At 72.8% G+C, this 115,343-nt stretch carries 92 protein-coding genes and 1 tRNA gene (2 of these 93 cut by a window edge); 34 read left to right on the forward strand and 59 right to left on the reverse strand.

Features of this window, described 5'->3' with window-relative positions; genetic code table 11:
- From ACIP64_RS09890 to ACIP64_RS09940, 11 genes are all read right to left on the reverse strand, one after another.
- Positions 1 to 1,006 carry the 5' portion of a glycoside hydrolase family 13 protein gene (locus ACIP64_RS09890; protein WP_401583518.1) on the reverse strand. Its footprint begins 620 nt before the window's first position, so the window shows 1,006 of its 1,626 coding nt (coding positions 1–1,006); the start codon lies at positions 1,004 to 1,006; its stop codon lies beyond the left edge, outside the window.
- Positions 1,003 to 2,223, reverse strand: a complete 1,221-nt coding sequence (locus ACIP64_RS09895; RefSeq protein ID WP_401583520.1) for a Gfo/Idh/MocA family protein — start codon at positions 2,221 to 2,223, stop codon at positions 1,003 to 1,005. The genes ACIP64_RS09890 and ACIP64_RS09895 overlap by 4 nt, the downstream gene beginning before the upstream one ends.
- Complete coding sequence (locus tag ACIP64_RS09900; protein ID WP_401583819.1) at positions 2,223 to 3,236, reverse strand: glycosidase; 1,014 nt, start codon at positions 3,234 to 3,236, stop codon at positions 2,223 to 2,225. Before ACIP64_RS09900 ends, ACIP64_RS09895 begins: the two co-directional genes overlap by 1 nt.
- Positions 3,237 to 3,323: 87 nt before the next feature.
- On the reverse strand, positions 3,324 to 4,220 hold the full coding sequence (locus ACIP64_RS09905) for a carbohydrate ABC transporter permease (RefSeq protein ID WP_360905375.1): 897 nt from the start codon (positions 4,218 to 4,220) through the stop codon (positions 3,324 to 3,326).
- A gap of 1 nt (position 4,221) precedes the next feature.
- Complete coding sequence (locus tag ACIP64_RS09910; RefSeq protein ID WP_401583522.1) at positions 4,222 to 5,184, reverse strand: carbohydrate ABC transporter permease; 963 nt, start codon at positions 5,182 to 5,184, stop codon at positions 4,222 to 4,224.
- A gap of 9 nt (positions 5,185 to 5,193) precedes the next feature.
- Positions 5,194 to 6,465, reverse strand: a complete 1,272-nt coding sequence (locus ACIP64_RS09915; protein WP_401583524.1) for an extracellular solute-binding protein — start codon at positions 6,463 to 6,465, stop codon at positions 5,194 to 5,196.
- 129 nt (positions 6,466 to 6,594) lie between these two features.
- Entirely contained in the window at positions 6,595 to 7,626 is a 1,032-nt protein-coding gene (locus ACIP64_RS09920; protein WP_401583526.1) for a LacI family DNA-binding transcriptional regulator, read from the reverse strand.
- A 416-nt stretch (positions 7,627 to 8,042) separates the two neighbouring features.
- The gene (locus ACIP64_RS09925) at positions 8,043 to 10,997 is read right to left on the reverse strand and encodes a M14 family zinc carboxypeptidase (protein ID WP_401583527.1); all 2,955 of its coding nucleotides are present in this window, start codon (positions 10,995 to 10,997) and stop codon (positions 8,043 to 8,045) included.
- A gap of 203 nt (positions 10,998 to 11,200) precedes the next feature.
- A complete protein-coding gene (locus ACIP64_RS09930; RefSeq protein WP_360905365.1) occupies positions 11,201 to 11,401 on the reverse strand; it encodes a cold shock domain-containing protein in 201 nt (66 codons plus the stop codon).
- 157 nt (positions 11,402 to 11,558) lie between these two features.
- On the reverse strand, positions 11,559 to 12,215 hold the full coding sequence (locus ACIP64_RS09935; protein ID WP_401583529.1) for a response regulator: 657 nt from the start codon (positions 12,213 to 12,215) through the stop codon (positions 11,559 to 11,561).
- Positions 12,212 to 13,387, reverse strand: coding sequence for a sensor histidine kinase (locus ACIP64_RS09940; protein ID WP_401583530.1), 1,176 nt, complete (start codon positions 13,385 to 13,387; stop codon positions 12,212 to 12,214). The genes ACIP64_RS09935 and ACIP64_RS09940 overlap by 4 nt, the downstream gene beginning before the upstream one ends.
- A gap of 182 nt (positions 13,388 to 13,569) precedes the next feature.
- Here ACIP64_RS09940 and ACIP64_RS09945 point away from each other — a divergent pair, with 182 nt between their 5' ends.
- Positions 13,570 to 14,241 (forward strand): hypothetical protein, encoded by a 672-nt coding sequence (locus ACIP64_RS09945; protein ID WP_401583532.1) that lies wholly within the window; start codon positions 13,570 to 13,572, stop codon positions 14,239 to 14,241.
- A gap of 262 nt (positions 14,242 to 14,503) precedes the next feature.
- Positions 14,504 to 17,956, forward strand: a complete 3,453-nt coding sequence (locus ACIP64_RS09950) for a phosphodiester glycosidase family protein (RefSeq protein ID WP_401583533.1) — start codon at positions 14,504 to 14,506, stop codon at positions 17,954 to 17,956.
- Positions 17,957 to 17,996: 40 nt separating this feature from the next.
- Here ACIP64_RS09950 and ACIP64_RS09955 read toward each other — a convergent pair whose 3' ends face one another.
- The 9 genes from ACIP64_RS09955 to ACIP64_RS09995 form a co-directional block, all read right to left on the reverse strand.
- Positions 17,997 to 18,572 carry a hypothetical protein gene (locus ACIP64_RS09955; protein WP_401583534.1) on the reverse strand — a complete coding sequence of 192 codons (576 nt, stop codon included), beginning with the start codon at positions 18,570 to 18,572 and terminating at the stop codon, positions 17,997 to 17,999.
- Complete coding sequence (locus ACIP64_RS09960) at positions 18,569 to 19,270, reverse strand: VOC family protein (protein WP_401583535.1); 702 nt, start codon at positions 19,268 to 19,270, stop codon at positions 18,569 to 18,571. Before ACIP64_RS09960 ends, ACIP64_RS09955 begins: the two co-directional genes overlap by 4 nt.
- A 299-nt stretch (positions 19,271 to 19,569) precedes the next feature.
- Positions 19,570 to 21,753, reverse strand: coding sequence for an alpha-galactosidase (locus ACIP64_RS09965; protein WP_401583537.1), 2,184 nt, complete (start codon positions 21,751 to 21,753; stop codon positions 19,570 to 19,572).
- A gap of 94 nt (positions 21,754 to 21,847) precedes the next feature.
- Positions 21,848 to 23,197: an ABC transporter substrate-binding protein gene (locus tag ACIP64_RS09970; RefSeq protein WP_401583539.1), complete on the reverse strand. Its 1,350-nt coding sequence runs from the start codon at positions 23,195 to 23,197 to the stop codon at positions 21,848 to 21,850.
- Positions 23,194 to 24,204, reverse strand: coding sequence for an acetylxylan esterase (locus tag ACIP64_RS09975; RefSeq protein ID WP_401583541.1), 1,011 nt, complete (start codon positions 24,202 to 24,204; stop codon positions 23,194 to 23,196). Before ACIP64_RS09975 ends, ACIP64_RS09970 begins: the two co-directional genes overlap by 4 nt.
- The gene (locus tag ACIP64_RS09980; RefSeq protein ID WP_401583542.1) at positions 24,198 to 26,621 is read right to left on the reverse strand and encodes a glycosyl hydrolase family 95 catalytic domain-containing protein; all 2,424 of its coding nucleotides are present in this window, start codon (positions 26,619 to 26,621) and stop codon (positions 24,198 to 24,200) included. The genes ACIP64_RS09975 and ACIP64_RS09980 overlap by 7 nt, the downstream gene beginning before the upstream one ends.
- 29 nt (positions 26,622 to 26,650) lie before the next feature.
- Positions 26,651 to 27,577, reverse strand: a complete 927-nt coding sequence (locus ACIP64_RS09985; RefSeq protein WP_401583544.1) for a carbohydrate ABC transporter permease — start codon at positions 27,575 to 27,577, stop codon at positions 26,651 to 26,653.
- Between the two features lie 11 nt (positions 27,578 to 27,588).
- Positions 27,589 to 28,623 (reverse strand): carbohydrate ABC transporter permease, encoded by a 1,035-nt coding sequence (locus ACIP64_RS09990; RefSeq protein ID WP_401583545.1) that lies wholly within the window; start codon positions 28,621 to 28,623, stop codon positions 27,589 to 27,591.
- 115 nt (positions 28,624 to 28,738) lie between these two features.
- Positions 28,739 to 30,796 carry a fibronectin type III domain-containing protein gene (locus ACIP64_RS09995; RefSeq protein WP_401583547.1) on the reverse strand — a complete coding sequence of 686 codons (2,058 nt, stop codon included), beginning with the start codon at positions 30,794 to 30,796 and terminating at the stop codon, positions 28,739 to 28,741.
- A gap of 499 nt (positions 30,797 to 31,295) precedes the next feature.
- On the opposite strand from ACIP64_RS09995, the gene ACIP64_RS10000 reads away from it, so the two are divergent.
- Positions 31,296 to 32,450 (forward strand): ROK family protein, encoded by a 1,155-nt coding sequence (locus ACIP64_RS10000; protein ID WP_401583548.1) that lies wholly within the window; start codon positions 31,296 to 31,298, stop codon positions 32,448 to 32,450.
- A gap of 37 nt (positions 32,451 to 32,487) precedes the next feature.
- The gene (locus ACIP64_RS10005) at positions 32,488 to 33,576 is read left to right on the forward strand and encodes a mandelate racemase/muconate lactonizing enzyme family protein (RefSeq protein WP_401583549.1); all 1,089 of its coding nucleotides are present in this window, start codon (positions 32,488 to 32,490) and stop codon (positions 33,574 to 33,576) included.
- Here the strand turns inward: ACIP64_RS10005 and ACIP64_RS10010 are convergent.
- Genes ACIP64_RS10010 through ACIP64_RS10020 form a run of 3 tightly spaced genes read right to left on the reverse strand, consistent with a single transcriptional unit; the run spans position 33,573 to position 34,924 of the window.
- A complete protein-coding gene (locus ACIP64_RS10010) occupies positions 33,573 to 33,890 on the reverse strand; it encodes a hypothetical protein (RefSeq protein WP_401583550.1) in 318 nt (105 codons plus the stop codon). The two genes, ACIP64_RS10005 and ACIP64_RS10010, sit on opposite strands and share 4 nt — an antisense overlap.
- Positions 33,887 to 34,171: a TetR-like C-terminal domain-containing protein gene (locus ACIP64_RS10015; RefSeq protein WP_401583551.1), complete on the reverse strand. Its 285-nt coding sequence runs from the start codon at positions 34,169 to 34,171 to the stop codon at positions 33,887 to 33,889. Before ACIP64_RS10015 ends, ACIP64_RS10010 begins: the two co-directional genes overlap by 4 nt.
- 9 nt (positions 34,172 to 34,180) lie before the next feature.
- Complete coding sequence (locus ACIP64_RS10020) at positions 34,181 to 34,924, reverse strand: SDR family oxidoreductase (protein ID WP_401583552.1); 744 nt, start codon at positions 34,922 to 34,924, stop codon at positions 34,181 to 34,183.
- 152 nt (positions 34,925 to 35,076) lie between these two features.
- Between ACIP64_RS10020 and ACIP64_RS10025 the strand changes: the two genes are divergently transcribed.
- On the forward strand, positions 35,077 to 35,982 hold the full coding sequence (locus tag ACIP64_RS10025; RefSeq protein WP_401583554.1) for a helix-turn-helix domain-containing protein: 906 nt from the start codon (positions 35,077 to 35,079) through the stop codon (positions 35,980 to 35,982).
- Between the two features lie 245 nt (positions 35,983 to 36,227).
- Here the strand turns inward: ACIP64_RS10025 and ACIP64_RS10030 are convergent, their stop codons facing one another.
- From ACIP64_RS10030 to ACIP64_RS10040, 3 genes are all read right to left on the reverse strand, one after another.
- Positions 36,228 to 37,136 carry a GNAT family N-acetyltransferase gene (locus tag ACIP64_RS10030; RefSeq protein WP_401583556.1) on the reverse strand — a complete coding sequence of 303 codons (909 nt, stop codon included), beginning with the start codon at positions 37,134 to 37,136 and terminating at the stop codon, positions 36,228 to 36,230.
- 63 nt (positions 37,137 to 37,199) lie between these two features.
- On the reverse strand, positions 37,200 to 38,312 hold the full coding sequence (locus tag ACIP64_RS10035) for a PP2C family protein-serine/threonine phosphatase (protein ID WP_401583558.1): 1,113 nt from the start codon (positions 38,310 to 38,312) through the stop codon (positions 37,200 to 37,202).
- Positions 38,313 to 38,497: 185 nt separating this feature from the next.
- Positions 38,498 to 39,226, reverse strand: coding sequence for a DUF2625 family protein (locus tag ACIP64_RS10040; RefSeq protein WP_401583559.1), 729 nt, complete (start codon positions 39,224 to 39,226; stop codon positions 38,498 to 38,500).
- Positions 39,227 to 39,383: 157 nt separating this feature from the next.
- On the opposite strand from ACIP64_RS10040, the gene ACIP64_RS10045 reads away from it, so the two are divergent.
- Entirely contained in the window at positions 39,384 to 40,064 is a 681-nt protein-coding gene (locus ACIP64_RS10045) for an NADPH-dependent F420 reductase (RefSeq protein ID WP_401583561.1), read from the forward strand.
- Between the two features lie 180 nt (positions 40,065 to 40,244).
- Positions 40,245 to 42,338 (forward strand): PhoX family protein, encoded by a 2,094-nt coding sequence (locus ACIP64_RS10050; RefSeq protein ID WP_401583563.1) that lies wholly within the window; start codon positions 40,245 to 40,247, stop codon positions 42,336 to 42,338.
- 105 nt (positions 42,339 to 42,443) lie between these two features.
- On the opposite strand, the gene ACIP64_RS10055 is transcribed toward ACIP64_RS10050, so the two are convergent.
- Positions 42,444 to 43,196 (reverse strand): SGNH/GDSL hydrolase family protein, encoded by a 753-nt coding sequence (locus ACIP64_RS10055; protein ID WP_401583822.1) that lies wholly within the window; start codon positions 43,194 to 43,196, stop codon positions 42,444 to 42,446.
- A gap of 660 nt (positions 43,197 to 43,856) precedes the next feature.
- Between ACIP64_RS10055 and ACIP64_RS10060 the strand changes: the two genes are divergently transcribed.
- Positions 43,857 to 44,708, forward strand: a complete 852-nt coding sequence (locus ACIP64_RS10060) for a GNAT family N-acetyltransferase (RefSeq protein WP_401583565.1) — start codon at positions 43,857 to 43,859, stop codon at positions 44,706 to 44,708.
- A gap of 55 nt (positions 44,709 to 44,763) precedes the next feature.
- On the opposite strand, the gene ACIP64_RS10065 is transcribed toward ACIP64_RS10060, so the two are convergent.
- A complete protein-coding gene (locus ACIP64_RS10065; RefSeq protein WP_401583567.1) occupies positions 44,764 to 47,121 on the reverse strand; it encodes an alpha-L-fucosidase in 2,358 nt (785 codons plus the stop codon).
- A gap of 209 nt (positions 47,122 to 47,330) precedes the next feature.
- Here ACIP64_RS10065 and ACIP64_RS10070 point away from each other — a divergent pair, with 209 nt between their 5' ends.
- A complete protein-coding gene (locus ACIP64_RS10070) occupies positions 47,331 to 48,551 on the forward strand; it encodes a threonine synthase (RefSeq protein ID WP_401583569.1) in 1,221 nt (406 codons plus the stop codon).
- A gap of 40 nt (positions 48,552 to 48,591) precedes the next feature.
- On the opposite strand, the gene ACIP64_RS10075 is transcribed toward ACIP64_RS10070, so the two are convergent.
- The 6 genes from ACIP64_RS10075 to ACIP64_RS10100 all read right to left on the reverse strand — a co-directional run bounded on the left by ACIP64_RS10075 (position 48,592) and on the right by ACIP64_RS10100 (position 55,043).
- Positions 48,592 to 50,049 (reverse strand): pyridoxal phosphate-dependent decarboxylase family protein, encoded by a 1,458-nt coding sequence (locus ACIP64_RS10075; protein ID WP_401583571.1) that lies wholly within the window; start codon positions 50,047 to 50,049, stop codon positions 48,592 to 48,594.
- Positions 50,050 to 50,379: 330 nt separating this feature from the next.
- Positions 50,380 to 50,970, reverse strand: a complete 591-nt coding sequence (locus tag ACIP64_RS10080) for a TetR/AcrR family transcriptional regulator (RefSeq protein ID WP_401583572.1) — start codon at positions 50,968 to 50,970, stop codon at positions 50,380 to 50,382.
- Between the two features lie 310 nt (positions 50,971 to 51,280).
- Positions 51,281 to 52,108, reverse strand: coding sequence for an SAM-dependent methyltransferase (locus ACIP64_RS10085; RefSeq protein WP_401583574.1), 828 nt, complete (start codon positions 52,106 to 52,108; stop codon positions 51,281 to 51,283).
- Between the two features lie 76 nt (positions 52,109 to 52,184).
- Complete coding sequence (locus tag ACIP64_RS10090; protein ID WP_401583576.1) at positions 52,185 to 53,093, reverse strand: helix-turn-helix domain-containing protein; 909 nt, start codon at positions 53,091 to 53,093, stop codon at positions 52,185 to 52,187.
- 109 nt (positions 53,094 to 53,202) lie between these two features.
- On the reverse strand, positions 53,203 to 53,877 hold the full coding sequence (locus tag ACIP64_RS10095) for a response regulator (protein ID WP_401583577.1): 675 nt from the start codon (positions 53,875 to 53,877) through the stop codon (positions 53,203 to 53,205).
- Complete coding sequence (locus ACIP64_RS10100) at positions 53,865 to 55,043, reverse strand: sensor histidine kinase (protein ID WP_401583579.1); 1,179 nt, start codon at positions 55,041 to 55,043, stop codon at positions 53,865 to 53,867. The genes ACIP64_RS10095 and ACIP64_RS10100 overlap by 13 nt, the downstream gene beginning before the upstream one ends.
- Before the next feature lie 169 nt (positions 55,044 to 55,212).
- Here ACIP64_RS10100 and ACIP64_RS10105 point away from each other — a divergent pair, with 169 nt between their 5' ends.
- Positions 55,213 to 55,479, forward strand: a complete 267-nt coding sequence (locus ACIP64_RS10105) for a hypothetical protein (protein WP_401583580.1) — start codon at positions 55,213 to 55,215, stop codon at positions 55,477 to 55,479.
- The gene (locus tag ACIP64_RS10110; RefSeq protein WP_401583581.1) at positions 55,476 to 56,249 is read left to right on the forward strand and encodes a polysaccharide deacetylase family protein; all 774 of its coding nucleotides are present in this window, start codon (positions 55,476 to 55,478) and stop codon (positions 56,247 to 56,249) included. The genes ACIP64_RS10105 and ACIP64_RS10110 overlap by 4 nt, the downstream gene beginning before the upstream one ends.
- Positions 56,250 to 56,321: 72 nt before the next feature.
- Here ACIP64_RS10110 and ACIP64_RS10115 read toward each other — a convergent pair whose 3' ends face one another.
- Positions 56,322 to 57,146 (reverse strand): helix-turn-helix transcriptional regulator, encoded by an 825-nt coding sequence (locus tag ACIP64_RS10115; RefSeq protein WP_401583583.1) that lies wholly within the window; start codon positions 57,144 to 57,146, stop codon positions 56,322 to 56,324.
- Positions 57,147 to 57,332: 186 nt separating this feature from the next.
- Here ACIP64_RS10115 and ACIP64_RS10120 point away from each other — a divergent pair, with 186 nt between their 5' ends.
- From ACIP64_RS10120 to ACIP64_RS10135, 4 genes are all read left to right on the forward strand, one after another.
- Complete coding sequence (locus ACIP64_RS10120; protein ID WP_401583585.1) at positions 57,333 to 58,181, forward strand: DUF1684 domain-containing protein; 849 nt, start codon at positions 57,333 to 57,335, stop codon at positions 58,179 to 58,181.
- Positions 58,182 to 58,256: 75 nt separating this feature from the next.
- Positions 58,257 to 58,817: a GNAT family N-acetyltransferase gene (locus tag ACIP64_RS10125; protein WP_401583586.1), complete on the forward strand. Its 561-nt coding sequence runs from the start codon at positions 58,257 to 58,259 to the stop codon at positions 58,815 to 58,817.
- Entirely contained in the window at positions 58,817 to 59,308 is a 492-nt protein-coding gene (locus tag ACIP64_RS10130; protein ID WP_401583825.1) for a nucleotidyltransferase domain-containing protein, read from the forward strand. The genes ACIP64_RS10125 and ACIP64_RS10130 overlap by 1 nt, the downstream gene beginning before the upstream one ends.
- Before the next feature lie 327 nt (positions 59,309 to 59,635).
- Complete coding sequence (locus ACIP64_RS10135) at positions 59,636 to 60,112, forward strand: hypothetical protein (RefSeq protein ID WP_401583588.1); 477 nt, start codon at positions 59,636 to 59,638, stop codon at positions 60,110 to 60,112.
- 14 nt (positions 60,113 to 60,126) lie between these two features.
- Here the strand turns inward: ACIP64_RS10135 and ACIP64_RS10140 are convergent, their stop codons facing one another.
- The 3 genes from ACIP64_RS10140 to ACIP64_RS10150 all read right to left on the reverse strand — a co-directional run bounded on the left by ACIP64_RS10140 (position 60,127) and on the right by ACIP64_RS10150 (position 66,326).
- A complete protein-coding gene (locus ACIP64_RS10140) occupies positions 60,127 to 61,482 on the reverse strand; it encodes a mycothione reductase (protein ID WP_401583590.1) in 1,356 nt (451 codons plus the stop codon).
- 162 nt (positions 61,483 to 61,644) lie between these two features.
- Positions 61,645 to 64,617: a carboxypeptidase regulatory-like domain-containing protein gene (locus ACIP64_RS10145; protein ID WP_401583592.1), complete on the reverse strand. Its 2,973-nt coding sequence runs from the start codon at positions 64,615 to 64,617 to the stop codon at positions 61,645 to 61,647.
- Between the two features lie 506 nt (positions 64,618 to 65,123).
- Positions 65,124 to 66,326, reverse strand: coding sequence for a cytochrome P450 (locus ACIP64_RS10150; protein WP_401583594.1), 1,203 nt, complete (start codon positions 66,324 to 66,326; stop codon positions 65,124 to 65,126).
- A gap of 152 nt (positions 66,327 to 66,478) precedes the next feature.
- On the opposite strand from ACIP64_RS10150, the gene ACIP64_RS10155 reads away from it, so the two are divergent.
- The 3 genes from ACIP64_RS10155 (at position 66,479) to ACIP64_RS10165 (ending at position 69,780) form a co-directional block, all read left to right on the forward strand.
- On the forward strand, positions 66,479 to 67,390 hold the full coding sequence (locus tag ACIP64_RS10155; protein ID WP_401583596.1) for an alpha/beta fold hydrolase: 912 nt from the start codon (positions 66,479 to 66,481) through the stop codon (positions 67,388 to 67,390).
- A gap of 108 nt (positions 67,391 to 67,498) precedes the next feature.
- The gene (mgrA, locus tag ACIP64_RS10160; protein WP_401583598.1) at positions 67,499 to 68,545 is read left to right on the forward strand and encodes an L-glyceraldehyde 3-phosphate reductase; all 1,047 of its coding nucleotides are present in this window, start codon (positions 67,499 to 67,501) and stop codon (positions 68,543 to 68,545) included.
- A gap of 497 nt (positions 68,546 to 69,042) precedes the next feature.
- Positions 69,043 to 69,780 carry a hypothetical protein gene (locus tag ACIP64_RS10165; RefSeq protein ID WP_401583600.1) on the forward strand — a complete coding sequence of 246 codons (738 nt, stop codon included), beginning with the start codon at positions 69,043 to 69,045 and terminating at the stop codon, positions 69,778 to 69,780.
- A 1-nt stretch (position 69,781) separates the two neighbouring features.
- On the opposite strand, the gene ACIP64_RS10170 is transcribed toward ACIP64_RS10165, so the two are convergent.
- Positions 69,782 to 70,366, reverse strand: coding sequence for a hypothetical protein (locus tag ACIP64_RS10170; RefSeq protein ID WP_401583602.1), 585 nt, complete (start codon positions 70,364 to 70,366; stop codon positions 69,782 to 69,784).
- A gap of 71 nt (positions 70,367 to 70,437) precedes the next feature.
- Here ACIP64_RS10170 and ACIP64_RS10175 point away from each other — a divergent pair, with 71 nt between their 5' ends.
- The 6 genes from ACIP64_RS10175 (at position 70,438) to selB (ending at position 80,465) form a co-directional block, all read left to right on the forward strand.
- Positions 70,438 to 71,622: a cysteine desulfurase family protein gene (locus tag ACIP64_RS10175; RefSeq protein WP_401583604.1), complete on the forward strand. Its 1,185-nt coding sequence runs from the start codon at positions 70,438 to 70,440 to the stop codon at positions 71,620 to 71,622.
- Between the two features lie 84 nt (positions 71,623 to 71,706).
- Positions 71,707 to 74,997 carry a formate dehydrogenase gene (fdh, locus tag ACIP64_RS10180; protein WP_401583605.1) on the forward strand — a complete coding sequence of 1,097 codons (3,291 nt, stop codon included), beginning with the start codon at positions 71,707 to 71,709 and terminating at the stop codon, positions 74,995 to 74,997.
- Positions 74,994 to 76,019: a 4Fe-4S dicluster domain-containing protein gene (locus tag ACIP64_RS10185; RefSeq protein WP_401583606.1), complete on the forward strand. Its 1,026-nt coding sequence runs from the start codon at positions 74,994 to 74,996 to the stop codon at positions 76,017 to 76,019. The genes fdh and ACIP64_RS10185 overlap by 4 nt, the downstream gene beginning before the upstream one ends.
- Positions 76,016 to 77,029, forward strand: coding sequence for an NrfD/PsrC family molybdoenzyme membrane anchor subunit (gene nrfD, locus ACIP64_RS10190; protein WP_401583608.1), 1,014 nt, complete (start codon positions 76,016 to 76,018; stop codon positions 77,027 to 77,029). Before ACIP64_RS10185 ends, nrfD begins: the two co-directional genes overlap by 4 nt.
- Positions 77,030 to 77,322: 293 nt before the next feature.
- On the forward strand, positions 77,323 to 78,660 hold the full coding sequence (gene selA, locus ACIP64_RS10195) for an L-seryl-tRNA(Sec) selenium transferase (RefSeq protein WP_401583610.1): 1,338 nt from the start codon (positions 77,323 to 77,325) through the stop codon (positions 78,658 to 78,660).
- A gap of 2 nt (positions 78,661 to 78,662) precedes the next feature.
- Positions 78,663 to 80,465 (forward strand): selenocysteine-specific translation elongation factor, encoded by a 1,803-nt coding sequence (gene selB / locus ACIP64_RS10200; protein ID WP_401583611.1) that lies wholly within the window; start codon positions 78,663 to 78,665, stop codon positions 80,463 to 80,465.
- A 23-nt stretch (positions 80,466 to 80,488) separates the two neighbouring features.
- Here selB and ACIP64_RS10205 read toward each other — a convergent pair.
- Positions 80,489 to 80,581 (reverse strand) — tRNA-Sec (locus ACIP64_RS10205).
- A 98-nt stretch (positions 80,582 to 80,679) separates the two neighbouring features.
- Between ACIP64_RS10205 and selD the strand changes: the two genes are divergently transcribed.
- On the forward strand, positions 80,680 to 81,711 hold the full coding sequence (gene selD / locus ACIP64_RS10210) for a selenide, water dikinase SelD (RefSeq protein WP_401583613.1): 1,032 nt from the start codon (positions 80,680 to 80,682) through the stop codon (positions 81,709 to 81,711).
- A gap of 15 nt (positions 81,712 to 81,726) precedes the next feature.
- Here the strand turns inward: selD and ACIP64_RS10215 are convergent, their stop codons facing one another.
- From ACIP64_RS10215 to ACIP64_RS10225, 3 genes are all read right to left on the reverse strand, one after another.
- A complete protein-coding gene (locus ACIP64_RS10215) occupies positions 81,727 to 82,095 on the reverse strand; it encodes a hypothetical protein (protein WP_401583615.1) in 369 nt (122 codons plus the stop codon).
- A gap of 146 nt (positions 82,096 to 82,241) precedes the next feature.
- On the reverse strand, positions 82,242 to 83,438 hold the full coding sequence (locus ACIP64_RS10220; protein ID WP_401583616.1) for an amidohydrolase family protein: 1,197 nt from the start codon (positions 83,436 to 83,438) through the stop codon (positions 82,242 to 82,244).
- A 611-nt stretch (positions 83,439 to 84,049) separates the two neighbouring features.
- Complete coding sequence (locus ACIP64_RS10225) at positions 84,050 to 84,610, reverse strand: hypothetical protein (RefSeq protein ID WP_401583828.1); 561 nt, start codon at positions 84,608 to 84,610, stop codon at positions 84,050 to 84,052.
- A 702-nt stretch (positions 84,611 to 85,312) separates the two neighbouring features.
- Between ACIP64_RS10225 and ACIP64_RS10230 the strand changes: the two genes are divergently transcribed.
- Positions 85,313 to 86,971, forward strand: a complete 1,659-nt coding sequence (locus ACIP64_RS10230) for a phosphodiester glycosidase family protein (RefSeq protein ID WP_401583617.1) — start codon at positions 85,313 to 85,315, stop codon at positions 86,969 to 86,971.
- A gap of 53 nt (positions 86,972 to 87,024) precedes the next feature.
- On the opposite strand, the gene ACIP64_RS10235 is transcribed toward ACIP64_RS10230, so the two are convergent.
- Positions 87,025 to 87,519 (reverse strand): PaaI family thioesterase, encoded by a 495-nt coding sequence (locus ACIP64_RS10235; protein ID WP_401583619.1) that lies wholly within the window; start codon positions 87,517 to 87,519, stop codon positions 87,025 to 87,027.
- A 90-nt stretch (positions 87,520 to 87,609) separates the two neighbouring features.
- Here ACIP64_RS10235 and ACIP64_RS10240 point away from each other — a divergent pair, with 90 nt between their 5' ends.
- Positions 87,610 to 88,077 (forward strand): helix-turn-helix domain-containing protein, encoded by a 468-nt coding sequence (locus ACIP64_RS10240; RefSeq protein ID WP_360905251.1) that lies wholly within the window; start codon positions 87,610 to 87,612, stop codon positions 88,075 to 88,077.
- Positions 88,078 to 88,136: 59 nt separating this feature from the next.
- Here the strand turns inward: ACIP64_RS10240 and ACIP64_RS10245 are convergent, their stop codons facing one another.
- Entirely contained in the window at positions 88,137 to 88,448 is a 312-nt protein-coding gene (locus ACIP64_RS10245) for a hypothetical protein (protein WP_360905249.1), read from the reverse strand.
- Between the two features lie 707 nt (positions 88,449 to 89,155).
- On the opposite strand from ACIP64_RS10245, the gene ACIP64_RS10250 reads away from it, so the two are divergent.
- Entirely contained in the window at positions 89,156 to 90,388 is a 1,233-nt protein-coding gene (locus tag ACIP64_RS10250) for an MFS transporter (RefSeq protein WP_401583621.1), read from the forward strand.
- Between the two features lie 39 nt (positions 90,389 to 90,427).
- On the opposite strand, the gene ACIP64_RS10255 is transcribed toward ACIP64_RS10250, so the two are convergent.
- Together ACIP64_RS10255 and ACIP64_RS10260 are read right to left on the reverse strand one after the other, a co-directional pair.
- On the reverse strand, positions 90,428 to 91,321 hold the full coding sequence (locus tag ACIP64_RS10255) for a LysR family transcriptional regulator (RefSeq protein WP_401583623.1): 894 nt from the start codon (positions 91,319 to 91,321) through the stop codon (positions 90,428 to 90,430).
- 116 nt (positions 91,322 to 91,437) lie between these two features.
- On the reverse strand, positions 91,438 to 92,550 hold the full coding sequence (locus tag ACIP64_RS10260) for a PP2C family protein-serine/threonine phosphatase (RefSeq protein WP_401583625.1): 1,113 nt from the start codon (positions 92,548 to 92,550) through the stop codon (positions 91,438 to 91,440).
- Positions 92,551 to 92,857: 307 nt separating this feature from the next.
- Between ACIP64_RS10260 and ACIP64_RS10265 the strand changes: the two genes are divergently transcribed.
- Entirely contained in the window at positions 92,858 to 93,754 is an 897-nt protein-coding gene (locus tag ACIP64_RS10265) for an alpha/beta fold hydrolase (RefSeq protein ID WP_401583627.1), read from the forward strand.
- On the opposite strand, the gene ACIP64_RS10270 is transcribed toward ACIP64_RS10265, so the two are convergent.
- Genes ACIP64_RS10270 through ACIP64_RS10280 form a run of 3 tightly spaced genes read right to left on the reverse strand, consistent with a single transcriptional unit; the run spans position 93,681 to position 96,396 of the window.
- The gene (locus tag ACIP64_RS10270; protein ID WP_401583831.1) at positions 93,681 to 94,550 is read right to left on the reverse strand and encodes a metal ABC transporter permease; all 870 of its coding nucleotides are present in this window, start codon (positions 94,548 to 94,550) and stop codon (positions 93,681 to 93,683) included. The genes ACIP64_RS10265 and ACIP64_RS10270 overlap by 74 nt on opposite strands.
- Positions 94,551 to 94,564: 14 nt before the next feature.
- Positions 94,565 to 95,458 carry a metal ABC transporter ATP-binding protein gene (locus ACIP64_RS10275; protein WP_401583628.1) on the reverse strand — a complete coding sequence of 298 codons (894 nt, stop codon included), beginning with the start codon at positions 95,456 to 95,458 and terminating at the stop codon, positions 94,565 to 94,567.
- On the reverse strand, positions 95,455 to 96,396 hold the full coding sequence (locus ACIP64_RS10280) for a metal ABC transporter solute-binding protein, Zn/Mn family (RefSeq protein WP_401583834.1): 942 nt from the start codon (positions 96,394 to 96,396) through the stop codon (positions 95,455 to 95,457). The genes ACIP64_RS10275 and ACIP64_RS10280 overlap by 4 nt, the downstream gene beginning before the upstream one ends.
- Before the next feature lie 191 nt (positions 96,397 to 96,587).
- Between ACIP64_RS10280 and ACIP64_RS10285 the strand changes: the two genes are divergently transcribed.
- Positions 96,588 to 97,427 carry a patatin-like phospholipase family protein gene (locus tag ACIP64_RS10285; protein WP_401583630.1) on the forward strand — a complete coding sequence of 280 codons (840 nt, stop codon included), beginning with the start codon at positions 96,588 to 96,590 and terminating at the stop codon, positions 97,425 to 97,427.
- A gap of 63 nt (positions 97,428 to 97,490) precedes the next feature.
- On the opposite strand, the gene ACIP64_RS10290 is transcribed toward ACIP64_RS10285, so the two are convergent.
- The 3 genes from ACIP64_RS10290 to ACIP64_RS10300 all read right to left on the reverse strand — a co-directional run bounded on the left by ACIP64_RS10290 (position 97,491) and on the right by ACIP64_RS10300 (position 102,842).
- A complete protein-coding gene (locus tag ACIP64_RS10290) occupies positions 97,491 to 100,388 on the reverse strand; it encodes a M4 family metallopeptidase (RefSeq protein WP_401583632.1) in 2,898 nt (965 codons plus the stop codon).
- A 235-nt stretch (positions 100,389 to 100,623) separates the two neighbouring features.
- Entirely contained in the window at positions 100,624 to 101,958 is a 1,335-nt protein-coding gene (locus tag ACIP64_RS10295; protein WP_401583633.1) for a PP2C family protein-serine/threonine phosphatase, read from the reverse strand.
- Positions 101,959 to 102,245: 287 nt separating this feature from the next.
- Positions 102,246 to 102,842 carry a CGNR zinc finger domain-containing protein gene (locus tag ACIP64_RS10300; RefSeq protein WP_401583635.1) on the reverse strand — a complete coding sequence of 199 codons (597 nt, stop codon included), beginning with the start codon at positions 102,840 to 102,842 and terminating at the stop codon, positions 102,246 to 102,248.
- A 137-nt stretch (positions 102,843 to 102,979) separates the two neighbouring features.
- Between ACIP64_RS10300 and ACIP64_RS10305 the strand changes: the two genes are divergently transcribed.
- Positions 102,980 to 103,840: a DUF427 domain-containing protein gene (locus ACIP64_RS10305; protein WP_401583636.1), complete on the forward strand. Its 861-nt coding sequence runs from the start codon at positions 102,980 to 102,982 to the stop codon at positions 103,838 to 103,840.
- Between the two features lie 53 nt (positions 103,841 to 103,893).
- On the forward strand, positions 103,894 to 104,610 hold the full coding sequence (locus ACIP64_RS10310) for an SDR family oxidoreductase (RefSeq protein ID WP_401583638.1): 717 nt from the start codon (positions 103,894 to 103,896) through the stop codon (positions 104,608 to 104,610).
- 220 nt (positions 104,611 to 104,830) lie between these two features.
- On the opposite strand, the gene ACIP64_RS10315 is transcribed toward ACIP64_RS10310, so the two are convergent.
- The 4 genes from ACIP64_RS10315 to ACIP64_RS10330 are packed head-to-tail and all read right to left on the reverse strand — an operon-like array spanning position 104,831 to position 110,645.
- The gene (locus tag ACIP64_RS10315; protein WP_401583640.1) at positions 104,831 to 107,509 is read right to left on the reverse strand and encodes a hypothetical protein; all 2,679 of its coding nucleotides are present in this window, start codon (positions 107,507 to 107,509) and stop codon (positions 104,831 to 104,833) included.
- A complete protein-coding gene (locus tag ACIP64_RS10320; RefSeq protein ID WP_401583642.1) occupies positions 107,506 to 108,423 on the reverse strand; it encodes a carbohydrate ABC transporter permease in 918 nt (305 codons plus the stop codon). Before ACIP64_RS10320 ends, ACIP64_RS10315 begins: the two co-directional genes overlap by 4 nt.
- Positions 108,420 to 109,319: a carbohydrate ABC transporter permease gene (locus ACIP64_RS10325; protein ID WP_401583644.1), complete on the reverse strand. Its 900-nt coding sequence runs from the start codon at positions 109,317 to 109,319 to the stop codon at positions 108,420 to 108,422. The genes ACIP64_RS10320 and ACIP64_RS10325 overlap by 4 nt, the downstream gene beginning before the upstream one ends.
- Before the next feature lie 42 nt (positions 109,320 to 109,361).
- Positions 109,362 to 110,645: an ABC transporter substrate-binding protein gene (locus ACIP64_RS10330; protein ID WP_401583645.1), complete on the reverse strand. Its 1,284-nt coding sequence runs from the start codon at positions 110,643 to 110,645 to the stop codon at positions 109,362 to 109,364.
- A 299-nt stretch (positions 110,646 to 110,944) separates the two neighbouring features.
- On the opposite strand from ACIP64_RS10330, the gene ACIP64_RS10335 reads away from it, so the two are divergent.
- Entirely contained in the window at positions 110,945 to 112,000 is a 1,056-nt protein-coding gene (locus ACIP64_RS10335; protein ID WP_401583647.1) for a LacI family DNA-binding transcriptional regulator, read from the forward strand.
- A gap of 110 nt (positions 112,001 to 112,110) precedes the next feature.
- Complete coding sequence (locus tag ACIP64_RS10340; RefSeq protein ID WP_401583649.1) at positions 112,111 to 113,613, forward strand: CocE/NonD family hydrolase; 1,503 nt, start codon at positions 112,111 to 112,113, stop codon at positions 113,611 to 113,613.
- A 257-nt stretch (positions 113,614 to 113,870) separates the two neighbouring features.
- On the opposite strand, the gene ACIP64_RS10345 is transcribed toward ACIP64_RS10340, so the two are convergent.
- Both ACIP64_RS10345 and ACIP64_RS10350 read right to left on the reverse strand, forming a co-directional pair.
- Positions 113,871 to 114,320, reverse strand: a complete 450-nt coding sequence (locus tag ACIP64_RS10345; RefSeq protein WP_401583651.1) for a hypothetical protein — start codon at positions 114,318 to 114,320, stop codon at positions 113,871 to 113,873.
- Positions 114,321 to 115,107: 787 nt separating this feature from the next.
- On the reverse strand, positions 115,108 to 115,343 hold the 3' portion of the coding sequence (locus tag ACIP64_RS10350; protein WP_401583653.1) for a cytidine deaminase family protein. It continues 193 nt past the right edge of the window; only the last 236 of its 429 coding nucleotides appear in the window; the start codon falls outside the window, past its right edge; its stop codon occupies positions 115,108 to 115,110.

The raw sequence follows: 115,343 nt of genomic DNA on the forward strand, positions 1-115,343 counted from the left end.
TGACGGGGGCGCCGACGGCGCGCATGGACGCCACGGAGCGTTCGACGACCGCGCGCATCTGCTCCCCGTCCCACGGGCATTCGAGGAACGCGAAGTTGAAGGCCTGCTGCATCTCGCCGGGGCTGACGTAGCGGGCCAGCCGGGCGGGGTCGAAGACGGCGGCCTCGGCGACCATCACCCGCTGCCCGGGCGGGACGGCACCGGGCGGCGCCGGGTGGGTGTCGAGCAGCCGTCGCCAGGTGCGGAACAGCGGGTGCAGTTCCTCCTGGTCGTAGTACGGCATCAGGTGGTTGCGCAGGATGTCCTGGTGCTGGCCGGGACCGGCGTCGGGGAGGCCGGGCGCCTTGTAGAGGGTGTGGGCGACGTCCACGCGGAAGCCGTCCACGCCGCGGTCGAGCCAGTGCCGCAGGATCCGTTCGAAGTCGGCGACGACCTCGGGGTGCCGCCAGTCGAGGTCGGGTTGCTCGGGTGCGTGCAGGTGCAGGTACCACTCCCCCGGGGTGCCGTCCGGTGCGGTGACGCGGGTCCACGCGGGGCCGCCGAAGGCCGACTGCCAGTCGTTGGGCGGGAGTTCGCCGTGCGTGCCGCGGCCGGGGCGGAAGAGGTAGCGGCTTCTGGCCGGGGAGCCCGGGCCGGAGGCCAGTGCCTCGCGGAACCAGGGGTGCGCGTCGGAGGTGTGGTTGGGGACGAGGTCGATGAGGACGCGCAGGCCGAGCTCGTGGGCGCGGGCGGTGAAGGCGTCGAAGTCGGCCTCGGTGCCCAGGTCGGGGGCGACGGCGGTGTGGTCGGCGATGTCGTAGCCGCCGTCGGCCAGCGGGGAGGGGTAGAACGGGGTGATCCACACCGCGTCCACGCCGAGCCTGCGCAGGTGGTCCAGGCGCGCGGTCGCGCCGGGGAGGTCGCCGACGCCGTCGCCGTCGCCGTCGGCGAAGGAGCGCGGGTAGATCTCGTAGCAGACCGCGTCCCGCCACCAGGGCGTGCGGGACTCCGGTTCCGGGGTGCTCATACGGCCCTCTCGAACGTCGGCGGGGCGGGGACGGGTTCGGTGCGGCCGGTCGCCGCGGACCGGGTGGCGGCCTCCGCGACGGCGACCGCGGCCCGCCCGGACGCCGCGTCCGCGACGGGGGTGGCGCCGTCGGCCGCGCAGCGCAGCAGGTCGGCGAAGGCCGCGCGCACGCTCTCGGCGTACACGTGCTGCTTGCGCGCCTCGCCGCCCAGGTCGGCCACGCAGGTCACCCGGTGGGGTACGGAGCGCACCACGCCGCGGCCCCGGGCGGGCGCGGCGGAACCGGCGTCGCGCTCGACGGTGACGGTGACCCGTTCGCCGCCGTGCGGCCGCAGGCCGGGGACGGCCAGCAGATCGGCGGCGCGTTCGGGAAGCTCCTCCCAGCGGCGCGCGCCGTCCTCGTCCGTCAAGGCCGTGATCGTGGCGTACGTCGGGATCCAGCCGGTGACGCGGGCCTCGGCGAAGCCGTAGTCCAGGCGCATCAACTGGCGTTCGGCGCGGTGGGCGTGGGTGAAGGAGTGCGTGTGGGTGGCGACGGCGCCGCCGGGATGGGTGGCGGTGGCGACCACGATGTCCACGGCGCCGACCGGCTCACGGCCTTCCCTGCGGACCTCCGTGCCGTGGACGGCGACGGGGTCGCTGCCCATCAGCGCGCGGGCGGCGTCGAAGAAGTGCACGCCGTGCTCGATGTGGATGCCGCCGCTGTGGGCGGGGTCCCAGAACCAGTGGCCGGGGTCCAGGGCCTCGTCGGCGGCGTCGTTCTCGAAGGCGAAGCGCACCAGCGGGTCCAGCAGCCCTTCCCCGCGCAGCCGCTGGAGCATCCGGAGCACGGGGTTGTAGCGCAGCACGTGGTCGACGACGAGCACACCGGAGGAACGGTCGGCCTCCGCCTCCACGCGCAGGGCGTCGTCGAGGCTGGTGGCCAGCGGCTTCTCGCTGAAGACGTGCCGTCCGGCGCGCAATGCGCCGACCGCGAGGTCCGCGTGGGTGGCAGGCGGGGTGGCCAGCGCCACCACGTCCACCCCGGGGAAGTCCGCCAGCGCGGCGGCGTCGGGGCAGACGGCCGCGCCGTGCCGCCGCGCGAGGGCGGCGGCACGGTCGCGGTCGGGGTCGGCGCAGGCCACGACGCGCACACCGGGCAGTCCGGCGATCGCGTCCAGCAGGTAGGCGCCGAAGGCGCCGCAGCCGGCGAGGCCGACACCGAGGGGGGTCGTCATCAGACGTGGTCCAGGCGGGCGACGCCGATGTGGGCGTCGGCCATGCCGTAGAAGACGTAGCGGACGCCGTCGATCTCCTCGATCGCGGTCGGGAAGACGACGTTGGGGACGGTGCCGGAACGCTCCTCCTCGGTCTCCGGCTCCATCAGGGGCTCGTCGGTGCGGGCCAGGATGCGCGCCGGGTCCTGCGGGTCCAGGATCATCGCGCCCGCCGCGTAGCTGACCTTCTGCTGCTGGGCGAACGGGTCGTCAATGCTGCCGGACACGCCGTGGTGGATGAGCAGCCAGCCCTCCTCGACGCGGATCGGGGCCGGGCCGGCGCCGATCTTGAGCTCTTCCCAGGGGTGCTCGGAGAGCGCGACCAGGCGGTGGTCCCGGGGACGGGCCAGGGCGCCGAGGTCCTTCTCGACCTCGGCCACGGGCACGTAGGAGATCCAGATGCCGGGGCGCTCGTCGGTGACGCCGGCCGGCAGGTGCACGCCCTCGCCGGGACGGAACCAGCCGAGGTCCCACATCGGGCGGTGCAGCATGGCGAAGGCAGGCTCGCCGTCCGGGCCCGGCACGGGCTCGGGGAAGTGCACGACGTCCTTGTTCGGGAACAGGTTGAGGTCAGTGTCCAGGTCGGCCTGGTAGGCGAACTGGATCGGGCCCAGCCGCTCCCAGGTGACCAGGTCCTTGGAGACGGCGAGGGCCGGCTTGGGGCCGAGCGGGCCGTACGCGACGTACGACATGACGTGCAGGCCCAGCGCCTCGATCCAGGTGGTGCGGGGGTCCTCCACGCCGGCGTTGTTCTTGCCGCGCTCCCATCCGGCGTCGGGGGCGAGGACGACGCCGCGGCGCTCGACGCCGGTGGGCACGCCGTCCTCGACGACGACCTCGGCGAGGCCGACACGGGAGATGTTGCCCTCCGCGACGAGGCGGGGCAGCAGGTGCAGGACTCCGTCGGGGGTGCGGCCGGAGGCGGGGTTGAGCACGCCCTCGGCCTCGTTCGCCTCGCCGGCCAGCGGGGACATCACGACGCCGACGCGGGTGAGGCGGTAAGGGACGGAGGTCGAGGCGGTGGAGCCGGTGGTACCGGTGGTGCGGTCGTTCACAGGGGTTCAGCCCTTCGTGGCGGAATCGATGTCGGTGGAGGTGAAACGGCTCTGGAAGACGAGGTAGAGGGCCACCGCGGGCGCGGCCAGCACGCACGCGCCGGCGAGGATCGCGCCGAACGGGTTGGCGGCGGCGGAGGAGACGGTGCTGATGTAGTTGGCCAGGGACACCGCGAGCGGCTGCATGTTCTGCTCCTTGGTGACCAGGAACGGCCACAGGAACTCGTTCCACGGCCCGGTGAAGCTCAGCAGCACCACCGAGGCGATGGCCGGCTTGCACAGCGGGATCGCGATGCGGAGCAGGATCTGCAGTTCGTTCGCGCCGTCGATGCGGGCGGCCTCGAACATCGCCTGCGGCAGTTGCAGGAAGAACTGCCGGAAGATGAAGACCGCGCTGGTGTTGATGGCGAACGGCAGGATCATGCCGAGGTAGGAGTCCGCGAGGCCGTAGTCCCGCACGATCAGCACGTACAGCGGGATCATGAGCAGCTGGAACGGGACGACCTGCACCAGCAGCACCATGGCGAAGGTGGTGCCCTTGCCGCGGAAGTGCAGCCGGGCCAGGGCATAGCCCGCCAGCAGGCCGAAGACGGTGGTGCAGATGATGACGCCGCCGGTGAAGATCCCCGAGTTGACCAGGGAACGGCCCAGCGAGATCGCCGAGTTGATCTCGGTGTAGTTGTGCAGGGAGAGGTTGCCCGGGCGGGGGAACGCCCCGGCCGGGCTGCTGTCGGGCTCGCGCTGGAGCGAGCCGATGAGCATGTAGTAGAAGGGGAAGAGGAACGCGAAGGCTCCGGCGAGCAGCGCCAGCCGCGACAGGATCCGGCGGACGCCGGAGTGCGTGTGCGGGCTGTGGTGCGCCGCCGGACGGCGCGTCAGCGTGGGGGCGTGGGCGTCGGCCATGTCAGTCCCTCTCCAGCACGCGGCGGTAGACGAGGGAGATCGCGGTGATCAGCACCACCAGGATCACCCCGATCGCGGCCGCCTCGTCGGGGTGGCCCTGCTGGAGGCCGCGCTGGTACATCAGCAGCACCGGTGAGGTGGTGGCGCCGTCCGGGCCGCCGCCGCTCGTCAGCAGATACGGCTCGGTGAACAGGTTCGCGCCCGTCACCGTCGCCATGACCAGCACCAGAAGGGTCGCGGTGCGCACGGCCGGCACGGTGATGGACCAGAACATCCGCACCTTGCCCGCGCCGTCGAGGGACGCCGACTCGTAGAGCTCTCCGGGCACGTTCTGCAGCGCCGACAGGTAGAGCACGATGAAGAAGCCCAGTTGCTTCCAGGCGACGAAGACCGCGATGGTCGGCATCGCCAGGTGCGAGTTGACCAGCCACGACGGGTGCGGCGCGAGCGGCCCGAGGGCCTGGTTCACCAGGCCGTTCGAGTTGAACAGGAACAGCCACACGCCGACGACCGCCACACTCGCGGTGATGTACGGCACGTAGTAGGCCGTGCGGAAGAACGCCCGCCCGCGCAGCTTGGAGTTGAGGGCCGTGGCGAGCACGAGGGACGCGCCCACCGTCAGCGGGACGTTGATGACCAGGAAGATCGCGATGTTGAGGAAGGAGTTCCACACCGCGGGATCGGTCAGGACGGCGGTGTAGTTGGCCAGCCCCACGAACGGGCGGTCGACCTGGGCGCCGGGCGCGGCGAAGAAGTAGTCGTGGAAGGACATCCACACCGCGAAGCCGAGCGGGTACAGGAAGATCGCGGCCAGGTAGAGCACGTACGGCGAGACGAAGGCGATGCCGATCGGGTGCCGGCCGGCGAGGCGCAGCCTGCCGGGCCGCGGCTCCCGTGCGGTCCGGGGGCGCGCCCCGGGCCGCGTGGGCCCGGGGCGGACGAGGTCATGCTGCGTGGAGGACATGGCGCCGGCTCACTGCTTCGCGAGGCCGTCGACCTTGCCCGCCGCCTCCTGGAGGGCGCTGCTCACGTCGCCCTTCCCGAAGATGACGGACTTGGTGTACGCGTCGCGGAAGGTCTGCCAGATCTCCACGGAGTTCGGGACGTTGGGGGCCTCGACGGTGTGGTCGGCCTGCTCGGCGAAGGTCTTGTAGGCCGGGTGGGAGGCGAAGTACTGGGGGTACGCGGCCGCGAGGTCCTGGCGCATCGGCATCTGGCCGGTGGCCTCCAGCAGCTTGCCGTCCTGCTCCTTGCTGGTGGCGAACTTCAGGACGTCCCAGGCGGTGCCCTTGTTCTGGCAGGCGGTGAACATGCCGATGGACTTCTCGTCGCTGAAGGTGCCCTTGGCGGCCGAGCCGGTGGCCGTGGGGACCGGCACGGCACCCCACGTGACCTTGTCGCCGTAGACGGAGACCGCCCACGGGCCGACGATCGCCATGGCGGCCTTGCCGTCGGCGAAGGAGTCGCCGTTGTACTGCTCGTTGGGCGCGAGGTGGTCCGCGTACATGGTCTTCCAGAACTCGGCCGCCTTCACGCCGTCCGGCGAGGCGAACTGGGCCTTGCCGTCCTCGACGAGCTGCTTGCCGGTCTGGGCCGCGAACAGCGGGTAGAAGTCGAACCAGGACTGGTAGAACTCGGAGGTGGGCGCGGGCCAGATGGCCGCGTGCACGCCGGACTTGACCAGGGTTCGCGAGGTGTTCAGGAAGTCCTGGTAGGTGGCGAGCTTGGGGTGCTCGGGGTCCAGGCCGGCCTTCTTGAACAGCTGCTTGTTGTAGAAGACCATGACGGGGTTGCTCTTCCACGGCATCTGGTAGTGCTTGCCGTCGGGCGAGGCGTACTGGGAGAGCCGGTCGCCGGTCCGCGCCTTCAGGTACTGCTCCGCGCCCGGGAAGTCGTCGAGGGCCACCAGGCCGCCCTGCTTCTGGAAACCGGGCACGGCGGCCGGAGCGGTGTTCAGGATCAGGCACGGGGCGTTGCCCGCTGTGATGGCCGCGCCGATGACCTCCTCGGAGCTCTTGCCCGCCGGTATCTCCTGCGCCTTGACCTTCTCGTCCGGGTGGGCGGCGTTCCAGTCGGCGACCATGCTCTTGCCCCAGGCGACTTCCTGGGCGTTGTTGGAGTACCAGACGGTGATCGGCCCGTGGGCGTCGTCACCGCCGGCGGAGCCGGACCCGCCGCTGCCGCACGCTGCGAGCGGCACGGTCAGGGCCACGGCGGAGAGAACTCCGAGGAGGGTCTTCTTCATTGCGGTGTGCTCCATCTTCTCAAATGCGGATGAAACGGCTGTTCCGGGGCGTCGTCCGGCCACGGGGACGGCCTTTCACGAGAGTGAAACGTTCGGGAGACGCGGGCCACGCGGGGCCGCGCGGGTCGGTCAGGGCTGCGGTCTCGTGACGGGCGCCGGGCCCGTGGAGTCGCGCAGCATCAGCGCGGCGGGGTCGAGTTCCACGTGCGGGGTGGCGCCGGTCTCGATCGTGCCGATCAGGGCGAGCGCCGCGGCACGGCCCCAACGGGCGGCGTCGGCACGGCCGGTGGTGAGCGAGGGCCGGGTCCACGAGGCCAGCGGGACGTCGTCGAAGCCGACGACCGACAGGTCCTCGGGCAGCCGCAGCCCCGCTTCCTGCGCGACCGCCATACCCGCGGTCGCCGACAGGTCGTTGGCGTACACGATGGCGGTGGGGCGGTCGGGGCGCGCGATCAGCTCCTGCGTCGCCAGCGCCCCGCCCTCGGCGGTGAATCCGCCGGGCAGCACCGGGCACGGCGGCAGGCCGGCCTCGGCGACCGCGTCCTGGCAGGCCTTCAGGCGCCGCTGCGCGTGCAGGTACTCCTCGGGGCCGGCGACATAGGCGATGCGCCGGTGGCCGAGCTCCACCAGGTGGCGTATGGCGCCGGTCACCACGGGGCGGTCGTCCAGGTTCACCGTCGCCAGGCCCTCGACACCGCCGTCGGCGCCCACGGCCACGCCCGGCAGGCCCAGTTCGCGCAGCAGGCCCGGCCTGGTGTCGTCCACGCGGAGGTCGGTGAGGAACACCCCGTCCACGCGCTGGTCGTCGACCAGGCGGCGGTAGGTGTCCGTCTCGTGCTCGGGTCGGCACACGTGCAGCATCAGGCCGTCGCCGGACTCGGCTATCACCGACTCGATGCCCGCCATGAACGCCGGGAAAAAGGGGTCGGTGCCGATCAGGTCCGGCTCACGCGTCAGCACCAGCCCCACGGCCCGCGCCCGGCCCGTGGACAGGGCCCGGGCGCTGCGGCTGGGCGTCCAGCCGAGCTTCTCGACGGCCGCCCGGACCCGCTGCTGGGTCGCGGCGGCGACTCCGGGGCGGTCGTTGAGGACGAAGGAGACGGTGGCCCGGGACACGCCGGCCAGTGCGGCGACATCGGCGATGGTGGGGCGTCGGGCCATGACGGACTCTCCGGGTACGGCTGCGAAGGGAAGCCACCACGGCATCGCGGGCACCGTCGGGCGACGTGCGCGGAGGCACGCCGTCCGGCGGCGACCTCGGCGCCGGAAGCAGCACGTTCTGCCGCCCGCATACCGGTGCAATCTTCGCGAAGCGATTGCTTCATCTGTCGTTTGAACCGGTTTAAACGAGCGATGTGAGGAACCCTGGACCTCGATGCCGAGGGGTGTCAAGAGTTTGTATGGGACCGCACAGCGATACGTGCAGGATTGAGTTGAATGTCCTAAATATTCCCCTGGATCACGGGCAGCCCGGGAAAAGGAACGGGCGGCCCGCTCCCCCGAAAAAGGGGTGCGGGCCGCCCTCAGGACGATCCGTGCGCGCCCTCCGCGGTCGTCCGCGGAGGGCGCGCCGAGGGTCACCGGCCCAGGGAGTCCAGTGCCTTGCCGAGCAGATCGGCGCGGTCGCCCGCGGAGCCGAGGTGCTCCAGGCCGAAGCCCAGCAGGACCGTGTCCTCCGTGGTGACCGCGCCGTACGTCTGGAACAGCGCCCCGGTACGGCGCCAGTCACGGACGACGGCCGGGCTGCCCGGGGGCGGCCCGGCGACGGTCCACGGGCCGAAGGAGCTCTCGAAGCCCTCCGTCTCGGTGGCCGCACCGCGGATGACGACCGAGGCCTCGTCCGCCTGGAGTCCCTGGCCGCCGGAGCCCGGGTCGCTGACGTAGCTGAGCGAGACCTCGACCTTCTTGCCCGCGAAGGGGCTCAGGTCGAAGTTCACCTGCTGCCAGCCCTGGGAGGCGCCGGTGAAGCTGTTCCACGTGCCCGTGGTACCGCTCGCGGAGCAGCCGTCGGCCCCCGGGGTCAGGTAGTGCTTCAGCCACGGGTGCTCGGCGATGTAGAACCCGGCCTCGCACTCCGCCGGCACGTCGGTACGGGTACCGCCGTTGGTGTCGGGGAGCGTGGTCCAGTCGTCCGCGCCGACGGTGTGGATCTCCAGGAGCGCGTTGTCGTATCCCGGCTCGGTGTCCCAGAGCAGACGGGTGCGGAGCGCGGGCGCGTCGGCCGCGGTCACCCCCGTCAGGTCGATGGTGCGGGTCAGCCGGTCGTACGAGTCGTCCGCGTGGACGGCCGCCGCCATGAAGGCGCCGGCGTACGGTGCGTTCGGCGGCGCGGTCCCGTCGAACCTGCCCGCGCCCGCGCTCGCGAACTGCGGGTAGTCCGCGACCGACAGGTTGTCGGACGTGACGCGGTACGTGCCCGCCCGGTCCAGCGGGTTGCCGGGCGCGGCCCCGAGCGGACCGGCGAAGCCGCCCAGGACGCCGGAGCCGGTGAAGGCGGTGGCGCCGGGGGTCGAGGTGCGCGAGTAGGCACCCAGGTAGTACTGGCTGAAGTCGTCCGAGGGGTTGCCGCCGCCGAGGTCGACGGTGCCGCCGGCCCGCTCGCCCGCCTCGATCAGCTTGCCGCGCTCGTTGAGGTACGCGCGCAGCTGCAGCTGGGTGGCGTTGCCGGGGATGGCGCCGCCGGTGTAGTGCACGACCGTGCGGAAGTGCCCGAGGACACCGAGCGCGTCCGGCGCGCCCTGCGTGGCCACGTCCCAGACCGCCGCCTTGTGGCCGTTGGCCTTCAGCGCGTCGACGTAGGCCTGCGCCTGCGTCGCCGGGGCGCCCTCCTCGGCGACGACGAGGGTGTCCGCCTTGGGCCGGTCGGCCACGGTGTAGGTGAACGGCGTGCTGGAGACCCGCTGGCCGCTCTTGGTCTCGGCGGTGTACCACACCTCGACCTTGTCGCCCGGCTCGCCGTCCCTGACCTTCGCGCGGTACTCGTCGAAGTAGAGGTTGTCCTCGCCGCCGTAGGTCTCGCCGCCGTTCCAGGAGTGCAGCGCCTCGCCCTGCGTACGGCCGCCGTTGACACGGTAGTTGAGCGTCTTGTCACGCAGCGACTGGCGGATGACGACCGAGACTTCCTGGTCGGAGCCGCGGGAGTACGAGGTGCCGAAGGTCGCCGGGGTGAAGTCCGCCGCATCCAGGCCCACCGAGGAGGACGGGGTGTCGGGGTGGGCGGCGGTCTCCGCGACCGAGAGCGCGAAGGGGATGTTCTTCTCGAACTCGCCCTGGATCAGCCCCTCGTCGTCCGGGAAGTTGAAGACGGACTGGCAGTCGGCCGCCTTCCACTGGTCGTCCGGAACGCTGTTGGAAGCGGTCTGGCAGGTCGACATCTCGGGCGTGAACATCGCCATGCCGTTGACGTTGGCCGCGTGGCCGTCGGCCTCGCCGTTGGTCGTGTACAGCTCCGAGGAGACCTGCGGGTGGTAGCCCGGGATCGCGGAGTTGGCCGGGGTGCCGGCCAGCGACTTGTACAGGACGTCGTCGGGGGTGTCCGTCGCCACCTGCCAGCCGACGCCGTACAGCAGCAGTTCGGCGGCGGAGTGGTAGTTGATGCCGTAGGTGAAGTCGATGTGCTTCTCGAAGGAGTCCAGCGCCTTCGTCTCCGGCTCGGAGCCGGGGCTCGCGCCGCGGTAGGTCTCGCTGGCGGGGCTGGGGGACGAACCCTCGTCGTCGTAGCCCCACTTGTAGCCGAAGTTGCGGTTGAGGTCGACGCCGTCGCCGGCGGATATGACGCCGTCGCCGTTCACGTCCCGCAGGTTCTTGCGCCACAGGCGGTTGCCCGGGTCCTGGAACGTGTAGTCGTAGCCGTCCGGGTTGGCCGAGATGACGAACCACAGCTCGGTGGTGTCGACGATCTTCTTGATGCGCGGGTCGGTGGCGTAGTTGTCCAGGTAGTAGTGCATCAGCCGGCGGGTCATCTCCGGCGTGATCCACTCCCGCGCGTGCTGGTTGGACATGTACAGCACGGAAGGCTTGGAGCCGTCCTTGGACTTCTTCGCGTCCTTGGTGAGCCGCAGCGCGAGGATGTCCTGACCGTTCACCGTCTTGCCGATGGAGACGACCTTGGTCAGGTTCGGGTTCGCCTGGCCCGCGGCAAGGATCTCCTCCTTGATGCCGCCCGGGCCGCTGTACGGCCGGAAGACGCCCTCGGCGGCGCTCTGGAGGCGCGCCTCGGACTTGGCGGCGATGGTGTGCTCCGTGAGCCGCACGCCCTTGCGCTCCAGCTGCCCGGCCTGCTTGTCGGTGAGGTAGACCTCGACCGAGGCGGTGCCGTTGACGGGCGCCTGCTCGCTCAGTTCGTGACCGTCCTGCCCTGCTTCCAGCAGCAACGGGATCTGGCTCTTGGTGACTTCCGCACGGAACACCTTGACCTCGTCCGCGTCACCCCTGGCCGGGATCGTGCTCCGGGCCTGGGCGACGGGCGCGATGGCCGCACTGCAGAGGATGAGAGCGCCGGCAACGACGGTCGTTAAGACTCTGGGTCTCACGACTCTCCTTCACATGGTCTGCGACAAGGACGCCCATACCATAAGAAGTTCACGCCACCGTCAAGGGTGTCTCAAGGCCTACTTAGGTCACGGGCACCTCGTGGGCCCCGGCGGCGGTGCCGGCCGAAGGCACGACGAGCGGGGCCGCCCCCCTGGGGAGCGGCCCCGCTCGTACGGGACACGGGCTGCGGGCGGCAGGCGGGTCAGCCGCGGACGATGTTCTCCGCCTGCGGGCCCTTCTGGCCCTGCGTCACCTCGAAAGTGACCGCCTCGCCTTCCTGGAGCTCGCGGTAGCCGTTACCGACGATGTTGGAGTAGTGGGCGAACACGTCCGGCCCCCCGTCCTGTGCGATGAAGCCGAAGCCCTTTTCGGCGTTGAACCACTTCACGACTCCAGATGCCACCGTGTCCATCCCTCATGTGCCGATGTGGCGGCGCACCAGGTGCGCCGGCGGGCCCCCGCGGCTGCGGGCCCCGGAGCCTGCCTACCCGATGGCGGGGACGTCTATCCCCCGGGACGGCGGCGGGATGGGGCGGGCCGCGTCCGCGGGCCCTCCGCGGTCAGTGCCCGGGGCGCAGCAGGCCCGACTCGTAGGCGAGAACCACCAGTTGGGCCCGGTCCCGCAGTCCCCGCTTGCCGAGCAGATTGCCCACGTGGGTCTTGATGGTGCTCTCGGCGAGGCAGAGCACCGTCCCGATCTCGGTGTTGGACATGCCCCGGCCCACCAGGCGCAGCACGTCCAGCTCGCGCTGCGTCAGGTCGTCGAGGACGGGCTGGGCCGCCGCGCCCGGCGGTGGCCCGCTGAGGAACTCCTCCAGCAGCCGCCGGGTGAGGATCGGGGCCAGCAGCGCGTCGCCCGCCGCCACCGTGCGCACCCCGGCCGTGAGTTGGTGCCGCGGCGCGCTCTTGAGCAGGAAGCCCGAGGCCCCGGCCCGCATCGCGTGGTACACGTACTGGTCGAGATCGAAGGTGGTGAGCACCAGGACCCAGCTGCGCGGTGCGGTCCGGGCGAGCCTGCGGGTGGCCTCGATCCCGTCCAGCAGGGGCATGCGGATGTCCATCAGCACGACATCGGGATCCGTGCGCCGCACCTCGCCGAGCGCCTCCACCCCGTCCGCGGCCTCCGCGACCACCTCGATGTCCGGTTCGCCGGAGAGGATGGCCGCGAGCCCGTGCCGGATCAGCATCTCGTCGTCGGCGACGACCACGCGGATCACGCCGGGACCCCCACCGCGAGCGGCAGCCGCACCCGTACGGTGAAACCGGCGGACACGTCGAGCGTCAGGCTGCCGCCGCAGACCACGACACGCTCCCACATGCCGACGAGTCCCTTGCCGGTGCCGCCGCGGCCGGAGTCGCCGACCCCGGCGTCCGTGTGCACCTCGATCTCCAGCACGTGCTCGTCGTAGCGCAGCCTCAACTCGGCCACCTCGGAGGCGGAGTGCTTAAGCGCGTTGGTCAGCGACTCCTGGACGACGCGATAGGCGCACAGCGAGACACCCTGGTCGAGCGGGCGCGGCAGGCCCTCCGTCGCCGTGCGCACCGTGAGCCCGGCCGCGCCCATGGTGGACACCAGCCGGTCCAGGTCGTCGAAGTGCGGCTGGGGCACCAGCGGTTCGGGCTCGGCGGCCACGGCGGAGGCCACCGGGTCGTCGTCGCGCAGCAACCTCAGCAGCCGGGCCAGTTCCACCAGGGCACCGCGCGAGGCATCGGCTATCGCCGCGAACGCCCGTCCCGCCGTGGCCCGGTCCGTCTCCAGCATCCCGCGGCCCGCTTCCGCCTGGACGGCGATCACGCTCACCGCGTGGGCGACCAGGTCGTGCAGTTCCCTGGCGATGCGCTGCCGTTCGGCGGCGACCGCACGGCGGGCCTGCTCGTCCCGTGTGCGCTGCAGCTCCTCCGCCTGGGCGGTGAGGTGCTGCACGGCCGTGCGGCGGCGCCGGTAGGCGGCACCCACCACGGCGGGGAGCACCACGAACAGCACGATCGTCGGCACGACGTTGCCGGGATCGGAGTCCGAGGGGTCGTTGAGGATCGCCACCACGAGTGAGGCGGAGTTCGCCGCGGCCGCGGCCACCAGCTGAACCGTCGGCAGATAGGCCGCGGCGCTGTACACGGCGACGATCAGGGCGAGCAGCACCGCCACTTCGTCGGACGGTTCGGCGCCGAGCGCGGTCAGGGCCATGGCCGTGGCGATGCCGAGGGCCACCGTCAGCGGGTGCCGCCGGCGCACCGCGAGCGCGCAGGTCGTGACCACGACCGCCAGCAGATGCTGCGGTCCGGCCTCGGGGTTCAGGGGCGAGTCCGTCAGCTCGACCACACCGAGGAGGCAGAGCAGGACCGCCGGAGCGATGTCGATGAGGAGTTCGAGCCGACTGCGACTGGCCAACACGGTGGGGAGTACAGGGCGGGCGAAGTCGGCGCCGGTTCCCCCTGTGGTACCGGTTCGCGCCGCCGGGATTCCCCCCGCGGGCGGAGCGGGCGGGCACCGCGGGGCCGGGTGCGGGTCGGCCGCGGCTGACACCGTCCTCGGTGTGCCGGGCGTTCCGGCCGCAGTCAATGGAGGGGATCATGCTTCACCACACCTGGCGCGCCCCCGCGCTGTCCTTCGCCGCCCTCGCCGCCGCGCCGGTCCTCGGGCTGGTGTCCGAACTCGTCGTCCCGCGCGACACGACGTCCACGCCGGCGGACGAGTTGCGCTTCGTCTCCGCCCACGCCGGGGCCTTCCTCGTCGCCGACCTGCTCGCGATCGTCGGCGCGGCCCTCTTCGTCGTCGGCCTCGTCCGGCTGGTGCCGGCGGTCACCGGCCGGGGCCGCGTGGCCGTACGGATCGGCGGGACCATGGCGATCACCGGCTCCCTGGCCCTGGTCGCCCACCCGTTCCTCCTGCTGGCCATCCGCGACCTGGCCACGGCGGAGAACCTGACGGCGATGGCCTCCGCCAACGACACCATCTCCAACGGCGTGGCCGCGATGGTCGTCCTGGTGGCCCGGCTGTTCGCCTTCGACCTCGGCCTGGTCGTGCTGACGATCGGCCTGTGGCGGGCCGGCGCCCTCCCGGTCTGGCTGGCCCCCGCGGGCTTCCTGGCCCTCTTCGCGGACTTCTCCCCCAGCTCGTACAACGCCGTCCTGATGTATGCCGTCCTGACCGCCGCCTTCGTGGTCATGGCCCTTCGGGCCCGCCGCACCGCGGACGCCACCGGGCAGCCCGCCGCGCAGCCGGCGACCGCCGGCACGGTCTGACGGCGTCCGGCCGCGGCGTTCGCCCCCGAGGGGGAGGCGAACGCCGCGCCCGGCGTTCCCAACGGGGTCGGTCGGGGCGGCCCGATCATGTACGGCCCCGGACAGTCGGGGCCGTACACCACTTACCGCGCTCAAAGCAGGACGCGTCACAGGATGTTCACAGCGAACATCCCCGATGATCACCCACCGCGGGGTGCTTCGACACCGGCGGCACATCGACTGGGCGATGACCCCCGGCCATTCCACGGAAAGAAGTCAGCCAGTGCCCCTTCCCTTTGACTCCGTCGTCCCGCGGCCGCGTGCCGCGGCCCGGCGCGGTGCCGTCGTCCTGGCCCTGGCCACGGCGCTCAGCATCGGTGCCGGCATGATGACGACCGCCCAGGCGCTCACGCCCGAGCACCTGATGTCGGCCACCGCCGACGCGCCGAAGCCCGCCGGTTCCGTCCAGGGCCTCATCCCGAGCACCCCGGGCCAGTCCATCGTCACGCGCGAGGACCGCACGCCCATCGCGCCCGGGCTGAACCTCACGCGCTTCGACCGCTTCGAGGCGGACGGCTGGGTGCGCGGGCAGGTGCTCGTCGCGGATCTGGCGGACGACCGGGTCAAGGTGGACTACATCTCCTCCGGCACGGTCACCGGGAAGTCCCGGGTCACCGAGCAGGCCAAGCGCACCGGGGCGGTCGCCGCGATCAACGGCGACTACTTCGACATGAACGACACCGAGGCCCCGGTCGGCGGCGCCGTGTCGCGCGACGGCGGGCTCATCAACTCCCCCACCGAGGGCCGCAGCCAGACCGTCGCGATCGGCGCGGACGGCCTCGGCCGGCTCGCCCAGGTGTTCCTGGAGGGCGAGGTCACGGTCGGCGGTACGCAGCACCTGAAGCTGTCCAGCGTCAACTCCCCGGTCCTGGCGGCCGGCGGCATCGGCCTGTTCACCGACCAGTGGGGCCCGTCCCCGCGCACCAAGCCCGTGAGCGGCGCGAGCCGTGTCGCCGAGGTGTGGCTGCGCGACGGCAAGGTCACCGAGGTGCACACCTCCGTCAGCAGCGGCCCGGTCCCGGCCGGCACCAGCGTGCTGCTCGGCCGTGAGGCGGGCGCCGACGCGCTGTCCGGCCTCGTGCCCGGGGACTCCGTGAACGTCGCCTACCGCCCGCGCGCCGACTTCGGCGACGTGGCGGTCGCCGTCGGCGGCGGCCAGGTCCTGGTCGCGGACGGCGTGGTGAAGCACTACACCGACGGCGACACCGTCACCGCCACCTCCCGCACCAGCGTGGGCTTCTCCGCCGACGGCCGCACCATGTACCTGGTCGCGATCGACGGCAAGCAGACCAACAGCCGCGGCATGGACCTCAACGAGCTCGGCGCCTTCATGAAGGGCCTCGGCGCCGTCAACGCCCTCAACATGGACGGCGGCGGCTCGACCACCATGGCCGCCCGCCTGCCCGGCGAGAGCGTGACGGGTCTGGTCAACAGCCCCTCGGACGGCTCGGAGCGCCAGGTCGCCAACGGCCTCGGCCTGTTCGCCGCCCCCGGTTCCGGCGAGGCCCGCGGCTTCCGCGTCCTCCCGGCCCTGACGGCCGACGGTTCCGACAAGGTCTTCCCCGACCTGCACCGCACCGTCAAGGCCCTGGCGCACGACGAGACGTACACGCCCGCGCCCACCCCCCGCGTGCACTGGCGGGACGACTCCCTGGCCGCGGTCAAGGGCGGCGACGGCAGCACCGCCGTGGTCACCGGCAAGCACTCCGGCACCAGCGAGGTCGAGGCGAGTGCCAGCCACGGCGTGAGCGGCACGATGAAGCTGACCGTCCTCGCTCCGGCCGTGCGCATCACCCCCAGCAGCAGCCTGGTGGCGCTCGACAGCCTGGACGACTCGGCGCGCCTGACGGTCACCGGCTACGACGCCCTCGGCGACTCCGCCCCGATCGAGGCCTCCGACATCAAGGTCACCGGCGGCGACGGCGTCGTCTCGCTGACCCCCGCGGACGACGCGACGTTCACCGTACGCGGCCTCGCCGACGGCGCCTCCGCCACCCTGCACCTGACGGTCGGCACGATGACCACCGACGTGGCCGTCACCGTCGGCCTGGCCGAGAAGTCCTTCGCGGACCTGTCGGACGCGGCCGCCTGGACCTCGGCGAACGACCGCGCGCCCGGCGGCTCGGTCACCCCGGCCGCCGGCCACGACGGCGCGCCCGGCCTGGCCCTCACGTACGACTTCACCAAGTCCACCGCCACGCGCGGCCAGTACGCCGTGCCGCCGCAGCAGATCCAGCTGCCCGGCCAGCCGCAGGCCGTCACCATGTGGATCAACGGCGACGGCAACGGCGAGTGGCCGCGGCTCCAGTACTGCACGGGCGCGGGCGTGACCGCCAACCTCGACGGCCCCCTGATCACCTGGACCGGCTGGCGCAAGGTCGAGTTCCCGGTGCCCGTCGGCACGCCGTACCCGCTCACCTTCCAGCGGGTCCGGCTGCTGGAGACCAGCGCCGCCCGCTCGTACACTGGCAAGGTGACCGTCAGCGACCTGCGCGTCAAGGTCGCCCCGGACGTGGAGCTGCCCGTGCAGCCGAAGGTCGCCGACCCCGTGGTGGTGACCAACGGCACCGTCGACGGGCGTCCGCTGCGCGTCGCCGTCATGTCCGACGCCCAGTTCGTCGCCCGCGACCCCAACAGCCCGCTGGTGGAGGCGGCCCGCCGGACGCTGGCCGAGATCGCCGACGCCAAGCCGGACATGCTGGTCATCGACGGCGACTTCGTCGACGAGGGCTCGCCCGCCGACTTCAAGCTGGCCCGCACGCTCCTGGACGAGTTCGACGCCCGCACCGGCGGCACCATCCCGTGGCACTACGTGCCCGGCAACCACGAGGTGATGGGCCCCGGGACGCCCGTCAACTTCAAGGCGGAGTTCGGCGACACCACGTCGGTCTTCGACTCCGAGGGCACCCGCTTCATCACCCTGGACTCCTCCAGCGGCACCCTGCGCGGCGGCGGCTTCGCCCAGCTCCAGCTGCTGCACGACCAGCTCGCGACCGCGGCAGCCGACAGCTCCGTCAGCGGCGTCGTGGTCTTCGAGCACCACCCCACCGAGGACCCGCTGCCGGACAAGGCCAGCCAGCTCGGCGACCGCAAGGAGGCCGCGCTCGTCGAGCAGTGGCTCGCCGACTTCCGGGCCCAGGGCCACAAGTCCGCCGCGTTCGTGGGCGGTCACGTCGGCGCGTTCTCGGCGTCCGAGATCGACGGCGTCTCCTACCTGGTCAACGGCAACTCCGGCAAGAACCCGGCCAGCACGCCCGACAACGGCGGCTTCACCGGCTGGACGATGCTGGGCATCGACCCGGCCAAGGGGCGGGTCACCGACACGTTCGCCGTCCCCACCCGTGACTCCGACGCCTGGCTCCGCGCGGAAGTGCACGTCCGCACCGACGCGGTGGACCTCAGCGCGCCGGACACGCTCACGGTCGGCGACCGGGCCAAGGCGTCCGCGACGGTCACGCAGGACGGCACACGTGCCGTCCCGGTGGCCTGGCCGGTCAGCGCCTCCTGGACCGGCTCGCGCGTCGAGATCGCCGGCCGCACCGAGGGCGGTCCCGCGGTCGTCTCCTACGACCCGGCCACCGGCGACCTGACCGCGCTCCGCGCCGGTACCGCGGTCCTCCGCGTCACCGTCAACGGGGTGGCCACGCAGCACACCATCACGGTGGGCCGCCGCTGATCCCCCGGCCCGGCGACCGTGCCCCCGCACGGTCGCCGGGTCACGGCGCGGCAGTTGTGGCGGACGCCCCTTGTGCCCTGCGCCATTCCACTTCCCGGGCGGTCATCGGCACGTGGATCTTGTACACGTCACCGACCCGCAGACGGTCCGGCGTGCTGTACTCGCCGTGGATACCGATGACGGAGACGCCCACCTGCACGCGGGGCTGCCAGTAGGTGCGGAAGTACGGGGCGTTCGCCGATATCTCGGGGACCTCCACCAAGGGCACGCCGCGCCTGTCCAGCAACCGTCGCAGCTTCTCGAAGCGCAGCCGTGGCGCGAAACGCCCGTACCGGGCGCGCAGCACCTCGTTCACGATGCCGCGATCCCGGTCCGCGAGCCGGTGCACCTGCAGGGTGACATGGTGCCCCTCCCACAGGTCACCGGTGGACGCGCGGTGCCAGTAGAACTCGGCGAGGCCGTAGTCACGGAACAGGCTGACGTCGTCGAAGCCGCCCTCGGCGAAGCGGGGTCCCAGCACCGCGGTGACGCGCTCGGGGGAATCCGCGGACCCCACGCCGAGCACCGTGCCCGTGGTGACGACGTCCACGTAGAACGCCAGGGAGTACGGGGTCACGAGCCCGCCCCGTCGCGGCCCTGCCAGGTCGTCACGCAGGCCTCATTGCCCTCCTTGTCGGCGAGCACCCAGAACGCGGGGGCACGGCTCGCGGACACGAGCCGGCCGCCGGCCGCAAGTGCCGCCTCGATCCGGCGGGGTGCCTCGTCGTGCGGGACGCTGATGTCGAGGTGGATGCGATTGCGCTGCGGGCGTGCCCGGTCCATCCGCTGGAACCAGACCGCCGGGCCCTGCCGTTCCGGGTCGACCAGCGGGTCCTCGGGTCCGTCGGCGCCCGCCTCGTCGGTCCAGCCCAGCACCGCATTCCAGAACGGCCGGACACCGGCGATGTCCAGTGCGTCGATCGCGATCTCCAGGAGCTGCACCGACCGGCCCTCGCCCGTGCCGGCTCCGGGGTCCGCCGGCGACCCGGCGGCGCGCATCGCGGCGGAGACGCGGCACGCGAGGTCGACGTCGAGCGACGTGACGGCCGCGTGCGCGAGCGACTGCAGGGTGAGCAGCACCCGCCCCGGGCGGACGTCGACCCAGAGGTGCCCGTCGGCGTCGTCGCCGCAGACCGCGACGGCCTCCGCCGCCAGCGCGGCCCCCTGCGCCATCGACCCGGCGGGGACCGATGTCTGCAACGCGCCCAGTATGTAGCGCCATCCGTGGCCGCCGACCGCGTCCGAGGCTTCCTGCCGGCTCAGTTTCCGCTCCATACGGGCATCCTCGCAGCCGGGCGCGACCCGGGTCGCCGGATCGCGCGCGACCGGCGTTCGGCCTCCGCGCCAGGCGCAGGCCGGCCTCCTTCTCCGGCGAGGCCACCGCTCCCTCCGGGTCGGCCCCTGCCACAACGGCCGCCGGTGACCTGCGCGCCGGCATCGGGCGCCCCCACCGGAGGGGACGCCTCGGCACGACAGGTCTCCACGTGCCTGAGAACGCGGTGCACTCCCACCCGGGCTGTGCGCCGCACGCTGTCGCGTCAGGTCGGGCGTGCGGCGCACAGGGGTCACTCGGTTCAGGCGGTGCGCCGGACCTCGAGCAGGAGGGCCTGCTCCGGGTTGAGTTGGGGCATCGGGAGACCCGCGGAGGCGAGGACCGCGCCCGGGAGGGGGAGCCAGCCGTCGATGGCCGCCGTGAGCCATGCGGGGCCGCTGGTCTGGTGGAAGGAGGGCAGGCCGAGGTCGGTGCGGACCCGCACCTCGTAGCGGTGGGCGGGGTCGAGGCCGGGCAGCCGGACGCGGCCGGACTGGCCCTCGGGGGAGGTCGCGACGCGCGCCCAGCAGTAGAGGGCGGCGATGCCGTCCTGGGCGACGACGCCGTGCAGGAGCGTCGCGTCGTCGGGGAGGTCGGCACGCACGGTGCGGCCGCTGTGGAGCAGGGGGCGCAGTTCGCGGTAGAGGGCCGTCCACGCGGTCAGCCGGGCGATCTCCTCCGGGGTGCAGCGGGTGATGTCCTGCTCGATGCCGGCGTGGCCGAACAGGGCGGTGGCCATCCGGAAGGCGTCGGAGGTGACGCGGGCGGTGGTGTGGCTCGGGTTGGCGCCCACATGGGCGCCGACGAGCTCGGGGGGCAGCAGCTGGCCCGTCCAGCGCTGGATGGACTGCCGCTCCACGGGGTCGTTGCAGTCGGAGGCCCACACCCGGTCGGTCCTGGCGAGGATACCCAGGTCGACGCGGCCGCCGCCGCTGGCGCAGCTCTCGATCTCCAGCGCGGGGTGGCGCTCCTTGAGCGCGTCCAGCAGCCGGTAGAGCGCCACGACCTGGGCGTGCGAGGCGGGCCGGTCCGCGGGGCCGTGGACGGCCTCGTACAGCTCCCGGTTGTGGTCCCACTTGAGGTAGTCGATGCCGTACGTGGTGATCAGGGTGTCCAGTGAGTCCAGCAGGTACGCGGCGAGGGCGGGCTGGGACAGGTCGAGGGCGTACTGGTGACGGGCCGTCGGGCCGAGGCCGGCGGCGGGGCCGAGGACCCACTCGGGGTGCTCGCGGGCCAGGTCGGAGTCGAGGTTGACCATCTCCGGTTCGAACCAGAGGCCGAACTCCATGCCGTGGGAGCGCACGTGGTCGACGAGCGGGGCGAGTCCGCCGGGCCACACCTTCGGGTCGACCGTCCAGTCGCCGAGTCCCGCGTGGTCGGAGCGGCGGCCGCGGAACCAGCCGTCGTCCAGCACGAACCGCTCCACGCCGACCTCGGCGGCGCGGTCGACGAGGCGCAGCAGGTGGTCGAGGTCGTGGTCGAAGTACACGGCCTCCCAGCTGTTGAGGATGACCGGGCGCGGGCGCCGGGGGTGGCTGGGGCGGGCCCGCAGCAGGGTGTGGAAGCGGTCGGCGAGGCCGTCGAGGCCGGAGCCGGACCAGGCGAAGTGGCACACGGGGGTGCGGTAGCTCTCGCCGGGGGCGAGCCGGATCTCGCCGGCGCGCAGGAGTTCGCCGCCGCCGAGAGCGGCGGCGTGGCTGCCGGCGCCCTCGGGCAGCCGCTCCACGAGGTAGCGCTGGTCGCCGCTCCAGGCGACGTGCAGGCCCCACACCTCGCCCTCGCGGAAGCCGAAGCCGGGCACGCCGACGGCGACGAGGTACGGGGAGTCGAGGCCGGGCTTGCCGCGGCGGACCTCGCGGGCGTGGGCGCCGAAGCCGAGCGGGCGCCGCTGCGGGGAGCGTTCGCGGCTCCACTTGCCGGTGAAGTCGAGGATCTCGCCGGCGCGCCGGGGCAGCGGAAGCAGCACGGTGGCCTGGGCGAGGTCGTAGGGTGCGGGGCCGGCGGTGCCGTGCCGGGTGATGTCGGCGTGGACGGCGAGCACGCCGGAGGCGTCCATCCGGTAGGTGACCGTGATGTCGAGCCCGGCGGCGGCGTCGGTGAGGGAGACCTCCAGTTCGCCGCCGCCCTCGGGATCCTCGCGCAGGGCCGTGCCGGCGAGGGTAGGGCGCGGGGCCGCGGATCCGCCGTCGGCGTGGCCGTGGTGGGCGGGGGTGCCGGCCCATCCGTCGGCCTCGGTGGGCCAGACGGTGTAGCGGCGCGGGATGTCGACGGCGTTGTTGAGGACCGCGGGCTCGGCCGTCAGGGAGAGCGCGGCCAGGTCCGCCGCGGACAGGTCGCCGAGGTCCTCGCCCCAGTGCAGGACCCGGGGCACCGGCTCGGTGAGCTCCAGGACGAACGCGGTGCCGGCCGCGCGCAGGGCCGCGATCCGCGCGGTGGTGTCTGCCATGGGGGGTCCTTCCTTTCGATGTGCTCCGCCGCCCGGACGGGCCCCGGTGGGGGGCCGCGTCCGGGCGGCGGTTTCACGGGTCACTGCAAGTGGATCAGTTCTTCGCGAGCAGCGTCTTGCTCTGCTCCTGCATGCCGGTGAAGACGGAGTCGTCCTTCTGCCCGGCGAAGTACGCCTCGAAGAGCGGGTTCATCGCGTCCTGGACCGCGGCGCCGTTGCCGTAGACCGGCGAGGGGTAGAGCACCTTGTTCTTCAGCATGTCGGTGAAGACGGTCAGGTCGACGCCCTCGGCGGCCAGCGCCTTGGCGGAGGCGTCCATGGACGCCGGGATGGAGGGGAAGAACGTGCCGGTGAGCGAGGCCTTGCTCTGGCAGGCCTCGGATCCCATGTAGGAGACCCACTTCCAGGCCAGGTCGGGGTTCTTGGTGCCGGCCCAGATGTTGTTGCCGTTGGAGTTGCTCATCACGGCGCGGGTCGTGCCGTCGGGGCCGTACGGGGGCGCCGCGATGCCCGCCTTGATGCCGGGGATCTTCGCGAAGGTGGAGGCCTCCCAGGAGCCGCCCATCTCCAGGGCGACCTTGTGGGAGGAGAGCAGGTCGACGTCGCTGACGCTGGAGGTGAACTCGCCGATCTTGGGCGCGTAGCCCTTGTCGGTGAGGGAGCGCACCCACTTCATCGTCTTGATGAAGCGCGGGTCGCCGTAGTTGAAGACGGTGGGCCAGCTCTGCTTGTCGCCCAGGCGCCAGCCGGTGCTGGAGACGAAAGGGCTCCAGGTGGTCTGGCCGATGAAGTCCTTGGCGGCGACCTGGCCGAAGCCGAACGTCTTGACGTGGGCCTTGTCGAAGCCCTTCTCGTCGCCGCGGTGGCCCTTCTCGTCGATGGTGAGGTGGGCGATGAGCTTGCCGAAGTCGCCGCCGTCGTCGGGGTTCCACTTCAGGGAGGCGAGCTTGTCCGCGGAGTAGCCGGCCTTGGTCAGGGCGTCCTGGTCGTAGTAGAGGGCGGCCGCGGCCCAGTCGAGCGGCAGGGCGTACTGCTTGCCGTCGGTGAACTTCCACGCGTCCACGCCCACGGAGAACCGGGACATGTCGAACTTGTCCTTGGCGATGAAGTCGTCCATCGCCAGCAGCTGGTGCTGCGAGGCGTAGGCCTGGAAGAACTGCACGCTGTTCTGGAAGGCGTCGGGGGCGTTGCCGGCGACGAAGCCGGCGGTCAGCTTGGTGAAGTAGTCGTCGACGGCGTACTGCGAGATCTTGACGGTCGTCCCGGGGTTGGCCTTCTCGAAGTCCGTGGCGCAGACCTTGTACGCGGCGGCCTGCTTGTCGTCCCAGGTCCACCAGTTGACGGTCTTCGAGCCGCCCGCGGAGGAGGAGCCGGACGAGCAGGCGGAGAGCACCGCCGCGAGGCTCAGCGTGGCGCCCAGCGCGACGACCTTGCGTATTCTCATGATTCCTTCTTTCGGGATGGTTCCTGGTGGGCGTGGGACGACGTCTTGAGGAGCGCGCGGAAGGCGCTCAGGGTGATGGCCAGGTCCTCGGAGCCGCCGGCGTCGTGGCCGTTGAACTCCCACAGCCGCATCTGCTTGGGGCCGCCGTAGGCGTGGTAGGCGGCGACGGCGGTGGCCGGCGGGCAGACCTCGTCGCGCAGCCCGGCGGAGAACCAGGCGGGGGCGGTCGCGCGGCGGGCGAAGGCGAGCCCGTCGAAGTAGCCGAGGGTCCGGAAGGTCTGCTCGACCCGGTCGCGGCGGGCGGCGAGGTAGCCGATGAGCTCCGCGTAGGGCTGCTCGCCGGTGAGGCGGGTGGCCTGCCTGATGTCGCAGAGGAACGGTGACTGGAACTGGGCGGCCGTCAGGTCCGGCACGAGGCCGGCGACGGCGAGCGCGATGCCGCCGCCCTGGCTGGGACCGGTGACGGCGACACGGCCCGGGTCCGCGTACGGCGAGCCGCGCAGGGCTTCGACGGCGCGCACGGCGTCGGTGAACACCCGGCGGTAGACGTAGGTGTCCTTGTCCTCGATGCCGCGGGTGAGGAAGCCGGGGTGGGACGGGCCGCTGCCGACCGGGTCGGCGGTTCCGCCGCCGCCCGCCCAGGCGCCGCCCTGGCCGCGGGCGTCCACCAGCAGGTGGGCGTAGCCGGCGCAGGCCCACATCAGGTCGTCGACGGGGGCGCCGCGCCCGCTGCCGTAGCCGTGGAACTGCACGACCGCCGGCAGGGGGCCGCCGCGGTGGCGGGGCATCCGCAGCCAGCCGCGGACGGGGTGGCCGTCGAAGCCGGGGAAGACGGCGTCGAAGACGTCCACGGCCTCCAGGCCGGTGTCGACCGGGGTCAGTTCGAGCCGGGCGTCGTGGCGCCGGGCGCTGTCGAGGGTGTCCTTCCAGAAGGCGTCGAAGTCGGCGGGCTCCTGGTAGGTGCTGCGGTACGACCACAGCTCGGGGACGTCCTGTTCGGTCAGCACGGCCGCGCCTCCCCCTGCGGCCGCAGGTCGGCGCCGAGGGTGACGGCGGCCCCGGCCGGGACGCGGAGTTCGGCGGTGCGGTCGCGGTGGCGGATCCGTACCGGCACGGTGTCGTCCCCGGCGTGCCGGCGGAGCGTCACGGCGGTCAGCTCGCCGTCGCGCCAGCTGAAGTCGGCGCCGAGGCCGCCGCGGCAGCGCAGGTCCGTCGCCTGCCCGTCGGCCCATCCGGCGGGGAGGGCGGGCAGCAGGTGGACCGTGCCGGTGTGGCTCTGCAGCACCATCTCGGTGAGCGCGGCGGTGAAGCCGTAGTTGCCGTCGATCTGGAACGGCGGGTGGGTGGAGAAGAGGTTGGGCAGCAGGCCGCCCCACTGCGAGCCGTCGACGGGTGCGTCGGTGCCCGGGTCGCCGGCGAGCGGCCGAGTCGCCTCGTCGAAGAGGGAGCGGGCCGTGGCCGCGTCGTGCAGCCGGGCGCGCAGCGCCATCTTCCACGCCCAGGACCAGCCCATGGCACCGGGTCCGCGCCGGTCGAGCAGGGCGGTGGCGGCCGCGGCGAGTTCGGGGGTGGCGTCGGGGGTGATCTGACCGAGCGGGTGGACGGTGACCATCTGCGACAGGTGGCGGTGGTGCGGGTCCTGCTCGGGCAGGTCCTCGGCCCACTCCTGGAGCCAGCCGCCGGCGGCGATCCGCGGCGGGTGCAGCTTGGGCAGCGTCTCGGCGATGCGGCCGGTCAGCGGGGTGCCGAGGCCGAGCAGTCCGGCGGCGCTCAGGGTGCGTTCGAGCACGGCCCGGGTCAGGGCCATGTCCATCGCGGTGGAGCGGGTGACGGAGGCCGGGGAGCCGTCGGGGGTGAGGAAGTGGTTCTCAGGCGACGTGGAGGGGAGGGTGTCGAGGCCGCCGGCGCCGTCGTCGACCAGCCAGTCGAGCAGGAACTCCGCGCAGCCGCTGAGCAGGGGCCAGGCCCGCTCGCGGAGGAAGGCGGCGTCCTGGGTGAACTCGTAGTGGTCCCAGACGTGCTGCACCAGCCAGGCGCCGCCCATCTGCCAGATCGCCCAGGACGCGGCGCCGTGGCCCATGCCGACGGGCAGGGCCCAGCCCCACATGTCGGTGTTGTGGTGGGCGACCCAGCCGCGGGCGCCGTAGAGCCGCGCGGCCACGTCCGTGCCGTTGGCCGCGACGCGGTCCAGCAGGTCGAAGAGCGGTTCGTGGCAGCTGCTGAGCCCAGCGGCCTCGGCGCCCCAGTAGTTCATCTGGGTGTTGATGTTGACGGTGTAGTTCGAGGACCAGGCCGGGCGCAGGTCGGCGTTCCAGATGCCCTGGAGGTTGGCGGGCGGTCCGGCGTGCGGGCGGGAGGCGGACGCGAGCAGATATCGGCCGAGCTGGAAGAGCACGGTGGCGGTGAGGAGTTCGTCGCCGCCGCCGAGGATGTCGCGGGCCACGTCGTAGGTGCCGGAGCGGCGCGGGCCGATGCGCAGCGACGTGCCGCCGAGGAGTCCGCGCAGGTCGGCCTCGTGGGCCTTGAGCAGTTCCGCGGTGCCGCGTTCGGCGGCCCGCGCGGCGCTGCCCGCGGCGGTGTCGAGATGGCCGGCGCGGTCTTCGGCTGCCGGCAGGCCCCGCCAGTGCCGCAGGGCGGCGGTGGAGCTCGCCACGACCGCCAGCAGCCGGGTCGCGCCGGTCACCCGCAGGGCGCCCGCGTCCGCGATGACCTCGCCGTCGGTCTCCACCCGCAGGGCGACCGCCCCGAAGGGGTCGTAGCCGTCGACGGCACCCCCGCTGTAGCGCAGGGGCTCCTCGACGCCGGGTTCGTGCGCGGGCGCGCCGTCGACGGGGATCTCCACGCCGAGGACGACACCGCTTCCGTCCGCGGTGCGGTGCGTCTCCTTGAGCGGGCTGGTCAGTTCGAGCCGCAGGTCCAGGCTCCCGCCGTGCGCGACGAGGTCGGTGCACAGGGTCCCGGTGCCGGCGTCGGCCCAGGTCCGGCGGTCGACGACGGTGCCGTCGGGGAGCTCGAAGGCGTCCTCGGCGAGCCCGTTGTCGAGGTTGAGGGTCCGCCCCCGGTACGTGGCCCGCTCTCCCCCGGACACGGTCAGCCACAGGTCGGCCCAGGGCAGGTACTCCTGGCTGTACGGCCCCTCGAAGGCCATCAGCAGTTCCTCGGCGCGGTGCGGGTCCCCGGCGCGCAGGGCGGCGCGGACCTCGGCCAGCCGCTCCGGGCCGGCACCGGCCGCTACCACGTCGGCCAGGGCCTTCGCCGGTCCCGCGGGGGTGCCGGACCACACGGTGGAGTCGTTGATCTGGATGCGGGAGCGGTGGGCGCCGCCGAAGACCATCGCGCCGAGCCGGCCGTTGCCGACCGGGGCGGCCTCGTTCCAGGTACTCGCGGGCGCGGGCCAGCGGAGCAGGAGATCAGAGGTGTTCATGAGGGTGCCGTCCAGGTGCGCGTACGCGGTTACTTGAGGCCGGAGAAGCCGATGGAGTTGACGATCCGCTTGCCGAAGGCGACGAAGAGCAGCAGCATCGGCAGCGCCGCGATGAGGGCGGCGGCCATCAGCCCGGCCCAGTCGGGGGCGGCCTGCGGCGAGGACTGCTTGAACACGCCCAGGGCGAGGGTCAGCGGCTGCACGCTGGCGTCGTTGGTGACCAGCAGCGGCCACATGTAGTCGTTCCAGGCGTTGACGAACATCAGCAGCGACACGGTGGCGATCGGCGCCGCCGACATCGGCAGCACGATCCGCACCAGGATCCGCAGCGGTCCGGCGCCGTCGATGATGGCCGCCTCCTCGATCTCGCTGCTGAGGCCGAGCATGAACTGCCGCAGGAAGAACAGCGTGAACGCCTGGAACAGCCCGCCGGGCAGGATGAGCCCCGCGAAGGTGTTGGTGAGGCCGAGGTCCTTGATGAAGACGAAGTTCGGCAGCAGGGTGAAGACGCTCGGCACCATCAGCGCGCTGATGAGGATCGAGAACACCAGGTTCCGGCCGCGCCAGTGCAGGCGGGAGAACGCGTAGGCCGCGCAGGCGGAGAACAGCACGATGAGCGCGGTCTGCACGGAGGCGTAGATCAGGGAGTTGCGCAGGTACAGCGCGATGTCCAGGGAGGCGCCGGAGCCGCCCTGGGCCTGGGCCTCGGCGAGGGAGGCCAGCCCGAGCGCCCGCTTGAACGCGCCGAGGGTGAAGCCGACGGGCAGCGGCGAGGAGGGGTCGGTGGCCAGCTGGTAGTTGTTGGACAGCGCGGTGCGCAGGATCCAGTAGAAGGGGAAGACCGTGGCCAGGGAGACGATCCCGAGGTAGGTCCAGGCCAGGATCCGGCCGGGGCCGGCCTTGCGGGTGCGGGGGCGCCGTACGGACTTCGTGCGGGGCGCGAGGGCGAGCGTCATCAGGGCCTCCGTCAGTTCAGGTCGGATTCGTCGGCCCGGGCGAGCCGCAACTGGGTGAAGGTGACCGTGATGAGCAGGACGAACAGCGCCAGCGACATCGTCGCGGCGTAGCCGAAGTCGAACTGCCGGAAGGCCTTGTCGTAGATGTACATCTGGAGCACGTTCGAGGCGTTGGCCGGTCCGCCCTTGGTGGTGACCGCGACGATGTCGAAGACCTGGAAGGCGTTGATCACCGTCAGGACGACCACCATCACCAGGATCGGCCGCAGCAGCGGCACGGTCAGGCGCCGGAACATCTGGAACTCGCTCGCGCCGTCGACCCGGCCGGCCTCGTAGATGGTGGGCGGGATGGTCTGGAGACCGGCGAAGATCAGCAGGGAGTAGTACCCCATCCACTTCCACACGCTGATCGCGGCGAGGGAGGGGATCGCCCACGGGCCGCTGCCGAGGAAGAGGATCGAGTGGCCGATGACGTGGTCGAGCACGATGTTGATGACGCCGAGGTGCGGGTCGAGCATCCACTGCCAGACCAGCGCGGCGATCACGTTGGAGATCAGGAACGGCATGAGGATCATGCCGCGCAGCGCCGAGGAACTGGTGACGCGGTGCAGGATCACCGCCGTCACCAGGGATATCAGCGTGCCGGCGACGACGGACAGCACCACGAAATAGACGGTGACGAGCAGCGAGTGCCAGAAGACGTCGTCGCCGAACATCTCGCGGAAGTTGGCCAGTCCGACCCAGTTCGGCGGGGTGAGGACGTGGAAGTCGGTGAAGCCGAGGTAGATCCCGCGGAGGGTCGGATACGCGTAGAAGATCGCGAAGCCGACCACCGAGGGCAGGATGAGCAGCAGGGCGACCGGCAGGTCCTTGCGCCGGGCCGCCACCGACCTGGTGGCGGCCGGGCGCTTGGTCCTGCCGCTGTTCTTCCCTGGGGTGATCGCGGATTTCCCGCTGGATGAGGCGGCCGTGGTGGCCTCCGCGCCGGCTGCGCCGGACGGCGGTGTCACCGGCGTCGTGTGGTTGCCCTGCGATGTGACCACCACGGCACTCTCCTTTTCGTACGTCGGTCGAACGGGTGGTTCTGTGGTGCTTCCGCTCAGTGCTTCATTGCTTCAGCGGCTCAGCGGCTCAGCGGTTCGGTGCGGGTTCCGCCGCGGGTCAGAGGGTGATCCGGTCGATGTCGGACACGTAGTCGGACGGGTTGCCGAAGCCGATCGTGTTGGCGCCGGCCTTCAGCTCGACGGGCACGGTGACGGTCCGCGGCCGGCCCCACTCGTTGTCGTTGCCGCCGGGCAGCGGGAGCTGGAACGCGGTCCCGTTGACGGTGACGACGACCGTGCGGCCGGAGGAGCCGTCGGTGTAGTCGAGCTTCATCAGGTAGGTGCCGTCCTTCGGCGCCGCGACGTTGTTGACCGCCACCGAGCCGTTGCCGCCGCCGAGGTTGCCGACCTTCTTGCCGCCGGAGCAGGCCTGGCAGTCGTTGACGCTCGCGTTGCCGGTGAGTGTGTTGCCGGACGCCTCGGCCTCGTACGCGACGGGGCCGCCGGCGGCCGGGGTGGTGACCGGGACGGCCTTGCCCGCCGCGGACTGGCGGCCGCGGGAGTCGTGGGCGACGACGGTGAACGAGTAGCCCGTGGCGGCCTGGAGACCGGTCACGGTGGTGGCGGTGCCGCTGGTCGAGGCGACCTTGGTGCCGCCGGCGTAAACGTCGTAACCGGTCGTGGCGGTACCGGTGTTCACCGGCTGCCAGGCCAGCGAGACGCTGGAGGCGGTGGAGGCGGTGGCGTGCACGGCCAGCGGCACACCCGGCTTGCCGGTGACGGCGTCCGGGGTGACGCGCAGCAGGCGGGAGCCGTGCGGGGGCAGGTTGTCGGTGAAGCCGCCGGCGCTCTTGCCGAGGTTCTTGTGGCTCCACAGGTCGCGGACCGCGGGCTTGCCGCTGATGCCCAGCTCGCTCCAGTCGGCGGTGACGTCGGCGTAGCCCTTGCCGAGGTTGAACAGCGCCACGGTGTAGCTGCCGTCGGCGTTGCGGGCGTACCAGACCTGCTCGGGGGTCTTCTGGCTGACGGGCCGGGCCGGGTTGCCGGCCTGGTCGACCGCGATGACCTCGTCGTTGGTGAGCAGCGACAGGCCGTAGGGGTCGAGGTGGGTGAGGTCGTCGCCGATGTACAGCGGGGCGCTCTCGATGGCCCACAGCGTCATGTGGCTCTGCCGCTCGACCTCGTTGAGGCCGTCCAGAGGGCCAGCGCCGACGTCGAGGGAGTCGAGGTTGTTCCAGTGGCCCGGTCCGGCGTCGTCGATCCACGGGACGACGTCGTTCCACCGCTGCTTGACGGAGTTGTTCCAGGTCACCAGGGTGTCGCAGTAGCACTCGACGTCGGTGTCGATGCGCCAGCCGTTGGAGTTCTGCTTCCAGACGTCGGCCTTGTCGTGGCTGAGCGACCAGGACAGGATGAACTGGATGGGACGGCCGGTCTTCTCCAGGGCGCTGTGCCAGGCCTGGATGTCGGGGACGTTGTTGTGCGCCTCGTCGCCCTGGTTGGAGCCCGGGCCGACACCGTCGATCTTGAGGAAGTCCACGCCCCAGTCGGCGTACTCCTGCGCGATGGAGTCGATGTACTTGGTGGTGCACGGGCTGGCGAAGTTCAGCTGGTAGGAGACGTTGTCCCAGCCGCTGGTCTTGCGCAGGTCGGGGTAGACGATGTCCTTGGTGGTGCAGCCCGGCGCGTCCAGGATGGGGCTCTTGCCGTCGTTGTACGCGTCGATGTAGAGGCCGACCGCCATGTAGACGCCGAACTTCAGGCCCTTGGCGTGCAGTTTGTCGCCGAGGTACTTCATGCCGTGCGGGAACTTGACGGGGTCCGCGGCCGGCCGGGCGTACTCGTCGACGACGTTCTTCTGCGTGTTCGGGTTGACGTTCCAGCCCGCGTCCACGTTGACGTACTCGTAGCCGTGCGACTTCAGCTTCGAGGCCAGGATGTCCGCCTGCTGGAGGACGTGCGACTCGGTGAGCCAGGAGCCGCCGTAGCCGGGGAAGTTGGTGGACTCCAGGCTCCAGCTGCTCCAGCCCATGTAGGGCTTGGCGGCGAGCACCGGGGCGGTCTTCGTTCCGGCGGTCTGCGCGACGGCCGTGGCCGGGGCGGCGACGGCCGGCACGACGAGGGGCGCCGCGAGGGCGCCCACCGCGAGGGCGGGGAGGAAGAAGGCCCTGCGCATGCCGCTGCGCGTCCGGGGCCTGAGCCGTCTCAGACGTGCGCGTACAGCTGAACGAGCCATGGGGGTACTCCATTTCGGCGCGACGGGGTACGGCAGGACGCGGCGGCGCGCGACCGGGGCCGGCGCTGGGGCGTCCGCTGGGGTATCGACGGTGGTGCGGTCGGGGCACGGCAGGGAGGCAGCCGTGCCCCGGAGCCTTCCTCGGTGGCGGTCGTCCCGGAACGCCACCGAGGCCGGAAGTGCTGCGACCGGGGCCCGATCGCACTCCTCCCCCATGAGGACCGTCTCGTCCGCACCGACGAGGAGTGCGGCGAATGTAGCCAGGGTTTCCTTCCAGCGTCAACATATTCGTGCGGAGAAATCCGATGTCTTGACCCGCCAGGACCGGCGATCAGCCGAACTTGCCGGGCAACTCCCCAGCAGGTCACGGAAAAGATGGGATCACTGGGGTGCGTCGCACCTCTTTCTTACTTTCCGTTGGAAAGGTATGGTCCCGGCCATGAGCCTCGCCGACCAGCCCCCCGCCGCTGTCCTGGTCTTCCAGACACTCCTCGCGTACGGCCCCCTCACCCGGGCCGAGATCGGACGGCGTACGGGGCTGTCGGGCGGGGCCGTCACCAAGGCCGCCACTCCCCTGCTGGCCGACGGCTGGATCACCGAACTCGGCCGGCCGTCCGGTGAACGGGCCCACGGCCGCCCGCCGACGCTGATCGCCGTCCACGCGGAACGCGCCCGCTTCGTCGGCGTCAAGGTGACCGGCGACGAACTCATCGGCGTGGTGACCGACCTGACCGCCCAGCCGCTGGCCTCGCGGCGCGCCGGCCTCGACTCCCGCGACGTCGGAACCGTGGTCCTGGCCATCGCCCGGCTCATCACCCAGCTCCGCACCGCCGCCGGGGCGGAGGAGGACGGTGCCATCCACAGCGTCGGGGTCACCATCTCCGGGGACGTGGACGGGCAGACCGGCATCGTGCACTTCTCGCCGTTCCTCAACTGGCGCCGCGTCCCGCTGGCGCAGCTCGTGGAGACCGCCACCGGCATCCCCACGGTGATCGAGAACGACGTACGGGCCCTGACCGTCGCCGAGCAGTGGTTCGGCGCCGGTGTCGGGCTGTCGTCCTTCGCCCTGGTCACGGTGGGCGCCGGCATCGGCTGCGGGCTGTCCATCGGCGGCCGGGTGGTGTCGGGGGCGCACGGGGTGTCCGGCGAGGTCGGACACCTGCCCGTGGGCGGCACCGACCGCACGTGCACCTGCGGCAACACCGGCTGCGTGGAGACCGTCGCCTCGACGCACGCCATCACCGAGCAGGCCCGCCGCGCCACGGGCAACCCCACGCTGACCATGGAGGAGGCGGTCCGCCTCGCGCACGCGGACGACACCGCGGTCCGCGCCGTGTTCTCGCGCGCCGGGCAGGTGATGGGCCTGGCCATGGCGTCGGTCGCCAACCTCATCGGCCCGGAGCGCATCATCATCTCCGGTGAGGGGGTGGCCTCGTACGACCTGTTCGCCGACCAGCTCCGGCAGACCTTCGCCGCCCACGCGTTCGGCGCCGCCGCCGACTGCGCCATCGAGGTCCGCCCGCTGCCCTTCGAGGAATGGGCCCGCGGGGGCGCGGCGGTCGCCGCGCAGCGGGTGTTCGCCCCCTCGAAGTGACCCCCTCCGCGACCCCGAAAGGCACGTGGCCGTCACCATGACCAGGATCAGACACGTCGAGTGCAGGATGGTCTTCCTCGAACCGGAGGTCCTGCGCACCGACGCCCTGCAGACCTTCGTCCGCCAGGAGACGATCCTGGTCTCCCTCACCACCGACGACGGCCTGACCGGCACCGGCTACGCCTACACCATCGGCACCGGCGGCAGTTCGGTGCTCGCCCTGCTCCGCGACCACCTGGCCGAACAGCTGATCGGGGCCGACGCCCGAACCGTCGAGGCGCTGTGGCAGCGGCTGCTGTCGGTCACCCGGGCCACCTCGGTCGGCGCCATCACCTCGCTCGCCCTGGCCGCCGTGGACACCGCCCTGTGGGACCTGCGCTGCCTGCGCGCCGGCGAACCCCTGTGGCGGCTCGCGGGCGGCGCGCACGAGCGGCTGCCGCTGTACGACACCGAGGGCGGCTGGCTCCACCTGACCCCGGACGAACTGGCGAGCGCCACCCTCCGGGCCAAGGAGCGCGGCCTGCGCGGGGCCAAGGTCAAGGTCGGCAAGCCCACCGCCGGCGAGGACGCGGAACGACTCGCCGCGGTCCGCGCGGCCGTCGGGCCCGACTGGGTGCTGATGGTGGACGCCAACCAGTCGATGACGGGCGCCGAGGCCGTCCGCCGGGCGCGCGCGTACGAACCGTACGACATCGCCTGGTTCGAGGAGCCCCTCCCCGCCGACGACCTCGCCGGCCATGTCCGCCTCGCGGCCTCGACGTCGATCCCCGTCGCCGTCGGCGAGTCCCTCTACAGCGTCGGCCGTTTCGCGGAGTACCTGGCGGCGGGCGCCGCGGGCATCGTCCAGGTCGACGTCGCCCGCGTCGGCGGCATCACCCCGTGGCTCAAGACCGCGCACACCGCGGAGGCCTTCAACGTCCAGGTCGCCCCGCACTTCCTGATGGAACTGCACGCCGGCCTGGCGTGCGCGGTGCCCGCGGGGAGGTGGGTCGAGCACATCCCGCAGCTCGACGCGATCACGCGCACGCCGCTGACCGTCGAGGACGGCTGCGTCGTGCCGTCCGAGACCCCCGGCATCGGCATCGACTGGGACCAGGACGCGATCGACGACCTGCGGGTGGCCTAGGGTGCGTATCGAGTCATGATCCAGTGGCGCAACAGCCGACGCCGGCGCGGCTGTTCGAGCACGACCGACGTCGCGGCCGGCGCGGTTGCGACGACCGCCGCCCACGTGGGCCAGGCGAACCACGGCGCCACCGCTGCGGCGGCCGCTTCGAGGAGCACGAGCAGGAGCATCGCTGCGCCGGGGATCGCCACCGGCGGGTCGAAGGGGCGGTCGCCGGGTGTTCCGACGACGGCGGGAAGTCCGATCAGTTCGGTCAGGAACCGCGGCCCGGAGGCGGCGTTGGTGCGGTTCGGGGAGTCGGCGGCCTGAATCATGGTCCCTCCCCGGGACGGTGCGGCGCCGTGTCGGGCCCGCCGATGGCGGCCTCGGCCCGCATGCCGTTGATGAGCGCGTTGAACAGGATCCGCACCGCTTCGTAGGTCGCGGCCTGGTTTTCCTCGTCCTCGGGGCGCGGGGCACGGATGCCGGCGGCGTACCGGCCGGGGTGGTCGAGGCCCCACTTCCGGTAGACCCCGGCGATCGCGCGAACCGCGTCCGGGCCGGACCGGCCGACGCCCCGCCGGCGGGCGTTCGGCGAATCGACGTGCAGGTACAACCGGGCCGATCAGCGGCCGGGCAGGTTGTTCAGCGGCGCGGAGCGGCGCTCCAGGAGCTCGGCGTAGGTGCCGTCCCGTTCGGCCCAGCGCAGCGGCAGCGCGGCCTCGGCAACGATCTCACGGGGCGTGGGCTCCACGGCCAGCAGCTCCATCACCTCGTCGAGGTATTCGTCGACGGGCACGGCCGCCGGGTTGAGCTTCGCCATCGCCGGGGTCGCGACGGCCGGCGGCACGAGCTCGGCCACCTCCACGCCGGTCCCGGCCAGGTGCGCCCGCAGTGACTCGGTGTAGGAGTGGACCGCGGCCTTCGTGGCACCGTAGGTGGCCATGAGCGGGAAGGGCAGGAACGCGATTCCCGAGCTCACGGTGATGATCGTTCCGGCGCCGCGGCCGATCAGGTGCGGCGTGAAGGCGTCGATCATCCGGATCGTACCGAGCAGGTTCGTGGCGACCATGTTCTCGGCGTCGGTGATGTGCGCGGGGTCGCGCAGGTCTTCGGTGAGGAGGACTCCGGACATCGTGACGACGACGTCGAGGTCGGGGTGCGCGGCGAGCACTTCGTCGCGGGCCCGCAGGACCGAGGTGGGGTCGGTGACGTCGATCCGAACGGACCGCAGGCCGTCCTGCTGCGGCTCGGGCCTGCGCCCGCCGACGACGACCGTGTTGCCGTCCTTCGCGAACCGGTGCGCGAGTCCGAGCCCGATGCCAGAGGTGCCACCGACAATGAGCACTGTGCGATTGGTGAGCTTCACCAGAACCTCCCTGTGACGTTCAGTAGTCGTCCGACGACCACCTGCTTCCGCAACCAGGCTCGCTCGCATGCTTCGGAACCGGAAAGGCCCTGCTGATCCGGGGTGTGCCAGGACCCCCTCTGCGGCCGTCGGCCGCGGCTACGGTGGTAGGTATGCCTCAAGACGACGCGAACCGGCTGGGCGAGTACCTGCACGCCCGCCGTGACCTGGTCACGCCGCAGCAGGCCGGCATCCCCGGTGGCGCCAACCGGCGCGTCCCGGGGCTTCGCCGCGAGGAGGTCGCGATGCTTGCCGGTATCAGCGCCGACTACTACCTGCGGCTGGAGCGCGGCAGGGATCACAACCCCTCCCCGCAGGTGCTCCAGGCCATCGCCCGTGTCCTCTACCTCGACGACCTGGAAACCGAGTACCTGCTCGGGCTCAACGGGCCCCGCCCGCCGGCCCGCCGCAAGCAGCGCGCGCCGCAGCCGCCCGCCCGGTTGCACCATCTGTTGGCGGCCGTGCACGTGCCGGCGTTCGTCGAGGACCGGCACTTCGACGTCCTGGCCGCCAACCAGCTCGCGACGGCCCTGTCGCCGCGGCTCCGGCCCGGCGAGAACCGGCTGCGCTCCCTGCTGCTCGACCCCGAGGAACGCCACTTCCAGCACGACTGGGAGGCGGCGGTCGTCGACTCCGTCGCGGCGTTTCGCCGTTCGGTGGACGACAGCGTCGCCGACCAGCGCTCAGTCGAACTCGTCGGCGAACTGTCCCGGGCCAGCAACCGCTTCCGCACCCTGTGGGCACGGCACGACATCAAAGCGCTCGGCTGCACCAGCACCGTCAACCATCCGGTCGTGGGCGAACTGCACCTCAACCGCGAGAAGGTCGCCGTCGGAGACCTGCTGCTCGTGCTCTACTACCCGGACCAGGGCAGCGACGCCGTCGAGAAGCTCCAACTGCTGGCCTCCCTCGCCCCTGCCGGCGGGCAGCAGCCCGCTGCGGCCGTCGACCCGCCGACAGGCAGCGACGCCGACGCCCGCCCCCGATCGCAGGACAGCCGGGGCGGAAGCGGGCCGTGACGCTCTGCCCGCGATCCGACAAAGCGCAACTGACGGATGCGGAGCGGGAGTTCGTCGAGCCGTTTCCGCCGATCGCGCGTACGGCCCGTGTCCCGCGCGGCTGCGGCAGCCGTTCGAGGGCGTGATCCGGCGGTTCGGGACGGCGGGGCCGTGGCGTGAGATGCCGCAGGAGTCCGGTGCCTGGTCGACCGTCCACACCGCTTGCGCCAGTGCCGCGACGCCGGAGTCTTCGAGGCGCTCGCGGCTCAGTGCGCGCCCCGGGACCCCTCGGGCAGGGTCCGCTCGAACCAGTGGTGGGCGTACGGCTCGGAGTTGAAGGCCTCGGTCTCGGTGAATCCCGCGGTCTCGTAGAGGCGCCTGGCCTCGCCGAGCGTGCGGTTGGTCTCCAGTCGCAGGGTGCGCATCCCGCGGGCGGCCGCCTCGTCCGCGAGGCGCTCCAGGATGCGGCGGCCGAGGCCGAGCCCGCGGACGTCCGGCGAGGTCCACATCCGCTTCACCTCCGCGATCCGCGTCCCGGCGCGCAGTTTGAGCGCCCCGCACCCCACGGGGGAGCCCTGCGCGCTCGCCACCAGGAGCAGGCCGTCGGGCAGCGTCATCTCCTCGTCGCCGGCGGAGAGCGAGCGGGCCGGGTCGAACCCGGTGTCGAAGCGCCGGCCCAGTTCCTCGAAGTAGGAGCGCAGGCAGTAACGGGCGTCGGGGGTGCGCGGATCGGTGATCTCGATCCGCACCTGAGAGGCCAGCAGCAGCCGTTCGACCTCCGCCATCGCCGCCACCAGGCGGCCGCGCTGGCCGTCGGTCAGCGGCACGAGGATCGACTCCGCCAGTTCGTCGGACGCGCGGTCCAGCACCCCCCGCTCGGCGGCGCCGGCCCGGGTCAGACGTACCTTCCGCACGCGCCCGTCGTCCGCGTCCGGGTCCGTGGTCACCAGGCCGTCCGACTCCAGCCGCCGCAGTTGCCGGCTCAGGTATCCCGAGTCCAGGCCCAGCCGCGAGCGGAGTACGCGGACCTCCGACCCGTCCGGCTCGACCTCCCACAGCAGCCGCGACAGCCCGAGCGACCGGTCCCGCGACAGGTACGCGTCGTTGAGGGCGCCGACCCGCTGTGTGACGGCGCGGTGGAACCTGCGCACGCCGTCGATCTGTCCTCGCTCCATTCTCTGACCGTAGTCAGAGAATTCCGGAAGGGCAAGTGGCCTTCGGGGGCTGCCGCGGCACCGTCACAGCCGTACGACGACGAGGGCCGTGTCGTCGGTCAGGCCGCCCGGCGGGGCGAGGTCGGCGAGCAGGGCGTCGGCGAGCGCCTCGGGGTCGGCCGCGTCGTACCGGGCGAGGGATCCCGCAAGGCGGGCCAGGCCGGTGTCGATGTCCTCGTGGCGGCGCTCGATCAGCCCGTCGGTGTAGAGGACGAGCACGGCTCCCCCGGTGAAGGGCACCGTGGCCTGGTGGCGCAGGACGTGCTCCGGCGAGGCGGCGAGCGGTGGGTCGGTGACACGGTCCAGGAACTCGACGGCGCCGTCCGGCCGCCGGAGCGCGGGCGGCGGGTGACCGGCCCTGCTGTAGGTGATGGTGCGGGCGGACCAGTCGACGAAGGTGCAGGCCGCGGTGGTGTTCTCGGCGCCGTCGATCGACCGGGCGTGCAGCCCGAGCACCTCCAGGGCCTTCGCGGGACCGTCCAGGACCCGGGTGGCGGCGCAGAGCGCGCTCCGCAGCTCCCCCATGATCCCGGCCGCGGGCAGGCCGTGGCCCACGACGTCGCCCACGGACACCGCGATGGAGTCGCCCGGCCGGTCGACCACGTCGTACCAGTCGCCGCACACGTTCAGCGCGTCCACCGCGGGCAGGTAGCGCACCGCCACCGGGTGGCGGCCGGCCGGACGCAGGCCGGGCAGCATCGCCTCCTGGAGGCTCAGCGCGACCTCGCGGGCCCGGATGAACTCGGTGACCTCCTCCACCCGGTGCAGCAGAAGCACCACCTGCCCGTCGGGGTCGAGGACGGGTAGGTTGACCACGCTGACGTAGCGCTCGTCCCGCGTCCCCGTCCGCCGGGGATCACCCACGGCGTACCGCTGGAGCGCCATCGTCTCGCGCCGCCCGGTCGTGGCCACCCGGCGCAGTGACGCCTCGACATTGCGCAGGACCCGTACGGCGAGCTCGTCGGGGAGGCCGCCGATGTCGTCGCACAGCGGCCGCCCGATGATCTCGGCGCGGCTGTGGCCCCAGGTGCGCAGGAACTCCTCGTTCGCGTCGACGTAGACCAGCTGGGGGGAGAGCAGCGCCGCCGGCCCGGGGAAGGACCGGAACACCGCCGTGTAGTCGATCGGTTCCGTCACGTCCGTCCCGTCGCCGCACCGCCGCTGTGGCCTCACACGATAGGAGGGCCACGCGCCCCGGCGGCGGCGCTCCGGTGCTGAAACGGGGCAGGTCACACGGGTGGCCCCGGCCACCGGCGACGGAAGCGGAGCCGTCCTGACGGCCGGCGGCCCCGCGCACCGCGGTGCCGCGCACGGCCGCGCCGCTACACCGTGCCGAGGAACCCCGGGTCGGCCGGGCCCGTCCGGCGGGCGAAGTCCCTTGCCACGCCGAGGACCTCGCGCATCGGCACGGGACGCCGGCTGGTCGCGGCGGGATCGGCGTGCGCCTCCTTCGACCAGAGGAACGGGTACACGCTGATCCCCTGCGAAGGGGACAGGGCCGCGGTCTCCTCGCGCCAGCCGGGCCACCGCAGCTCCTCGTAGAAGGGCTGGAGGCCGCCGGCGAGCAGCCAGGAGATCCACCCGGAGTGGCCCATGTCCAGGGCCTCCCACTCCAGCGTGTCCGGCGCGAACCAGCTCATCTGCCCCGGGACGCCCGGGCGGCCCCCGGCCGCGGGGTCGTGGCCGTTGAGCGCGAACACCCCGCCCAGCACGTCATGGCCGACGACGAGACCGGTCGCGGGGTGCCACGCCGGGTCGAAGGCGGCGGGGAAGTCGTTGACCCGGCCGAGGCTCGGCAGGCCGTCGCTCCCGGGCCCCGTGCCGCCGCCGAACACCCGCAGCCATCCGCCGTCCACGAGCAGTCCCCCGGTGCGGAGCGTCAGCCCGCCGAGCGTGGAGCGCGCGGTGACCTGCATCTGGAGCAGGCAGCGGCGTCCCTCTGCGTCGTCGGCGGGAAGCACCTCCAGCGGCACGGTGGCGGCGGCGAACGCCTCCCGCAGATGCGGCCACACCGGATCGTCCACATCGGTCAGTTCGTCGAGTCCACGCACCCGGGCATGATCGCAGTGCCGGCCGGCGGCCTCTTCGCGGGGGGCGCGTCCCGGCGCCCGGGGCCGGGGCGCGCGTCGGAGCGGCGGAAGAAAGCCGCCGGAGCCGATCGTTGGACCAGGAACCGGTGCAACGGACATCTCAGAACGAGGTCACACCATGGCAACTCTTGGACTCATCGGCAGCGGCTCTATCGGCGGCACTCTGGCGCGGCTCGCGACGGACGCCGGGCTGGACGTGGTCCTCAGCAATTCCCGGGGGCCGGAGACGCTCGCGGACCTGGTGTCCGGGCTCGGCCCGCGGGCGCGCGCGGCGACGCCGGAGGAGGCGGCCGCCGCAGGCGACTGGGTGGTCGTCACCATCCCCGTCAAGGCCGTCGGCCAGGTCCCGGTGGCACCGCTGGCCGGGAAGACGGTCATCGACACCGGCAACTACTACCCGCAGCGGGACGGCGAAATCGCCGAGCTGAAGGACGGCGGCAGCACGGACAGCCAGCTGCTCCAGCAGCACCTGCCGGACTCCCACGTGGTGAAGGCCTTCAACAACATCTTCTTCCGCCACCTGGCCGTGCTCGCCCGGCCGAAGGGCTCGCCGGACCGCACCGCGCTGCCCGTCGCGGGTGACGACCCGGCCGCCGTCGCGCAGGCCGCCGAGCTGCTCGACCTGCTCGGCTACGACGCTCTCGCCTACGGCACTCTCGCCGACAGCTGGCGCTCGCAGCCGGGCACCCCGGTCTACGGCCCGCCCTACGGGGGCGGCGCCGCCGACTTCGCGCACGCGGAGGCCACGCCCGCCTCCGCGGACACCATCCGCGCGCTCCTGGACGCGGCCACCCGCTGACCCGGTGCCGTTCCGGCGCGGCGGGCCGTCGTCCGCCGCGCCCCGGGGCGCGATGACACCGTGAAACGGGTCAACGCGCGCCGGTTCATGCGTGGTTCATGTCTCCGCCACCACCCCGAAGGGGCGTCGCTTTACCTTTCCATGGGACTTCCATTACCCGGACAAGACCATGGAGGCATCGTGCGGCCCCACAGACTCCTTCCCCTGCTCACCCGGCACGCGGCCGGCAGATCGGCCCTGACCTGCCAGTACAAGTGCGGCAACGCGTGTGCGCACGAGGCCCCCAACACCAGCGACAACCCCTATCTCGGCGACGTCGTGGCCGACGCGCTCTCGCGGCGCACGATGCTGCGCACCGGGGCCGTGGTGACACTGGCCGCCGCCGCGGGCGGCCTGGTCGTGGCGAACGGCGGTGACGTGGCCGCCGCCGTGCCCGAGGCGCTGCGCGGCGGCTCGCACGGCGGCGGCGTCGACCGTGAAGCGGCCAAGGGCCTGCGCTTCGTGCCCGTCAAGCCGAACACCACCGACGCCGTGGTCGTCCCCGAGGGGTACGCGCAGAGCGTCGTTATCCGCTGGGGCGACCCGATCCTGCGCGGCGCCCCGGCGTTCGACCCGGCGCGCCAGACCGCCGCGGCGCAGGCGGCGCAGTTCGGCTACAACAACGACTTCCTGCACCTGTTCGAGCTGCCCGGCGAGCGCCACCGCCACGTGCTCGTCGCCAACCACGAGTACACCGACGAGATCCTGATGTTCGCCGGGTACGACGCGGCGGCCCCGACCCGGCAGCAGGTCGAGATCGCCTGGGCCGCGCACGGCCTCAGCGTGGTGGTCGTCGAGGAGGACCGGCGCTCCGGCCGCCTGTACCCGGTGAGCCGGCACGAGCTGAACCGGCGCGTCCACACCACGACCCCGTTCCGCCTGACCGGTCCCGCGGCCGGCAGCCCGCTGCTGCGCACCAAGGCGGACCCCACCGGCACGAAGGTGCTCGGCACACTGAACAACTGCGCGGGCGGTACGACCCCGTGGGGCACCGTGCTGTCCGGCGAGGAGAACTTCAACCAGTACTTCGCCAACGCGGCCTCCGTCACCGACCCCGTGACCGCGGCGCGGCTGCAGCGCTACGGCGTGACCGGCACGGCCAGCGAGCGCAAGTGGGAGCGGTACGACGACCGCTTCGACCTGGCCAAGGAGCCCAACGAGATCAACCGCTTCGGCTGGATCGTGGAGCTCGACCCCTTCGACCCGTACTCCACCCCGCGCAAGCACACCGCGCTCGGCCGCCTCAAGCACGAGGCCGCCCAGCCGCGTCTCACCGAGGACGGGCGTCCGGTCGTCTACATGGGCGACGACGAGCGCTTTGACTACATGTACAAGTTCGTTGCCGCCAAGCCGATGCGGCACGGCTCCGGACGCGCGGTCCGCGAGTACAACATGACGCTGCTGGACGAGGGCACGCTGTACGTCGCCCGGCTCACCGGCGACAGCCCGGCCGCGGAGCTCGACGGCTCCGGCGCCCTGCCCGGTGACGGCGCGTTCGACGGCTCCGGCGAGTGGATCAAGCTCGCGAGCGGCACGACCTCGTTCGTCGAGGGCATGACCGCCGAGGAGGTGTACCTCTTCACCCGGCTCGCGGCGGACAAGGCCGGCGCGACGAAGATGGACCGCCCCGAGGACGTGGAGCCGAGCCCGCGCACCGGTCGCGTCTATGTCGCCCTGACCAACAACACCAACCGCGGCAGGGCCGGTTCCCCCGGTCCCGACGAGGCCAACCCCCGGAGCAACAACCGGCACGGACATGTGCTGGAGCTAGCGGAGTTCTTCGACGACCCGGCCGCCGACCGCTTCGCCTGGCGGCTCTTCCTCGTGGCCGGCGACCCCTCCGACCCGTCCACGTACTTCGCGGGCTTCCCCAAGGACCAGGTCAGCCCGATCTCCTGCCCCGACAACGTGGCCTTCGACCCGCACGGCAACCTGTGGATCTCCACCGACGGCGCGCCCGGCACCCTCGGCACCCATGACGCCCTCTACGGCGTCGCCGTGCAGGGCGACAAGCGGGGCCAGGTGCGGCAGTTCCTGAGCGTGCCGAAGGGCGCCGAGACCTGCGGCCCGATCATCCAGGAGCAGCGGGTCCTGGTCGCCGTGCAGCACCCGGGCGAGACGGACGGCTCCACCTACAGCAACCCCTCCTCGCGCTGGCCGGACGGCGGGAAGGGGATCCCCCGTCCCTCCGTGGTCGTGGCGTGGCGCAAGGACGGGCACGGCATCGGCACCTGACGGCCGGGGCCCGGCACTGGACGCGTGAGCGCCGGTGCGGCCGGGACCGTGCCCGCGGAAGGCCGCGGGCACGGTCCCGGCCGGGTGCCGGTGCGGGTGGGGGTGTCAGCTGATGGCGTTCATGACGGGGTAGTAGCCGCTCGAGTGCCCGGTGGCCGTGGGGTGGTAGGACTCCCAGCTCGGCGAGATGACGAGGGAGTGCAGGTAGTCGTCGCCGGAGCAGAGCTCGTGGTTGTTGAAGGTGTTGCGGACGTCGCCGAAGACGAAGCCGTGGGCGGCCGCCCGGGCGGCGATGACGCTGTCGAGCACGTCCGCCGCCTCGTCGATCTTGCGGTGCTTGGTGTCGGAGAGGCCGACGCAGAAGACGTTGAGGGTGTAGACGCGCGGGTAGCCCAGGACGACGACCTTGGCGTTGGGAGCCTTGGCGCGGATCGCGTCGTACGTGGCGTCCAGACGGGCCGGGAGGGTGTTACGCGCGTAGTTCTCCGCCGTGTTGACCCGGTTGACGCAGGTGGTGTCGGAGCCGGTCACGCAGGTGGTCATGACGTCCGCGAAGCCGGCGTCGTTGCCGCCGATCGTGATCGAGACCAGCCCGGTGGAGGCGTTCAGCGGACCGAGCTGGCTGTTGGTCACGTCCGTGGTCACCGCGCCGGAGCAGGAGGTGTCGGCGAACGAGGACGGGGCGTGGGCGTTCTTCCACAGGTACGGGTACGCGCTGAAACTCCGGTGGCAACTACCGCTGGCGCTGTCGTAGTTGCCCGCGCCGTTGCCCGAGGAGTACGAGTCCCCGAGCGCGACGTAGGCAGGTCCGGCGGCGTGTGCCGGACTCGACAGGAGCAGACCGAACACCATGGCCATGATCAAGGTGGCGAGGGCCGACAACGACTTCGTGGGTCTCACGGAACCTCCCTGAGCGGTGAACTGACTACCACTTAGTAGCGCCAGTTCCGGCACCTTGGGAAGTGTCCATGACAATAATTCTTCCCGCGTAGATCTCACGTTCGCCGGACGCGGAGCCGGCGTTGGCCCCGGCGTCACGCTCCGGATCGGAGTCCTCGCGCGGGCGCGCCGCACCACGTCACAACATCAGCCACTGGCAACGGAGTTGAGGGCTTCCGACGGACAGGTGATGACACGTCGGCGGGGCACACCGTGTGCCGTACGCCGGGGCGGCCGGGAAGCGGGAGGCGGGATCGGCACCGCGCCCCGGACCGCATCCCTCCCCACCAGGGGCATCGGGCACGTCCGGCGTATGTCGCCCCGCGCGGACGCCGACCTGAGGAGTGGCCCCCCGTACCGGCGAGGCGGGCGGCTGCGTGTGACTCCGTGGGCGAAGGTGGGAGGACGCGGCACACCGGAACCGGACGAGTGGCCCGGATCACAGGGGCACCGGTTCGAACTTTCCCCACGGCGGCCGCGTCCTGCCGGTGTCCGCCGCCGCGGCCCGCGCGGCGCCGGGCCACGAGCGGTTCGCCCCTTCCCGTACGACACAGACCCCCCGAAAGAGCCGGTTGCCCCATGAACACCCTGGTCCCCCCGTCGGTCGCCGAGCAGTCCGAGGCCGAGGCGCTGTTCCGGTTCGAGACCGGCGCCCCCGAGCACCTGCGCACCGCCCTGGGTATGAACGCCGCGCGGATCGGCGGCGGAGTCGTGCTGTCGATGCGCAACGACCCCACCCGCTTCTGGAGCAAGGCCCTGGGGTTCGGGGTCACCGGCCCCGTGACGCCCGAGCTGATCCGCGAGGTGTGCGACTTCTACCGGGCGGAGGGGACCCCGCAGGCCGTCCTCCAGATCGCCCCCGCGTTCCTCCCCGGGGACTGGGAGGCCGTCTGCGCGAGCGAGGGCATCACCGAGGGCTCGTCCTGGGTGAAGCTCGTCGGCGCGGCGCAGGACGTCGTCGCCCGCGCCGACGCCCTGGACAAGGCACCCGACGGGATCACCGTGGCCCCGGTCGAGGCGGGCCACGCGGCCGGGTGGGGGTCGGTGCTGGTGCGCGCGTTCGGCATGCCCGAGGAGCACTACGCCCAGCTGTCCGCGTACTCGGCCGCCCAGCCGGGATGGCACCCGTTCGCCGCCTGGCTGGACGGGGAGATCGTGGGCACGGGGACGATGCACGTCCACGGGGAGACGGCCCAGTTCTTCGCCGGCGCGATGCTCCCGCACGCGCGCAACCGCGGCGGGCAGACCGCCCTCCTGGCCGCCCGCGCCCGGGCCGCGCGGGACCTCGGCTGCCGCTTCCTGGTGGCCGAGACCGGCGCGGAGACCCCCGGTACCCGCAACCCCTCCCTGCACAACATGGTCCGGCTCGGGTTCCAGGTCGCCTACGAACGCCCCAACTGGAACTGGCAGCCGCTGCCCGAGGCGGCCTGAGACAGCGGCCGGCCCCGCGCCCCGCAGGGGAGGGCGCGGGGCCGGCCGCCGGGGCTCAGTCCTGCCAGTCCACCTTGAAGACCCACACGTGCTCCCCGGCCCTGCGGGCGGCCTCGGGGACGTCGATCACCAGTGCCCCGTTCCGTACCGTCCAGTGCAGGGGCCGGTCGTGGCCGAGCATCGTCACGGTGTCGCCCGCGCGGACGGGCACCGGCGCCCCGACGGTGAGCCGGGCGCCCGGGCGGACCATGCTGTGGATGTAGAAGGCCCGGTTCGGGCGGACGGTGAAGCGCAGGTCGTCGCCGAGCTCCGCCATGAGCGACCAGTACGTCGTGTCGTAGATCGCCTCGCCGTTGGTGCGCAGCCAGCGGCCGGTCTCCCGCAGCCGCCGCTGCATGATCTCCGGGATGGTGCCGTCGGCGCGCGGGCCGATGTCCAGGAGGAAGTTGCCGTTCTTGGACACGATGTCGACGAGGCTGCGCACGACCTCCTCGGCGGTCATGTAGGCGTCGTCCGGGGTCGCCCGGTTCCACCCGTAGCTGCGCGGGTCCAGTCCGCGGCTGGCCTCCCACTTGGCGACGACGGTGCTGTCGTAGGTGGTGTACTCGGGCGTGGTGTAGTCGTGGAACCCGATGCCCGAGCGGTCGTTGACGGTCACGTCGACGGGCCGGTGCCGGTTCTTGGCGTGGTTGAAGTACTCGGCCAGCACATGGACGCTGTCGTTGGAGCCGCCGATGTCGCACCACAGCACGTGCGGGTCGTAGCCGTGGATCAGCTCCAGCATCTGCGGGGCCTGGTAGTCCTTCACGAAGTCCTTGCCGGCCGTGTAGCCGCTGTACGGCACGGACTCCAGGGTGTACGGATTGCGCGGGGCGTGGCCCATCCAGGGGCTGTCCGGGTTGAACCACTCCGGCATCGAGAAGTACAGGCCGCGGCGGAGTTCAGGGGCGTACCGCCGCGAGGCGTCGAAGAGTTCCCCGACCAGGTCGCGGCGCGGGCCCAGCTTCACGGAATTGCGGTCGGACACCTTGCTGTCCCACAGGGCGAATCCCTCGTGGTGCTTGGAGGTGAGCACGTGGTACTGGGCCCCGGCGTCCCCGAAGAGTTCCACCCAGGCCCGCGGGTCGAACTTCTCGGCGGTGAACATCGGGATGAAGTCGTCGTAGGCGAAGTCCTCGCCGTAGGTGGCCCGGTGGTAGGCGTACACCGCGTCGCCGGGGTTCTGCATGCTGTTCCAGTACCACTCGGCGTACTGCTGTCCCACGGGCGACCAGGCGGGCACCGAGTACACGCCCCAGTGGACGAAGATGCCGAACTTCGCGTCCTGGAACCAGTACGGCGCCTGGTGGCCGGAGAGGGAGGTCTCGGTGGGCTCGTAGTCGGCGGTACCCAGGGTCAGGGCGGCGCCGGCCGCGGCGGCGCGGGCGCCGCGGCCGCGGACGGTGACGGTGCCGTCCTGCCGGGTGCCGGGCGCGGTCCCCGGGCGGTTGCGGATCCCGACGCGGACCCGGGCCTGCTCGCCGGGGCCGAGGCGACGGATGCGGACGGGCTCGACGGTGCGGGCGCCGGGGACGTCCACGGTCACGCACACCTCGTCGCGGGCGAGGACCGCGACGGTGCCGGCGTTCAGGACGGTGGCCTCCACGCTCTGCGCGCCGGAGGACTCCAGGAGCGAGTGCGTGGAGTGCGCGTCCCGCACCAGCAGCGCCCGTCCCTCGGCCGGCGGCTGGAGGGAGAGGGCGAAGACGTGCAGGGCCGTGCGGCCCTCCTCGGCGGGCCCGATGTCGGGCAGGGAGACGGCGACGGCCTCGCGCCCCGGGTCGATCCACACCTCCGCGACCTGGATGCCGACGCTGTGCGCGTCGGTGCCGCCGCCGGGCGTGTACCGGTACGGCGCCGACAGCGGGCCGCCGGTCGCGTACCAGTCGGCGCCGCCGAGCCCCGCGGTGGTCGTCGAGCCGTCGGCGTAGTGCACGATGGCCGTGCCGGAGGCGTTGCCGTAGCTGCCGGACGTCAGGAAGACGGCGGACAGGTAGCGGCCCCTGGGCAGGTCGATGCGCTGGCCCCGGGCGACCACGTTGTTGTACGTCCCCGCCCCGGCGGCCGGGAACAGGAAGGGGATGCCGCCCACCTCGATCCGGCCCGAGGGCAGTTCCTCGCCGGGAAAGGTGTAGCCGGAACCGTCGAAGTCGCCGCCGCCGGCGGCCGCGGTGTCGATGCCGTCGTTGTCGAAGAGCGCGTCGAGCGGAACGGGTACCGGATCCGGGACGGCGGCCCAGGGGCCCGTCCCCCGCTCCCCCGCGAGCCCTGCCGCGGGCTCGGCGGCGCCGGCCGGGCCGGCGAGCGGTACGGCGGCCAGGGCGGCGGCACCGGCCGCGGCTCCCAGCACCTGGCGTCGTGGATAGCTGGCCATGAACAGCCCCCCAAAGGCGACTCGATTCATCGGACGTCTGATGATTGAGCCGTAGCTGATTGACTGTCAACGGGGCTGACGTTCAAGGATGTTCCGCGATTGATCCGATGACAGCCCGGCGGTCGTGCGGTGGCGGTCCGGTGAGGCGGGCGTCCCGGCCCGGCCGGCGGGTGTTCCCACGGCCCGCCCCGCCGGGGTAGGAAGGGAGGATGACCTTGCCTTTCAGCACGCTCACGCATCTGGAGTGCGCGCGGTGCGGCCGCCGCCACGACGCCGACCGGGTGCAGAACCTCTGCGCCTGCGGCTCGCCGCTGCTGGCCCGCTACGACCTGGAGCGGCTGCGCGCCTCGCTCACCCCCGCGGACCTCGCGGAGCGGCCGCCCTCGCTGTGGCGCTACCACGAGCTGCTGCCCGTCCGCGCGCCGGAAAACGTTGTCAGCCTGGGCGAGGGCATGACCCCGATGGTGCCGCTGCCCCGCTACGGCGAGGCCATCGGCGTCCCGGGCCTGGTGATGAAGGACGAGGGACTGGTGCCCACCGGCAGCTTCAAGGCCCGCGGCGCGGCGGTCGGCGTGGCCAGGGCCCGCGAGCTGGGAGCACGCGGCATCGCCATGCCCACCAACGGCAACGCCGGCGCGGCGTGGGCCGCCTACGCCGCCCGCGCCGGTCTGGACGCCCTGATCGCCATGCCCGTGGACGCCCCCGCCATCACCCGGGCCGAGTGCGCGGCCGCGGGCGCCGACCTGTACCTGGTGAACGGGCTGATCGGCGACGCGGGACGGCTCGTCGCGGAGAAGATCGCGGCCGACCCCGGCACGTGGATGGACGCGGCCACGCTCAAGGAGCCGTACCGCATCGAGGGCAAGAAGACGATGGGCCTGGAGATCGCCGAACAGCTCGGCTGGCGCGCGCCCGACGTCATCGTCTACCCCACCGGCGGCGGTGTCGGCCTCATCGGCATCCACAAGGCCCTGCTCGAACTGCGCGAGCTGGGCTGGCTCCAGGGCCCGCTGCCCCGCCTGGTCAGCGTCCAGTCCACCGGCTGCGCCCCCATCGTGCGCGCCTTCGAGAAGGGCGAGCGGACCAGCGAGCCCTGGCAGGACGCGCGCACGGTCGCGTTCGGCATCACCGTCCCCAAGGCGCTGGGCGACTTCATGGTGCTGGACGCCCTGTACCAGACCAAGGGCCAGGCCGTCGCCGTCACCGACGAGGAACTGCTCGCCGACCGCGACGCGTGCGCCGCCGCGGACGGCGCCCTGCTCTGCCCCGAGGGCGCGGCGACCCTGTCGGCGGTGCGCGTCCTGCGGGAACGGGGATGGCTGTCGGGCGACGAGGAGGTCGTGGTGCTCAACACCGGCGCCGCGGCCAAGTACCCGGAGGCGTTCCGGACCGATCCTCCGGTCCTGGACCTCACCGACCGCATCCCGTAGCACGGGCGGGGACGGCCGACCGGCGCACGCGGTACGGGAATCACGACCCCGGCCCGGTGCCCTCGGAGGCCGCCCTCCCCGCCTCGGCCGTGACGAGGTCGAGCAGTTCGTCGATCCGGTCCCGGTGGGTGCGGTAGGACACCACGCAGACGCGGATGGTCTGCCGCCCGTCGATCACGGTGCTCTGGAGCAGGACGCGGCGGCCGGCGTTGACCCCCTCCAGCAGGCGCCGGGTCGCGCGGTCGGCCTGCTCGGCGGCGGCCCGCGTGGTGCCGTGCGGCCGGACCCGGAACACGACGGTGCTCAGCTCGGGCCGCAGCGGCAGCTCCAGGGCGGGTATCGCGGAGAGGCGGTCGTGGACGTGCCGCGCCAGGTCCAGCTTCTCGTCCAGAGCGGCCCGGAAGGCGGCGACGCCGTGCAGGTGCAGAGGGAGCCAGAGCCGCAACCCGCGCACCTCGTGGCTGAGCTCGACTCCCATGCCGGCGTAGTCGGGCAGGCCGTCGTAGGAGCCGACGTCCTGCAGATAGGTGCCGGTGCCCGAGAAGGCGGCCCGCAACGTCCGCGGATCGCGGACGACGAGGGCGCCGGTCCCGAAGGGCAGGAACAGCGCCTTGTGCGGGTCGAGGGTGACCGAGTCGGCGCGTTCCAGGCCGGTGAGGGCGGCCCGTCCGCGCTCGGTGAGCCGGAAGAACCCCCCGTAGGCGGCGTCGGCGTGGAACCACAGGCCCTCCCGCCGCGCCAGGTCGGCGATCGCGGCCAGGGGATCGATCGTCCCGGTGTCGGTGGTGCCTGCCGACCCGACGACGAGGAAGGGGCGCCGTCCGGCCGCGCGGTCGGCGCGCACCATCGCTTCCGCCGCCGGCACATCCATGCCGAGCCGCCCGTCGCAGGGCACGCTGCGGATGTTGCGCGCCTTGATGCCCGCGAGCAGGGCGGCCTTCGCGACCGAGTGGTGTGCGTGGGGGGTCGTGTAGACGGTTCCCTCGCCGATGTCCTCGCCGAGTCTGTCGTGGCGGGCGGCGACCAGCGCCGAGAAGTTGGCCATGGAGCCGCCGGTGGTCAGCAGGCCGCCGCTGCCCTCGGGCAGTCCGCACACGTCGCGTGCCATCCACTGCACGGTGCTCTCCTCGAGCGCGGCCAAGGCGGGCGCGGCGACGGCGAGACTGCCGTAGCGGTTGGTGGCGCGAGCCCAGAACTCCCCGAGTGCGGAGCTGTACAGCCCCCCGCCGGGGACGGCGGCGAGGAAGCCGGGTCCTGTGGTCTCCACAGCGCACGCCGTCGCCTCGTCGAGCCGGTCCAGCAGCGGTTTGAGCTCTCCGCCCGTCTCCGGGGGCGGCGCGAGGAACGCCCGCACCAGGTCGGCGGTCTCCTCGGGAGTGGACACGTTGTCCACGGGACGGTCGGGGATCCCGGCCACGAACTGCGCGATCCGCGCGGCCACCAGGCCGCCCATTTCGGCCACGTCGGCCGCGTCGGTCTCCAGCGGGTTGTGACTCATGCCGTCCCCAATCGTGCAGGCGCGCCGGGATGCCGGTGGGAGGCAGCACGGACCGGCCGATCCGCATCGTCGATGTGGTGCGTCGCCCGCCGGTGAGGCACACGTCCGGCCGGGATCACCCCACCGGGCCGGGCCCACGTCGTCGTGCGGCCCTGGCAACGCCCCGGCACATACCGTGCCGGAAGGTACGAACGCCCGCCGTTCGGGAGCGGGCGGCATCGGCCGCGGCCGGGAGCGGGCCGGGAAGTGCCGCACGGGCGATCCGGCACACCGTACAACAGCCGCCCATCAGGCGGAAGCTTTGATTCCGGAGCGCGGTCCGCCCCGCACCTACGGGCGGGGCAGCAGCGCCATCGCGGTGTCAGCGACGGCGTGGAGCGACTCGGGGCCGCTGCCGCCCTTGCCGAGGGCCTCGATGCCGCGGATGACGGCAAGGAGGAGTGCGGCGAGGCGCGCGGGGTCGGCGGCCGGGTCGATGTCGCCCGCGCGCTGGGCGGCCGCGACGCACGCGGTGAAGAGTTCCTCCAGCGCGGCGAAGGTGCGCCGGGCGATCGCCTGGACCTCGGGGTCGCGGCCGGAGAGCTCGGCCGTGCCGTTGGCGAGCAGGCACCCGCGCAGGTCCACGTCGGAGGCGGTGGCCGCGGCGACGTCCCGCACCTGCCCGCCCAGGCGCTCCAGTGCGCCCTCGTCGGGGCCTTCCAGGCGGTCGCCGATGGCCTTGACGAGCCCGTCGCAGTAGTCGCGGAACGCGCGCAGGAACAGCTGGTGCTTGTCGCCGAAGGCTCCGTAGAGGCTGCCTTTGCCGAGTCCGGTGTCGCGCAGGATGTCGTCGACGCTGGTGCCCGCGTAGCCGGTCGACCAGAACCGGTCCCTGACCGCGCGCAGTACCTGGTCCTCGTCAAAGCTCCGGGGTCGTGCCATGCGCCCACCGTATCTGTTCTTGACTGCCCCGTCCACAATCGGGTGGGCCTGGACGAGGTCGTCCGCAGCACAGGACCCGCCGGGACACGTGCCACGGCTCCGGCGGCCTCCCCCGAAGACCTCCGTCATGGCGGCCGAGGGCGGCGCGCCCGGGGAGGCGGTCGCGGCCTTCCTGGCCGGGCCGGACGTCTCGTTCGTCACCGGCTCCGAGCACTCCGCCGTCGGCGGGCGAGGCAGGCCCAGGTCCGACCGGCAGCACGGCAGGCGCCGGCACCGGGCGGGCCGCCCGGTGCCGGTCCGCCGCGGCGGACTACGGCTTGCGGGCCATCCCGGCGGCGATCAGGTGCTCCCAGACCGTCAGCTCCCGCTCCGCCTGGCCGATCTGCGAGGCGTCGGCCGCCTCGGGCCGCCACAGGGACGCGGGGACGATCCCGGGCTCCAGCATCTCCAGCCCGTCCAGCAGGCCCTCGATCTCCTTGTCGGTGCGCCACCGGCCGCGCCCGAACGTCTGCTGGAGGACCCGCTCGGCCTCCACGGTCTGCGGGTTGTTGCCCGACCGGAAGTGGCTGACGAAGAAGTAGCTCCCGGACGGCACCTGCTCGCGCCAGTAGGCGACGATGCCCGCCGGGTCCTCGTCGTCGTTCACGTGGTGCAGGATCGCGCTGAAGATGACGGCCACCGGGCGGCTGAAGTCGATCAGTTCCAGGGTGTCCGCGTGCTCGCGGATGCCCTCGGGCTCCCGCACGTCCGCCTGGATCACCCGGGTGTCGTCGTTGTCCTCCAGCAGGGCCCGGCCGTGGGCCAGCACGATCGGGTCGCTGTCCACGTACACCACGCGGGAGCCCGGCGCGTGCCGCTGGGCGACCTGGTGGACGTTGTCCGCCGTCGGCAGACCGCTGCCCAGGTCGAGGAACTGCCGCACGTCGGTGGTCGTCGCGATCTCCCGGACCGCGCGGACCAGGGCGGCGCGATTGGCGAAGGCGATCGCCACCGAACCGGGCAGGTCCCGCTTGAAGACATCACCGATCTCCCGGTCGACGGCGTAGTTGTCCTTGCCGTCGAGCAGGTAGTCGTACACGCGCGCGATGCTGGGTTTCGTCTGGTCGACCCAGGAATCCTGTTCCGTCATGCCGGCCATCCTTCTCCACACCGCGTCGCCCAACCACCCTCGTGCGCAAGGATAGTGTGCCGATCCGGCCGCGTGCCGCCGCCCCTCAGCCGAGCCGGTCGATCAAGGACGCCAGCAACCGGGCGGAGTTGCGCGGCGGTTCGGCCTCGGCCGCCAGCCGGTCCATGACCGTCAGGTAGTGCTCGACGTCCTCCTGCTTGTCCAGGTACAGGGCGCTGGTCAGCTGCTCCAGGTAGACGATGTCGGGCAGCGCGGGTTCCGAGAAGCGCAGGATGGTCACCGGCCCGCCCGCCGCGGCCAGGCCGCCGACGTCGAACGGCGCGATCTGCAGCGTCACATGGGGCAGCGTGGCGGCCTCCATGAGGTACTCCAGCTGACCGCGCATCACCTCGACGCCGCCGAGCGGCCGGCGCAGGCACGCCTCGTCCAGCACGACCCACAACCGGGGCGCTCCCGGCCTGGTCAGCAGCTTCTGACGGGTCATCCGCATGGCGACACGACGCCCGACCTCGCTCTCGGTCGCGCGGGGGTGGCCGAGCCGCATGACGGCCCGCGCGTACGCCCCGGTCTGCAACAGGCCCGGCACGAACTGCACCTCGTACGTCCGGATGGTGTGCGCGGCCTCCTCCAGGCCGATGTGCGTCTCGAACCAGCCGGGCAGGACATCGGCGTACTGGTGCCACCAGCCGGGGGTGTTGGCCCGGCGGGCCAGTCCGAGCAGCTCACCGCGCTCCCGCTCGTCCGCCACGCCGTACAGGGTGAGCAGGTCCGCGACGTCGCGCTCCTTGAAGCCCACCCGGCCCAGTTCCAGGCGGCTGATCTTCGCGTGCGAGGCGCGGATGGCGTCCCCCGCGGCCTCCCGGCTGATGCCCCGGTCCTCGCGCAGCCGGCGCAACTGCGTGCCGAGCACGATGCGCAGCACGGTCGGGCCGCCCTGGGGCGTGTCGGTCCAGGAACGGGCCACGGACTCACCGCCCGGCCCAGCAGCGCTCATCTCGACTCCCCTGAACGACTCGTCGGGGCCAGTCTCCCACTGCCGCACCGGCGTTCGCAGTCCCACCGCGCAGAACGGCGGAAGGAACGGCCCGGTCGCGCCCGGCCGGTCAGACCAGCCCCGCGCGGTAGACCAGCAGGGCGATCTGGACCCGGTTGTTCAGGTCGAGCTTGGTCAGGATGTGGGAGACGTGCGACTTGACCGTCGGCAGGCTCATGAAGCACGAGGCGGCGATCTCCGCGTTGGTCATGCCCTGGGCGACGGCGAGGGCCACCTCCCGCTCTCGGTCGCCGAGCAGCCGCAACAGGCCCTCCGCCCGGTCCTGTTCGGTACGGTCCGCGGGGGCGCCCGGCGCGGTGCCGGTGACGGCGTCGATGAGCTGCTTGACGGCGTCGGGCGACAGGACCGGCTCCCCCGCCATCACGTTGCGCACCGCCGCCACGATCTGCGCCGGGGGCGTGTGCTTGAGGACGTAGCCCGCCGCCCCGGCCCGCAGCGCGCCGAGGATGTAGCCGTCGGTGGTGAAGGTCGTGAGGATCAGCACCTCGGGCGCCCGCGGCAGCCGCCGCAGCGCGGCGGTGGCGGCGAGCCCGTCCATGCGCGGCATGCGGATGTCCATCAGGACCAGGTCGGGGTGGTGGGCCTCGGCCAGCGGCAGGACGTCGGCACCGTCCTCGGCCTCGCCGACCACGTCGATGTCGTCCGCGGCGGACAGCATCAGGCGCAGGCCGGAGCGGACGAGCGGGTCGTCGTCGACGATGAGCAGGCGGGTCATCTTGTCCATGGCAGCCAGACGTCGAGTCGGAAGTCGGTCGCGGTGTGGCGGTGGCTCATGCGCCCGCCGGCCAGGCGCACGCGTTCGTTCATGCCGATGAGGCCCTGCCCCGAGCCGGGCCCGCGGGTCGCGGGCTCGCGCTGCACGGGGTTGGCGACGCCGACGGTCAGCCCGGAGCGCCGGCCCCCGGTGAGGGTGAGGCTGACGGGTGTACGGGGGGCGTGCTTGCGGTGGTTGGTGAGGGCTTCCTGCAGTACGCGGTAGGCGGTACGGCTGGTGGCCGGGTCCATCGTGGCCGGATCCTCCAGTTCCTGGTGCGTCTCCACGGTGGCGCCGGTCGCGCGTGCCTCCTCGATCAGCCGCGGCAGGTCGCCCAGTGAGGGCTGCGGGGGCTCGGCGTGCGGACTGACCGTGGGGGCGCGCAGGACCCGCAGCACGTCCTGGAGGTCCTCCAGCGCCTGGCTCGCGCTCTGCCGGATCACGCCCGCGGCCTCGGCGACCTGTGCGGGCGCGGCGCCCGGATGGAACTCCAGGGCACCCGCGTGCATGCTCAGCAGCGTCAGCCGGTGCGCCAGGACGTCGTGCATCTCCCGCGCGATCTCCTCGCGCGCCTGCTGCCGCGCCCGGTCGGCGCGCAGCGCGGCCTCGCGTTCGGCACGCGCCTCCCGTTCCCGCACACCCCCGACCCACAGTCCCCAGCCCACGGTGCCGCCGACGAACGCGACTCCCGCCACCGCCATGGCCACGCTCAGGGGGTTGAGCAGGGCCGTCACGAACGGCCGCGCCAGAACCGGCAGCAGCGCGAAGCCGGTGACCGCGGCGGTGGTCCGCCCCGGCCGGCGGGCGGCCACGGTGAACAGGGCCACCAGCAGCGGCACGCCGGTCGGCCACGCGGTGGCCAGGACGACGAGCGCCAGGGCCAGGGCCACCGGGAAGCGCCTGCGCCAGTAGAGCGCCGCGCACCCCAGCAGCGGCACGGTCATGCCCCGCGCGTCCAGTCCCCCGACGTACGGAACGAGCCACGACAGCGCGGCGTGCGAGGACAGCAGGGGTTGGACGGGCAGACCCCCCGCGTCCGACCGCACCACGAGCGCGGTCAGCGCCGCCGCCGAGGCCACCACGAAGGCGTCGGCGAGACGCGGCCGCTCGCGCCACTGCTGCCGGAGGTCGATCACGCTCGCCACCGTAAGGGCGCTCCGCCCGCCCGCCAACTCGTGACGGGGCGCGCGGTGAATTCCTGTACCAAAGGATGAAGGCGCCCTGTCCCGGTGGTTCTTTCGGCTGCGCGCACTACCTCCGCATGGCCGAATTCGGCGCCCCCCGCCGCTCCGTAGCGTCGGCGCCATGAACTTCGAACAATTCTCCAAGAACCTTTCCAGGACCAGCGTCGCGGCCATTGCGGCCGCATTCGCGGGAGTCGTCGTCACGCTCTACGCGGCCGTGCACATCGTCGAGCGGATCTGGGCCCACGCGACGCTGGCCCTCGTGCAGATCCCGGGCCTCGGCGCGGCCGTCGTGCTCGCGGCGGGCGTGATCGTGCTCGGCGTCTCGACGGGACTGCTGCGCCGTGGGGCGCACCGGGCACGCACGGACGCGGACCTGGGCTCGTGACACTGCGCCCCCGACGCGGCGTCCGCGCCGTTCTCGCCCTGATCACCGTGGCTGCCGCGGCATCGACCGCCGCGTGCGGAACACTCCACGGGGTGACCTCGCCGCACGACGAGCGGGAGCACGCCGCGGCGGCGGGGACCGGGGATCCGCAGCCGGCCGTCGACTGCGCCACGGACAAATGCGTCGCGCTCACCTTCGACGGCGGCCCCAGCAGACCGACCCCGGCGCTGCTCGACATCCTGAAGGAAAAGCACGTCCACGCCACTTTCTTCGTCCAGGGAAAGGGGCACACGGACACCTATCCGCAAACGGTGCTGCGCATGGCCCGCGAGGGCCACGAGATCGGCAACCACACCTGGTCGCACAAGAATCTCACCGCATTGGACGAGAAAGGGATCACCGACGAAATAGCCCCCGTGCAGCAGGAGGTACGGGCGATCACCGGGCACACGCCGACAGTGATGCGTCCCCCTCAGGGCCGTACCGACGACGACGTGTCCGGCGTCATGAAGCGGCTGGGTCTGGCACAGGTGCTGTGGAGCGCGACCGCGAGCGACTTCGCCACCAGGGACACCGACACGATCATCAAGCGCATCCTGGAGCAGACCCACCGCGACGGGATCATCCTCCTCCACGAGAGCTACGGGGGAACGGTCCCCGCCGTGCCCACGATCATCGACACCCTCCAAAAGCGGGGCTACACCCTGGTCACCGTCTCCCAGCTGCTCGCCCCGGCCGTCCCGCGGCCCGGCGTGGTCTACCGTCCGTGAACCGTGCGCCCCCGGACGCCGGTGCTGCCGTTCGCGGCGGCACCCCGGCGTGCGGGGGCGCCGGCACGCCCGTCAGGTCCGGCCGCCGGCCAGCCGCCGCAACCGCTCCTCGCTCGGGCTGCCGGGTTCCGCGGTGAAGACGGTCAGGATCTGCGACTGGTCGAGGTCGGCCAGGCTCTCACCGTGAAGGCGGAGGGGGCCGACGTCGGGGTGGTGGATCGTCTTGGGCTCGCAGTACGGCCCGAGCACGGGGCGTTCGCGCCACAGCGCGGCGAACTCGGGACTGGCGTCGAGCAGCGCGTCCACCAGGACGCGGACGCGGGGGTCGGAGCCGCCCGCGGTGTGCGCCGCCAGGAGCTGGGCGGTCAGGGTCCGGCTGTGCCGCGCGTGCTCGTCGGCGGGAAGGGGCAGCCGCGTCCCGGGGTCGGTGAACCAGCGGTACGCCAGGGAGCGCGCGAGGCCCGTGTGGCGGGTCTGGTCCCCGAGCAGCAGCCGGGCCGGCCGGTTCTGCGCGAGGGTCTCACCGAGGTGGTTGACGATCTGCGCGGGCGTGTCGCCCAGGCGGTCCAGGATCCGCCGGATCCCCGGATTGACGCCGTCCGCCTCCGGCTCACGGCGCGGCGGGACGTAGCCGGCGAGCCGGAAAAGGTGGTCGCGTTCGTCCGGCGACAACCGCAGCCCCTCGGCGATCCCGGCGAGGATGCGCTCGGAGGGGCGGGGTCCCCGCTGCTGCTCGATCCGGCTGTAGTAGTCGGTCGACACATGGCTGAGGACGGCGACCTCCTCGCGGCGCAGCCCCTCGGCACGCCGCCGCCGGGTGCGGGGAAGACCCACGTCCTCGGGCTGGAGCGCCGCCCGGCGGCTGCGCAGGAACCCGGCCAGCTCACCTCGTCGCACCGCCGGCCCTTCCCTCGTCCTCGGTCCCCGGGGTGCACGGCGCGCACCCGTGCCCGCTGCAACCCGCGGCGGGCGCGGCGCTATTCCGGGGCCGCCGGGATTTCCCGTCGTTCCGGGGATGACGCGCCGGGCCGACGGGGTTGTACGGGGGTGGGACAGCTCACATCGCCGGGCGAAGGAGTGGACATGACCGTGCAGGACAGCCACCGGGCGGAGTCGCGGGAGGCCGTCGACCCGGCCGCCTTCACCGAGGAGTGGGAACGCTGGCACCGCGCCAAGGAGGACACGCTCGCCGGGCCGCACGGCTTCCTGGCGATCACCAGTCTGCGCTGGCTCGGCCCTGAGCCCGAGCGCTTCGACGACGCCCCCGGAAGCTGGTTGGCCGCCGGCGACCGCGTGGTGGTCGAGCTCGCCGAGGGCGAGGAGCTGACCGTCGACGGCACGGCGGTGCGCGGCCGTTACGACTTCGGGGTGATCGGCGAGCGGGACAGTGTGTACGCGGGCCACGGCGACGCGGTGATCGAGGTCGCCAAGCGCGGCGGGCACAACATCGTGCGCCCCCGTCACCCCGGCAACACCCTGCGCACCGCTTTCGCCGGCACGCCCGCCTACGCCCCGGACCCCCGCTGGGCCCGCGAGGGCCGCTTCGTGCCGTTCGACACCCCGCGCGCCGTGACCGTGGGCGCCGTCACCGAGGGGCTGGAGCATGTCTACGACTCCCCCGGCCAGGTGGAATTCGCCTGGGACGGGACCACGTACCGGCTCACCGTGTTCAACGGAGTCCGCCCCGGCAGCCTGATGGCGCTCTTCACCGACGCCACCTCCGGCGTGACCACCTACGCCGCCAACCGCTCGCTCCAGATCGACGCACCCGGCCCCGACGGCCGGGTCCGCCTCGACTTCAACCGCGCGGCCAACCTGCCCTGCGCCTACACCGACCTCGCCACCTGCCCCCTCCCGCCCGCCGGGAACCGCCTCCCGATGGCCGTCGAGGCAGGGGAGAAGATCCCCTTCGAACGCGGCGGCAAGGGCTGACCGGCTGACCCCCACCGGTGTCCGCGCGCCGGAAATCGCTGGACGCGCCGCGGTCCGGTCGGCGAACATCCGCCTGTGGCCGATGACTTCGACGACCGCGGACCGCGGCGGGTGCGCTGTGCGGAACTGTCCGGCGCGGCGATGGCGGCCCTGCTCGACGGGGACCTCCCCCGAGCCGGTGCGCTGACGGGCGTGCCGCTGACGGCGTACTTCCTGACCGACCGGGCCCTGTGGCTGTGGCGGTACCGGCTCGGTCAGATGGCCGCCGATCCCGGCCTGGCGCGGTGGATGGTGCGGCAGGTCCTCGTGGGGGACGAGGGCCTGGCCGTCGGGCACGCGGGCTTCCACGGGCCTCCCGACGGGACGGGCACGGTCGAAATCGGGTACTCCGTGGCTCCCGCCTTCCGCCGCAGGGGGTACGCCCGCTCCGCCGTGGCCGAGCTGCTGCGCCGGGCGGCGGCTGAGCCCTCGGTCCTGACCGTGCGGGCGGCCGTCGCGCCGGACAACCGGGCGTCCCTGGCCACGATCGCGGGCTTCGGCTTCGCCGAGGTGGGCGAGCAGTGGGACGAGGAGGACGGCCGTGAACTCCTCTTCGAGGTCCCGGCCCGCCCGGCCCGTGCGGGGGGCACCGCATGATGACCGCGTCCGACGTCCTGTCCGTACTCGCCCTGCTGCGGCGGGCGCACACCGAGGTGTGGATCGGCGGCGGCTGGGGCATCGACGCCCTCGTCGGTGAGCAGACCCGGCCGCACCGCGATCTGGACCTGATGCACCGCGCCGAGCAGGAGCCGGCCGTCGTCGCCGCGCTGGCGGACGCGGGCTTCGCCGAGACGCTGGACTGGCGGCCCGTACGGTTCGTCGTGACGGACCCGCGCGGGCGGGAGCTCGACCTCCATCCCCTGTCCTTCGCGGCGGACGGCTCCGCCGTACAGGCTTCCCCGGACCCCGACCGCCCTTTCCGGTATCCCGCGTCCTGCTTCACCACCGGCGTGATCGAGGGAACGGTCGTCCCTTGTCTCTCCGCGGCACAGCAGGTCCACTTCCACCAGGGCTACGAGCCGGCCGACCACGACCGGCACGACATGACCCAACTCCGCCGCGTGTTCGGCATCGCGACGCACTTCTGAGACCCGGCAGGGCCGCTGCCGTTGGCACTCACGTTCAAAAGTGTCAAACAGTGTTATGGAGATTCGGTGTGCACCTGACGCCTCCGCGACACCGGAAGCGCCCAACACGCCGGATATATGCTCATCAATCCGGACGAACACTCCCCGCGCCCTGCTCCCACACCCTGGACACGCGCCGCTGAGCGTCAACACTGTCTGCTACGTTCCCCATGACTCGACAGCGAGGCCGGCACGACGGGTGCGTGAGCCATCCGCACGGCTTCCCCCGTGCCCCGCACTCCCGGCGACCTGAACGACCGTTCCACAGCACGACCTTGGGAGCCACACGTGCGGAAAGCACTCCTGCCCGCCGTACTTGCCGCCGCAGCCGTACTCGTCACCGCCGCCGCGCTGGGCGCCGTCGCCGCCGCGCACTCGCACGGGTCCGGATCGGGCAGCCGGGCGGACGACGCGGAGGACGGCCTGCGCGTCGGCGCCGTCTGCTCGTCCGACTTCGCCTTCGCCACCGAGGTCTCGTGCGGGCTGACGCACTTCGGGGACGTGCGCAGGCACTGCTCCGCCCCGGGCACCGCCGGCTGCCCCCTGACCCGTTCCGTCACGCTGAAGAACGTGGGGCGGACGCCGGTACGGCTCGTGGCCGTCAGCGGATCGGCGCCCGGCGAGCGCCACGAGACCGTCTCCCGCACGCTGCGCGCCGGGGCGTGGGAGGTGCTGGGACCGCGGGACGGGGACCTGTATCTCTTCGATATCGTCCTGCGCTCGGACGGCGGCCGGGCGGCGGTCAGCGTCACGGGCGTCTCCTGACCCCGCGCGCGGGGTCAGAGGTCCAGCAGCGCCTGCTCGACGGCCTCGGTGAGCGCGGGGTGGATGTAGAGCACGTCCCGGGCGATCCGGTCCACGGTCTGCCCCAGGGACATGGCCTGGATCAGGGGCTGGATGAGCGTCGCGGCCTGGGGTCCGATGATGTGGGCACCCAGCAGCGTGCGGTCGGCCCGGTTCGCGAGCACCTTCACGAAACTGGTGGTGTCCTCGAGCGCCCAGCCGTACGCGGTCTGCGAGTAGTCGCGGACGCTGACGAGGTAGTCGATGCCGCGGCGGCGCACTTCCTGCTCGGTCATGCCGACGCCCGCGATCTGCGGATGGGTGAAGACCGCGTGCGGCACGGCGGAGGTGCCCAGGGTGCGGATGTCGTCGGGGTGCAGCAGGTTGTGGCTCACCAGCCGCACCTCGGCGTTGGCCCGGTGCTTGAGCTGGAAGTGGTTCGCGACGTCGCCGAGCGCCCACACGCCCGGCACCGAGGCGCGGCAGGCGGCGTCGGTCGCGATATGGCCGTCGGAGTCCAGTTCCAGACCGCCCGCCGCGGCGTCCAGCCGGTCGGTGTTGGGCCGGCGGCCGACGCACAGCAGCATCGCCTCCGCCTCGACGACCTGTTCGCCCTGCGGCCCCCGCACGGTGACCGCGACGCCGTCGCCGCGCCGCGCCACGGAGGTGACCTCGGTGTCCAGCAGGACCCGGTGCCGCCGCGAGGCGAGTTCGGTGAACCGCGCCGACACCTGCTCGTCCTCGGCCATCAGCAGCCGCGGCCGGTGCTGCACGATCGTCACCTCCGCCCCGAAAGCGTCGAGGACGTGACCGAACTCGGCGGCGATGAACCCTCCGCCGATGACGACCAGGGACGCGGGCACCTCGTCGATCCGCATGATGGTGTCCGAGGTGTGGTACGGGACGGTGTCGAGCCCCGGGATGTCGGGGATGACCGGCCGCGACCCGACCGCCACGACGATCGTCTCCGCGCCGATCCGCTCGGAGCCGACCTGCAGCACCTTCGGCGCGACGAAGCGGGCCGCCTCGGTGTACACGTCGACGCCGCTCTCACGGCGGAACCGCACCGCGTCCTGGTGGAGCGGGTCGATCCGTCCGAACACCCGGTCGCGCACGGTACGCCACCGCACGGGCTCCACCGTCGCGTGGACGCCGAGCCGCGCGGCCGCCCGTGCCTCCACCACCGCGTCGGCGGTGACGACCAGCATCTTGCTGGGAATGCAGCCCCGGTTGAGGCACGTCCCGCCGAACCGGCCGGGGTCGACGGCCGCGGAGCGCAGATGGGCGGTTTCGTCGCCGAACAGCATGTTGCCGCTGCCCATACCCAGAACCACGAGATCGTACTGCCGCACGTCCGTCCGCCTTCCATCCCTGCCGAGTCCGTTTCCTCCCGATTCTGACCCCTTCGGCCGCGACGGCGCAGCGGGCCACACCGCTCCCGGACATGGTGTCCCCGGCCGGACCGCGGCGCGCGCCGCGGTCCGGCCGGGGACGGCCGAGGAAATGACGGGCGATCAGGCGCCGTGGCCGTGGGCCGCGGTGACGTGCAGGGTCACCGGGACCGGGCTGATGGCGTAGGGGGTGTCGCCGGTGAGCGCGATCTCGGTGCGGTAGTCGCCCGGGCCCGTGACGTCGGAGGACGCGGAGTCCAGGACGACGGTGACGGTGGTGCGCCGGCCCGGTTCCAGCGTCACCTGGGAGACGCCCGTCGTCAGCCAGCCGGTGCCGGACGGCTGGGCCAGACGGACGGTCACCGCCCCGGTGCCGGTGTTGGCGAGGCGCAGCCGGACGGAGGTGTGCCGTCCCTGGGCGACGGTGCCGCTGATCGTGTCCGGGGTCGCGGTGACACGTCCGACGCCGAGGGCGAGGTCCGTACGTGTCACTCGGTCGGCGTGCACCGTGGCCCGCTCCGTGGCGGCCGAGTGGCCGGACGCCGTCGCACTGAGGGTGTGACTGCCGGGGCCCGCGGCGAACAGGGTGTAGAAGCCGTCGCCGACGGCCGGGTCGTCGGGGGTCGCGGTGGTGGTGGCGGTGGTCCCCGGGTTCTTCAGGTCGGTGACGGTGGCACCGACCAGGCCGGCCCCGGTGTTGGCGTCGCGGACGGTGCCGACGGTCAGGCCGCCGGGGGCGGGCAGGAGGGTGCGGGTGGCAATGTAGACGTCGTCGATCGCCCAGTGGTAGCCCCAGTTGGCGACGAAGCGGAAGCGCACCTGGACGGCCTTGTGCCCCGCGAAGGCGCCGAGCCCCACGTGCAGGGTGCGGTTCTGCACGCTGTCGCTGCTCTGCGGCGAGACCCAGGCGCTGGTCCAGGTGGCGCCGCCGTCGGTGGTGACGTCCACGCTCATCTGCTGGTTGTTCGGGTTGTACCCGTACTCGGTCTTGAAGGAGAGCTCCGCCGACTGCCCCGCGGAGAAGTCCAGGACGGGGCTGATGAGCTGGCTGTCCTGGTGCGGGCCGATCGGTCCGTTGTCGCTCTCGGCGACGGCGAAGGCACCGCTGCCGCCGGTGAGGTTGCCCCGCTGGATCGGGTCGTCGAACTCCCAGCCGCTGTCGGTGCCGGGGGCGTTCACGACGGTCCAGCCCTGCGGCGCGCCGGTGGTGGAGTCGAACGTCTCGGTGCGGCCCTGGCGTTCGAGGGTGTAACCGACGGCGGTCGCCGCGTCGGGGTCGGCGGTCAGCGCGAAGTCGGCGGTGACCTTTCGCCTGCCGACGTCGACCTGGCCGCCTCCGGGCCGGTAGCCGGGCAGGCTGCTGGTGACCTCGAGGGTGTACTCGGCGCCCTGGGGCAGGTCGAGCCGGTACGCGCCGGTCTCCGGATCGGTCCACACCGGGGCCTCGGGCGAACCCGCGACCGCGACCTGGGCGTAGAGCGGCCAGCCGTGGCCGGAGCCGTCGGTGACCTTGCCGCGCACGTGCTCGCGCGGGATCGGGGCGAGCGCGACGTCGCGCGTCAGGGACTGGCCGTCGGCGATGGTGAACGTGGCCGGGGCGGCGGCGGTGTAGCCGAAGGCCTTCACCGTCAGGTCCTTCACGGTGCCGGCGGGCAGGTCGAGGGTGTACGCGCCCTGGGCGTCGGTCGTGGCGACGTCCAGTCCGGAGCCGACGGTCGCGTGGGCGACCGGCTTGCCGGTGGCGGAGTCCTTCACGGTGCCGGACAGGGTGCCGTGCGGGCCGCTGCGGAAGGCGGCCAGGCCCGCGGGCGTGCCGAGGCCCGTGGGGCCGTCGTATCCGGGGCCGCCGGTGCACAAGTAGGCGGCGTCGCAAGTGCCGTTGGATCCGGTGGTGACGTCGTTGAGCCCGGCGCCGCCGGCCGCGTAGGGGTAGGCGTTGGGGTACGTGCCGGGCCGCGGGGGGCCGGCGAGCGCGTAGAGGGCGGCGATCACCGGGGTCGCGGCGCTGGTGCCGCCGTAGCGCTGCCAGCCGGTCCCGTGGACGCCGTACGACAGGTACACGGCAACGTTGTCGGCCACGGCCGAGACGTCCGCGACGCTCCGCCCGGTGCAGCCGGCGTCCTCCTGGAAGGCGGGCTTGGCCTGGTTCCGCGCGCAGCCGGAGCCGGGTCCGTAGTTGTCCCGGGCCCAGACCGTCTCGGACCAGCCGCGGGCGGTGCCCGGGTCGGCGGTGAGGGTGGTGCCGCCGACGGCGGTCACGGTCGGCAGGGTCGAGGGGAAGGAGACCCCGTACCTGTTGTCGCCGCTCGCCGCCACGACGGCGACGCCCGGGTGGTCGTAGGAGGCACCGTAGGTGGCGAGGTCAGTGCTGAAGTCACCAAGCCGGCCGTAGGAGTTGGAAACGTACTTCGCGCCGAGGGCGACAGCCTCGTCCACGCCCGCCGCAAGGTTCTCCAGGCCGTCGTTGTCGGTCTCCACGAGCAGGATGCGGGCGCCCGGGGCCGCCGCGGACACCATGTCCAGGTCGAGCGCGATCTCCCCCACCCACGCCTCGCTCGGCTGCGGGTAGGAGGTGCCGCCGCGCTGGTCGACCTTGCGGAAGCAGCCGTTGGCGGTGGTGCACGGCGGCAGGCCGTACTGGGCGCGGTAGACGGCGAGATCCGCCTCGGCGTTGGGGTTGTCGTAGGCGTCGACGATCGCGATCGTCTGCCCTGCGCCGCCGTCGGCGGGCAGGCTGTAGGCGCTCTGGATGTCCTTCGGGCCGAAGCCGGCGGGGGTCGCCGAGGCGCTGAGGCGAAGGAGCGGCGGCTGGCCGGTGGCGCGGAGCGCGTAGCAGGCGGCGCGGCCCTCCGCGGGGGTGTCGCAGACGGGTTCGAGGCCGGGCGTCGTACCGGGCGCGGTGGCGCGCGCCTGCGCCGAGGGCGCGGAATGGGCGGCGGCCTGGCCGGTCGCGCGGGCGACAGGTTCGGTCGGCCGGGCCTGCGCGGCGGGCTGGAGGCCCAGCAGCGCCAGGGCCGCGACGCCCAGGACGGCCGCCCCGCGGCCGAGTACGCGGAAGGCCGGTGAGGCACTTCTCGCGGAGGGGGATATCGACACAGTCCACCAATCCGGACAGGGCCCCGAATTCGGGGCCGGCGACGGCGGATTCAGGGTTCCGCCGACGCACCATTACCGGACCTGCATTGACCGTGTGTCAATACCTTGTTTGTTGCCGTCACATGTCGGCGCCACTTCGGTGCGCATGATGCGGGCCAGGAGTAAAAAGGTTCAAAAAAGAGCCGGTTCACCGTGCGGCAGGAAAGCGTGCACGACTCACGGCACGAAGGGGAAGAGCAGGTGAACAGGGTTGCCCTCGTGGCGAATCCGCTTCAGCCGCCATGAAGACGGGCAGATCGCCCGCCGGTTCGCGCACGTCGGCTGCGACATTCCTGGAGCCCGGACTTCCCACTTGCGCAGCCGCGCATTCCCGCCCCGGCCCCGGCTTGCCTCAGGAGCTGCCGCGGACGAGAATCCGGTCTCGACGGAAAGGGAACCGCACAACCGTGCACCGGCCATTCGGAATTGCGGCGAGGTGCCGGAATTCCGCGCACCGGGCGGTCGCGTCAGAGCCGGACGGGCACCCGCGCCATCGCGTGGAAGACGATGGTGGGCAGCGGTTCCAGCGCCTCGGCGGGCTCGGCGAGTTCCAGGCCGGGGAAGCGCGTGAAGAGTGCGGGCAGGGCGACCGCCGCCTCCAGCCGGGCCAGCGTCTCCCCGATGCAGCCGTGCACGCCGTGGCCGAACGCCACGTGCTCCTTGTCCCGCCGGTCCGCGTCGAACGTCGCCGCCGTCTCCCCGTGCAGCCGCGCGTCGCGCCCGCCGGCCCCGAAGCCCACGAGGATCGCCTCCCCGCGGCGGATCACGACGCCCTCCCCGAGGTCGATGTCCTCCAGCGCGTAGCGCAGCGGCATGTGCTGCACCGGCGCGTCCGCGCGCAGTGTCTCCTCGACGACCGCGGACCACGGTGTCATGCCCTCCGTGACGGCGAACCGCTGCCGCGTGTGCCGGAGGACGTTGACGACGGCGTTGCCGATGAGACCGGTGGTGGACGGCACCCCGCCGGCGATGGTGACGACGAGGGCCAGCAGGCGTTCCTCGTCCGTCATGTCCGCGGCCCGCACGAGCGTCGTGGCCAGGTCCTCCCCGGGGTCGTCCCGCTTGGCCGCGAGCAGCGCGGCGAGGAAGCCCATGGCGTCGTCCATGCCCGCGGCGGCCGCCGCCGGGTCGGCGGGGGGCTCCAGCAGACTACCGACGGCCCGCCGCGACCGCTCCACGCTCTCCTCAGGGACGCCGAGGACGTCGCACACGGTCCCGGCCGCGACGACCTCCGCGTAGCCGCGGCGCAGGTCGACCACCGTGCCCGAGCCGGGCGTCCCCAGCGCGTCGAGCGCGGCGTCCACCCGCTCGCGCAGCCGCTCCCCCAGGGCCTCCAGGCGCGACGCCGTGAACGCGTCCTCCATGACGGTGCGCAACCGGCGGTGATCGGTGCCGTGCGCGTTGAGCACCGTGGGCGCGAGCAGGAACGGCGCGAGCGGCCAGTCCCCCTCCACGGCGGCCAGCGCGGGCCAGTGGCGCCGGGCGTCACGGGACACGCGGTCGTCCTCCGTGAGCCGTTTGACGAGGTCGTACCGCGTGACGGACCACGCCGTCACGCCGCCCGAGAGATCGACCCGGACGGCCGGACCGAGGCTCCTGAGCCTGGCGTTGTCCTCCAGAAGCCGGCGCCCGGTGGGGTCGAAGCGGAAAACCTCCGGATGAGTCGCCATGGCCGATCGCGCTCCGTGCTCGCCGTACGGCGCCGCGGCGCCGATGCCGTCCCGTCTCATCCCATCGTTCGGGGCGTTTCCGCTTCCCGCACGGCGAGCGGCCGCAGGACGCCACTACCGACACCACCTCAGGTGGTTACCATGGAAACCCTGTGATCCACGCGAGGTACCCCGTGAACGTCGAAGGCAGCAGCACCCCGGTCCCGGGCCGCCGCGAGGGCGAGATCCTCACCGACGACGGAGTGCGCCTGCGGTATCAGGAGGCCGGATCCGGGAACCCCGGGCACCCGCTCGTCCTCGTCCCCGGGTTCGGGCAGACCGCCGCCGGGTTCGCCGCGCAGATCGACGGACTCGGCCGCCACCGCCGCGTGATCGCCCTGGACCAGCGGGGCCACGGCCGCTCGGAGCGCCCGGCCCACGGCTACCGCGCCTCCCGGCTCGCCATGGACCTGCACCAGGTGCTCGAGGGCCTCGACCTGCGCGACGCGACCCTGCTCGGCCACTCCCTGGGCTGCTCGGTCCTCTGGTGCCACTGGGACCTCTTCGGTTCCGACCGGACCGGCCGGCTGGTCCTGGTCGACCAGTCGCCCGTCGTGTCGTCCGAATTCGCCGGTGCCGGGCAGGAGGCACCGCCCGCCGCCGTGTTCACCCGGGACATGCCCCTGGGCTTCGCCGCCGGACTGCGCGGCGGTCCCGATGCTGTCGATGCCGTCGTGCGCGCCGTCGTCGCCATGCTGCACAGCCCGTCCCTCGGCGAGGACGAGGTGCGGTGGCTCGTGGAGCAGACCCGGCTGCTGCCGCCGCGCCACGCGGCGGACCTCCTTCTGGACCACTACGCCAACGACTGGAGGGACGTCCTGCCCCGCATCACCGTCCCGGCGCTCGTCATCGGCGGCGAGCTCAGCTTCCTGCCGCCCGGCACGACCGAGTGGGTCGCCTCCCTGATCCCCGGAGCACGCGCACGCGTGTTCTCCGCCGACGAGGCGGGCAGCCACCTGATGTTCCGGGAGAACCCCGCGCTCTTCAACCGCGTCGTCGCCGACTTCCTCGACAGCGTCGAATGATTGAGAAGCCACAGCGCTCAATCCAAGAGACGACGACTGTTGGACTTCCTAATCACGGCACAGCAGGCTGGCCCCCGCACGCCACCCCCTACGTCGCGGAGAAGTCCCATGCCCCACGTCGCCAACCCCGACCGCTACGACGGCACGATGCGGTACCGCCGCACCGGACGCTCGGGACTCGACCTGCCCCTGCTCTCCCTGGGCTACTGGCACAACTTCGGCGACGACAAGCCCTTCGAGCGGCAGCGCGAGATCGCCCTGCGCGCGTTCGACCTCGGCATCACCCACCACGACCTGGCGAACAACTACGGGCCGCCGTACGGCGCGGCCGAGCTCACCTTCGGGCGCATCATGAAGAACGACCTCGCGCCCTACCGCGACGAGATGGTGATCTCCACCAAGGCGGGCTGGGACATGTGGCCCGGCCCCTACGGCCAGGGCGGCGGCTCCCGGAAGTACCTGCTCGCCTCGCTGGACCAGTCCCTGGAGCGCATGGGCCTGGAGTACGTCGACATCTTCTACTCCCACCGCCTCGACGCCACCACGCCGCTCGAGGAGACGATGGGCGCCCTCGACACCGCGGTCCGCCAGGGCAAGGCCCTGTACGTGGGCATCTCCTCCTACGACGCCGAGCGCACGCGCGAGGCCGCCGCCGTCCTGCGGGACCTCGGCACCCCGCTGCTGATCCACCAGCCCTCGTACTCCCTGCTCAACCGCTGGATCGAGACCGAGGGCCTGCTGGAGACCGCGCACGCCGAGGGCGTCGGCGTGATCGGTTTCACCGCGCTCGCGCAGGGCCTTCTGACGGACCGTTACCTCGACGGCGTGCCCGCGGACTCCCGCGCCGCGCACGGCTCGACGTTCGACGCGGCCTGGCTCTCCGAGGACATGCTGCGACGGCTGCGCGGCCTCGCCGGCATCGCCCGCGACCGCGGCCAGTCGCTGGCCCAGATGGCACTGGCCTGGGCCCTGCGCGACGAGCGCGTCACCTCGCTCGTGATCGGCGCGTCCCGTGTTGAGCAGGTCGAGCAGAACGTCGCCGCCTTGGGCAACCTCCACTTCAGCGCCGAGGAACTGGCCCGGATCGACGAGTTCTCCTTCGACGCGAGCGGTGTCGACCTCTGGCGCGACGCCCGCAACGGCGCCCTCGGCTGAGGGGCGGCCGCTGGGCCGCGTCGTCGAGTGAGCGCTCAGCCACCACTGGGGCCCCCACCGCCCGAAGGGCGGGTCCCACGTCCCCCAGCGGACCTGAGGGCGCGTCACAGGACGGAACGGCCGCTGACGACGCCGACTAGGGCGCGTTTCGAAAGTAGCGCCGGCCGCCCGGAGGGCGGGTCCCGCGGCTCCCCCAGCTACCGCTGGGGGTACCCCCCAGGCGCGGTGCATCGCAAGGCGGAGAGTCGTCCTCGTAGTGGGCTACTCGGACGATTCGACAACACAGCGTGGGGGCACCCCCGGCCGAAGGCTGTGCCGTGCCTGGGGCACCTCCCAGCGGTAGCTGGGGGAGGGACTTTCGAAACACGCCCTATAGAATCGCGTCGATGCGTTGATCTCCCGGGCGGCGGCCCCGCGCCGCCGCGGACGGTACCGGCGGCCCCCGGCAGGCGGGCCGCCGGCAGCCATGACCGGCCACCACTCCGCGGAGATCACCGATGCCCCCTCAGCTCCCGCTCAGCTACGCGGCGTTCACCGAACTCGCGCTCGCCGACCCGGCCGTCGTCGGTCTCGTCCTCAAGGGCTCACAGGCCCATGAGGGCATGACCACGGCGTACTCCGACCACGACCTGTACGTCGTCCTCGCCGACGGCGCGGCGACGGACCTCACCCGCTTCACGGGCCACCGCACCCCCGGACTGGACCTCGTCGTCGTCACCCTGACCGCGTTCCGCGCGGCCGGGATGCCCGGCTTCGAGCGGTACGCCCTCGCCCGCGCACGCGTCGTGCTCGACCGGCTCGACGGGGGCATCGCCCGCATCGTCGCCGCCAAGGCGCGCCTCGGCGCCGGCGAGGCGTTCCGCGACTCCGGCCGATGGCTGGACGCCTACGCCAACTCCCTCTACCGGTCGGTGAAGAACGACCGGGACGGCCACGGCCTCGCCGCCCGCCTCGACGCCGCCGAGAGCATCGGCTTCCTGCTGGAACTGCTCTTCGCCCTCGACCGCCGCCCCCGTCCGTACCACAAGTACCTGGAGTGGGAGCTCGCCCGGTACCCCCTTCCCGGCTGGGACTCCGCCGCGCTGCTGGCCGCGGTCGACACCGTCGCGCGCACCGGCGACGTGCCCACGCAGCGCCGCCTGTTCGCCCGCGTCGAGCCGGCGGCCCGGCGCGCCGGGCACGGCGCGGTGCTGGACGCGTGGGGAGAGGACCTCTTGCTGATGCGACCGCGGTGACTTACGTGGGCCAGTCGTACCCGAGGGCGAAGTCGACGACGACGGCGAAGGTCAGGTACATGAGCCAGCAGGCGGTCAGGATGCGGAACAGCCCCATCGCCCGCTCGGCGACGGGAACGCCGACGGACATGACGAGTTTGGCGGCGTAGACGAGGAACAGGCCGATGAAGACGATCCCGACGGGCCAGTCCTTCACGGCGAAGAACACCGTCGCGCCCAGGGCCGACAGCACCATGTAGGCCACCGAGACCCCGGCGTTCACGCGGGGGTCGTTGCCCCGGTAGCGGTCCCAGCCCAGGGCGAACCAGTGGATGCCGTACGCGGAGAAGGCGAGCGCCGCCATGTAGAGGGTCGGCGCCTTGAAGACCTCGAACCAGGTGAGGCCGACGAAGAGGATCGCGCCGGCCAGCAACTGGCAGAAGCCCGGGAGCCAGATGCCCCAGGTGCCCAGCGCGCGGTCCACGCGCTCGTCGCGTCGGGGCCAGCCGAACAACTCCTGCGGGCCCCAGATCAGGTAACCGGTGCCCAGGCCGAAGAAGCCGAGGGCGAGCGGCGGATACGCCGAAACGGGAAATATTACATCCATAAGTCGCTCATTCCCGACACATGGTAAATAATGCCCCCTTACCGGACATCGAAGGAAGGCGCAGGCCGCCCGTGAACGTGCCGACCCATCCGGGCCTCGACGGCGGCCCGGTGTACCTGGACTACAACGCCACGACACCGGTCGACCCGCGGGTCGCGGCGGCGGCGCGGCCCTGGCTGGAGCGCTGGTTCGGCAATCCGTCCAGCGGACATGCGGCCGCTGAGCGGCCGAGGGCGGCCCTCGCCCGCGCCCGCGAGCAGGTCGCCGCACTGATCGGGGCCGGAGCCGACGAGATCGTGCTCACCGGCTCCGGTTCCGAGGCGGACACCCTCGCGCTGCGCGGCGCCGTGCTGGCGGCCCCGGCCGGCCGGTCACGGGTGATCACCCAGGTCACCGAGCACCCGGCCGTGCTGGAGACCTGCCGCGCGCTGGAGCGGCTGCACGGTGCCGAGGTCGTCCGTCTGCCGGTGGACGGCGAGGGGCTGGTGGACCCCGCCCGCCTGGCCGCCGTACTCGACGAGCGGACCGCCGTGGTCTCCGTCATGGCCGCCAACAACGAGACGGGCACCCTCCAGCCCGTCGCCGAGCTGGCCCGGCTGGCCCGCGCGCACGGCGCGCTCTTCCACTGCGACGCCGCCCAGGCGGCAGGCAAGGTCCCACTGGACGTGCGGGAGCTCGGCGTGGACCTGCTGACCGTCGTGGGCCACAAGATGTACGCCCCGAAGGGCGTCGCGGCCCTGTACGTACGGCGGGGGGTCGGCCTGGAGCCCCTGGTCCACGGCGGCGGCCAAGAGGGCGGGCTCCGGGCGGGGACCGAGAACGTCGCCTTCGCCGTCGCCCTGGGGACCGCCGCGGAGCTGGCCGCCGCGGAACTCGCCGGCGGCGGCGTACGGCGCACCGCGGCGCTGCGCGACCGGCTGCACGACGGCCTCGCCGAGGCGCTTCCCGGGCGGATCCGCCTCAACGGCTCCGCCCGGCACCGCCTGCCCGGCACCCTCAACGTCAGCATCGACGGCACCGCCGCCCACGAGCTGCTCGCCGCGGTGCCGCTGGTCGCCGCCTCCACCGGCTCGGCCTGCCACAGCGGCGCCCGCACCCCCTCCCCCGTACTGCGGGCCATGGGCCTGGACGACACCCGCGCCCTGGCCGCCGTACGCCTGTCGGTCGGCCGCTGGACGAACCCGGCCGACATCGACCGGGCCACCGCCCTGCTCACCACCGCGGTCCGCGACGCCGCAGCACCGTCCCGCACCTGACACCTGCCTGGCCCGGACTTGCGAGCGGCCTCCCGGCCGGTAGCGTCGGGAGGACGCAGGGCCACCGCACGGAGGAGCAGGCGGATGGGCTGGAAACGGTTGATCGAGGCCTGGCCGGTGTACCGGCAGCTCACCGGGGCCGACCGGCTGGGCCGCGGCAAGGCGGTCCAGTCGAAGCGGTCGACCGGTCTGCGGCCCCGCACGGAGGAGGCCGACCGGGTGGTCCACTCGGTCTGCCCGTTCTGTGCCGTGGGCTGCGCGCAGCGTGTCTACGTGCACGACGAGAAGGTCGTCCAGATCGAGGGCAACCCGGACAGCCCGGTCTCACGCGGCCGCCTGTGCCCCAAGGGTTCCTCCAGCAAGCAGCTGGTCACCGGGCCGCACCGGGAGCAGAAGGTGCGCTACCGGGCTCCGTACGCCGCGGAGTGGCAGGACCTGGACCTGGAGACGGCCATGGACATGGTGGCCGACCGGGTGCTCGACGCACGGCGCCGCGGCTGGCAGGACGCGGACGAGCAAGGCAACCCGCTCCGGCGCACGATGGGCTTCGCGAGCCTGGGCGGCGCCGCTCTGGACAACGAGGAGAACTACCTCATCAAGAAGTTGTTCACCGCCCTCGGTGCCCTGCAGATCGAGAATCAGGCGCGTATTTGACACTCCGCCACCGTTCCCGGTCTGGGAACCTCGCTCGGACGTGGCGGCGCCACGGACTACCCGGAGAACCTCACGAGGTCCGACTGCATCGTCATCATGGGCTCGAACATGGCCGAGGCCCATCCGGTCGCGTTCCAGTGGGTCACCGAGGCCAAGACCCTCGGTGCGAAGGTGATCCACATCGACCCGCGGTTCACCCGGACCAGCGCCCATGCCGACCAGCACGTGCGGATCAGGGTGGGTACCGACATCGCCTTCCTCGGCGGCGTCGTCAACCACATCCTCTCCAACGACCTGCACTTCGAGGAGTACGTGCGGGCGTACACCAACGCCACGTTCCTGGTGAGCGAGGACTTCCGGGACACCGAGGACCTGGACGGCCTGTTCAGCGGCTACGACCCGGCGACCGCCAAGTACGACAGCACCAGCTGGGCGTACGAGTGCGAGGACGAGGGCGACGGGAGGCAGGGCAGCACACTCATCTCCGCGACCCCCGCGCAGTCGGCCGGCGGGCACGAGGCGCCGCCCGGTGCGGCCGGCCGGATCGCGACGGACCCCACCATGGAGCATCCGCGCTGCGTGCTCCAGGTGCTCAAGCGGCACTTCTCCCGGTACACGCCGGAGATGGTCGAGCGGGTCTGCGGCATCACCCAGCGGCAGTTCCTGGACGTCTGCCGCGCCTGGACGGAGAACTCCAACCGAGAGCGCACCACCGCGCTCGTCTACAGCGTGGGCTGGACGCAGCACTCCGTCGGCGCCCAGTACATCCGGGCCGGTTCCATCGTCCAGTTGCTGCTCGGCAACCTGGGGCGGCCCGGTGGCGGGATCTACGCCCTGCGGGGCCACGCCAGCATCCAGGGCTCCACGGACATCCCGACGCTGTACAACCTGCTGCCCGGCTACCTGCCGATGCCCAACGTCACGCACACGAGCCTGACCAGGTTCATCGACGACGTGCGCCATGTCATGCGCAAGGGTTACTGGGGGAACGCCGACGCCTACATGATCTCCTTGCTGAAGGAGTACTGGGGCGACGCGGCGACCGCCGAGAACGACTACTGCTACGACTACCTGCCGCGCATCAACGACGACCACGGCACCTACCGCACCGCCATGGACATGATCGCCGGCACCGTCTACGGCTTCTTCCTGGTCGGGCAGAACCCCGCGGTGGGTTCCGCGCACGGGCGGCTCCAGCGGCTCGGCATCGCCAACCTGGAGTGGCTGGTCGTCCGCGACCTGGCGATGATCGAGAGCGCGACCGTCTGGAAGGACGCGCCGGAGATCGAGACGGGCGAGATCTCCACCGGGACCTGCAAGACCGAGGTCTTCTTCTTCCCCGCCTCCTCGCACGTGGAGAAGTCCGGCACCTTCACCCAGACGCAGCGCATGGTGCAGTGGCGTGACCAGGCCGTCGAACCGATCGGCGACCGCCGCTCCGACCTGTGGTTCTTCTACCACCTCGGCCGGCTCGTCCGCGAGAAGCTGGAGGGCTCGCGGGACGAGCGCGACCGGCCCGTCCTCGACCTGGCCTGGGACTACGCCATGGAGGAGGGGGACGAGCCCTCCGCGGCGGACGTCCTGCGCCACATCAACGGCATCGACCTGCGCACCGGACGTACCGTGAGCGGCTACGGGGACCTCAAGGCGGACGGCTCCACCGCGTGCGGCTGCTGGATCTACAGCGGCGTCTACGCCGACGAGACCAACCACGCACGGCGCCGCGGCTCACGTTTCGAGCACCCGGCCGCGGAAGGCCAGTGGGGCTTCGTGTGGCCGCTGAACCGGCGGGTCCTGTACAACAGGGCGTCCGCCGATCCGGACGGCCGGCCGTGGAGCGAGCGCAAGGCCCTCGTGTGGTGGGACGAGGAACGCGGTGTGTGGACCGGGGACGACATCCCCGACTTCCAGGTGGACAAGCCGCCGCACTTCCGGCCGCCGCCGGGCGCGACCGGTCCCGACGCGCTGGCCGGGGACGACGCGTTCATCATGATGGGCGACGGAAAGGCGGCGCTGTTCTCGCCGACCGGGCTGGTCGACGGCCCCCTGCCGACGCATTACGAGCCGGAGGAGTCCCCGGTGCGCAACGCGCTCTACGGCCAGCAGTCCAACCCCGCCCGGATGGTCTACGCACGGCCCGACAACCCCTACAACCCCTCGCCGCCGGAAGCGCACAGCGATGTGTTCCCCTTCGTGTTCACCGCCTCCCGGCTCACCGAGCACCACACCGCGGGGGCGATGAGCCGCCAGTTGCCCTACCTCGCGGAACTCCAGCCCGGGCTGACCGTGGAGGTCTCCCCCGAACTCGCCGCCGAGCGGGGGCTGCACCACATGGGCTGGGCTCATGTGGTCACGAGCCGCACCGCGGTGGAGGCCAGGGTGGTGGTCACCGACCGGCTGGCCCCGCTGAGCCTGGAGGGCCGCAGGGTGCACCAGATCTGGATGCCGTACCACTGGGGCGGCACCGGGCTCACCACTGGCGACGTGGTCAACGACCTGATCGGCGTGGTCGCGGACGCCAACGTGCTGATCCAGGAGAGCAAGGTGCTCACCTGCGACATCCGTCCCGGAAGGCGCCCCCGCGGTCCCGAACTCCTGGCGTACGTCGAGGAGTACCGGCGCCGCGCCGGGATCACCACGCAGACCGGTGCCCACAGGATCACACCCGACGGCCGTCGCCGGGCGCCGGACGAAACGCACGGGCCGGAGGACCCCTCATGAGCGAGCACCGGAACAGCTTCTTCGGCCCCCTGGCGGACCCGGCCGCGGACGCCGGCCATCCCGAGGACCATCCGCCCAGGGTGGGCTTCTTCACCGACACCTCCGTCTGCATCGGCTGCAAGGCGTGCGAGGTCGCCTGCAAGGAGTGGAACGGCGTGCCCGCCGACGGCATCGACCTGCTGGGCATGTCCTACGACAACACCGGCTCGCTCGGTGCCAGCACCTGGCGGCACGTCGCCTTCATCGAGCAGGAACGGCAACTGGGCACCCAGGACTCCGGCCTGGTCGGTCTGCCGACGGGACCGTCCGGTACGGAGACGACGGCCGAGGTGGCCGCCGAGGCCATCCGCAAGGGCCACCGGGCCGGCGGTGAACTGGGCACAGAGCCGGTGGACCTGGGCTTCCCCAGCTTCGATCTGCCCGGCGCCGCCGGCGGCGCCGAGACCCGTACGGACTTCCGCTGGCTGATGTCCTCGGACGTGTGCAAGCACTGCACCCACGCCGGCTGCCTCGACGTGTGCCCCACCGGCGCCCTCTTCCGCACCGAGTTCGCCACCGTCGTGGTCCAGCCGGACATCTGCAACGGCTGCGGCTACTGCGTCTCCGCCTGCCCCTACGGCGTCATCGACCGGCGCCCCGACGACGGCCGGGCCTGGAAGTGCACCCTGTGCTACGACCGGCTCAAGGGCGGTCTGGAGCCGGCCTGCGCCAAGGCGTGCCCGACCGACTCCATCCAGTTCGGCGTGCTGGACGAGCTGCGGGAGCGGGCGGACCGCCGCCTGGAGCAGCTCCACGAGGCGGGTGTGACCGAGGCTCAGCTCTACGGCCGCGACCCCGATGACGGGGTCGGCGGCGACGGCGCCTTCTTCCTGCTCCTCGACGAGCCGGAGGTCTACGGACTGCCACCGGACCCGGTCGTCACCACCCGGGACCTGCCCTCCATGTGGAAGCACGCGGCCGTCGCCGCCGGGGCCATGCTGGCCGCCTCCGCCGCCGTCTTCGTCAAGGGACGGTCGCGGTGAAGGGCCGCAAGGGCGGCAGGGCGGTCGGAGGCGGCGGGGGCGAGGAGCCGATGGTCCCCCGCGCGGACTTCCGTTCGTACTACGGACGCCCGGTGCTCAAGCCGCCGGTCTGGGAGTGGATGGTGCCCGCGTACCTCCTCACCGGCGGACTCTCGGCGGGTGCCGCCCTGCTGGCCGCGGGCGCCGACCTGACCGGTCGGCCGAATCTGTGCCGGTCCTGCCGCATCGGCGGCTTCGGGGCACTGCTGGCCAGCAGCTACCTCCTGATCGGGGACCTCGGTCGGCCGCTGCGCTTCCACCACATGATGCGGGTGGCGAAGCCCAGCTCGCCGATGTCGGTGGGCACCTGGATCCTGCTCTCCTACGGGCCGGGCAGCTCCCTGGCCGCGATGGTCGAACTCCTGCCCAGGTCCTGGCGCACCCGGGGCACTCTCGGAACCGGCCTGCGGTGGGCGGCGCGTCTGAGCGGCATCTCCGCGGCCGCGATCGCCCCGGCTCTCGCCTCGTACACGGCCGTCCTGCTTTCCCAGACCGCGGTACCGGCCTGGCACGAGGCCCACCGGGAACTGCCGTTCGTCTTCACCGGCTCCGCCGCCGCCAGCGGTGCGGGCCTGGCGATGATCTGCGCGCCGGTCGCCGAGGCGGCACCGGCCCGCCGGCTGGCCGTCGTCGGAGCCGCGATCGAGATCGCGGCGGCCCACCTCATCGACCGCAAGCCGCAGTTCGAGACCTCGACGTTCACCCATGGCAGCGCGCACATGATGCGCAGGGCCTCGGAGTACCTGACCATCGCCGGCGCGGCCGCCGCGCTCACCTACGCGCGGCGCAGCCGGACCGTCGCCGCGCTCGGCGGCCTGGCCCTGCTCGCGGGCAGCGCGTTCCAGCGCTTCGGAACCTTCGAAGCGGGGGTCGAGTCCACGAAGGACCCCGCCTACGTGGTCAAGCCGCAGCGCGAGCGGCTCGACGCCAGGGCCGAAGGCCGCCACCCGCAGGGGAGCGACAGCGGCTGACACGACCCGGGCGCCTCCGCGGTGCAACCGCGAGCGGCGCCGCTGAGCTGAGGCGCGCGGGCCGCGCACGGGCCCTCGCCGGGGGCGGCATCCCGGATCCGGACACCGCGGTGGCCCGCGTGGCTGCTCGGCCTCGGGCGGGGCCCACGGCCGCCGAGGCCGACGGGACCGGCGCTCCCGGTGTCGCGGACGGGCCCCTCCGCACAACAGGAACCGGTGTGGCGCGGGCACCCCTGGCCGCGGTCCCCGTAATCTGATGGGGTTTCAGTGGGGCCAGAGCGAAGGTGCACCAGATGGACCGCGAGCACGCCTCCACCGCGCCGCCCGACGAGCGGCGCCGACTGCCGCGCACCGACGCGCTGTTGGCGGACCCCCGGCTCGTCTCGGCGGCGGAGCGGCTGGGACGGGGTCTGGTGAAGGACGTGGTCGCGCGGGTGCAGGAGCGGGCGCGGGCGGGCGAGGTGCCCGTCGCCGACGTCGCCGAGCACGCCGTGGCCGCACTGCCGGCCACCGCAGCCGGGCTCCGGCCGGTCCTCAACGCCACCGGGGTGCTGCTGCACACCAACCTCGGCCGGGCCCCGCTGTCGGCCGCGGCCCGCGAGGCCGTCATGGCCGCGGCCGGGACCACGGACGTGGAACTGGACCTGACCACCGGCGGGCGCTCCCGGCGGGGGCGGTCCGCGCTGGAGGCGCTGCTCCGGTACGTGCCGGAGGCGGAGGCCGCCCATGTGGTCAACAACGGCGCGGCAGCGCTCGCGCTGGCCGCCACCGCGCTCGCCCAGGGCCGGGAGATCGTCGTCAGCCGCGGCGAACTCGTGGAGATCGGCGACGGCTTCCGCCTGCCCGACCTGCTGGTCTCCACCGGCGCCCGGCTGCGGGAGGTCGGCACCACCAACCGCACCACGCCGGCGGACTACGCGGCGGCCGTCGGACCGGACACCGGCTTCGTGCTCAAGGTGCACCCGTCCAACTTCCGCGTCACAGGCTTCACGCGCGAGGCCGGGGTCGCCGAACTGGCCCGGCTCGGCGTGCCCGTGGTCGCCGACATCGGCTCCGGCCTCCTCGCGCCGGAGCCGGCGCTGCCCGAGGAGCCCGACGCCGCGACCTGGCTGCGCGCGGGGGCGTCCCTCGTCACCGCGAGCGGCGACAAGCTGCTCGGCGGCCCGCAGTGCGGGCTGCTGCTCGGCCGCGCCGGCCTGGTCGAGCGGATGGCCCGTCACCCGCTGGCCCGCGCGCTGCGGGTGGACAAGCTGACCCTCGCCGCGCTGGAGGCGACGGTCCGCGGACCCGCCACCCCGACCCGTACGGCGCTGCACGCCGACCCCGCGCGGCTGCGGGAGCGCGCCGAACGGCTGGCGGAGCAGCTGCGTGCGCAGGGCGTCGACAGCAGGGCGGTCGGCACGCGGGCGGTGGTCGGCGGCGGAGGGGCGCCTGGGGTCACCCTGCCCAGCGCCGCCGTGTCCCTGCCCGCCGCCTACGCGGCCCGGCTGCGGCAGGCCGACCCCGCCGTGCTGGCCCGGGTCGAGGACGGCAGGTGCCTGCTGGACCTGCGGGCGCTGCCGGAGGACGCCGACGGGGCGCTGGCGGCTGTCGTGCGCCGCGCCGGCCCCGGGCCGGACGGGGAGTCGTGAGGATGCGCGTCGTCGCCACAGCGGGCCATGTCGACCACGGCAAGTCCGCGCTGCTGCGGGCCCTGACCGGGATGGAGCCCGACCGCTGGGCGGAGGAGCGGCGCCGCGGCATGACCCTGGACCTGGGGTTCGTGTGGACGCGGCTGCCGGACGCCGGGGACATCGCCTTCGTGGACGTGCCCGGGCACGAGCGCCTGGTGGGCAACATGCTGGCCGGGGTCGGGCCGGTGCCGGCCGTCGTCTTCGTCGTGGCCGCCGACCAGGGGTGGCAGCCGCAGTCGGAGGAGCACCTGGCCGTGCTGGACGCCCTGGGGGTGCGGCACGGTGTCCTCGCCGTCTCCCGCTGCGACCTCGCGGACCCCGGCCCGGCACGGGAGCAGGCCCTGGCCCGGATCGCGGAGTCCTCGCTCGGCGACGTGGACTGCGTGGCCGTGAGCAGCGTGACCGGCCAGGGCCTCGACGCGTTGCGGGCGGCGCTCGCCCGGCTGGCCCAGGCACTGCCCGCCCCCGACCGTACCGCCGACGTCCGGCTGTGGGTCGACCGGGCGTTCACGGTACGGGGGCGGGGCACCGTGGTCACGGGCACGCTCGGGGCGGGCACCGTGCGGGTCGGCGACCACCTCCACCTGGCGCGGAGCGGAAAGCCCGTACGGGTGCGCGGACTTGAGTCCCTCAAGGAGCCGCGGGAGGAGGTCGGGGCGGTCGCGCGGGTCGCGGTCAACATCACCGGTCCCGGGTCCGCCGACGTGCGCCGGGGCGACGCGCTGCTGACCCCGGACCGCTGGCTGACGACCGATCAGGCGGACGTGTCGCTGTGCGGCGACTCCGCCCGTGAACTGCCCCGTGAGCTGACCCTGCACGCGGGGTCCGCGGCGGTCCCGGTGACGGTCCGTCCGCTGGGCGACGACACGGCACGCCTGCGGTTGGCCGCGCCCCTGCCGCTGCGCGTCGCCGACGTCGCGCTGCTGCGCGATCCGGGGCGGCATCGCGTGGCCGCGGGGATCACCGTCCTCGACGTTCGGCCGCCCCGCCTGACCCGCCGGGGAGCGGCGGCTGCGCGGGCGGCCGACCTGCGGAGCGCGTCCGGGCCCGCCGACGGGGCGGCGGAACTGCGCCGCCGGGGGCTGGTGCGCCGCCAGGAACTCCTGGCCATGGGCGTGCTCCCGCCGTCCGGCCCCGTGGCCGGGGACTGGCTCGCGGACCCGGCCCACTGGGCGGACCTGCGCGCGCGGCTGCGCCGGGCCGTCGACGACCACGCGGAGCGCCATCCCCTGGAACCGGGCATGCCGCTGGAGGCGGCCCGTCAGGTGCTCGGGCTGCCGGACCGCTCCCTGGTCGAGGCGCTGCTGACGTCCGAGCCCGGGCTGCGCCACAGTGACGGGCGACTGTACGGCGGCCGGGGCCGCCCCGCGCTCCCGCCCCCCGTGGCCGCGGCCGTGGACGCGGTCCGCGCCGATCTGGCCCGTACGCCGTTCCGCGCCCCGGAGGCCGACCGGCTGGCGGACCTCGGGCTGACGCCGAAACTGCTGGCCGCCGCCGAGGCGGCGGGCGCGCTGCTGCGGATCGGCGAGGGCATCGTGCTGCTGCCGGGCGCGGACGCGCGGGCGGCGGACGTCCTGGCGCGGCTGGAGCAGCCGTTCACCGCGAGCGAGGCGCGCCGCGCCCTCGACACCACGCGGCGGGTCGCGATCCCGCTGCTGGAACACCTGGACCGGCACGGCCGCACGGTGCGGCTCGAAGGGGCGCTTCGGCGCTGCCGCGGGGCGGGCCCGACGCCGGACGAGGACGGGGCGGACGCGGGATGAGCCCTCCGGGTGCGACGTGCCGGCGGAGACGGACGGGAATCGAACCCGCCTGCCCGAGTTGCTCGGACACCTCGGTTTTGAAGACCGGGAGGGCCACCAGGCACCTGTACGTCTCCCTGCGGCGCCGTTCCGGCCACGCGCCCATCGAACCCGCGGCCCCCGGGCCTGTCAACGCGCCACACGGCGCACCCTCCCACGAAAGGAACGACGCACCATGACGGAAACCGACGTCCGCCGGACCGGCGTGCGGCTGACCCAGTACGCCCACGGCGGCGGCTGCGCCTGCAAGATCCCGCCCGGCGAGCTGGAGGAGATCGTGGCCGGGCTGGCCTCCCGGGCGGGGACGGACAGCGGCACCGCGGCCGGCCTGCTCGTGGGGCTCGACAGCGGCGACGACGCCGCAGTCGTCCGGCTGCCGAACGGTCCCGGCGCGCCCGCGGTGGTCGCCACCGCGGACTTCTTCACGCCCGTCGTCGACGACCCCTACGACTGGGGCCGCATCGCCGCCGCCAACGCGCTGTCCGACGTCTACGCGATGGGCGGCACGCCCCTCGTGGCCGTCAACCTCCTGTGCTGGCCGCGCGAGGTGCTGCCCTTCGACCTCGCCGCGGAAGTGCTCCGCGGCGGTGCGGACGTCGCCGCGCAGGCGGGCTGCCTCGTGGCCGGCGGCCACAGCGTCGACGACCCGGAACCCAAGTACGGCATGGCGGTGACCGGCACCGCCGACCCGTCCCGTCTGCTGCGCAACGACGCCGGGCGGCCCGGTATGCCGCTGTCGCTCACCAAGCCGCTGGGGCTGGGCGTGCTCAACAACCGCCACAAGGCGACCGGGGAGGTCTTCCCGCAGGCGGTGGAGACGATGGCGGCGCTCAACCGGGACGCGGCTCAGGCCGCGCTGGCGGCGGGCGCGGTCTGCGCGACCGACGTCACCGGCTTCGGCCTCCTCGGGCACCTGTACAAACTCGCCCGGGCCTCCGGTGTGACGGCGGTGCTCGACCCCTCCGCCGTCCCCTTCCTCGACGGCGCGTGGGAAGCGGCCCGTGCCGGCCACATCAGCGGCGGCACGCGCCGCAACCTCGACTGGGTCGCCGCCCACACCGACTTCGGCATCACCGACGAACTCACCTGCCTCCTCCTCGCCGACGCACAGACCTCCGGCGGACTCCTGGTCGCCGGCGAAGTACCGGGCGCCCCGGTCGTCGGCGAACTGACACCGGCCGGCCCGAACCGCCTGATCGTCCGCTGACCCCGGGTCAGGGGGTCAGCGGTCGAGCACCCGGTAGCTGAGGGCGGGGAAGGCGAAGCCCGCCGTGTGGAGGCTGCCGAGGACGAAGACGGTGTCGCCGCTGCTGCCGGGGATGCCGGGACGGCAGCCGGGGTTGTAGTAGACGGCGATGTCGGTGCCGGACAGGTTCTGCGCGGAGAGCGCGGGACGCGGCAGTGCCTGGCAGGCGGTGCTGCCGAGGTCCGCGGTCATCGCGGATCCGCTCCTGCCGGCACCGGTGTAGAAGACGGCGTCCGGGGAGGTCGCCGCGCCGGCGGGCTGCACGGAACCGGCGAAGGCCAGCAGTGCCGTACCGAAGAGGCCCGCGGCGAGACCGGCGAGCGGGCGTGTCCTGGAACTGGTCATGCGATCCGCCTTGTGTCCGTGGGGGGTGGGCTCTCACAACGACGTGTGACACTGCTGTCGCACCGTCACAACATCGCCGATTATTGCCCGTTCAACCATGCGGACGACAGATCAGATCAAGCCGTCCGGACGGGGACGCCGCGGCGTCAGCGGATCCGGACGCCCGCGCGGAAGACCGCGTGCACGTCGCGGAGGGCGTCGAGATCGAGCAGTGGATCGCCGGCGACCGCCAGGAAGTCGGCGTCGGCTCCGGCCTGGATCCGGCCCTTCCTGCCCTCGACCCCGCACGCCGCGGCGGCCTCACTGGTGATGGCCTTCAGCGACTCCAGGGGCGTCATGCCGAGTTCCACGAGTTCGCAGGCGCTGTACGGCAGCACGTCATGCGGTTTGTGCGGCGCCACGCCGCCGCCGGAGGTGACGACCACGCGCGCCCCCAGCCGCACCAGGGAACCCGACGCCGCCCGGATGCCGTCGGCGCGCAGCGCGAGACCGTCGAAACCGGTCCTGACGGGCTCGCCCCGCCGGCCCAGGGGCAGGCCGACGAAGGTGCCGCTGCCCGCGATGCGGGCCATCAGTTCCAGGTCGCGGGTGACGCCCCACTCCTCCCAGAAGCTCACGTACCCCAGGATGTCCACGCCCGCGGCCAGCGCGTCCCGTATGGAGGTCGTCGCGTGAGCGTGCGCCGCGACGGGCAGGCCGAGGCGGTGCGCCTCCTCGACGACGGTGCGCAGTTCGGTCACCGAGAACTGCGGGAGATGGGCCGGCGAGCCGTACGTCATGGCCCCGCCGCTGGCGAGGATCCCCACCACGGCGCAGCCGCGGGCGTGCCGCTCCCGCACGGCCTCGATCAGGGCGGCCTCGCCGGAGACGGCTCCGCCGAGGAAGTGGCACTGACCGCCGGGCGTGGTGATCGGCGGCCCGGACGCCAGGATCTCGGGGCCGAGGTGCGGTTCCCGCAGGGTCTCGTCCGCGAGCGTCAGGGACAGGAAGTTCCGGTCGCCCAGGTCCCGGGCGGTCGTGATGCCGGCGAGCAGCGCCTCGTGGGCCGCCGCGCGCATACGCGTCAGCACCTGGTCGTCGTCCTCGGCCACGAGCGAGGCGACCGGGTGCGTACTCGCGTCGAACGACAGGTGGAGGCCGGACTCCACGAGCCCCGGCAGGAGGCAGATGCCGGCGCCCAGGTCGATCACATGGGTGTCCCGCGGTACCGAGCCGGTGCGGTCCACGGCGACGATCCGGCCGCGCCGGACGTGCACCGTCACGGGGCCGGACACGGAGAAGCCGTCGAACATCGCCTCGGCCCGCACGGCGTGGGAGTCCGGCAGGACCTGGTGACGCGGCACCCGGCCGCTTCCCTTCGGCCGGGACCTGCCTCTTACGTCTCCTCGCACCACCATGTCGCGCTCCCTACCGCAGGGCACATCCGTGCCCCGCCCCCGTTGACACTGCCGCCGCCCGCGGGGACCTGTGGCGCCCGCGGACATGAGGCCCGCGCCGCCGACCTGGACGCCCGGGGCCATGCTCCGGGCGTTCCGGCTCCGGCCGCGCGCCCTCGGTCGTCCCCGGCCGGCCGGTTCTCCACCGTCGGCCAGTGAGACGAGGTCCAACCCTATACACGCTTCAGTGACACTCAAAGTGCGGAACGCAAGGCACACACCTTCACTCGTTCTGCACACCGTGTGCGGCCGGCGGAGGCGTTCCCAGGAATGGCGGGGCCGGGACGGCAGCCTTCACAGCGCCATGGCGGCAGGTGAAAGCCGCTGTTCAGCGCCCGAGAAGTGCGTGTACACCGAGAGTTCCCCGCGGACGTGACAGGGCGGCCGCGGCGCCCGGTCCGCCGGGACCACGTTGTACGATCACATGACGACAACAGCACTCCGGCAGTGTGTTCACCTACGACAGGGGGAGGACCGCAGGGGCGACCACGTTCACCGCACCGGGACGCGCGGGACGGTCAGGTGGCGGCGCGGTACAGGCCGCGGCCGGCGCGTTGCGCGCGGGACGCGCCGACCAGCCGGTCGAGGGTGCTGCGCACGGCGTTGATGCTGCCCGCGTTGGCGTCCCGGCCGAGGGCGGCGGCGACGTCGCGCGCGCGGACCTCGGCGCCGTCGGTGGTGGCCAGGTACTCCAGGATCTGCTCGGTGAGCCTGCCGTAGCCCGGCTGCGCGGTCGCGTGGGCGTCGTCGTCGCCCTCCGTGCCCGGTTCGCCGGGTTCCGCCTCGGGCGCGACCTTGACCGCCTCGGCGGCGGACTTCGGCGTGAGGTCGGTGTAGCGGCCGACGAGGGACGACGGGGCGGCGGACCTGGGGCGCCCGATCGTGGCGGTGTCGGGGACGGCCGACGGCATGAGCTTGCGGAGGGCGTCCAGTGCCTTGTGCACGGAGCAGAGGTGTGCCGCGACGGCCGCCAACTCGCGTTCGAGTCCCTGCTTCTGGGCCTCGAGCCGCTCCGCCTCGTCCCTGAGGGCCGCTGCCGTGGCCTCAATGTCCCGGGGGGTGTGCGTCATTGAGTCCAGGTGTCCTCTCGTCCTCAACCGGTCGGCAGCTTCCAATATGGCACGTTCCGGCGTTCCTGATATCCATCGTGGCGGGTAAAGCCGCAACGGATGAACACCCGCACACCGGATGACAGATTAGTACGCCGAAGTGTGAGGTGATCACAACAGATCGTCCCGGATCCCTTACTCGAGAAATCGTTACCATCGGCTCGATGTGACGCATCTCGCAAGCGTGCCCGCGGTGCGACGGGACACCGACATCGCAGGTGGGCCGCCCGCGCGAAGGGCGGGTCGGCACCGCGCCCCGGCCCTCCCCGCCATCCCGGCGCACCGCATTGCGCCGGTGTCCCCGGACCCGGCCGATCCGCTTCCTCTCTTTTTGTTGGGCGATGTCGTTCACATACGCGTTCAAGGGGATCGTTGTCGCCCACAAATGAACGCGCGCGACGGAATGCACAAGGCGGTCGCGGAGGCCCGGACGCGCTCCCGGAAGACACGGCTCCCGGAAGACACAGCGGGCCCCGGCCCGTCAGGGCAGTACACGGGCGCAACTGATGTACCGTCACCTCGCAGCGGGCGGCGGACACCTGCGCTTGTCACCGAGGTTTCTCCCACGAGCCCTTGGCGGTTGACGTGCGCGTCTCCGCGCGGGGCTGGGATGGCGTTCGATCGCGGTGCCCGGAGTTCCGGCACCGTGGAGGACCGTACGTCAGGAGAGGCATGTCCGTCACAGCCGAGAAGACACGCCGCGGAACGAGCCGGGTACGGCACGGTGCCTGGAGAGGGGCCGGCCTGGGCGCCGCCCTCGCCCTGGTGGCCCTGGTCCCGCCCGCGACAGCCGGGGCGTCGTCCAACGCGTCCCAGGTGTCCGCCCCGTTCACTGCGTCTTCCCCGCACGGGATCGCCTGGACCACGCAGAACGTGGCCCCCGGCATCCAGGTCCGCACCGGCGTCCTCGACGACGCCGACGCCGCCGGGGTGTGGACGGTCACCGTGCAGGCGCCCGCCGTCAACCGCCTCACCGGCGCGGCCACGTGGGCCCCGCTCGGGGACCGCACCTGGGCCGACGCCACCGCGGCGCGCCTGCGCGACGCCGGTTTCGAGCCCCGCCTGGAGCGCGTGGCGTGGGACGACTACTCCGACACCCCGCACGGCACGATGGGCTGGCAGGTCAGGGTCGGCGGGTTCGCCACCCAGGCCGCGGCGGGCACCACCAACTCCGGGATGACGGGAGCCGGTTTCCGCACCTCCGTCGAGTGGACCGGCTACGACGGTCGGCAGGCCGCCGACGGGGAGCGCATCCACGTCGCCGTCCTCGACCCGTTCCGCCTGCGCGGGACGATCGAGGTCAGCGACGGCGGCAACGCGGCGGACCGGGAGAAGACCTCCACGGTGGCCGGCCGGCTCGGTTCGCTGATCGGCGTCAACGGCGGCTTCTTCATCACCTCGGACGCCGACGGCGTCCAGGGCACGATGGCGGGTCTGTCCGCCGTGCACGGCGAGCTGGAGTCCATGGCCGTCGGTTCGCGCACCGCGCTGATCCTCGGCGACGGGGGCCGGCGGCCGCGCATCGCCGATCTGTCGACCACCGTGACGGTGCGGTCCGGCAACGCCTCGTACGCGGTGCAGGGCATCAACCGCGTCCCGGGCAAGCTCCGCAACTGCGGCCGCCCGGGCGCCGTTCCCACCGAGCAGCCCCGGCACGACACCACCTGCACGCTGGCGGACGACCTGGTGAAGTTCACCCCGGCCTTCCGGGCCGCGCTTCCCACGGGCGCGGGCACCCAGGTGGTCCTGGACAAGCGGGGCGTCGTCGTCTCCGCCGGTGCGCGCGGCGGTTCGGTACCGGAGGACGGCTCGGTCCTCCAGGGCACCGGCGCGGCGGCGGACTGGCTGAACGGCCACGCGGCGACCGGCCGGCGGCTGTCGCTGAGCGAGGTCGTCCGCGACTCCTCCGGGCGGCAGGTCCGCCTCGGCCCCGACGACAGCATCGTCAGCGCGGCGCCGACCCTCGTGCAGAACGGGCGGATCCACATCGACGCCGCGACCGAGGGCACGCTCGACCCGCGCGACCTGTCCTTCGGCTTCGCCTGGTCCAACGTCCGCCAGCCCCGCACCCTCGCGGGGATCGACCGGCACGGACGTCTGCTCCTGGTCACCGTCGACGGGCGCCAGCCCGGCGTCAGTGAGGGCTTCACGCTCGGCGAGGCCGCCCGCTTCATGCGGTCGCTCGGCGCGGTCCAGGCCCTCAACCTCGACGGCGGCGGCTCCTCGGCGATGACGGTCAAGGGCGCCCTCGTCAACGTCCCCTCGGACGCGACCGGTGAGCGCGCGGTCGGCGACACGATCCAGGTGCTCCCGGAGACGGGCAGGCACTGACCCCGAAGGGTCCCCCGGGGCGGCGTCCGTACGGGTGCCGCCCCGCTGTGCTGTCAGCGCGGCGGCACCGGGAAGAGCATGCAGCTGCTGGTCGCGTGGGCGAGCAACCGGTCCTGGGCGTCGAACAGTTCGGCCTGGGCGAGGGCGGTGCGGCGGCCCTGGTTGAGGACGCTGCCGACGGCGCGCACCTTGCCGGTGTCCACATTCATCGGGCGCAGGAACTTCAGGCTCAGGTCGAGCGAGGTGTACCCCGTGCCGGCGGGGAGGACGGACTGCACGGCGCAGCCCGCGGCCGAGTCGAGGAGCGTGGCGTAGACGCCGCCGTGGACACTGCCGATGGGGTTGTAGTGCTCCTCCCCCGGTTCCATGGTGAAGACGGCATGGCCGAACTCGACCTGTTCCAGGGTGATTCCGAGCGTCGCGGCGATGGGCGGGGCGGGCAGGCGTCCGGCCACGATGTCCTGGAGGAACTCCAGTCCGCTGCGCTGCCCGACGGCGGCCGCGGAGACGCTCGGGTCCTTCCACTCGAACGTGCGTGACCGGGTCATGGCCGCCCTCTCTCCAGCTGACTTCGGCATCCGAAGTTAGAGGGTCGCACATCTGGCTGTCAATGCCGAAGCCAGCTTACGATGACGGGCATGACCTGGCTGGAGACCAGCACCGAGAACTGCACCGTGCAACGCACCCTCGACCTGATCGGCGAGAAATGGTCGCTGCTGGTGCTGCGCGAGGCGATGAACGGCGTGCACCGCTTCGACGACTTCCGCCGGCACATGGGCCTGTCCGAGGCGGTGCTCGCGGACCGGCTGCGCAAGCTCGTCGCCGCCGGGATCCTCGACACGGTCCCGTACCGCGAGCCGGGCAGCCGCACCCGGCACGAGTACCGGCTGACCCGCAAGGGCTGGGACCTGTGGCCCGCGATGATCGCCCTCAAGCAGTGGGGCGACCGCTACACCGCGGATCCCGAGGGACCGCCCCTGGAGGTGGTGCACCGCGAGTGCGGCGCACCGGTGGAGGCGGTCGTCGTCTGCACGGACGGCGACGGGCCGCTGACACCCCGTCAGGCGGCCACGCGGCCCGGGGCGTCGGCCCGCGCGGCCACCTGACACGGCTGCCCGTGCCCGGACCTGACAGGTCCGGGCACGGGCCGGGTGCTGCTCAGCGATCACCGGAAGCCGTAGCCACCGAATCCGCCGAAGCCGCCGTAACCCCCGTAGCCTCCGAAGCCGTAGCCTCCGAAGCCGCCGTAACCTCCGTAGCCGCCGAAGCCACGGTAACCGCCGTAGCCTCCCCAGCCGCGGCCCCAGCCGCCACCCCAGCCGCCGCCCCAGCCGCCGCCACCGAAGTGGGCGGACGACACAGTGGCGGGAGCGACCTGCGGAGTGGCGGCGCTGGCAGCGCCGGCGCCGGCGAGTGCGAGAAGCGGTGCCGCCAGGGCGGCCGCGGCGACTCGACGAGTGGTGATGTTCGCGCGCATGGGACTTCCCTTCGGGACGGGAACGTCGGATCGCGGTCCGCGTGGGGCGACCGCTGCCGCACCGGCCCTTACGTGGTGGACCGGTACGACCTGGGCGCTTCGTCCGAGGACGTGGTCCCGCCGTTACAGACGTGACCAATGTGGCCAAAGCCACTAAAAACGCCCAGATATGACCGTGCCACGAGGGGGTCCAGGAGTCAAAAGATAGACAGGAGGGGGCAAAGCGCCGCCTGGGAACTGGACTTTCGCCGTATTCGCCACGCTCAGTAGCGAGTTGATCACTCACCGTGCGTGAGCGGTGCCCGTAAGGGCGTACAGCGCGCCGCACCGCTGCGTCGCCCGCCAAGTCCGGTCGTTCCACGGTGCGTTGAGCCTCGCTGCCGGCCTACCGCCGACCCGCCGACGACCGGCGGGCACCCCGTTTCCCGTACCGGAGCCCCGGAGTCGTGACGGAAAGTGTTCGTGCGACAACTTCATGTCGCGCGGAAATCGGCTTCGGTCCGTGAGGCCTCCGGCCCGGGCCCCGGGCCCGGTCATCCCTCACAGAGATGACTGACATCATCATTCATCTCCACCGCATGGGAAGCGACGAGCCCTCCCCGACGCTGCACCAGGCGGAAGGGCGGGAACCGGCGAACGGCCCCGCCCGCAGGAGAGCCCCACCCGGACCGCCCGACGCGGTTCCCGTACGAGGAGAGACAGCACCCGTGCTCGCAACAACCGCACAGCGGAGCCCGCGCACCACCGCGTCCGGCAAGGACGTACACGGTGTGCCGGGCTGGCTGGTCGCACTGCTCGCCGTCGCCACCGGTATGACCGTCGCCAACCTCTACTACGCCCAGCCGCTGCTGTCCTCGCTGAGCCGGGTCTTCCACCTCGGTACGACCGCCGCCGGAGGGCTGATCACCCTCACGCAGGTCGGCTATGTGATCGGCATGCTGTTCCTGGTGCCGCTGGGCGACCGGCTGGAGAAGCGCCGGCTCATCACCGTGCTGCTGGCCGTCACCACGGTGGCCCTGGCCGTCGCCGGATTCGCGACGAGCTTCCCCGTGCTGCTGCTCGCGTCCCTGGTGAGCGGCGCCACGTCGGTGGTCGCCCAGATCCTCGTGCCCTTCGCCGCGAGCCTGGCCCCCGACCACGCGCGGGGCCGGATCGTCGGCCGCGTCATGAGCGGGCTGCTCACCGGCATCCTGCTGTCGCGCACCATCAGCAGCCTGGTCTCCGACATCGCCGGCTGGCGCTACGTCTACCTGGGCTCCGCCGTCCTGATGGCCCTGCTCGCGGTGGCGCTGCGCGTGGCCCTGCCGGAGCACGCCCCGACGACCTCCATGCCGTACCTCCAGGTGCTGCGGTCGACGGCACGCCTGGTGCGCACGCACCCCGCACTACGGCGCCGGGGGCTCTACCAGGCGGCGATGTTCGGCGGGTTCAGCGCCTTCTGGACCACCGTGTCCTTCGTCCTGACCGGGCCCCGGTTCCACTACTCGCCCATCGGCGTGGCCCTCTTCGCGCTCGTCGGGGCCGCCGGTGCCGCCGTGGCCCCGCTGGCCGGGCACTGGGCGGACCGCAGGCTGGTGCGGCCCATGACGGGGGCCGCGTTCGCCGTGGCGGCGGTGGGCTTCGCCGTGGCGGGCTTCGGCGGGCACCACATCGTGCTGCTCGCGCTGGCCGCGATCCTGATCGACATGGCCGTGCAGACCACGATGATCCTCGGCCAGCACACCGTGTACCAGCTCGACGCCGGCGCACGGGCCCGCCTCAACAGCGCCTTCATCGCCATCTTCTTCACCGGCGGCGCCCTCGGGTCCCAGCTGGGCTCGCTCGCCTACCACGCCGCGGGCTGGACGGCGGTGAGCGCGTTCGGCGCCCTCCTGCCGCTGCTCGCGCTGGCCTACTGGGCCACCGAGCTGCGGCGGCCGCGGCCGGGCGCCACGGGCTGAGGCACCCGGAGCGGGCGACCGCGGCGGGGACGGCCGGTGTCATCCCGGCCCGGCGGTCCCCGCCGCGGGGATGTGCTCGATGTGCCGCAGCAGGGCCTCGACGGCCGGGGTCGGCTCGCCCTGCGGCCGGACCACCATCACCTTCCAGGCCGGGACGTGGTGGGTGAACCGCCGCACCGCCAGGCCGGGGAACCGGGCGGCGATGGACGCGGGCATGATGCTCACGCCCAGGTCGTGGCGGACCAGCTCGGAGGCGGCGACGATGTCGTTGACCTCGTAGGCGGTGGCGCGTTCCACTCCGGCGGCGCGGAACGAGCGGTCGACGGCGTACCGGACCGCCCACCCCGGCGAGAAGTCGACGAAGGGCAGCCGGGCCACCTCCGCGTGCGACACCACGTCGGTCTCGGCGAAGGCACGCGCGGGCGAGGCCACGAGCAGCATGTCCTCGCGCGAGAGCAGGCGGGTCACCAGGCCCCGCTGCTGCTCGCGGGCGAGCGCGACGACGGCCAGGTCCACGGTCCCCTCGCGCAGTGCCTGCCGGATGTCGGCCACGGCCGCCTGCCGCAGGTGGACGCTGACACCGGGATGGTCCCGGCGCAGGTTGGCGAGGGCATGGTGCAGTCCGGCCCACACCCCCTGCATCGTGCCGACGGTGACGCGCCCGCGCAGTTCGCCCCGTACCGCGTCGACGGCGGCCCGCGCGTCGGCCGCGGCCCGCAGCGCCGTCCGGGCCGCGGGCAGGAAGGCCTCACCGGCCGGGGTGAGGGAGACGCGGTGCGTCGTACGGTCGAAGAGCGGGCTGCCGAGCTCCTTCTCCAGGGCGCGCACCGTCCCGGACACGGCGGACTGCACCACGTGCAGGCGCCGCGCCGCCGCGGTGAACCCGCCCTCCTCGGCGACGGCGACGACCACTTCCATCTGCCGCAGGTCCATCGGCGCCCACCACCGTCCTCGCGTGTCCCGGGCCCTGGCGGCCATCTCCGCGGGAGATGGCCCGTACCCGTGATCATCGCATCCGCCGGTCCGGGCGGCGGGGCGGGCGCCGAGGTTCACGCGGAGGGTTCGCGGGCGCGGACTCCGTGGCACTGGACGACGACGGCGGCGATGTCGTCGCCGAGCCGTCCCCCGCCGTAGCGGAGCAGGTCCTGGTGGAGCCGGTCCAGCAGTTCGCGGGGCGACCTGCGGCCCTGGCCCCTTATCCAGTCCGCGAGCGGGAAGAAGGCACCGGTGCGGTCCCGGGTCTCGGTGACCCCGTCGGTGTAGAGCAGCAGCTGGTCACCCGGGTCGAAGGCGAAGGTGTCGACCCAGTAGCGGCCGCCGATGAGCCGCGCGAGGTTGAGCGGCGGGGACGGTGTCGTGGGCTCCAGCACGCGGATCTCGCCGCGGTGGATCAGCAGCGGCGGGGGGTGCCCGCAGTTCAGGATCCTGACGTGGCCGCTGCCGTGCGGGATCTCGGCGAGGACGGCGGTGGCGAATCGTTCCGGCAGATCGGGCCCCGGGAAGGTGGCGCTGTGCCGGGCGATGCTGGTCTCCAGGCGCGGCGGGATGTCCATCAGATCGGGCTCGTCGTGGGCGCTGTCGCGGAAGCAGGCGGTGATGGCGGCCGCCGCGCCCACCGCCGACAGGCCCTTGCCGCGTACGTCGCCGATCAGCAGCCGCACACCGTGCGGGGTGTCGGCCGCCTCGTAGAAGTCGCCGCCGATCCTGGCCTGCTCCTGCGAGGCCAGGTACAGCGACTCGATCTCGACGGACTGCATGCGGTGCGGCAGTGGTCGCAGCAGCACCTGCTGTGCCGCGTCGGCGACGAGCCGTACCTGGAAGAGGGCTTCCTCGCGCTGGAGCCGGACGTGGCTGGCGTAGGCGGCCGCCAGCGTGACCGCGACGATCGCGGCGCCCGTGTACGGGGTCCCGAGGTCGGGGTAGACCATGCCGACGCCGATCATGACCAGGAGGCAGCACACGCCCAGCAGGATCGTGGGGATGACAGGCCACATCGCGGCCGCGAGGGCGGGCGCGGTGGGCAGCAGCCGGCTGAAGGCGATCTCGCGCGGTGTGGCGAACGCCAGGACGGCGATCAGGACGGTCAGCAGCACCGGCGGCAGCAGGGCCGCCCGCCACCGGCCGACGCGGCGGGGGCTGCTGCCCCGTAACTGTCTGCGCATGACCACGAAACGCATCATATCGGCATAAAGAGTTCAACAGCAGCCTCGCGGCCCAGGGGTGAGGGTGGCCCAGAGTGAGTGCGGCCGCGCAGGCGGCCGGAGCAGCCGCCCCCGCGGACTCGGGTCACGAGCAGCCGAGGGAAGTATCACCGAGAGCTGACAGTCCCTCACATCCCAGCCGCAGAGGGCCCATTGGTGTGCCTGTCACCGTCCGGTGCGCGACGGGCCCTCCCCCGGGCCGCCGCGCAGGCGTGCGCAAGGGCCTGCCCGTGCGGGCGGCGGGAAGGCGGCCGCATAGGCTTCGCAGGTGTCCGACGAAACATCGCTCTCCCTCTTCGCCCTGCCGCCCGGGGCCCGCCGTACGACGCTGCCGACCCGGCGGGGTGAATTCGCGGCCCTGGAGGCCGCTCCCGAGGCCCCGGTCCGGGGCACCGTCCTGCTGCTGCCCGGCTACACCGGCAGCAAGGACGAGTTCATCCCCCTGCTGCGGGCCGTGACGGGCGCCGGCTACCGCGCGGTCGCCGTCGACGGCCGCGGCCAGGACGCGACGGCGGGCCCGGACGAGGAGTCCGCGTACGCGCAGGAGGCCCTGGTGGCCGACGTCCTGGCCCAGGCGGAGGCGCTGGCCGTGCCCGTGCACCTGCTCGGCCACTCGATGGGCGGACAGGTCGCCCGCGCCGCCGTCCTCACCGACCGCCGCCCGTTCCTGTCCCTCACGCTGATGTCGTCCGGCCCCGCGGAGGTCGGCGACGAGCGCGCTTTCCTGCTGAAGCTGCTGCTGGACGCCCTGGCGACCATGACCATGCAGCAGATCTGGGACGTGATGCAGCAGCTCAAGCCGTCCGCCACGACGCCGGCCGACACCGAGCTCCTGCGGCAGCGCTGGCTGCGCAACAGTCCGGTGCAACTCCGCGTCGCCGGGGCCCGGTTGCTGGAGGAGCCCGACCGGACCGACGAGCTGGCCGCCGTCGCGGCGCTGCCGGTGCACGTGCTGTACGGCGACCGGGACGACGCCTGGGCGCCGGACCTCCTCGCGGACATGGCCCGCCGGCTCGGCGCCCGCCGGACCGTCGTGGCGGACGCCGAGCACTCGCCGAACCTCCAGCAGCCGGCCGCCACGGCGGCCGCCCTCACGGCGTTCTGGGACGCACTGCCCGCCGCGGGCGGCGACGGCCCGCCAGACGGCAGCAGCCGTAGATCGTGAACGAGATCGTCGTGACGTAGGGGCTGATGGGGATGGTGCTGCCGAGCGCGAGGAGGATGCCGCCCTCGATCGAGAGGACGGCGAATCCCGCGCTCAGCACCGCCAGCAGAACCGGTGAGGCGGTCACCCGCGCCGCGGCCGCGGCGGGGGTGACAACGAGGGTCAGGACCAGCAGCGCCCCGATGATCTGCACCGACAGCGCGACCGCCGCCCCCAGGGCGAGCATGAAGGCGAGCGACAGCCCGCGCAGCGGCACGCCGCGGGCGGCCGCGACCTCCGGGTCCGCGCTGGCGAACGTCAGCGGCCGCCACATCACCGCCAGGGCGGCGAGGACGAGCACGGACGTGCCGATCAGCCAGGTCGTCTGCGGGGTGTCGACGGCCACGATCTGCCCGGTGAGCAGGCCGAACTTGTTGGCGGCGCGGCCTTTGTAGAGCGCGAGGAAGAGCACGCCCAGGCCGAGCCCGAACGGCATGATGATGCCGATCGCCGAATTGCGCTCCCGGGCCCGCGCGCCGAGCACGCCGATCGCGCCGGCCGCCGCCAGGGAGCCCACGATGGAGCCCGCCACCACGTTCACGCCGAGCAGCAGGGCGCCCGAGGCCCCGGCGAAGGACAGTTCGCTGATCCCGTGGACGGCGAACGGCAGGTCGCGCATGATCACGAAGACTCCCACCAGCCCGCCGACCAGTCCGATCACCGCACCGGCGATCAGGGAGTTGCGGACCAGGGGCAGGAGTTCGCCGTAGTGGTCGAAGACGAAGACCTGCTGCCACAGGCCGTCGGCGAGCGTCACGCCTGTCATGTCGGTCATCTCCGTGTCTGTTCGGGCGGTTCGGCGTGGTGCGGAGGGGCGGCCGTCTCGTCGGGCGCGCCGACGACCGTGACACGGCCGCCGACGCGGACGACGTCGACCCGGGTCCCGTACAACTCGGACAGCGACTCCGAGGTCAGCACCTCGTCCGGGGGCCCGGCGCGGTGGCCGCCGCGGGCGAGGTAGAGGACGCGGTCGGCCGCGGCCAGCACCGGGTTGATCTCGTGCGTCACGAACACCACGGCGGTGCCGTGCGAACGGCGCCGGGCGTCGACGAGCCCGGTCACCGCCCGCTGGTGGTGCAGGTCCAGGGAGAGCAGCGGCTCGTCGCACAGCAGGATCCGCGGATCGCCCGCCAGCGCCTGCCCGACCCGTACGCGCTGCCGCTCACCGCCGGAGAGCAGGCCGACCGGCTCGTCCGCGTAGGCCTCGGCGCCGACCGAGCGCAGCACCTCGTCCACCCGGCGGCGCACCGCGCGGCCGGACCGGCGCGGTCCGAAGACATGGCCGTCGATGCCGAGGCGCACCAGGTCCCGGGCCCGCAGCATGGTCTGCGCGGACAGCGCGGCCTGCTGCGGGATGTAGCCGATGTGCCGGCTGCCGCTGCGCGGGGGTTCGCCGAGTACGGTCAACGTCCCTGCGGACAGGGGCCGCTGGCCCAGCAGTGCGCGCACCAGACTGGTCTTGCCCGCGCCGTTGGGACCGAGGACGGCGAGGAACTCACCGGGCTGCACGTCGAGGTCCAGCCCCTCCCACAGCACGCGCGTGCCGTAGGCGAGCGCGCCACCGCGCAGGCTGATCACCGGGGCCGCGGCGGTGTCGCCGGTGCCGCCTTCCGGGGAACGGCCCTGGCGGGCCGGGGGGATGCGGGCCGCGGCCGGGTCGCTCATGCGCCCAGCGCGGCGGCGAGCGCGTCGACGTTGGCGGTCATCCAGCCGAGGTAGTCCTTGCCCTCCGGCAGCGTCTCGGTGACGGGGACGACCGCGACACCGGCCGCCTCGGCGGCCTGCTGGACCTTCTCGGTCTGCGGGCCCGAGGTCTGCTCGTTGTAGACCAGCGCCTTCACCTTCTTCCCGGTGAACAGCGCCAGGGTGTCCTGCAGCGTCCGCGGGGAGACGTCGTCGCCCTCCTCGACCGCCTCGCTGAAGTCCGGGGGTGTGGCGTTGCGCAGGCCGCTGGCGTCGATCAGGTACAGCGGGACCGGTTCGGTGATGGCCACGGCCTCGCCGGCGTGCGCCGCCTTGATGTCGGCCTCCTTCGCCATCAGCGGCTCCAGCTTCGCCTTGAACGCGGCGGCGTTGGCCTGGTAGTCGCTCGCGCCCGCCGGGTCGGCCCCGGCGAGCGCCCCGGCTATCTCGTCGGCGATCGCGGCGACGGAGGGGAAGTCGTACCAGATGTGCTCGTTCAGCTCACCGCCGGGCGGGGCGGTCTTGCCCGACACCTTCACCGCGTTGATCACACGGGCGGAGCCGTTGCCCGCGCTGCGCAGCATGCGGTCGACGAAGTCGTCGTAGCCGCCGCCGTTCTCGATCACAACCTTGGCCTTCGACAGCGCCAACTGGTTCTGCGTGCCCGCCTCGTAGGAGTGCGGGTCCTGGTCGGGACTGCTGATGATCGAGGTGACGGTGACCCGCCCGGCGCCGATGCTGCGGGCGATGTCCCCGTAGACGTTCGTGGAGGCGACCACCGGCACGTTCGCGGACGGTGCCGAGCCGGAGGACGCGGCCGCGGGCGACGCGGTGTCCTCCGTGGTGCCGCACCCGGCGGCGAGGACCGCGAGGCAGAGTCCGGCACTCAGGGCCAGGAGCCGGGACGGTGACGTGGGCAGGGACATGGATTCCTCCGACGCGCTGGGCAAGGGGTGGCGGCCCGGCACGGCGCGGTGCGTGGCGGGCTCTGGCGAGGACTATACACAAACGGTTTTCATTTCCGATAAGCACTTCCGCGCCGCTCGCAGCCGGTGGGGGGAGGATGGTGCGGGGATCACCCGGGACCCCCGACACGACGGGAGGGCGGGACATGACCGAGGCACTGGTGCTCGGCGGCGGAGGGGTCGCCGGGATCGCATGGCTGACCGGGCTGCTGGCCGGGCTCGCGGACACGGGTCAGGACGTCTCCGGGGCCGAGGTGGTCGTGGGGACGTCGGCGGGTTCCGCCGTCGCGGCCCAACTGGGCAGCGGGCTGCCCCTGGAGGAGCTGTACGCCCGGCAGACCGAGCCCGGGCTCCAGTCCGCGGAGATCATGGTCGACGTGGACCTGACGACCCTCGGCGAGCGGATCGGCGGTTCGCTGCAGAACGCCACCGGCGTCGCGGACATACGCCGCGCGGTGGGCAGGTTCGCGCTGGAGACCGGGACGGTGACCGAGGAAGTGCGCCGCAAGGTCGTCGAGGGGCGCCTCCCCTCGCACGCGTGGCCCGGCCGCACACTCAGGATCGTCGCCGTGGAGGCCGGGACCGGCGAGCCCCACGTCTTCGACAACACGTCCGGCGTGAGCCTGGTCGACGCCGTCACGGCGAGCTGCGCCGTGCCGGGCGTCTGGCCGCCCGCCACCATCGGCGGGCACCGCTACGTCGACGGCGGTGTGCGGTCGGCCACCAACGCCGACTACGCCGGGGGCGCCTCCCGGGTCCTGGTGCTGGCGCCGCTGGGGAGCACCGATCTGTTCCCGACCGAGGTACCCCTGGAGCGGGCCGTCCGCGAACTGCGCGCCGGCGGCGCCGAGGTCGCGGTCGTCGAACCGGACGAGGCCTCGCTCGCGGCCATCGGCACGAGCCCGCTGGACCCGTCCACGCGCCGGCCCTCCGCCGAAGCGGGCCGCGCGCAGGGGCGCGCGCTCCGGCTCCCGTGGAGCCGCTGACGGTGCACGGCAGTGGGCCCCCGCAGCGGCACGTCGCTGCGGGGGCCCACCTGGGGGAAAGGGTCAGGAGCAGGTGCCCGCCGGGCGGTTGCGGGTCACGAGATCGGTGTCGGTGGTCGTGGTGTCCAGCCACAGGACACGCCGGCCGGTGTCGGCGGCCGCGTTGGCCTGCTGGCCGTGGCTGCACGAGACCCGGCCGAGCGGGGCGCCCTTCGGGGTGAACTGGTAGAGCTTGGCCAGGGAGTCGTTGTAGTCGTCGAAGACCTGGCTCCAGGACGCGTAGACCGTGAGGGTGACCGCGGTGTCCGAGGCGGTCAGCCCGTAGGCGCGGACCGGGTGCGCGCTCTTCTCCGGGATCAGGTCGGTGACATGGGAGCCGTCGATGTCCGCCCGGCGCAGCGTGGTGAAGTCGTCGTCGGTGTAGTCGGTGTCGATGACCCAGTAGACCCCGGAGGCGGTGACGACCGGGGCGCTCATCCACTCCGGCTGCGAGGGTGCGCCCAGCATCGTGGTGGTGCCGGCCGCGATGTCGTACACCTCGACGGCGACTCCGTAGACGCCGTCGAACAGGCCGTCCTGGATGTACGCGATGCGCCCGTCGCGCACCGACGGCTCCGCGGCCTGGTTCTCCTCGCGGCTGAGCGGAACCTTGCGCGGGACGGTCGCGCCGCCCTTGAGGTAGAAGACCCGCTGGCGGCCGGACGACGCCTCGCGGTACGACCACGCCACGGTGTCGCCGTCGACGCTGAGGCCGCTGATCTCGGCAGTGGTGCTGAAGAGCGTCTTCGGCTTCCCGCCGGTGACCGGCGCGGCCAGGATGTCGTAGGTGCGGGTGTAGGGGTCGTCAGGGGAGACGAGGTCGCCGACGGCCACCCAGACCACGCGCTTGCCGTCGGTGACGGGGCTGAGGTGGGAGCGGCCGTCGTCCGGGGAGACCTGGCGGGGCTTGCCGGAGCCATCGGTGCGGCCCACCCAGACGGCGTACGGGGCCAGGCTGTCGGCGCTGGACTTCGGCGCCGCCCACCAGCCGTTGCCCGCGCTGGGGTTGTTGCCGCTGCCGGTGTACGACATCAGGGTGCCGACCCGGCCCATGAGGACGTCGCTGTCCAGGCCGAGGGACTTCTCCCAGCCGGGGACGATGCCGTGGGCGTCGAAGGCGCCCTTGACGACGGCCAGTTGGCTGCCCTTGACGCCGAGCGACCGGGCCGCGGCGACGACCGCGTCACGGCCCTCGTCGAACCCGTCGAGCGGGGCTATGTAGGAGGTCAGGGCGCGGTAGACGATGCGGTCGGCGAGTGTGCCGCCCAGGCGCTCGCGGATGTCCCACAGGGCGCCGCTGAAGATGGTGGAGTTCATGTGCACGCCACCGTTGTCGTACGAGGAGCCGAGCGGCAGGCCGAGGAACTTGGCCGTGGTGGCACCGTCGTTGAGGTCGCGGAAGGCGCACTGCCGCGGCGTGCGGGTGCGGCACAAGTCGCCGCCGATGAGCCCCGCGTCGGGGTCGGTCATCGGGGTGTGGTTGACGGTGACGTCGATGGTGTTGCCGAAGTAGTCGGCGATCGCCTCGTTCATGGCGCCGGACTGGCCCGCGTAGACGAGGTTCGCGGTGTGCTCGACCACGCCGTGGGTCATCTCGTGGCCGACGACGTCGAGGTCGGAGGCGAGCGAGCGGTACTCGTCGTCGCCGGTGCCGTAGACCATCTTGGTGTGGTCCCAGAAGGCGTTGACGAACGGGGAGCCGAAGTCCGTCACGCCGACCAGGGAGTTGATGGTCATGCCCTTGCCGTCGAGGCTGTCGCGCTTGAAGGTGTCGCGGTAGAAGTCGTACACCTGGCCCGCCGCCCAGTGCGCGTCGACCGCCCCGGTCTCGGTGAACTCGGGGCCCACCTTCGGCGTGGGCGAGACGAACGGGACGACGCTCTCGGGCCACGCGCCGGAGACGTCCTGGTACCAGACGCTGGAGGCGTCCCAGGTCTGGATGACGCCGTGCTGCTTGCTGTCCGCCATGTGCGCGGTGTCGCGCAGCAGGTACTGGCCGGTGGCGGCGTCCTTGGTCAGGTACAGCGGCACGGTCCTGCCGCCCAGCAGGGTCCCGCTGCCGGTCACGCTCCCCGAACCGGCGCCGGGAGTGGCCGGCTTGCCGGTCCGCATCGACGTGCCCTCGGTGCCGACGGCGGAGGCGGCGGGCGACGGGGCCGCGAAGGTCGGAAGGCCGCCGGACTGGAAGAGCGCGACGCCGGTGGCGGCGTCGACGTACACCTCCTGGACGAGCGGCGTGCGGCTGACGGGGTCGGTGCCGCGCACGGTGACATGACGGGCGAGCACGCCCTTGCCGACCGGCAGGACGGTCAGGCCGCGGTCGGTGCCCGACAGGTCGTCCGCGGCGGACTTGGAGTGGGCCGGGCGGTAGCCGCCGCGGGCCAGTCCGGACCGGATCTCCTCGACGGCGCTCCGGACGGCGGTGGCCGCGGGGAGGGCGGGCCGGGCGGTGTCGACGTCCAGGGCGGCGAAGTAGGCCCCGGAGGTGCCGGTGACGGTCCGCTTCCCGTCGCGGTGCGTCATGCGCACCACGTACTGAGCGCCCAGGACCGGCACACCGCGGTACTTCTGGTCGAGCCGCACGGTCTCCGTCCCGTCGGTCTCCGTGGTCACCGACTCCGTGACCAGGTCCCGGTCGGGTGCGGGGATCCGGTACCGCTCCTGGTGCCCGGCCAGGTGCGACCGCGCCGCCTCGGCGGCCGGCGCCGACGCGTCCACCGCGTCGTCAAGTCCCTCCACCAGCGCGGGAGTCGCCGTGTCGGGAGTCGGCTGGGTCCCGGTCGGCGCGGCCGGTGCCGCTTCCTCGGCGTGTACGGGAGAGGTCAGGCCCGCGACACCCAGCGCCGTGGTGACGGCGAGCAGGGCGGCGAGGCCGGCGCGGCCGGGTCTGTGAACGGGCGTGCGCCGTGTACGAGATGACATGGACAACGTGCCTCCGACGGCCCGGTGCGAACCCGGGCCCGGTAGTGGGACAGCAGATGCATGGCGCACCATCGCGCCCGCGGCTCGCCCCGACCTTTGTCGCCTCACGCGCGCATGACAAGAGAAGATCCCGTGGGAGTACGCGCAATTGCGCAGGTGCGAAGGCCGGGTGTCCGTCAGGCGCGGGCGCCGGAACGCGCGAGGGCACGCGACACGTCGGAGGTGGCGGCCGGTCTCAGTCCGAGGGAGTGCGCAGCGCGAGCACGGCCAGGTCGTCGTGGCCGTCGCTCGGGTGCTGGTCGGCGATGACCGAGCAGAACCGGTCGACCGGCAGGTGGAAGTTGGCCGAGGCGAGTTGCGCCAGGGCCCGCAGCCCGATGTCGACGGGGACGTCGCGGTGCTCGACCAGCCCGTCGGTGTACAGCACGACGGTGGAGCCGGGTTCGAGGCGGTGGGCGTGGTCGTGCCGGCGCTCGGAGATGTCGACACCGAGGGGCAGGTCCGGCTCGGGGGCCAGATAGCGGGCGTGGCCGTCCGGGGTGACGAGCAGCGGCGGCGGGTGGCCGGCCGTGCTCCAGTGCAGGGTCCACGCGTCGGGGCCCCTGGTCTCGATGCGGACCAGGCAGGCCGTGGTCACGGAGTGCTCCTCGAAGGCGTCCTGCGTGGTGTCCAGCCGGGACAGGACGGCGCTCGGCGGTGTGCGCAGTTCGTAGAGCAGGGCACGGAGCATGCTGCGGGTCTGGGCCATCGAGGCGGCCGCCCGCAGGTCATGGCCGGCGACGTCGCCGACGACGGCGGCGCAGGAGCCGTCGGGCAGCAGGACGGCGTCGTACCAGTCGCCGCCGATGTGCTCGGGCTGCACGGGGGGCCGGTACACGGCGGCCGCCTCGACGGGGCGCAGGTCGGGCAGGCCGGGCAGGAAGAGGCGCTGGAACTCCTCGTTGCGGTCGCGGACGCGCTCGAAGAGGCGGGCGTTCTCGATGGCGACGCCCGCCGCCCCGGCCAGTGCGACCAGCATCGCCTCGTCGGACTCGTCGAAGGGGTTTCCGTCGAGGCGCTCGGAGAGGTAGAGGTTGCCGTAGACCTGCTGGTGCACGCTGATGGCCACGCCGAGCAGCGTGCGCATCTTCGGGTGGCCCGGCGGGAAGCCGACCGAGTCGGGGTGCCGGGCGATGTCGGCCACGCGCAGCGGCTCGGGGTGGTGGATGAGGTAGCCGAGCAGACCGCGGCCGCGCGGGAGTTCGGTACCGGCCAGGCGTTCCTTCTCGGACTCGTCCAGGCCGACGGTCAGGAACTCCCCCAGGGCCTCGCCCTTGGCGTCGAGCACGCCGAGCGCCCCGTAGCGCGCCCCGACCACGTCCACCGCGGCCGACACGATGCGGGACAGCACGACTTCGAGATCGAGCTCGCGGCTGATCGCCAGCATCGCCGCCATCAGCAGCTGGAGCCTGCGCTGGGCCCGCGCCAGGTCGTTCAGCTCGGTCGAGATCCGTTCCAGGCCGGGATCCAGCGGGAACCACGCGTGTCCCAGTTCGCCAGGGTCCCGCCCGGCGCCACTCACCTCACCCATAGCAGCGACACTCGCCCACGACGATCCGACAACGGCAGGAAGCGCACACGACACCACCAGACACCACGATGCAGAACAAAAGCTTCGGCGGTGCCCGCGCGGTCCGCCACCGCGCGCCGCACCGCCATCAGGGTGGCGGCGCGCGCCTGGACGTCCGGGCGGCGGCCGGCGGCGCCGCGCCCCGGTGCGCCGGGGCGCGACGGCCCGGCCCATGCACACGGGCGCGGTAGGGGCCAGTCGGGGCGGCCGGGCACATCACCGGCATGGCCCACGGCGGCCGGGAGGGGTCAGCCCGCCGCGTGGGTACGGGCGTAATGGCGTGCGACGCGGGCGCGGTTGCCGCAGATGTTGCTGGTGCACCACTTGCGGCGCCGGTTCTCGGCGAGGAACAGCATCGAGCACTCGGGGTTCGCGCAGCGCCGCAGCAGGCGCAGCCGGTCGGGGCTGCCCAGCAGGGCGACGGCCTCGCCCGCGATGGCGGCGAGTGCGGCGTTGCCGCCGTGCTCGGTGTGCCAGCGGGTGGCGGCGCGCGGCCCGTCGCCCGTGAGGACCAGGCGCGGGCTGGCGGGCACCGCCGCGGCCGCCGCGTTGATGTCGTCCACGGCGGCGGCGTCGGCGGGACGGTCCTCCAGATGGGCGTCCAGCACCTCGCGGATCGCGGCGCGGAGCCTGCGCGTCGCCCCCGGGGCCGGGACCGGGCCCGGGGGGAGCCGGCGGGACTGGATGTCCCACCAGGCGGTGGCGGCGGCGGACGGTTCGATGAGGTCGACGGGCGGCTCGGCGACCATCATCACCGTGTCGGCGAGATCCAGCGCGACCAGGGGCTCGCCCCCCATGGGGAAGCCCGCGGCCTGGAGCTCCTCGACGCTTACTTGAATGCTCACGTATTGATGCTACCCATTAGTCACGGTGAGGTCCACCCCGCACCTGCACGACACAGTCCGGTCGGCATTGCCTCCACGACCTAACGGAACTACTGTCGATTGAAGCATTAGTCATCGAGCACGGAAGAGGGACCGCCATGGGACTGTCATGGCAGCAAGGACCGCTCTCCACCACCAGGCTCGGGCGCTTCCTGGTCCCGGACCCCCTCCCCGAGCGGATGCTGTTCGCCGAACGGCTGCGCCGCCGCATGCGGGTCCGGTACGCGGGCGAGTGGATCGCCGACAGCGAGGACGTGGTCCTGCTCCACGAGCCCGGCCGCTATCCGGTGGCCTACTTCCCGCGGACCGCCGTCCGGGACGACGCGCTGATCCCCACCGACCGCACCACCCGCCACCAGGACCTCGGCGAGACCTCCTGGTTCACGGTGCGGGCCGGCGACCGGCGGACCGAGCGCGCCGCCTGGCAACTGACCGCCCTACCGGACCACGCGAGCGAACTCGAAGGGCGCGTCGCCTTCGCCTGGCGGGCGATGGACGCCTTCTACGAGGAGGACGAACGCATCCTCGGGCACGCCGCCGACGCCTACCACCGCATCGACATCCGCGACACCTCCCGCACCCTGGAGGTGCGCTCCGAGGACCGTGTCGTGGCCCGCTCGGAGCATCCGGTGGTGCTGTACGAGTCCGGGTTCGCGCCCCGCTGGTACGTGCCGCGCGCGGACGTCGACGAGACCGCGCTCAACCCGGCGGAGGGGCAGACGTTCTGCCCCTACAAGGGCCTCGCCGACTACTACGACATCGGCGGCTCGCGGAAGGCCGCGTGGTCGTACCGCGACGCCTATCCCGAGGTCGCGCGGGTGGGCGGACTCGTCTCGTTCGAACCCGACAAGGTCGAGGTGCTGCTCGACGGCGAACGGCTCGTCCTCGAACCCGGCCAGCAGGTCGTCCCCCACGGCGTGGACCGCGGCCTGGACGCCGCCGAGGTCCGCGGCGCCTGACATCCCGGGGACGGCGCGCCGGCCGCCCCCTCCCGACCACCAAGGAGATCCCCATGCCCACATCCCTCAAGGACCGGACCGTACTCGTGGTCGGCCGCGGCAGCGGGATCGCCCGGGCCGTCGCCGACGCGGCGCTCGCCGAGGGCGCGCGCGTCGTGGCGGCGGGCCGTTCGGTGACCGGCCTCGAGGAGGCCTACTGCGGCACCGGCGTGACGGTCCGTCACGTCGACCTCACCGACGAGGCGTCGATCGCGGCGCTGGCCGAGGACCTCGGCGCCGTCGACCACATCGTGTCCGCGGCCTCCGCGCGCGCCCGCGGCCTGGTGGGCGAACTGGACCCGGCGGCGATCGTGCTGTCCTTCCACACCAAGGTCGTCGGACCGCTGATGCTGGCCAAGCACTTCGCGTCGCGGATGCCGGGGGACGGCTCGTTCGTCCTGCTCTCCGGTGTCGCGGCGCTCGAACCCGACCCGGGCTTCATCGGCGTCGCCGCGACGAACGGCGCGGTCAACACCGTCACCCGCTCGCTGGCGGTCGAACTCGCCCCGATCCGGGTCAACGCCGTCTCCCCCGGCACCGTCGACACCGGCGCGTGGGACGCGCTCGGCGACAAGAAGAAGAGCGACTTCTTCGCCCGGCTGTCCGCCGCCAATCCCGTCGGGCGCATCGGCACCCCCGAAGACGTCGCCCACGCGGCGGTCTTCGCGATGACCAACACCTTCCTGACGGGCGTCTGCCTGCCCGTCGACGGCGGGCAGCCGCTCGTCTGACCGGCGTCCCGACCGGGCCGGCCGCACTCCCGGGCGGCCGGCCCGGTGATGTCGCCGTGCTGCGAACCAGCCGCTCCGCCAGCCCACTCGACCGCCCCGCCCCTACGCGCGGCAGCGCGCGGTGCCGTCCACTTGCCACGCCCGACGAGATGTCCCCTGCGCACCACCGGGCTCAAGACCGGTGGCCCCATGGGCTCGGGCACACCGGCAGGGCACCGGGTCAGGCGTCGCCGTCCGGCAGGCCGTGTCCGGCCGCGCGTACGTCGGTGAGCCGTCCGAAGGCGTTCTCCAGGGGTGGCCCACCGGGCCGGAGCACCTCCGCCGCGATGCCGAAGAGCCCCCCGAGCACCGCCTCGGTGACGGCGACCGCGGCCACGCTCTCGCGGTTGGAGACGCCGCGTTCGGCGACGCGGTAGCTGCCGTCCGGGGTCACCTCCATGGCCTGGCCCCACAGGGCACCGGAGGTCGTGCGGTGCGCCCGGCGGAGGATGCCCGCGGCGAGGTCGGGACGGCCGAGGCGGCACAGGCCGTACGCGGTCGCGCCGGGCCAGGCGGCGAAGGCGCCCGCGGCACCGTGGTCGGGGCGGTCGGAGAACGGGGCGACGGGGTCGCGCGGGTCCAGGGCGCGCATCCAGTCGCCGTCGAGCAGCCGCCCGGTGACGAACCCGACCATCTCCTCGCGGTGCGCGGGGGTGAGGTCGCCGGTCATGTCGGCGGCGACCAGGACGAAGTCCAGGCAGTGCCCGATGACGTCCGTCCCCTGCGGGTGGCTGATGCGCCAGCGCCCGTCGCCCGCGTACTGGCCGAGCACCGCGCGGGCCAGTTCCGCGCCCTCCGCCTCGGCCTCCGCGGCCTCCGCGTCGCTGCCCACCGACCGCAGCAGTGTGCCGAGCGAGCGCAGCATGCCGGCGTACCCGGCGTTGAAGGAGACCACGGCGTCCCGGTAGTTCGGCACGCACTCCAGCAACTCCCAGGCGTCCGAGCCCAGATCGGCCAGGATGCCGTCCGCGTACCGCGCGCGCCGCTCGCGCGGCCGGAAGGCCATCGCGCGCAGGTGGTCCAGCACGCCGCGGTCGCCGGCCCGCTCGGCGAGGAGGCCGGTGTCACCGGTGACGGTGACGTACGCGGTGACCGTGCGGAAGAGGGCGTGGTCGTTGGCGGCGTAGTGGTTGCCCACCGGCAACAGGTTGTGCGTGTCGAAGGAGTGGCAGTGGTCGTAGGGCTGCGCGAGGGCGGCCAGCAGCCAGGCGCGCAGGCCGCGGGGTTCCAGCAGGGCGGCGGTGCGGGCGAATTCGGACTGGTCCCAGAAGAAGGTCGTGGTGGGGCCGAGGCGCGGCCCCCCGGTGAGGAAGACCGGACCGGTCCGGGACACCCGGGTGTTGCGCAGGTAGACCGCGAGCAGCGCGCCCAGGTAGTAGGTGCGCGCGAGGTCGGCGTCGTCGGTGTGCAGGGTGGGCAGGTGGCCGGAGAACTCCGGGTTGCCCGGGGTGAAGGCGTGTCGCCAGGTGGTCCGCCACCGCTCCGCGATCCCCGCGAAGCCCGCCTCGAAGGCGTGTGCGGTCGCGGTGGCCGCGCCGCGTGTCTCCTCCCGGGACGTCCCGATGTCGAGGACAAACTCCAGCACGTGTGCCTGCCCGGGCGCGAGCCGGAGGTCCCAGTGCGCGAGCCCGCGGGCGCCGTTCGCGGTCAGGGTGGCGGGCGGCTCGGCGAAGGCGTACGCCGACCGCGCCGGGCTGCGGGAGTCGGCCACACACAAGGCACCGTCCGTCACCCGGGCCGTCCACCGCTGCCCTTCCCACCAGGGCCGGGTGCGGGCGCGTTCCGTGCCGTCGACCTCCAGGCTCGCGCCGTCGTCGCCGAGGCGGAGTGCGATCCGGTGCCACCGCCCGGGGGTCAACGCCACGTCGGCGCACACCTGTTCACCGCCGATGCGCAGGAAGGGGCGGCCCTCGTCGAGGCCGATCGTCGCGGAGTCGGGATGGTTGCCGTGGGTGATCACGATCCCGTGGGCGGCGGCCCGGTCGACGCGCACCCGGAAGGCAAGGACGTCCCCGGCGCCGAGGGCTGTGGTCCCGACACGCAGGTCGGTGCCGGGCCGCACGGTCCAGCCGGCGCCTTCCGTGCCGACGGGGGTGACCGTGCCGTCCGGCCGCCGCACCTCGAGCCGGTCCACCAGGCACGGGGCGCCGGGCTCGCGGACGCGGTCGGCGTCCGGGGCGGAGTGGTCGGGCAGTTCGGACTCCAGGAGCATGGGCGCCGCGTCCTCGTCCCGCTGGATGCCGGGGATGCGCGGCGAGCCGAGCCGCAGCCACCGCTCGCCGTGCGGCAGGGTCTGCACCTGACGCGGCCGGTCGGCCAGGACCTCGGCCCGCAGGCGTTCCGTGGCGTAGAAGTCGTGGTGGTGGCCGTGGTTCCACGGGGTGCCGTACAGCCAGCCCCAGTCCGTCCCGTGGTGCGCGAACATCGCCAGGAGTTCCTGTTCGACGCGGGTGCGCACGGCCTGGGCGGAGGTGTTGCGCAGCGTGATCCGCCACAGCAGCCGACTGCGCTCGTAGCCCATCCGCACCTCTGTGTGCAGCGTCAACGCGCCCAGGGTGGCTTCGCGTTCGACACCCCACGGGGACCAGCGCAGCCGCTCCGCGGCGAGCGGGCGGCCGTCGATCCGCAGCACGCCGGTGTGGTAGCCGCCGCTGTACGGCGGGAAAGCCAGCCAGGACAACGATGTCAGATCGGCGTTCACATGCCCCTGCCCCCACTGGTTGCGGAGGCTGGGCAGGTGCGCAAGCCGGTCGGCGGGTATCCAGTCGCCGGCGAGTCCGTCCAGCGGGGGCACCCCCGCGGTGGCCGGTACGGGGCCGGGGGCCGGAGCGGGCGCCGCGGTCCGCGGCGTCGCGCTCACTTGGCCGATCCCGCGGTGAGCCCGGCGGCGAACTGCTTCTGCATCAGCAGGTAGCCGGCCACCGGGATGATCCCGGCGAGGAACATGATGCCGAACAGCTGTCCGTAATCCATCTGGTACTGCCCCACGGAGAGATAGAGACCGGTGGTGATGGTCTGGCCCTGCAGCGGGCCGAGGATGAACTGCGGGTTGAGGAAGTCGTTCCAGATCCACAGCGACAGGAAGATCGCCACGGTGGCGGTGGCGGGCCGGACCAGCGGCATGACGATCGTCCACCAGATCCGCAGCCCTCCCGCCCCGTCCAGCCGTGCCGCCTCCACGACCTCGTCCGGCACCGCGCGCATGAAGCCGACGTAGACGAAGACCGCGAAGGAGAAGTAGCCGCCGCCGAGGTTGGACAGGACGAGCCCGGGATACGAGTGGTCGAGGCCGAGGAAGGTCAGGATCCTGATGGTCGGCAGCAGCACGACCTGCGGCGGGATCATCAGCCCCGCCGCGAGGACCGCCAGGATCGCCGCCCGCGGGCGGGTGCGCCGGCGGGAGATCCAGAAGCTGAACGCCGAGCCGAGCGGGATCAGCAGCAGCACCGAACAGAGCACGACGATCAGCGAGTTGCGCAGCCCGAGCTGGATGAGCTGGTCCGGACGGCCGAGTGCGGTGGACAGATTGCCGAGCGTGGGGTGGACCGGGGGCGCCGCCGGGTTGGCGACGATGGCCTCCTCGGTCTTGAAGGCGTTGACGACGGTCAGGTAGATGGGGCTGACGAAGAGCAGCACCACGACGACCGCGGCGGTCAGCCGCACCGGGGAACGGAGCCCGCGGTACCGCCCGGTCCGCCCGGGGGCGGCAGCCGGCCGCTCCGGCCTCTGCCGGCGGCGCGTCGTGGGGCGGGCGGGGGCGTGCTGGACGGTCAAAGGTCGATCTCCCTGCGGCGGAGGATGCTCGTGACGGACAGGGCGATGACCGCGGACAGTGCCAGCAGGAACATGGCGACGGCCGAGGCGTAGCCGAACCGGTCGGTGGTGAACGCGGTCTTCACGATGTACTGCGCGGTGGACTGGGTGGCATTGGCGGGGCCGCCGGAGGTGAGGACCTGGATGATGTCGTAGAGCTTGAGCACGGTGATCAGCGAGATGGTCACGCTGATGGTCGTGGCCGGGGCCACCATCCGCAGCGTGATCATCCGGAACTGCTGCGTGCCGGTGGCCCCGTCGATGGAGCCCGCGTCGTACAGCTCCCGCGGGATGTTCTGCAGGGCCGCGAGGTACACCACGGTGGTGAAGCCGGAGAGCACCCAGGCGACCACGATGCCCACCGACAGCTGGGCGAGGTGCGGCCTGCCGAGCCAGTCCACCGGCTCGCCGATGACATGGAGCTTGATCAGTGTGTCGTTGAGCAGGCCGCCCTGGGTGAAGATCGCCTTCCACACGAAGCCGACGATCACCCCGGAGACCACCTGCGGCAGGAAGGCCACGGTGCGCAGCACCCGGTAGGTGAGCGCGGTCCGGTCGAGCAGCACGGCGAGCAGCAGGCCCGCGACGTTGGCCACGGCCGTCACTCCGACGGCCAGTGCCAGGGTGAACAGGACGCTGGCGCGCAGCTGCGGGTCGTGCAGCATCTCGGTGTAGTTGCCGAACCCGATCCAGTCGCTGCCGGCTTTCAGGGGGTTCTCGTCGGTGAAGCTGCTGCGCAGGCTCATGAGGACCGGGACGACGATGAACACTGTGTAGAGCAGCAGGCCGAACCCGGCGATCAGACGGAGCCCGAGGTCCTGCGAGGCTTCGCGGAACCACGTCGACAGCGGTTTCACCCGCCTTCTCCTTTCGTTGGGAGTGCCTGACGGACCGTCAGATCACTTCGTCGCGGAGTCCCACGCCTGGTCGAGCTTGGCCATCTCGCCCTTGACGTCGTCGGTGTTGAACAGGGCCTGGGCGGCGGCGTAGAACTCGTTGTTGAGCGAGCCCGGCAGCGCGTCGTCGTTGGTGGCCCAGCCGATCGCGCTGACCTTGGTGTTGTCCTTGGTCACGAAGGCGTAGGAGTCGGTGAAGGCGGGGCTGACGTTGACGCCGTAGTCGTCGAGGGTCTTGTCCCTGAGCATGGGGAAGGCGCCGTCGCCCTCGATCAGGGCCTTGAGGTTGCCCGCGTCGAGCGACCACGCCTTGGCGAAGGCCATGGCGCCCTTGGCGTCCTTGGCCTTGCTGCTGATCGCCATCGAGCCGCCGACGGCGAACGGCACGACGGTGGATCCGTCGTCGGTCGGCCAGGGGAAGACGCCGATGGTGTCCCACTGGTCCTTGGGGATCGCACCGAGGTACCAGCTGCCCATGGGGTACATGGCCGCCTTGCCGGCGTTGAAGTCCTTGATGGAGTCGGCGTAACTGACGTTGAGCGCGCCCTCCTGGAAGTAGCCCTTCTTCACCAGGGTGCGCATCTTGGTCGCGGCCGCCACGACGTCGGCGTCGGTGAACCTCACCTTGCCCGCGTGCCGCTGCTGGATCCACTGCGGGTTCTTGCCCAGCACGTCGGCGCTGAGCGCGCCGGTCAGCGGCATCCCCGCGGCGAACGGGTCGTTGCCGCCCAGTTCGAGGGGGGTCACGCCGGACGCCTTCAGCTTCTCCGACACCGCGAGGAACTGCTTCCAGGTCGCCGGCGGGGTGACGCCGGCCTTCTGGAAGAGCTTCTTGTTGTAGAAGACCAGCGGGATGATCTGCGAGTTGGTCGGCGGGATGTACACCTTGCCCTTGATGGCGTTGCCCTGCGGCAGCAGGAAATTCTGGTCGATCCAGGCCTGGTCGTACGGCGTGAGCAGGCCGGCCTCGGTGTACTGCGCGGGGGTGATCGACTGGAGCAGGTCGGGGAACTGGCCGGAGGCCTGCAGCTGCTTGGCGTAGGAGTCGCGGTCGGTGCTGGGTGCCACGACCTGCTTGATCGTCACATCCGGCGCGGCCTTCTGCGCCCTGGCGATCGAGTCGGTCCAGAACGCCGGTGTCAGGGTCGGGGTGTTGAACGTCAGGTATGTCAGCGCGTTGCCGCCGGCCCCTCCGGAGGCGGTGGAGGAGCAGGCGGCGAGCAGGGAGAGTCCGGCGACTGCGAGGAGAGCGGTGCTGCGCCTGCCGAGGGCCGTTCTTCTGGGCATGGCGGTCCCTTTCCGGGTGTGGAGTTGTCGGGAGACAGGCACCTGGCCCTCCGGGAAACGGCGCGCACCGGCCGCCGGCGCCCCGCGGCAGCGGCGAACGACCGCATCCCGACGGTGGGATAACGTTGTCTCGCCCCATACAGTAGAGTTCTCCGACAGCACGTCAAGTCCTCCGAGGACCGCGGACCGGTTCCGGAACACACTCCGGCCGGTCCGGACGGCCCCGGCAGGGGAACCGGGGAACTCCCGGGAAGACTGCGGACGCAGGGGAACGAGAGAACCGCGAGAGGGGAAGCCACGTGCCCGGACCTGACGCCGCCGGCGAGACCGCCGAGACTGCCGAGACCACCAGGACCAGCCCGCACCGGCCGCGCCGCCCCACGATGGTGGACGTGGCCCGCGAGGCCGGCGTGGCGCTGCGCACGGTGTCGCGCGTGGTCAACGGCGACACCACGGTCGGCGACGACTTCGCCGAGCGGGTCCGGGCGGCCGTCGACCGGCTCGGCTACCAACCCGACGAGCGGGCAAGGCAGTTGCGCAGCGGCCGCAGCGGCGCGATAGGCGCGGCGGTCCGTCACATCGCCGACGCGCACCCGGTGCTGCGGGCGATCGACGAGACCGCCCGGGCCGCCGGCCTCACCGTGGTGGCGATGTCGACCGAGGACGACGAGGAACGCGAGCGCGACGCCGTGATGTCCATGTGCCGGCGCCGCATGGACGGCATCATCATCGAGCCGATCGCCCAGGACCACCACTACCTCCAGCCCGAGATCGACTCGGGCCTGGCCGTGGTCGCCTTCGACCGCCCGGCCGCCGGCCTGGACGTGGACACCGTGCTCACCGACAACCGCGGCGGCATAGCCCAGGCGTTCGCGCACCTGACCGCGCAGGGCCACCGGCGGATCGGCTACATCGGCGACGACGAACGGATCCACACCGGGCGCGAGCGCGCGACCGCCTTCCGGGACGCGCTGACCGGGATCGGCCGGCCCCTCGACGGCATGGTCCACCCCGGCCCCGTCGAACCGGCCCGCGTCACCGCCGCGCTGGCCGCCCTGCGCGACCGGCCCGACCCGGCGACCGCCCTGGTCACCGGGAACTTCAGCACCACCGTCGCCGTCATCCGGGCGCTCGGCGCGGACTTCGGCGGTATCGCCCTGGTCGGCTTCGACGACTTCGGCCTCGCCGACCTGCTGCGCCCGGGGGTCACCGTCGTCGCCCAGGGCGACGAGGAGATCGGCCGCACCGCGATCGAACTGCTCACGGCGCGGCGCGCGAACCGGGCGCGCCCGACCCGTACGGTCATCGTCTCCACCCGGCTGATCCGGCGCGGGTCGGGCGAATCGGCGCCCTGACGTCACGGGCGCCGTACGGGCCCGTAGTTGACCGAGACATCGGACGATAACGTTGTCTCCCCTCATGCGGACCGGCCACCGCCGCTGCTTGCCAACGGAAGGGCGCGTCAGTGACCGTCGAGCACGATGTCGAGGCCGTCATGCGCGACGGGACGGTGCTGCGCGCCGACGTCCACCGGCCGCCTGGGGGCGGCGAACCCGGACCGGTGCTGCTGGCCCGCACCCCCTACGCCAAGGACGACCCCGGCCTTCTCGCCCGGCTCGACCCGGCGGCCGCCGTCCGGCGCGGCTACGTCGTCGTCATCCAGGACACCCGGGGCCGCTCCGCCTCCGACGGCGGCTGGGAACCCCTGGTGAACGAGTACGCCGACGGCCACGACACCGTGCGCTGGGCCGCCCGCCTGCCGGGCGGCGACGGCAGGGTGGCCATGTCCGGCCCCAGCTACCTGGGTCACACGCAGTGGGCGGCCGCCGCGGGCCGCCCGCCCGGACTCGTGGCGCTCCTGCCGGAGTTCACCTGGTCCGACCCGAACCAAGGCCTCGTCGCACGGGACGGCGCCCGCGAGACCGGCCTGCTCACGCAGTGGACGCTCGGCCTCGGGGCGGACGTGCTCCGCAGGCGGGGCGTCGGCGGCGCGCAGGCCGCGGCCGCGGCGCTCGCCGCGCTGGACACCCCGGGCACCGCCGACTGGCATCCACCGGTCCTGCGCCGGCTCCCCGTCCCCGGCCGCCCGGACGGGCCCCCGCTGCGCCGCGTCTCCCCCGCGGACCTCCCCACGTTCACGGTGGCCGGGTGGTACGACGCGTTCCTCCAGGGCAGCCTCGACAACCACCTCATGGCCAGGGCGTCGGGACAGCCGGCCGCCCTGGTCGTCGGGCCCTGGACCCATGCCGACCTGCCGTCGGTGATCGACGGCGGCCGGTCGCTCAAGGAACTCCAACTCGACTGGCTCGACGGGGTGCTGGGGCGCGGCAGCGGCAGCGGGCCGGAGTCGCCGGTCCTGATCCACGTGACGGGCGCGGAGGTGTGGCGGCGGCCGGACCGCTGGCCTCCCCCGGCCGTCGAGACGCCCTGGTTCCTGCACGGCTCCGGTGCGCTGTCCCCCGACCCGCCCGGCACGGACGAACCCCCGTCCACGTTCGTGCACGACCCGGCGCACCCCGTGCCGGTACGCGGCGGCACCCTGCTGCTCACCGGCGCGTACCCGGCGGGCCCGTTCGACCAGCGCGCCATCGAGGCCCGCCCCGACGTGCTGACCTGGACCGGTCCCCCACTGCCCGCGCCGCTGGAGGTGGCGGGCCGGATCACCGCGGTGCTCGCGGCCGCAAGCGACGGCCCGGCGGCGTGGGTCGCCCGGCTGTGCGACGTCCACCCCGACGGCAGGTCGATCAACCTCGCGGACGGCATCGCGCTCTCCCCCGGCGGGGACCCGATGGAGGTCCGCGTCGACCTGTGGTCCGTGGCGCACGCGTTCCGCACGGGCCACCGCATCCGCCTCCAGGTGACCGCGTCCGCGCACCCGCGCTGGGAGTTCCCCGACAGCGCGGGCCCGCGGCGCGTCCTCCACGCCCGGTCCCGCCCCTCACGGCTGCTGCTGCCGGTGTCCCTATAAGCGGCATCCTGCCCCGTGGACCGTGTCGGAGCAGGTGCCGATGCGCCCACTCCTGCTGATCCGGCGCGAACGGGCCAGGTCGAGGAGATCCGCCAACCGCTCAAGCGAGGGGATCGCCGACCTCGCGGACCCATCAACCGCGTTCAGCGTACGGACCTATCCCAGCACAAGGTCTCGTGCGTCCCTCACCCGTTCCAACCTACTGGTCTCGGACAACGTCCTGACAGTTGCAGCCCTTCGGTCGAGGCAGCGCGCGGTCAAGAACAATCTGAGCGGTAGGCGAAGGGCCTGTCGGGGCAGCTGACGCATTCGAACAGGTAGATGCCGCCCATGTCGCCGAGCATGAGCCCAGGGGGGCTTTGGATCTTGGTGCGTTGTTCGTAGGGAAGGTCCCAGATGGTTCCTGTGGCCGGTGTGTCCTCGATGGGCAGCCACGTGCGCCAGCTCTCGCCGTCGAATTCGGAGCTGCTGATCGTCAGGAGATGCTCCATACGCACACTGCATGCCGGGCATGCCGGCCAGTCGGGCTCCTGCGTCCACGTCGGATACCCGCCGATCTTGACGCCGTCCGACACGGAGAGGTGGTACCAGTAGGACCAGCCGGTTTTCTCCTCCAGCTCTTCGAACCTGGCTTCCAGCGCGCCGGCGACCTCGTCCGGGAGGCCCAGTTCGGATAGTCGGTGACGCGCTCGGGGTGCAGCACGCACGGGTCCGGGAGGTAGTCGTTGTGGGCGCCGGTCGGGCGCGGTGGGTCGGCCGGCCGCAGGTCGTCCAGGGACCCGTCCCGCCAATGGATCTCGGGGCAGGGAACGTACCCGTCCTCGTGATCGAAGGGGCACCACAGCACCTGCAGCAGATCGGTGCCGCTCGGGAAGGCCAGGTCAGGCACGTCGGCCGCGAAGAGCTGGAGGACCGGGACCAGCGGGATCGGTCCCTCGCCGGGAGGGGAGAACGCCGTGCGCGGGTGGTCGTCGTCGCAGTGGGGCCAGGGCTCCGAGATCGGCCAGAGCACGGGTCCGCCGAGCGAGCTGTCCCGCGCACTCGGATCGCCCAGGCGCGGATGCAGGCGAACCGCCGTCTTCCGACAGCCGGCCACCTCAGGGAACAGCGTCTCGACTTCGAGTGGACGTGGCGGGGTGGTGCGAGCCATCGGACGTGCTCCTCACAGACCAACGCGTTGCTTGGCCACGACCGAGGCCGCGTTGGGCTGAGAGTAGCCGCACGGTCCGCCGCATCCACCTACGGGCCCCGTTCTCGGTCGCGGGGACCACACAGTGCACTGCCGGCAGCGAGTTGTCCTCCTTACGCCGACAGCATCGGAACCCAGTGGTTCATCACCTGGTGCAGGCGTTGCCTGTGGTCAGCGATCCAGTCGTCCGGAGGAACAAGCGGCACCCGCAGTTCCCGGGGAGCGGTGGCGCCCATGGCTGCCCTTTCATCGGCGAGCACCGGGAGATCGTCGCCTGCCAGAGGGACATCCGCCACGTCATGTCGTCAGGGGTTCTTCGATGGTTCGGTGTCGAGCTGGTGGTCCGCCCAGACATAGCTCTCGGGCAACAACTCGGCGATGGGAACCGCCCGGAGTCGGTCGCCGTTGCCGACGATGACGTCGACGGCCGGGAAGTAGTCGAGAAGGACCTGACGGCACCGGCCGCACGGAGGGACGACCCCGCGGTCGCGGTCGCCCACGGCGACAATGGTGCGCAGGGCGTAGGCGCCCTGGGCCGCTG

Origin of the sequence: Streptomyces sp. NPDC088733 (assembly GCF_044751185.1) — a bacterium.
In the GTDB taxonomy this organism is placed as follows: Bacteria; Actinomycetota; Actinomycetes; order Streptomycetales; family Streptomycetaceae; genus Actinacidiphila.

Bases quoted from the DNA above. Each gene is read 5' to 3' on its own strand.
- ACIP64_RS09995 (WP_401583547.1), bottom strand. From the start codon at position 30,796: ATGCGCAGGGCCTTCTTCCTCCCCGCCCTCGCGGTGGGCGCCCTCGCG.
- ACIP64_RS10080 (WP_401583572.1), bottom strand. From the start codon at position 50,970: ATGGCACGACCCCGGAGCTTTGACGAGGACCAGGTACTGCGCGCGGTC.
- ACIP64_RS10260 (WP_401583625.1), bottom strand. From the start codon at position 92,550: ATGCGCAGACAGTTACGGGGCAGCAGCCCCCGCCGCGTCGGCCGGTGG.
- ACIP64_RS10305 (WP_401583636.1), top strand. From the start codon at position 102,980: ATGGGACTGTCATGGCAGCAAGGACCGCTCTCCACCACCAGGCTCGGG.
- ACIP64_RS10075 (WP_401583571.1), bottom strand. From the start codon at position 50,049: ATGAGTCACAACCCGCTGGAGACCGACGCGGCCGACGTGGCCGAAATG.
- ACIP64_RS09970 (WP_401583539.1), bottom strand. From the start codon at position 23,197: ATGAGAATACGCAAGGTCGTCGCGCTGGGCGCCACGCTGAGCCTCGCG.
- ACIP64_RS10330 (WP_401583645.1), bottom strand. From the start codon at position 110,645: ATGCCCAGAAGAACGGCCCTCGGCAGGCGCAGCACCGCTCTCCTCGCA.
- ACIP64_RS10085 (WP_401583574.1), bottom strand. From the start codon at position 52,108: ATGGCCGGCATGACGGAACAGGATTCCTGGGTCGACCAGACGAAACCC.
- ACIP64_RS10005 (WP_401583549.1), top strand. From the start codon at position 32,488: ATGACCAGGATCAGACACGTCGAGTGCAGGATGGTCTTCCTCGAACCG.
- ACIP64_RS10095 (WP_401583577.1), bottom strand. From the start codon at position 53,877: ATGGACAAGATGACCCGCCTGCTCATCGTCGACGACGACCCGCTCGTC.
- ACIP64_RS10045 (WP_401583561.1), top strand. From the start codon at position 39,384: ATGGCAACTCTTGGACTCATCGGCAGCGGCTCTATCGGCGGCACTCTG.
- selA (WP_401583610.1), top strand. From the start codon at position 77,323: ATGGACCGCGAGCACGCCTCCACCGCGCCGCCCGACGAGCGGCGCCGA.
- ACIP64_RS09960 (WP_401583535.1), bottom strand. From the start codon at position 19,270: ATGGAGCGGAAACTGAGCCGGCAGGAAGCCTCGGACGCGGTCGGCGGC.
- ACIP64_RS10010 (WP_401583550.1), bottom strand. From the start codon at position 33,890: ATGATTCAGGCCGCCGACTCCCCGAACCGCACCAACGCCGCCTCCGGG.
- ACIP64_RS10070 (WP_401583569.1), top strand. From the start codon at position 47,331: ATGACCTTGCCTTTCAGCACGCTCACGCATCTGGAGTGCGCGCGGTGC.
- ACIP64_RS10065 (WP_401583567.1), bottom strand. From the start codon at position 47,121: ATGGCCAGCTATCCACGACGCCAGGTGCTGGGAGCCGCGGCCGGTGCC.
- ACIP64_RS10240 (WP_360905251.1), top strand. From the start codon at position 87,610: ATGACCTGGCTGGAGACCAGCACCGAGAACTGCACCGTGCAACGCACC.
- ACIP64_RS10295 (WP_401583633.1), bottom strand. From the start codon at position 101,958: ATGGGTGAGGTGAGTGGCGCCGGGCGGGACCCTGGCGAACTGGGACAC.
- ACIP64_RS10290 (WP_401583632.1), bottom strand. From the start codon at position 100,388: ATGTCATCTCGTACACGGCGCACGCCCGTTCACAGACCCGGCCGCGCC.
- ACIP64_RS09900 (WP_401583819.1), bottom strand. From the start codon at position 3,236: ATGTCCCCGCTGGCCGGCGAGGCGAACGAGGCCGAGGGCGTGCTCAAC.
- ACIP64_RS10025 (WP_401583554.1), top strand. From the start codon at position 35,077: ATGCCTCAAGACGACGCGAACCGGCTGGGCGAGTACCTGCACGCCCGC.
- ACIP64_RS09895 (WP_401583520.1), bottom strand. From the start codon at position 2,223: ATGACGACCCCCCTCGGTGTCGGCCTCGCCGGCTGCGGCGCCTTCGGC.
- ACIP64_RS10130 (WP_401583825.1), top strand. From the start codon at position 58,817: ATGACCGCGTCCGACGTCCTGTCCGTACTCGCCCTGCTGCGGCGGGCG.
- ACIP64_RS10120 (WP_401583585.1), top strand. From the start codon at position 57,333: ATGACCGTGCAGGACAGCCACCGGGCGGAGTCGCGGGAGGCCGTCGAC.
- ACIP64_RS10150 (WP_401583594.1), bottom strand. From the start codon at position 66,326: ATGGCGACTCATCCGGAGGTTTTCCGCTTCGACCCCACCGGGCGCCGG.
- ACIP64_RS10255 (WP_401583623.1), bottom strand. From the start codon at position 91,321: ATGGACCTGCGGCAGATGGAAGTGGTCGTCGCCGTCGCCGAGGAGGGC.
- selD (WP_401583613.1), top strand. From the start codon at position 80,680: ATGACGGAAACCGACGTCCGCCGGACCGGCGTGCGGCTGACCCAGTAC.
- ACIP64_RS10090 (WP_401583576.1), bottom strand. From the start codon at position 53,093: ATGAGCGCTGCTGGGCCGGGCGGTGAGTCCGTGGCCCGTTCCTGGACC.
- ACIP64_RS09905 (WP_360905375.1), bottom strand. From the start codon at position 4,220: ATGGCCGACGCCCACGCCCCCACGCTGACGCGCCGTCCGGCGGCGCAC.
- ACIP64_RS10310 (WP_401583638.1), top strand. From the start codon at position 103,894: ATGCCCACATCCCTCAAGGACCGGACCGTACTCGTGGTCGGCCGCGGC.
- ACIP64_RS10235 (WP_401583619.1), bottom strand. From the start codon at position 87,519: ATGACCCGGTCACGCACGTTCGAGTGGAAGGACCCGAGCGTCTCCGCG.
- ACIP64_RS10285 (WP_401583630.1), top strand. From the start codon at position 96,588: ATGACCGAGGCACTGGTGCTCGGCGGCGGAGGGGTCGCCGGGATCGCA.
- ACIP64_RS09915 (WP_401583524.1), bottom strand. From the start codon at position 6,465: ATGAAGAAGACCCTCCTCGGAGTTCTCTCCGCCGTGGCCCTGACCGTG.
- ACIP64_RS10215 (WP_401583615.1), bottom strand. From the start codon at position 82,095: ATGACCAGTTCCAGGACACGCCCGCTCGCCGGTCTCGCCGCGGGCCTC.
- ACIP64_RS09980 (WP_401583542.1), bottom strand. From the start codon at position 26,621: ATGAACACCTCTGATCTCCTGCTCCGCTGGCCCGCGCCCGCGAGTACC.
- ACIP64_RS09965 (WP_401583537.1), bottom strand. From the start codon at position 21,753: ATGGCAGACACCACCGCGCGGATCGCGGCCCTGCGCGCGGCCGGCACC.
- ACIP64_RS09910 (WP_401583522.1), bottom strand. From the start codon at position 5,184: ATGTCCTCCACGCAGCATGACCTCGTCCGCCCCGGGCCCACGCGGCCC.
- ACIP64_RS09945 (WP_401583532.1), top strand. From the start codon at position 13,570: ATGCTTCACCACACCTGGCGCGCCCCCGCGCTGTCCTTCGCCGCCCTC.
- ACIP64_RS10030 (WP_401583556.1), bottom strand. From the start codon at position 37,136: ATGGAGCGAGGACAGATCGACGGCGTGCGCAGGTTCCACCGCGCCGTC.
- ACIP64_RS10055 (WP_401583822.1), bottom strand. From the start codon at position 43,196: ATGGCCATGGTGTTCGGTCTGCTCCTGTCGAGTCCGGCACACGCCGCC.
- selB (WP_401583611.1), top strand. From the start codon at position 78,663: ATGCGCGTCGTCGCCACAGCGGGCCATGTCGACCACGGCAAGTCCGCG.
- ACIP64_RS10230 (WP_401583617.1), top strand. From the start codon at position 85,313: ATGTCCGTCACAGCCGAGAAGACACGCCGCGGAACGAGCCGGGTACGG.
- ACIP64_RS10245 (WP_360905249.1), bottom strand. From the start codon at position 88,448: ATGCGCGCGAACATCACCACTCGTCGAGTCGCCGCGGCCGCCCTGGCG.
- ACIP64_RS10275 (WP_401583628.1), bottom strand. From the start codon at position 95,458: ATGAGCGACCCGGCCGCGGCCCGCATCCCCCCGGCCCGCCAGGGCCGT.
- ACIP64_RS10185 (WP_401583606.1), top strand. From the start codon at position 74,994: ATGAGCGAGCACCGGAACAGCTTCTTCGGCCCCCTGGCGGACCCGGCC.
- ACIP64_RS10105 (WP_401583580.1), top strand. From the start codon at position 55,213: ATGAACTTCGAACAATTCTCCAAGAACCTTTCCAGGACCAGCGTCGCG.
- ACIP64_RS09920 (WP_401583526.1), bottom strand. From the start codon at position 7,626: ATGGCCCGACGCCCCACCATCGCCGATGTCGCCGCACTGGCCGGCGTG.
- ACIP64_RS09985 (WP_401583544.1), bottom strand. From the start codon at position 27,577: ATGACGCTCGCCCTCGCGCCCCGCACGAAGTCCGTACGGCGCCCCCGC.
- ACIP64_RS10000 (WP_401583548.1), top strand. From the start codon at position 31,296: ATGAGCCTCGCCGACCAGCCCCCCGCCGCTGTCCTGGTCTTCCAGACA.
- ACIP64_RS10170 (WP_401583602.1), bottom strand. From the start codon at position 70,366: ATGGATGTAATATTTCCCGTTTCGGCGTATCCGCCGCTCGCCCTCGGC.
- mgrA (WP_401583598.1), top strand. From the start codon at position 67,499: ATGCCCCACGTCGCCAACCCCGACCGCTACGACGGCACGATGCGGTAC.
- ACIP64_RS10060 (WP_401583565.1), top strand. From the start codon at position 43,857: ATGAACACCCTGGTCCCCCCGTCGGTCGCCGAGCAGTCCGAGGCCGAG.
- ACIP64_RS10165 (WP_401583600.1), top strand. From the start codon at position 69,043: ATGCCCCCTCAGCTCCCGCTCAGCTACGCGGCGTTCACCGAACTCGCG.